The following is a 115,343-nucleotide window of genomic DNA, read 5'->3' as shown; positions in this document are numbered from 1 at the left end:
TCGCGGGGGTGCTCCGCGACGGGCGTGAGGTGGCCTCGTTCCGGTACGATCTTGCGGGCAATCTGCACGACGCCACGCCTGGAGCTCCGCCGCGCTCGTACGCGGTCGGCGGTCGGATCCAGCGTGCTGGAAACACCGAATACACGTGGGACGACGACGGCCGCCTCATCACGAAGCGCACGCGCTCCACGGCAGGCGAGGAGGAGGTCACGCGTTACCTCTGGTCGGCGTCAGGAATGCTGGCGAGGGTCGAACGCCCTGACGGCGAGATCGTCGCGTTCGAGTACGATCCGTTCGGCAGGCGTGTCGCGAAGCGGCTCCTGGCTCGCGCGGCGGACGGCTCCGAGCGGCTGGTCGAGGCGACGCGCTTCGTCTGGGATGGTGGGGCGCTCGTCCACGAGATCCGCCGCAAGTCCGACGCCGGAGGCGACCCCATCGTGGACGAGCGAACGTACGTGTTCGAGCACGACAGGACCGTCCCCGTCGCGCACCGAGAAGTCCGCGCCGAGGGCGGGGCGCGCACCGTGTCGGCGTGGTGGCATTACCTGACCGACGACTCCGGTGCGCCCGAGATGCTCGTCGGACCTGACGGGCAGATCGGCTGCGAGCTCGCGCGCGACCCGTGGGGATCGGCGACGGCGGCGGAAGGCGCACAGACGAGCACGCCGCTGCGCTTCCGGGGGCAATACGCGGACGAGGAGACCGGGCTCTCGTACAACAGGTATCGCTACTACGATCCCGAGCTCGGCCGGTACATCAGCGCCGATCCCCTGGGGATCGAGGGCGGCCTCAACGTCTTCGCCTACGCGGCCAACTGCCCGACCTCGGCCGTCGACGTCGAGGGGCTGATGTACTCGATCATCAAGGACAGGGCGGGCAACATCGTCGCTGATGGTCATAGCCAGGACACAGGTCGGCCTCTCCCGGCGTCGCACAGCGCGGTGCCGAGTGGCAAGCCCTGCGCCGAGCGCTCGGCGCTCACGAACCTGGCGCACCGACTCGGTCCCGGCGCGACGAAGGCGGATGTCGCCAGGATGTTCCAGGAAGAGGGCTACACGCTGGAGACGTACGAAGGCAACGCCGACGACTACAAGAGAAACAGGCGAGTCGCGGCCAACCCCTGCCCTGTCTGCAAGGAGATGCTGAAAGACATGGGGATCCCTCATACCTCCGTCCAGGGACACTCGCCAAAGAACCTGACGAAGACCGGGCCCTGGAATGGGGAGTCGACCTACAACCCGGGTACACGGAAGATCTTCATGAACGCGGGAAGACGTTGATGAGCGGCCCCTCCGAGCAGCAGGCCGCGCTGTCATCGCTGCGCGGCCCGCCGGGAGGTCTCGCGCGGTCGCATGGAGGGCTCGCCGCCTTCTGGCGGTCGGTCGCCGAGGACGTCCTCCCAGACACGACTCCGCAGGAGACCCGTGCGCAGCTCGCGGCGCTCGACGCCTGGTTCACCGGGGGGCCCGCCTGCGCGCTCGTCGCGGGCTCGGATCCGAGCTTCCGCTCCGCCCTCCTGGCGCGCTGGGCCCTGTCGGTGGCCGAGCGCCGGGCCGCGGAGGTGATCTTCGTGCCTGTCAGCGCTGGCTTCGGGACCGCGGTCGAGCGCGACATGCTGAAGCTGTTCTTCGGCCTGTTCAAGGGATCGGCGACAGCCATGTTCAGCCGCCCGCGGAGCCCGGGGGAGCTGACGGCCGCCATCCGGCTGGCCCTCGGGGGCGTCGGATGGGTCTCTTCTGTGCCTGATGACGAGAACCCCCAGCTGCTCGTGGTCCTCGACGGCCTCGAGCGCGCCGCCGACGGGTGGCCGGATCCACGAATCCCTCTCCTGCGCGACCCCGGTGAGGGCGCGCATATCGTCGTGTCCGTCGACGCCGAGGAGCACGCGCCGAGCGGTGTGCCATGGCGCGACAGGCTCGCGTGGGTGGCGGAGGAGATGACGCTGATATCATGCTCAGCGGCTCGTCCATCGCCCGACGAGCGTGCCACGGCACGGAGCGCTCTGGAGTCCCTGGGCGAGGAGGGAGCGCTCGCCGCGCGTGCCTTCGACGCGCTCGCCGCGAGCCTTGCTCCCGTGTCGCGTGACGATCTCGTGCGGGCGGTGGGCGTCGACCCAGCCGAGCTCGAGGCGCTCGAGCGCGCCCCGGACCCGGCTCGCCGGCTCGTCGTCACGGACGACGGGGGAGCCTACCGGTTCCGAGACGACGCGGCGCGCGCCCGGTGGGCCGCGTCCGATCGCGTCGCGGCCATCGAGGACGCCATCGTCGAGCGCGGGTTATCGACGCTGCGTGCGTGCAAGGCGGCCTCCGAGCCTCACGTCGCGTGGCCCCCGTACCTCGTGGAGTACCTCGGCGCTCACATGACGCGGCGGGGCGCTGGAGTGACCGATTGCATGGCTCTTGTCTCGCCGGCGTGGCTCAGGGCCTGGATCGACAGGCCGGGAGGCCTCGTGGGATTCCTGGCGGACGTCCAGCGGGCTCGTCGCGCTGCGACGGATGCGCTCCTCCAGGCCTGTCGCTTCGGGACCGAGAGCGATCCAGGTGCCAGCGCGGAGAGGGCCGCTCGTGTGTGCGATGTCGTCTGGTGTGCGCTCGTGGATGGGGCGCTCTGCGCGAAGGAGGGCAGTCGCGATGAAGAGCGCGACCCTGCCGAGCCCTACACCGAACCCGCCGTGGACCTTACCCGACCGACGGGCGCCGCGCGCGAGCGCGCCGAGGCGCTGGTGACGCTTGCCTCCCTGGTGACAGGCTCGGAGCAGCAGCTGGTTCAGGGATGGGCAACGGCTGCGTGCGCAGGTCTCGATGAGATCCTTCCCCGACCCATCCCGCACGTGACGACGGACCGGAGCATGGCCGACCCCGAACGCACGCGCCGGATCCGCGCGGGCGCGACGTACGACGCGGTCGACGGGTATCTGTCGACGGACATGGTGATTCGATCCACGGACCTCTCGCCCGACGAAGCTTGGCGCCTCGCGGAGAGCCGAGGAGGGGAATCACGGATGGTCAGCTTCGCGGGCATCTTGCCCGATCTTCCCGAGGACATGCGCGAGAAGGCCGTACGAGAGGTCATGTCCGCGTACTGGGCCCACGGCGACCGGGTGGCGCTGCGGGTGCTTTCGGCGTGCGCGCCCTGGATGGCCCTTGCCGATGCCGCCAGGGTCGTGTGCAGCGAGCTCGGTGGCGACTGGACGAGCGACTTCCCCGGGATGCTGGTGGGCTTCGGCAGCCTCACCGAGCTCTCTCCGCTCTTGCTGCGGCTGGGCGGGACGGCGGCGGTCGTGGGGGTCGCCCGTGCCATCGCCGAGGTGGGCCAATGGCTCCCCTAGAGGACCGATCTCGCATGTTGCGCGCGGCGCTCGCTCAGCCGGGCTTGTCCTTGGCCATCGCGCGCGCGGCGGCGGGGCGCGCGGCGCACTTGGCGAGGTAGTCGTCGACGCGCTGGCCTGGCGGCAGCCCGGGGCGGAACCATTGCCCCAGGCTCGCGAAGAGGAGATCGGCCGCGGTGAACTCGTCTCCAAGGATGTATTCGCTCTTTGCGAGCGCGGAGGCGATGCGCTCGTGGACTTCGGCGCGGCCGCGGAATGTGTGTACGAGCGCGGGATTGTCAGCGACCTTCGCGAACTCGAACGTGATGACCGGCTCCACGACGCCGGTGTACCACGCGAGCCAGGTCAGGTACGCGCCGCGCAGCGGGTCGCCAACCCGCGGCGCGAGGCCGGCTTCAGGGTGAAGGTCGGTGAGGTACAGCAGGATCGCGATCGACTCGGTGACGAGCGCCCCGTCGTGCACCAACGCGGGGACCTTCTTGTCGGGGTGCGGGTTCGCGGCGTCGGCGGCGCCCGAGCCGTCCATCCGCGGGATGTTCGTGTAGACGAGCTCGTATTTGGCGCCGAGCTCCTCGAGGAGCCACACGATACGTGACGAACGCGACTGCGGAGCGTGGAAGAGCGTGATCATGGCGAGCTTCTAGCCCAGGACACGCGCGGGCGCCCGGCCTCGTGACCTCGAGGGCGGAGCTGAACCGGTAGGGCTTGCCGAGGGCGTAGGGCGGGGCAGATGGTGTTCTTGGGCTGCACTTTCGCGCGTTCCAAAGCTCTGTACGAGGGGCAGGAAGAGCTCGTCCACGATGGACTGGATGCGTGCGGGCTTCAGCGGCTTGAGATCCATGAGCAGGTCGTGCCGCACGAGGTCGTACGGCATGGCGAGCACGGCGGAAGGAATGCGCTCGAGGTCGATCTCACCGCGGTCGTGGGCGCGCTGGTAGGGGATGCGGACACGCGGCTTCCGGGTGCCCATGACCTTGTCGCGCACCTGCGAGGGGGTCAGGCCGGTGCCGGCCAGCAACCCCGAGAAGGCGGCGGCTGCGGCGATGGCGAAGAAGCCGGCAAGGGCGTCGCTCAAGGCCGTCAGGTGGGCGAGCAGGTCGCTGCGCAGGGCGCCGGTGTCGGGGACCGCGACCGGGTTCACGTCCCGGCGGTGCTGGAGGGCGGCGAGCACCAGCTCGTCCTTGTTCGCCCAGCGACGGTACAGGACCGCGATCCCCGTGCGAGCGCGCGCGGCCACCGAGTCCATGGTCAGGTTCGCGAAGCCGACCTCGACCAGCTCCTCCCAGGTCGCGTCGAACAGATCGGCCTCGAGCTCCGCGCCGCGTCGCCTCTGGCGCACCCGCGTTCCTGTTCCTGTCGTCATGCCCTCGATTGTTTAGAGAGATTTTCATTTCTTATCAACGCCGCGGATGATAAGAGATGGATCACTCTCTTCGGCCGGAGGCTGGCGATGGTGGATCCCGAGGCGTGCGCAGTGCTGATCGTCGGCGCCGGCCCGACCGGGCTGACGCTGGCCTGCGAGCTCGCCCGCAGCGGCGTGTCCTTCCGCCTGATCGAGGCCGCCCCAGGCCCGCGGCCTGGCTCGCGCGGCAAGGGCCTCCAGCCGCGCACGCTCGAGGTCTTCGACGATCTCGGCATCGTCGATCGCGTGATCGCCCACGGCCGGATGGCGATGCCGATCCTCTCCACGGCTCCCGACGGCCGGGAGACGCTGGGCGGCGCCGTCCCCGAGGCGTTGAAGGGTCGCTCCGACCTCCCCTATCCGGCGAGCCTGATCACGCCCCAGTGGCGCACCGAAGAAGCGCTGCGGCTGCGGCTCCTGGAGCTCGGCGGCGCGGTCGAGTTCGGTGCTGCGCTCGCGCGCTTCGAGCAGTCTGACGAAGGCGTGTCGGCGGTGGTCGTCAAGGGCGGTGAGGCGGAGACGGTCGCCGCGCGCTGGCTGGTCGGCTGCGACGGCGGCCACAGCATCGTCCGCAAGCAGGCCGGCATCGCGTTCGAGGGCGAGACCCGCGAGGAAGTGCGGATGATCGTGGCCGACGCCGGCGTCGACGGCCTCGACCGCGACGCCTGGCGCATCTGGTGGCATGAGGAGGGCGTCGTCGGCCTCTGCCCGCTGCCCTCGACCGACCTCTTCCAGGTTCACGCCGTCGTCGCGCCGGGACAGGACCCCGAGCTCAGCCTCGCGAACTTGCGGGCGATCCTCGAGCGGCGGAGCGGCCGCACCGACCTCCGGCTCCACGAGCCGACGTGGTCGTCGCTGTGGCGCGCAAACGTCCGCCTCGTCGACAGATACCGCGCGGGTCGCGTGTTCCTCGCCGGCGACGCGGCGCACATCCACTCGCCCGCCGGCGGCCAGGGGATGAACACGGGCATCCAGGATGCGCACAACCTCGGCTGGAAGCTGGCGGCGGTCGCGAAGGGCGCCTCGCCGGCATTGCTCGACAGCTACGAGGCCGAGCGGCGACCGATCGCGGCCGGCGTGCTCGCGCTCTCGAACACGCGCCTCCAGCAGGTGCTCGAGCGGAAGGAAGTCGCCCTCCGCCGCGATGCGAACATCACCCAGCTCGACATCCACTACCGCCGCTCTTCCCTGGCGCGCGACGACCGCGACGGGACTGCCCTGCTCCGCGCCGGCGACCGCGCCCCCGACGCGACGAAGCTGACCACGGTGGAAGGTGAACGCCGGCTGTTCGAGCTGACGCGCGGCGGGCGCTTCACGTTGCTGAGCTTCGGGCCCGCGCCTGCGATTGGCGCCTCAGCCTCCGACCTGAGGACGCTCCATGTCGTCCGACAGCCGGCGGGCCCCGACGACGTGGCCGACACCGCTGGCCATCTCGCCCGCGCCTACGGCGCGACGGAGCGCACCCTCGTGCTCATCCGCCCCGACGGCTACGTCGCGCTGATCTCCGACGCCGGCGACGCATCGGCCGTCTCGGGCCATCTCGCCGCGTTCAGCTGAGCGTTGCGACGGCGGGTCTGCGGCGGGCGCGACAGTGAAGCGCACGTCCGATGAGAGCGAGCGGGAAATCGCTTCCACCGGGCGAAACCAGCTCTCTTCACCGATAAGGCCCTGCCGCCGGCGCTCCCGGCAGGCGGCAGGAGCCGCTCGCGCAGGACGGGTGGCCGAACCAGCCTGCGAGCCACTTCCTGTTGCCCGACAGCGCGTGGAAGAAGCGCTCCGCCATCTTCGAGAGCGTGTCGCCGCTGAGCCGGTACGACCACTCGCGGTACCCCTCGAGCGCCCAGAGCGCCACGATGAAGGCCGCGGGGCCGGCCCAGACCTCGCCGCGATCGCTGATCACGACGAGCTCCTCGCCGAGCCAGGGCACGGCCCCGTACCGCTCCGCCGCCTCGGGCGAGCCGGCGGGCAGGAACTCCATCTCGACAAGCGCCGTCTGGTGCTCCATCCAGTGGCGGCACCGCGCGCACAGCGCGCACTCGGCGTCATAGAGCACGGTGATTCGCTCGATCATGGCCCGCTCTCCTCGCAGCGCGGAGGCCAGGGCGCCTGGCCGCGCCGCCAGCGCGAGGCGCCACGGCGCCTCACGCCCGCGCCCGCGCTCGTCACGCCGAGACCTCCGCGACGGCCCGCCGGCGCTGTCGCTGCGCGGCCATCTCCTCTTCCGCGCGCTCCGTGCGCGGATCGATGCGCATCTGCGGCGCGACCGGAGGCGGCAGGACCGCGAGCTTCGCGCGGCGGCGGATGCGGTGGAACACGAGGAGGTTCGTGAAGTGCATCAGCGCGAGCGAGAGCAAGAGCAGGCCCAGCTTCGACGACAGCACCTCGACCGCCTCCGTCATCGTCGCCGAGCCTTCCGCCTTCAGGATCAGCGACGCATACCCCAGGTTCACCAGGTAGAACCCCACCACGAGCAGGCGGTTCACCGCCTCGGCCATCCTCGGGTTGTCGGCGAACACCTCCTCCAGGAACACCGATCCATTCTTGAACAGCGTGCGGGCGATCCAGATCGTCAGTCCGACGCTGATGACCGCATAGGCCCCGTACACCGCGATGAGATAGCTTTCGACCGCTTCTGCCATGGTTCGTCTCCTCGACAGGCCTCTCAGCAGCGCCCGTGCCATCCGCGGGATCCGCGCTGATCGACCGGATCGAGGCGCGGCGGCGGGCCGCGGTGCCCAGGCCATGGGCAGGCCGCTGTCCACGCCGTGGACACCTCGCGCCCCCGGGGCCTCTGGCGCTATCGTCGGGGCTTCCTACCCCGCCGAGGCCGTGTGAGACCCCTGGTCGCTCTCGCGTACTACCCGCTCTGGGCCGCTGCCGTGACCGTCGCGGTCACCGCGCTGCGGCTCGGGCGCAACGTGGGCCGCGGCCTCGTCGCGCTCTGCTTCTTCCTCGCCTTCTGGGTGACAGGGCTCATCTTGCTCGAGACCGACGGCACGCTCGCCCTCGCCGAGCACGTCATTCCGAGCGGGATCATCGTCGCCGCGGGCCTCGCCCACGCCTACGCCGACGTCGCCGGCGCCTCGCGCCGCCCCGTCGTCCTGGCCTACGCCGTGAGCGCCGCGGTCGCGCTGCTCGGGGCCGTCGACCCGCGCCTCCTCTACGGCCCTGGCGCCCGCTCGCCGGGACCGCTGTTCTTCCCGCTCTCGGTCGTCATGGGCGTCGCCTGGGTCGTGGCCGGCGTTCACCTCGGGCGCGCGGCGCTGGCGGCCCGGGGGCTCCAGCGGCGGCGCATCGCCGCGCTCTTCTTCGGCAGCGTGCTCGCGACGCTCGGGGGCGGCTTCGTCGTGGCGCTGCGTGTGCTCCGGCTCGGCGACGTGCTCCTCGGCGCGCCGCTCCTGCTCCTCGCCATCCTGCTCGTCGCCTACGCCGTGCTCATCGGCGAGCTGGGCCGCTTCCGCCGCGTCTTCGCGCAGGGGCTCGCCTATGCCGGCCTGACAGCGCTCCTCTCGACGCTCGGTCTCGTTGTCTTCTTCAAGGTCCTGCCCGCGCTCGCGCCGGGCGGCGGCGCGTCGCTCGGCTGGCTCGCCTTCGTCGTCTTCCTCGCCGCGCTCCCGTCCGATCCGCTGCGCATGCTCGTCGTGGAGCACCTCGGGCGCCGGCTGTTCTCGAGGCCCATCGGCGTCCGCGATCTCGCCGACGAGATCGAGCGCGTCGAGGTGCGCGCCGACCAGGCCGAGCGGCTCGCGGAGCTCGGCCGCCTCGCGAGCGCGGTCGCGCACGAGATCCGCAATCCGCTCGGGGTCATCGCCGCGCAGGCGAAGCTGCTCGAGCGGCAGGGCGCCAGGCCCGAGACCGTGGCGTCGCTGCGCGGCCAGGTCGACCGGGCGAGGCGCTTCCTCGACGATCTGCTCCGCTACAGCCGCCCGAGGCCGCTCGAGGTGAGCGAGGTCGACGTGCTCTCCACGCTGCGGCTCGCGGCGAGCCAGGTCCGGCAGATCGTCGGTGAGGGCGCGCCGCCCGTCGAGGTGGCGTCCGAGGCAGGCGGGTCGATCTTCGTCGAGGCCGACCGCGGGGCGTTCCTCGACGTCGCCACGGCGCTCCTGCAGAACGCGGCCATCGCGCTCGGCGGGAGCCCCGAGGGGCGGATCCGGGCGGTGGTCGCGCGGGGTGACGGCGGCTTCGTTGTCGTGCGCGTGGAGGACAACGGCCCGGGGGTGCCGGCCGAGATCGAGGCGATGCTGTTCCAGCCGTTCGTGACGGGGCGGGGGCGGGACGCGAAGCACCCGGGCACGGGCCTCGGCCTGGCCGTCGCGGCGCGCTGGCTGGAGCGGCACGGGGGCGCGCTGCGCTACGAGCGCGCCCCGGGGGGCGGCGCGCGCTTCGAGGCGCGGTGGCCCGAGAGGGCGGCGGAGGCGGCGGGGTGAGGTGACGCGGATGACCGCGGCCGGGTGGGTCTGGGGATCGATACCGTGGAGGTTGCAGCTCGCCAGGAGCGAGAAGCGGTTGGCTGAGGGGGAGGCGTGGTCGAACACGCGCCTTGCGGCGATTCCGCTGGAAAGCCTGGATGTGCTCTCGAAGGAGGAGCAGCCGCACTTGTGGGCCGCGATGGCCGTGCGACGAGGCGCGGTGCTCGACGCCGATCCGCCCCGGGGGCGACCTGCCGAGACGTCTCTCGTGATGCGCGCGCACGGCTCGATGACGCCTGCTGCTCGCCCACATCCCACGTAAACCGAGTCTTGCCGTAGAGGCTTCCAGGCAACCGCTTCGAACCTTATGAATCTTGCGGACACAAGGAGGTCGCCATGAAGTGTTCCGTGTTTGTTGGGGGAGTGTTGATCCCCGCGGGGGCGACGCGGCGCCCGACCTCGGCCGCGGTCGCGAGTACAAGGCCCCAGAGCCCGAGGGCGAAGCCTATGGCGGAGGCGCTGTACAGGCGGCGGCCGAGCACGCCGCGAGGAACGACGAGGAGCACGGCGCCGCACGAGACGCAGCGATAGCGGCGGGCGGCCACCGTGAGCATCTCGGGCGGCTGGTCCGGCCCTGACGAGCCCCAGACCTGCCGCTCGCGCTTGCCGTGGCCCTGGAGCCGAATGGCGCCGCCGAGCGGGCAGCTCGCGACGCCGCAGGCTGGGCACCGAGCAGGTCGCGCTTCGACGACCGTAGGCGTTTGCTGCTGCCAGCGCTTGATGTCGATGGCGCTCTGGACGACACGGCGACCGCTTCGATTCCTGGGCACGGGAACCGGAGCACGACGAGGAGACTGTCGGCCAAGATCAGGTCTCCTCGTCGCCTATTTTGTGGCCGGCCCCGCGCCGCTGCTCCGCTCCTCGGGTGGACCTACCCCGTCGTGAGTCGGGCGTGCGAGGAACGATAGCTGGAAATCTTCGATGGCTGAACGAAATGGGCTGCGACCGGGCATCAGCGGCGTCTTCGGCCGACGGGAATGTGCTGGGAGGGGTCCGTGGTGAGAACTTCGAGCAGCTGACCGGAATGCACGGCGCCGCCACTCTCCGGACGCCATGGCCCTAGTTGCCCGTGCGGAGCGAGCACGCTCCATGATGGCCAGCTTCGCCGGGCAGGGCTCCTCGCCATCAAGAACCATGCTCGATAAGAGGAGCTTCGGCATCAACGAGAGTGCGCGGCAATAACAGGGTCCGCACCGGTCGAGGAGCCCACCCGGCAGGTCGACGCTGGATTCGAGCGCGACCGGAACCGCGCTACCAGCACGAACCGAGCGGCGGGGAGGAGCACGGGGCCCGTCGCCCGGGATGTCAGATGGAGGGCGAAGGCGGGGCCCTCTGTAGATCCTGCTGCTCGAGATCGAGGGCGCTGTGATCCGTTGCGGGGCGGAGCCCTGAGGTTCAGGGGCTCGGTCGAGGTGCTCACGCTCGGAGGCGGGCCTGCCGGTAGGTGCTGCGCCCCGTGAGATCGGGGGCGCGGCACGAGGGCGAGCCGAACGGCAGGACGGAGCGCAAGGGGCCCCCTCGCACATGGTCAGCGGATGAAGGAGGGTCCTTCTTAGATCGTGCTGCTCAAGATCGAAGGTGCTGTGACCCGTTGCGTTTCGGGGACCCGGGTCCAGCGACTCGGTCGATGAGCCTGCGGTCAGGCGCCCAGCCGATCGACCCTGCTCCCAGGCCCGCGCCCGGGCGGGCGCGACGAGGGCAACCCGAGCGTTGGGGTGGAGCGCAGAACTTCCCCTACACCGTGATGCTGGTCGCAAAGTGACGGCAGGTCCTTCGTTAGGAGCCTGGGGCTCGCGAAGGACGGGCTTCAATACGTCGTGGTACGGAGAGCTCTTGGTTACACCATGGACGGATCATGAGGCATCGGGGAGTCCTCCATGCCGCACCACACCTCGGCCTTGGTCAACTTGGCGAGCTGGTGAGCGGACACCGGCGGATCATTCACCGCGGTACCCAGGAAGCCGAGCGGGACCTTCGATCAGAAGAGCGCGGGATCAGCGGCGTTGCGATGACGCGGAGCGAACTTGCCGCTACCATCCTCTGGCTATGCCCGCACCAAAGGGCGAACTCGCCAGCCACACGTGGACCGTGCCCCCGAGGTCGAGTTCTGCACCGTCGCCAAGGGTGGGCATTCCTGCCACCATTCGGACGTGTTCATCGACGTCGATCCTGTTGATAGATACTCGGCGCCTTGGCCTCCTCCTGGCGAACGCGAGCGACGACGGGTCAAGATCGGATCGGCACTCCCCCTGACGGGATGTGTACACTCATGCACGAGAGAACCCAAAGGCAATATCAGACTCCAATTTCACATATTCGGCGCAAGTCAAGCTCATCACGGACACTGATGCATTATCTCTCCCGAAACCCTACCGTCATCCGACTACAATAACTCGCATTACAAGGAGATAATAAGATCATGCTTGCGGCAGAAGACGTCTTGCGCGAACTCATCGCAGAGCTCAAGTCAACCAACGTAACCCAAATCAACGAAGCCGCGACAAGACTAAGATTCATAGACAGAATATTAGCGGAAGTGCTCGGCTGGCCCCGTTCGCAGCTCAACCCGGAAACGTATGTGGGGCAAGTAAAAGAGAAGCAGTGGTTAGACTACCACCTTGTGGCAGGCGAAAGCTCTCGCCTCGTCGTAGAAGCAAAGCGACTTGGAAAGACGTTCAACTTCGAGCCCAAAAAGCGAACGCGCCGAGTGTCGCTACAAAGTCTACGCACGGCACATTCGCCTGCATTGGGCACAGTAATCAAGCAAGCAACGGGCTACTGCCAAAAAACCGGTACCATCAATTTCGTCGTAACCAATGGAACTCAGTGGATTGCATCCATAGCCTCTTGGCCAAATATCCCAGAAAGCAAGATCGACGCACTTGTATTTCACGACCTCGATGAAATTCTAGGCAATCTGCGGGAATTCGTGGAAGCACTAGGCCCAGACGCCATCATACGAGGAACGCTGATCGAGAAAGCCATCCAAGGACCAAGCCTTCTCCCGCCGTTCGCTCGAAGCGTCAATATGACATTTGCCAACAATCCGCCGCAGACCAAAAATTACCTAGCTCGACCATTAGAAACACTTATGCTGCTCTGTTTCGATGACCTGACAGGAACCGAGCGAGAACAGATGCTCGAATTCTGTTACGTGACCAACGATCTTACCGACTCTTACGTCGCGAGGCTTGAAAGTTTCGTCGGCCAGACGATGCCGCACAATCTCCGAGATGCCAATTACATAGATCGAACGAAGTCCGGGAAAGGCAAAAAACGACCACCTGAGGTATTTTCAAGTGGAGAATCCGTGCTGCTAATTGGAAAGGTTGGCAGTGGGAAGACGTCGTTTATCGAATATGCGATAAACAAACTTAGGAGCCAGTTCGACGGCGACGAATGGGTACTTCTTCATCTGAGCTTGATCTACAAGACGCAAGGTGCCGCCCGAGCGTTTGATCACGACAGTCTACGCAACGAGCTCTGCGATAGCCTGCTAAAACAGGCACATGAGATGTACCCGGACTTGAGCCCATACAAGTTCGAGAATCTAAAGGGCATATTCTCTCAAGAGATTCAGCGTGCACGAGCGGCAATGCCTCCATCGATGCGAGCAAAGGCGTCAAGCGAGGACCAGGAATATGCCATAACAGAGGCCCACAGATCCGATTCATACAAGCATCTAATGAGGTACGTCCAGTACCTGGTCAGCAATCGAAATATTCGTGTCACGATCGTCGTTGACAATATCGACCGCACCACGCCTGAGTTCGAGCAAATGGTCGTTCTGTTTGCCCGTGGAATCACCAATGAAACTGGCGCAACAACGATCACCGCAATGCGAGACACCACATACCACAACGCAATCCGCGGCGGCTTCTTGGACGTTGGACATAACACGCCATTCTTTATCAGCCCACCGCCATTCATATCTGTAGTCGCGCGTAGAATTGATTATTCTCGCAAATTGCTCGACGGAAGCGGCGTGGCAGTTGCAAAGATACGCCGCAACTTGGGCGGACACCCGTTTGAACGCGTACAAGATTTTTTAGAGGTGCTGGCTGAGATTACGCTAAACGACAATCGCGACATATCCGATGCGATACAGGCCCTTTCAGGTACGGACGTACGAACCGGGCTAGGTCTTCTTCGCTCATTTGTCATAAGCGGAAACACCGACGTTGAACAGTTTATGAAGGATTATAACCGCTCCTACTTTCAGCAGCCTCTGGAGGTGTTTATTCGCTCGGTGATGCGAGGGAACGTATCTCGATACGTAGAAAAAGACTCTCGAATTGCAAACATTTTTCAGGCGCACCCCAAGGTCCTTCGGAGTCACTTTGCGGCCGTCCGAGTACTACAATATCTTCGCTCTCGAGTAGATCAGATTCGCGTTGAAGTTGACGCGCCCGTAGAGACAGTGGTGGCTGCAGTTGCTATATTGGGCAACTCGCCTGCGACAGTGAAGGAGGTCCTAAACCACTTGGGTCGCTACCGACTCATTCTGTCGAGAACCAGACCTGAGCCGCCTTGGGATGACGGGGACGAAGTACGAATCGGATCAGCTGGGCAATACTACCTCAGTACACTCATTACAAGCCGAGAATATATCCGATGGATTACGGATGATACCGTCATCTACGATCCTGACACATTGGACAACATGGTTTGGCTGCACGACAACGGTAGCATCACATGGAAAGAAAGGTATGAACACAAAGTGAGGTCATTTTTGCTTTATTTACTAACTCGAGAGCGGGATGAGCTCATGCGAGCAGGGCCAGTGAACGCGCGCCCTGCATGGCTTGCCCCTGTTGTGGAAGACATCTGCGTCCGGTTCTGGGGGGTGAAATATGCGGCTGAACTTCGTGGTGCGCTCAAAAGAGCTAATAGATGATTGGGCAGTCGCATGATGGTCCCAGCTGCGCGCGCAGCGAGGTGGCATCAGTCCGTGGCTTGCTGTGGTTTCATGTACAGCACATATCGTCGCGTCACGGTAGGTGCCTCGTTGCTGCCGATGGTGCCTACTCGATCCTATGTTGTCGCTTGCAGGCGTGGATGACGTCGCAGAAACCACTATGAGCGCGCTCCAGGCACCAGCCAGCTTAACCACGGCGGGCACCTGCTGGGCTATGAGCTCCGAAAGGGTACGACCCAATTTGTGCTGTCGCGAGGTCGCCCGCTGAGCAGGAAGAGGTGTTACCGAACTGGCTAGACGATGGTCCTAGGCCCTTTTTTGCTCGCGCTGTTTGATGGCCATCCGGTGCCCGGAGCCCCCGCCGGAGGCTCCGTTCGCTCATCGCCCGCACTACGCTTGCCGGAGCGCGGAGGCCGGGTCAAGGGCGGCGTAGCCGCCGCGCCCCCGGCCCGGGCACACTTGACAGGCCTGAGCACTCCGGCAGCCTCGGCCGCGAGATGGCCGACCATCACGGCCGCGACCGGAAGCGCTCACGCTAGTGATGGCCGGGAATCAGCTTGCACAATCGAGCAGCAACCGTCGTGGGCGTCAACACACATCGGCAGCGGCGATTGTATGCGTGAGGGGCGCGACGAGCACGTGGCGCGGGCTGCTCCCCGGGCGCGTGGTCGCGGCTGCGTCGGCTCGGGGAGAGGTCGCCAGCACGGGCGCCGAGCGCCCCGCTGGAAGCGTCACGGAATTGTCCGGCCGACCAGAGATCGCGGGGTTAGCGCCCGCGATCGCTAAGTTGACGCCGACCTCGACCCGCTCGAAACCCGCCCGAACGTGCCATCCCGCTCCCCCTGGAAAAGCGATGCGATGTCAACAGCTTATCCATGTATCGAAAGAGCCTCCTTCACTCCACAGCCTGCGGGGCGCACAGCAACGTACCTCAGGCGTCCCGCTCCAGAGGTCGGCACCTACAGAGTCGAGATGCCAGCTATGATGCTGCCGCGCCACGGAGCCAGGGAGCTGTGGGGCAGCTGAACAGAAGGGAAACGGCGTGAGAAGCAGGGATTTCATCAGCTCGTCCGTCGCGCTGGGGGCGGCGGCGTTGATCCTCGCCGGCTGCGGCGCAAGCGAAGGCGACGACCTTGGCAGGGCACAACTGGCCGTCGGACAGGAGCTCGCTTCGGAGGTGGAGCCCAACGGGACGGCGTTGCAGGCGAACGCCATCTCCAGCGACACGGTCGTGCGCGCCAACCTCTTGCCAGACGGCGACACGGATCTCTTCTCGTTCCAGGCGCCCGCCGGGAGCCGTGTCTACGCCGCCGTGATAACAGCGTCCTCCACCGCATCGCAGGACGCAGACCTCGACATCCTCGATCAGGACGGCACGACAGTGCTGGAGACCGACGTCTTCAACGGGTCGTTCGGGGGCCTGTCGCCGAGCATCGCGGGCACGCCCCTCGTGGCGGCGGGAACCTACTACGCGCGCGTGCGCGTGCCCTCCGCGACCGTCCAGGTGCGCCCCTACGACCTCCACGTCAAGGTTCAGAGCGGCGAGCCCACGGCGGAGGTCGAGCCGAACGACACGACGCCGCAGGCGCTCCCCGCGTCCGGCTGGATCGCTGGCACGCACACCAACGCGAGCGATGTCGACAGCTACTCGCTCTCCCTCAACGCCGGCGACACCCTCTTCGCGAGCCTCGATCAGGACCCGACGCGCGACCTCACGCAGTTCGCCGCCGCGCTCGCGATCGGTCCCTTCGGGTCCGGGTTCGACATCCAGGTGGACAACCAGTCCGGGCCTGTCGAGACACCGTACTCGGACGCCATCTTCGCGACGGTGAAGGCCGCGGGCACCTACAGGGTGACCGTGACCGGCTCGGTGACGGCGGGTGATTACGGGCTCAGCGTCAGCGTGCATCCGGCGGCGCCGAGCGTGGGGTGCACCACGTACGACAGCGCGAACGTGCCCAGGGAGATCCTCTTCGGCGCGCCCACGACGTCGTTCATCGACGTCCCGGGCGCGCCCCGCATCGGTGACCTGAACGTGAGCGTCCGGCTCAGCCATCCCATGCCCCCCGACGTGGACGTGTACCTCGTCTCGCCGGCCGGCAACACCAACGGTCTCTTCACCGATATCGGCAACAGGACCTACCCGAACCTCGAACTCACGATCGACGACGAGGCCGCGTTCCCGGCCGGACACTTCACCCTGCTGAACGGCATGATGGTGCAGCCGGAGCGCGACTACCGCTTGCACTGGTTCGACGGGGAGAACGGCGGGGGCCGGTGGACGCTCACGCTCCGGGACGATACGGACAACTCGAACAACCTCGGCGTGTTGGCCGCGTGGAGCCTCACGATCTGCGACGCGCCGATCCCCGCGCTCTCGTGCTCGAGCGGCGACGCCCCGTCCACCCGGCTGTCGGCGGACTTCGAGGGCGGCGCGCAGGGCTTCACGCACGCAGGCACAGCCGACGCCTGGGCGCTCGGCATACCGAGCGCCGCGCCGATCGCGACGTGCAACGGCGGGACGCAATGCTGGAAGACGAACCTGTCGGGCGTGTACAACGCGAGCTCGAATCAGGACCTCGTTTCACCGCCGATCGACCTGTCCGGGGTGCAGGCGCCCATCCAGCTCCGCTGGGCGATGAAGTACCAGCTCGACAACGCGTCCTCGGATCACGGGTGGGTGGAGATCCGGGAGGTCGGGGGTGCGAACGCCAGGCGGCTCTGGGAGTTCCTCGACGCATCGATGACCACGACCGTCGGTAGCTCCAACCTGGTGCTCCAGGAGAGCGCGGGATGGGGTACGCACTACGCCGACATCAGCGGATACGCCGGAAAGCGAGTGGAGGTGGTGTTCCACCTCGACAGCGACGCGAGCGTCCAGCTCGCCGGTCTCGCGATCGACGACGTGTCGGTCCTGGGCTGCCCGCGCAGCAGCACGGGCGAAGGCGGCGGTACCGGCGGCGGAAGCACCACGGGTGAGGGCGGCGCGACGGGCAGCGGCGCCGGCGGCGCGGGGACCGGCGGCGCCACGGCGACCAGCGGCGCCGTCACGAGCGGCGGAAGCACCACGGGCGAAGGCGGCGCGACGGGCAGCGGCGCCGGCGGCGCGGGGACCGGCGGCGCCACGGCGGCCAGCGGCGCCGGCGCGAGCGGGGGCAGCACCACGGGCGAAGGCGGCGCGACGGGCAGCGGCGCCGGCGGCGCGGAGACCGGCGGCGCCACGGCGGTCACCGGCGCTGGCGCGAGCGGCGGCAGTACCACGGGCGAAGGCGGCGCGACCGGCAGCGGCGCTGGCGGCGCGGGGACCGGCACCCCCGCGTCGGGCAGCGGCGCGGGTGCCAGCCCGAACGACGACCCGCCCGCCAGCAGCGACACGACGGGCGGCTGCGGGTGTCGCTTCGTGGGTCGCGAAGAGCCCCCCTGGCCATGGCCCGCGGCGCTCGCGCTCATCGCGCTGCTCAGAATGCGTCGCAAGCGGTTGCGCTCGCGAACCTCTTGAGGAGATCCTGCCCAGATGACCCCTGAAACCGTCGATGTCCTCGATCCGGACCTCTACCTCGCGGGCGCGCCGCACGATCGCTTCGAGATCCTCCGCCGGGAGGCGCCCGTCCACTGGCACCCCGAGCCGGCGGGCAGGGGGTTCTGGGCGATCACGCGGCACGCCGACGTCGCCCGCATCTCGCGCGATCCGGCCGCGTTCTGCTCGGGGCGCGGCCTCTTCATCGAGGATCTCCCGCCGGGGGACATGCGCGACAACCCCGATGTCATGATCATGATGGATCCGCCCCGGCACGCCCGGTTCCGGGCGCTGGTCAGCAAGGGGTTCACGCCCCGTGTCATCCAGCGCCTCGAGAGCCACGTGCGGGAGCTCGTGACGAGGCTCATCGACGACGCCTGCGAGCGCGGCGGGTGCGACTTCGCCAGCGACATCGCGGGCAAGCTGCCTCTCTCCGTGATCCTCGAGGTGATCGGCGTCCCCCGCGAGGATCAGGAGCAGATGCTCGACTGGACGACGCGGTTCTTCGGGGCCAGCGATCCCGCCTATGGCGTCACGCCCGAGCAGCTGAACGCCGTGCTCCACAACATGAACGCCTATGCGAACCAGCTCGCCGAGCAGCGGCGGAAGGAGCCCAAGGACGACATGCTGAGCTTGCTCATGGCCGCCGAGGTGGACGGCGAGAAGCTCTCCTATACGGAGTTCGGCGGCTTCTTCAACCTGCTGCTCACGGCCGGCCACGACACGACGAAGAACCTCATTACCAACGGGATGCTCGCGCTCCTCGAGCACCCCGACCAGCGCCGGCGCTTGCTCGACGATCCCTCGCTCCTCCCGACCGCCATCGAGGAGATGCTGCGCTTCACGCCGCCGGTCTATTACTTCCGGCGCTCCGCGGTGCGGGACATCGAGCTCCACGGGCAGCGGATCGCCGCCGGCGACAAGGTGGTGCTGTGGTACGTCTCGGCCAACCGCGATGAGGCGGTCTTCAGCGATCCACACAGATTCGATGTCGGCCGGACGCCCAACGAGCACCTCTCCTTCGGCATCGGCCCCCACGTGTGCCTGGGCCTCGTGCTCGCGCGCCTGGAAGCGCGGGTCGCCTTCGAGGAGCTCCTGCGCAGGCTGCCCGATCTCAAGCTCGCCGGGCCGGCCGTGCGGCTCCGCTCGAACTGGGTGAGCGGCGTGAAATCGATGCCGGTCCGGTGCGCGCGCCCTGCCTCGTAGCGCGCCCCTAGACGATGAAGTGCCGTGCCGGGGGAAGCACGGAGAGCGCCGCGCCCCCGCCCCGCGCAACCCTGGATCCGCGCCCTGACAACGCGGTACGGTCACCCGTGACCGAGACCGTCCTGCTCATCGACGACGATCCGGGGTTCCGCGACGCCTACCGCGAGCTGCTCGCGCTGGAGGGGTACGCCGTCGCCGAGGCCGGGGCCGCCCCGAAGGCGCTCTCGGAGCTCCGCCGCACCAGCGCGCGCCTCGTCGTGCTCGACCTGATGCTCCCGCCGACCGGCCGTGCCGAGGAGGGCGCGGCGCTCGCGGACAAGCTCCTCGCCGAGCGGCCCGCGGCCAAGGTGATCGTCGTCTCGGGCGCGGGTGAGACCCCGCTCGCCCTGCGCCTCGTCGAGCGCGGCGCGTACGACTTCCTGGCCAAGCCCGTCGACCCCGACGTGCTGCTCTCCGTGGTCGCCCGCGCGGCCGCGCGCCTCGCGCTGGAAGATCGCGTCGCGGAGCTCGAGCGCTCGCTCGCCGCCCGCGAGGGCGACGCCTCGGCGATGCTCGGTCAGTCGCCGGCCTTCCTCGAGGCGAGGACGCTGTGCGAGCGCGCGGCGCCGACCGACGTCCCGGTGCTCATCACCGGCGACTCGGGCACGGGCAAGGAGGTGTTCGCCCGCTACCTGCACGCAAGGAGCCGCCGGAAGGACAACGCCTTCATCGCGGTCAACTGCGGCGCGCTCGCGCCGACTCTCCTCGAATCGACGCTGTTCGGCCACCGGAAAGGCGCCTTCACCAGCGCGATCAAGGACGCTCCCGGCCTGTTCGTCGAGGCGGACGGAGGGACCCTGTTCCTCGACGAGATCGGCGACATGGAGCCGGCGCTGCAAGTGAAGCTCTTGCGCGTGCTCGAGACGGGCGAGATCCTGCCGGTGGGCGCGGCGCGCCCGCTGACCGTGGACGTCCGTGTCGTGTCGGCCACCCACAGAGCGCTCGAGTCGATGGTGGCGGACAGGACCTTTCGCGACGACCTCTACTGGCGCGTGCGCGGGATCGAGATCGCCTTGCCGCGCCTCGCGGATCGCGTGGGCGATCTGCCGCTCCTCGCGCAGCACTTCCTGAACCTGTCGCGGGCCCTCGTGCCGCGCTCGCCGGTGACCGCGATCTCGCCCGGCGCGATGCGCCGGCTCGAGGCCTGCGACTGGCCCGGCAACCTGCGAGAGCTCCGGCACGAGATGCAGCGCGCGCTCGTGATGGCCGGGGGCAGGGGAGAGATCCTAGAGGAGGACCTCTCGCCGGCGCGGCGAGGCAGCGCGCCCGCAGCGCCGGCTGGCGACGAGCCGGCCGAGGGGGCGACGCTGGAAGAGAAGATCGCGGCGCTGGAGCGGCGCGAGATCGCCGCCGCGCTCCGGGCGACCCAGGGCAACAGGAGCCAGGCAGCAGCGCGGCTCGGGCTCTCGCGGCAAGGGCTGCTCAACAAGATGGATCGTCACGGGCTGAAGTGATCTCGGTCGCTCGTGTGCTCATGAAGGAAGATTTTGGTCGAGCGAGAATGATACGGGATCTCACGGCCTGACGTGATCTCGGTCACTCATGTGTTGATGAAGGAAAAATTCAATCGTTCGAGAACGACACGGAATCGGAGAGCACCCACAAAAACATGAGCCGCGCCGAGCGCAGGCCGGCACTGAAGGAACCGAGAGCGCGGCTCCTCATGGGCTGCAGCTGGGGCGGGTGGATCGAGAACATGGTCCCGCCGGAACGGGGTCGCCTGTGCGCCCCGATCCGGCGCGATGCCCGCCGCCTGACACGCGCGATGTCGCTCGCTCCTCGCGAGGAGCGCCCATCGCGCGATGCGCAACTTCAGGAGGAATCATGACGCTTGGCAGGTTGGTGCTCGTGGGGTGTCTGTCGCTGGTTGGCTCCGCTCTCGTCGCCTGTGGGAACAGCGACCCGGATCGCCTGGGCGAGGGGAGGGGCAACGTGGTCGGGACTCCGTCCGGGTCCGAGGGGGACGGCTGTACGCTCACCCAGGGCTACTGGAAGAACCACGAGGAGAGCTGGCCGACATCGAAGCTCACCATCGGAGGAGTCGAGTACTCCCAGGCGGAGCTGCTGGATCTCTTCGAGACGCCGCCGCGGGGCGACACCAGCCTGATCCTGTGCCACCAGCTGATCGCCGCGCTGCTGAACGTGGGTAGCGGCGCGAGCGACGCCGCCCTGGGCGGGGCGCTGGCGGACGCCGAGGCGTGGATGAAGGACAACAAGGACGCCGATGGCCGGCTCCCGTACGGCGTCAAGCAAGGCGGCGCGGCCGAGGATGCCGTCGCGCTGTCCGGTGCGCTCGCGGACTTCAACGAGGGCGGCATCGGCCCTGGCCATTGCGACGGCGGCCCCGGCAGCGGCTCCGACGACCCCGGGGGCAGCAGCTCCGGCGATCCGGGCGGCGACGACGGCGGGCACGATTGCCCCGATGACGGAAGCACGGGCGAGACCGATGGCGGCGGCGGCTCCGACCCCGGCGGCAGCTCCGACCCCGGCGGCGGCTCCGACCCCGGCGGTGGCGAAGGCGGGTCGGCTTCGACGTGCGCGGATCCTTGCAGCGACGGCTGCACCGATGGCTACATCTGTGTCGCCGGGTGCTGCGCGTTCATCGCCAACTGACCCAACCGCGAGCCAAGCTCCGATGACAGCTCACGCGGGTGCCGCGGCTGCCGCCGCCGCGCACCCGCCGGGATCAAGGTGCGCGTCGCGCCGGTCCAATTTGATTGACGCCGTTCATGTGAACGCTCACAGTCGACTCGTCGATCCTTCTTCCGCTTTGCCACGGACAGGCGTGCCATGCGCACCGGGCCCTTCGTCACTTCTGCGCGTCCGCCGTGACGGTCGGGCTGGTGCCTCCACGTGAGGCGCATTTTCGCCCGAGATCATCGCGGGATCGGCACGCGGCGAGCGCGGAGAGACGAATCGGGCGATCACGAGAGGGTCTAGACGATGCCGAGATTAGCTGCTTACTCCTCCTTTCCTGTCGTCGCCTTGATGGTCCTCGCTTGCTCGTCAGAGACAGGCTCGCCCGGCACGGGAGGCGGCGGAGCCGATCAAGCCACGGGCGGCGCAGGCGGGGCCCACACGTCTGCGAGCAGCGGGGAGACCACCTCCACAGGGGGAACGAGCAATGACGCCAGCTCCTCCAGCAGCAGCACGACAGGTGGCTCGACCGGGGGCGGACCGCAGGCCGGGGCCGGCGGCATGGGGACCGGCGGCACGGAATCACCGGCGGGCAACCCGAGCCCAGGCTGCGGCAAGTCGGGGCGGCCCGAGGGCGGGAAGGTGACGGTCGATGGCGATCACATCTACACGTTCCCGGACAGCTACGATGGCAAGACCCCTCTCCCCCTCTTGATGGGCTTCCACGCCTGCGGCAACCCGATCGACCAGTTCATCAACCTCACGCGAGGGTCGGCCTTCGAGACGGAGTACGTGCGCGCCGTGGGGAGGTCGTCGGACGGGGGCGGATGCTGGAACTACAACAGCGACATCGCCAAGGTCCTGCGGATCTACGACGACCTCATGGACAGCTACTGCATCGACATGGACCGCGTGTTCGCCACCGGCCACAGCTCCGGCGCGCAGATGATCGTGCAGATCTTGGCGCACAAGTCCGACGCCGAGCACTTGAACTTCAAGGCGGTCGCGCCCGTCGCGGCCTCCGACTACGGCGCGCTGCAGGTGCCCACGCCCGTGATGTACATCCAGGGCCAGAACGACACGGTCCGCGGGGGAGACGGGGCGAGCACGGTCGCGAGGTTCCGCACCGCCAACGGATGCGAGATGAGCTCGACGCCGTATTCCCAGGTGATGGGCTGCCAGAGCAGCGGCAAGACCGTGAACCCCGGCTGTATCTCCTACAGCGGCTGTTCGGAGCCCACGATCTGGTGCTCCCACGACGATCCCTCGTACAGCAACACGAGCCACGGCGTGCCGTGTTTTGCCATCAAGGCGATGTACGACTTCTTCACGGGCATGCCGTGAAGACGCCCCGAGCTACGTTTGCGAGCGCCGCCTGCGGGCCGCCGCCCTGAGCTCACGGGCTCGGTGCAAACGTCACGCGGACCGTCACCGCGGAGGTGACACGGATACTGCCGGGCTCGACGGAAAAGCCGTCCGCGCCGCCGAGCCCCTTCATCTGCTGCGCAAATGCAGAGCGCTCCTGCTGAACGACCGAGATCGACCGCAGGTCGACGATCCTGACGTTCGCCGCCTTGGCCACCGCCTTGGCGTTCGCCTGCGCGTCCTGCACGGCGGCCGCGAGGGCGCCGCGGCGCGCGTCGGTGCGGTCGCTCAAGAAGAACTCGAGCCCGCCGACGTCGTTGGCGCCCGAGGCGAGCGCGGCCTGGAGGATCCTCGAGCCCGCGGCCTGGAGCTCGGCCGGCGACGCGCCCCGCAGCGCGACGGAGAGCTGGCTGGAAGCCGAATAGCCGATGATCCGGGGCTCGGTGATCTCCTCGTGCGGCACGTGCGACTCCCGGATCGGCGAGAGCGAGATGTCGACAGTGCGGATCTCCAGCCCCGGGATGGCGAGGCCACGCAGGGCGGCGAGCACCGCCTGCGACCTGCCAGCGGCCTTGTCGCGCGCGGCCCCGAGCGTCTTTTCGCGCACCTCCACGCCGATGCTCGTGCGCATCGAGTCGGCAGGCCTCACGACCTCGCCGATGCCGCCGATCGTGATGGTCCGGCTCTCGTCATTCTCCGCCGTGGCGCCGGGTTCCTTGGCTGCGAGGCGATCCGCCGCGAGGGCCTGGGCGACGGGGCGCCCGGCCAGCGCGGTCGACGAAATGCAGGTCATGACGCCGAGCGCGAGCCCTGCGATCAGGCTTCCCGTGAGGGTCGGCATAGTACGACGCATCGCGATTCTCCTCCTTCGAGCGGATCGGCTGCCCTGGCAGTCGAATTGGCCGTCAGCGCACCGAATCTAGGGCGGAGGCGGCTCGACCGCGAGGGGCGGGCGCAAGGGGCCTTCGCGTCGGTGAAGTACGGCCTCTGCCCGCGAGGCGCCCGCATGCCCAGCTGCGGGCCTGCCCCGGGTTGACGGGACCTCCTTCTCTGCCCGGCTCGCGCCTCACGCGCCCAGCTCGAAGAGCTGCATCGCGACCAGCGCGACGCAATCGGGCTCGCGCGAATCCGACACGATCTGCCGGAGCTCGTGGAAATACCGCACGTGCAAGGCCCGCAGCCGCGCGAGGTCGCCGCGCGCGACGCTGACGAGGTTGTAGGAGTACAGCCCCGGATCGCCGCGGCGCTGCCGGTCCGCGGCGACGTCGAGCCAGTGCGCTTTCAATCGCTGTCGCGGCTCGGCCGCGCCGCGGGTCATGTCGACCGTCTCGGCCGTGGCCGCGTACCGCCCTCCGCGCCATCGGATCAGGCCTGCCCGCGACAGGGCCTCGAGGCACGCACGCACCTCGTCGCGCGGGAGCGCGAGGCGAGCGGCGACCCACGCGTCGTCATGGCAGGGGAGGGCCGCGTAGCCCGCGAGCTCGAGGACGCGCAGGACCGCGTGAGACCAGGGGAGCTCCGTCGCTATCCGCCGGCGCTCCTCGAGCACACCGAAGTCGCGCGCCACCGAGGGCAGCTGTCCCGGAGGGACGAAGAGCGCGAGGAAGTCGAGGAGCCGGTCGGTCGTCGCGTCGACGAGGGCCAGCACGTCGGGCAGCCGCGGCTGGGAGGTCCCCGCGATGAAGCGCGACACCTGGGACGCGCTGCGCCGGATGCGAGCGCCGATCTCGGCGTTGCTCAGCCCGCCCTTGACGACCTGAAGGAGGGTGGCCGTGAGGGCCGGGTCGGAGACGGCGACGCCCGCGCCGAAGGCCGACTCCTGGCGCACGAAGTCCGAGAGCACACGGTGGACGTCAACGCCGTTGTACGACGCGACGCGCAGCACCGTGGGGAACGTGGGAAAGCGCCGCCCGGACTCCCAGCCGAAGGCGACGTTCGTTCCGTAGCCGAGCCGGACGCTCAGCTGCCGCTGCGAGCGCCTGCCGCGGAGCGCCCGGCAGAAATCCCTCGCTATTTCAGCGTATTGCGATGGTTTGTATCGCATATATGCATCGAACATAGCACATCGGAGCGATAGATAATGCGTAACTGCGCTACGCGGCGCTTGCGGGGGCTCCTGCGCTGCGGCAAGTGGATGTCGATGGAGGCTGCGATGAACGTACGGCTTGCTTGCTGGCTCGTGGCGGGGCTGCTCATGGGGTGCACGCGCGGGGGACAGACGGGGGAGGTCGCCGCCGATCCCTGCGACTTCCTCCCGCAGTCGACGGGTCAGGCCGTGGAGCATGCCCTCTCGGACCCGACGCCCCTCGGTGTGAGCGGCCAGGAGGCCATCGACGCGACCGGGGGGGCCGGAAGCTTCGACGTGACATGGGCCAACGGGACGACGAGCGCCGTGAGCTGGTCCCTCGCCGCCGACACCGAGAGCTCACCGGTCGTGGCGTACATCGACCGCAGCAGGGAGTGCTCCGACGCGTATCTGCAGATCCTCGTGCTCGGGAATCTATCGAGCAGCGACGGCATCCTCCACCACGAGCAGCGCGGGGCGCTCTACCGGGGCGACGACGGGGCCGCGCACCTTCGCCTGTCCTTCCTCTTCGACGAGAACCCGTTCCCGGACGTGTACGCCGGCCGCGGTTCGGGGGACAGCTGCGCCGGGTGCGGCGGCGCATTCGAGCTCTCCGTCGAATCGCGCTGGGCGGCGGGCGAGTCGACCCCTCGGGGTCATGTGGACCTGATCGAGAACGGGACGCTGCTCGGCGAGGTCGGCGCCTTCTGAGGGCGCGCCGGTCAGGGCAAGGCGGTGGTGATCACCTCCTTGATGGTCGCGGTGCTCTGTTCTTCTGCAGAACGCCGTCCGTGGACGCTGACAAAAACGAAGGCACGGAGGTCGCCCGCGCGGCTACTTGAAGCGGCAGGTCCTGTGTCCGCTCTTCTCCTCGCAGATGAAGTCCGTCGGGCAGTCGCGATCGTCCTCGCACGCGGAGAAGCAGCGGGTTCCGCTGTGATCAATGCAATAGAAGCCCTCGGGGCAGTCTTGATCACTCTCGCATTTGGGGCTGCACCAGCCTTCGGCCGAGCACTTGCCACCCAGGCAGCAGGAGTCCTGCTGGCCCCCGCAGCTCGCGTCCCCGTCACATGTCGCGCCGTAGGGAACACCGTTGAACGTCGTGACGGGCCGCGCGATACCGCCGCTGCCGTCACTGCTCTCGCCGCATCCGATCAGGATCGTCGCCGCGAACACCACCACCCATCCCCTTGCCGTCATGCGTATGCACTTTACACCACGAGTGACGGCCTCGTCATCAGCTCGCGCGCCGCGGAGCCGCGTCGAGCGGATGTGTCGTGCGACATGTCATGACATGAACCAGCATGTCACAGCGACTTGCTCCTCGAAGAATCGCTGTTTACAGTGCGCGCCGTGAAGCGCCTTACGATGCGCCTGTCGCCTCGGGGGTTGGGGCGAAGGGCGCCGAAGGTGACCCAGAACCCATCTTCGCCAATCTCGGCGCCGTCCGCCCTTGCCATCACCACCATTCGCGGTGACTGGCTCGGTGCTGAAGTGGTCCTCGACGCACCCGACGATCGAGGAGCGCGTGAGCCGGCTGCTCTCGGTGGCGTCGAGCGGCCGGACGGCGAGGGCTTTCGAACGTGATGGCCTGACGGCGAGCGTTGGCCCATCGATCCCTTCACAGAGAAAGAGCAAAACAATTCGAGGATATCGAGGGCGAGTCGCCACGTTCGCTGCCGGTGACGGAAGATGGTTGATGCGCTCGCCTTCCTGGAAGCGCGACGACAGCTCGACGACATGCCGGTCAGGGCAAGGCGGTGGTGATCACGTCCTTCGTGGTCGCGGTGCTCTGGCCGGGGCGGTCGACACAGGATGGGTAGTACTGGCCGGCCCCGTTGACGGTCTGGCAGACCTGGCTGCAGGGTCCGACCATGCGGATCACCCCGCACCCCACGAGCTGGCCGTCGGACGTCAGGTGGCCCGCGGCGCAGTCGCGCTGGTAGGCGCGCGAGTTGTCGACCGTCGCGCTGTTGTAGCAAGCGTTGACGTAGGGCTGCGCCGCGAACAGGTTGCCCCAGAAGGCCCCCTCGATGTCTGGATAATCGATGAGCTCCTGGCTGGAGGAGAGCGTCTTCAACGGATCCCGCAGCGAGCGCGCGGAGAGGAGGACCGGTACTTGATAGTAGTTCACGCGCGCCGCCACGCAGCTGGAGACCATGCGCTGCCCGAGCTCGTCGAGCGGCCCGCTCGCCCAGGTCGGCGCGGCGCCGAGCAGCCCGGGGTAGCGCTCGTTGTAGATTTTGCCCTTGGAGTCCTTCCACGAGAAGGCGAAGTACTCCGTGCTCCTCAGGGCGCAGCTCGTCGCATAACGCACGAACTCGCGCGCCAGCGCGCCGGCCGGGCCGGGATCCTGGAGCGCGGCGAGGTTTTGCGCGCTGAGACCGTTGAGGTTCAGGGCGTTGAGGTTCAAGGCGTTGAGGTTCAGGGCGTTGAGGTTCAGGGCGTTCGCGCTGAGCGCGTTGCCGCCCAGGAGGGCTCCCTGGGATTCCCCCACGAGCTCCTCCGGCGCCTCGGTGTCCCCCACCTCCGCGACGCAGCCCGGCAGCACCCCGGCCCCGACAAGCACGATGAATGTCTCCTTGAGCGACATGGGTTCCCCCCCCATTTCTGGCGCATTCCCGGCGGCTCCCTGCGCGCGGCGCGGGCTCACCAACATCGCCCATAGGTCAACTATGGGTTCAATATTCTATCTTTTCGCATTATCACGCTCGTGCAAGGTGATTCAGCGGCGACGAGGGTGGGTGTCCGGGGCGTCCGATGCTGACAGCGCCGTCAGCTCCGTGTGCCAGCGACGGAGGCGACTGCCCATGACGGTCGGCGTGGTGGAGGCGGCCGCGAGGGCGCGCTCGATCTGCAGCCGGGCATCGACGTACCGGCCGCGACGGAAGGCGGCGAGGGCCCGCGCCTCGAGCACCTCGATCCGCTCCTGGCCCACCGAGCAGCGCGCGGAGCGCTCCTCGAGCGCGGCCCACGCGGCGCCGTCGTCGTCGCACGTCGCGAGCTCGATCATCGAGCAGAGCACGTCCTCCGAGGGCTTCAGCGCGTCGCCGCCGGCTTGCTCTTGCGCCGCGCGAAGCCGCAGGGCGATCCCGCGAGCGCCCGCCTCGTCGCCCTGGTAGAGGCGCAGGCGCGCGGTCAGGAGCGCCACGGCCATCGGCGCGTGGTGCTCGTCGCAGCGCGGCCCCATCGCCTGGACGGCGCGCGCGTGGGGCGCCGCCGCCTCGAGATCGTCCATCAGATACAGGTACTCGGCGAGGTTGTAGCGGCCGACGAGCTCGAACGCGGGCTGGCCGAGGTCGCGCCCGAGCGCGAGGGTGCGCTCGAGGTCGGCGATCATCCCGGCGCGGTCGCCCTGGAGGGCCCGCGCGAGCGCGCGGTTGTTCAGCGCTGCGCCGAGGTGCATGAGATCGCTGCGCTCCTCGCAGCTCCGGATCACCGCGTCGAGGTCCCGCGCCGCCTCGTCGACACGGCCGAGGCTGGCCAGGACGAAGCCGAGCATCAGCCGGGCGATGATGTGTGTCTCATAGCCCTCGTCCCCGAGCCGCGCGGCTTGCTCCGCGGCGCGCGACAGCACCATGGCGGCCTCGTCCTCGCGGTCGTCCCGGTGGAGCGAGCGGCCCATGCCGAGGAGCAGGCGGGCGCCGAGCAGGGGGGAGTCCACCCAGTCGGCGAGGCGCTCGGCGGCCTCGACCCGCTCGCTCGCGGCGCGGTACTCGCCTGTCCAGTCGAGGATCATGGCCTCATCGAGGAGGAGCTCGATCTCCGCCCCTGGCTCCGACGCCTCGGCCGCCTCCTCGCGCGCCGCGGCGAGGTCGGCGAGGGCCTCGGTGTGGCGCCCGAGCCGGAAGCGAGCGAGGCCCCGCGCGTGGCGCGCCGCAGGGAGCAGCGCGCCGACCAGCGCCTCGGCGCGCCCGTAGCAGCCCTCGGCGTCGAGGTAGGCCCGGCGCGCGGCCGCGAGCTCGGCGCCTCGGACGAGCAGCGACGCCGCCCGGGCGGTCAGGCCGCCGCGCTCGCAGTGCGCCGCGAGCACCAGCAGATCGGCCTCGCCCGCGGCCTCGAGCCACTCGGCGGCGAGGCGGTGGCCGAGCGCTCGATCGTCCTCGGTGAGCTGCGCGTACGCGCCCTCGCGCAGGAGCGCCTGGCGGAAGCAGTACTCCTCCTCGCCGGGGAAGCGGCTCTCGCGGCGGCGGACGCAGAGCTCCCCGGTGACGAGCGCGGCGAGGTGATCCGCGAGCAGCGCGGCGTCGCCGCCGAGCAGGTGGGCGACGGCGCCTCGCCAGAACACCTCGCCGAGCACGCTGGCGGCGCGCAGGATCCGGCGCGCAGGGGGCGGGAGCGCCTCCAGCCGGACCTGCACCATCGCCACCACGGTGTCGGGCAGCGCTTCGCCCCGGCCCTCCGCCGTCGCGCGGATCAGCTCCTCGAGGAAGAAGGGCTGGCCCTCGGACTGGGTGACCAGACGATCGACGAGCGCCCCGTCGGCCGCGCCGCCCAGCGCCTCCCGCGTGAGCTGCGCGCACGCCCTCGGCGAGAGCTGCCTGAGCCAGAGCTCCTGCCGCCCGCGCTCGCCCCAGAGATCGGGGTAGGCTTGCTTGATCTCGGGGCGCGCCGTGGCGAGCACGACGAGCGGCTGGTCAGCGAGCTCGCGCAGCGCCGCGTCGATGGCCGCGACCGAGGCGCGATCGGCCCAGTGCACGTCCTCCAGCGCGAGCACCACCGGCTGGGCCGCGCACTCGACGCGCAGAAAATCGCGCAGCGCGCGCTGCATCTGCTCGCCGAGCAGCTCGGGATCCTGCCGGGCGGCGCGGAGCGGGAGGCTGTCCTCGTCGGGGAAGGGGACGCCGGCGAGCTCTCCGAGGAACTCCTCGATCCGGCGCCGCTCCGCCTCGGGCGCGCGGCGGGCGACGCGGGCCCGGAGGAGCGCGCGCCGCTCCTCGATCGGCTCGCCGCCCTGGATCCCCGCCGCGCCCCGGATCACCTCCGCGAGCAGGCCGCCGATGGAGCCCGCGCGCAGCGGATCCCCGAGCCCCGCCCAGATCTCCGCGGGCGCGCCGGCGCGCCGGAGGGCCGCGAGGTGCTCCTGGAGCAGGCGGGACTTGCCCATGCCCGCGGCGCCGATGACGAGCACCGCCCGGGCGGCGGGCTCGCCGGCGCAGGCGGCGAAGGTCTGCTCCAGCAGGCGGAGCTCGTGATCGCGGCCGACGCAGGGCGTGGGCCTGCCGAGGAGCGGGCGCCACGGCTCGGCGGCGCTGCGCTCGCCGCGCAGCTCGACGGCGCCGGACGCGGTGATCGCGGCCTCGAAGCGGGCCTCGAGCAGCCCGGCGGTGGTCCTGTCGAGGAGGATCTGCGGCGCGCCCGCGCGGCCCGCGCTCCGGAGCAGCCCCGCCGCGCGCTGGATCGCATCGCCGACCGGCAGGCCGCGCCCGAGCTCACCCCAGCCGACCGTGATCGCGATCGGGCGATCGGGGACGCGCTCCCGCAGCGCCAGCGCGCAGCGCGCGAGCTGCGCGGCGACGTCGGTGGGCACGTGCGGGCGGCCGACGATGAGCACCGCCGTACCGTCGGCGAGCAGCTCCAGGCGCCCCTCGAAGCGGGCGGCGACCTCCCGGAGCGCGCCGGCGTCCGCGTTCGCCTCGCAGAGCGAGAGGGTGGCGTCCAGCGCGGACGCTGACGCGCGGCCGATCACCGCGACGCCGTGGAAGCGGCGCTCGCTGCTGGTGAGGGCGGAGCTCGTCGGTCCCGCGATCGACCCGCCGTGGACCTCCTGCGCCGCGAGCGCGGCGTGGGCCGCGGCCCCGTCACGCGGGCGCCGCGCCGGATCCTTCTCGAGCATCTGCGAGACGAGCGCGTCGAGCCACGGGGGCGCGCCGAGGCAGCGCTCGGACAGGCGCGGCGGATCATCGAAGATGATCCTGGCGAGCAGGGCGACCAGGTGATCGGCCTGAAACGGCGGCGCGCCGGTGACGCACTGGAAGAGCACGCAGCCGAGCGAGAAGATGTCGGCGGGCGCGCCGACCTCATCGCCGCTGCGCGCCTGCTCCGGGGCCATGTAGTCGGGCGTGCCGACCAGCATCCCGGCGCCGGTGATCGGCGCCATGTCCGGGAGGCGGGCGACCCCGAAATCGAGGAGCCTGGGCTTTTCGATCCGCCCGTCGACGAGGAAGATGTTGGCCGGCTTGAGATCGCGGTGGACGATCCCCAGCGCGTGGGCGGCGCCCAGGGCCGCGGCGACGCGCGCCCCGAGCTCCACCGTCTCGGCGACCGAGAGCCGTCGGCGCGAGAGGAGCCGGGAGAGGTCCTCTCCCTCCAGCCATTCCATGACCAGGAAGGGCGTGCTCTCGCGCGCGGCGCTGTAGGCGACGTACCGGACGATCCCGGGGTGTGCGAGGCGGGCGAGGAGCTCGGCCTCCCGCGCGAAGCGCGCGAGGTGGTGCGGCGACGGATCGTGCAGCACCTTGGCGGCGACCCGCCTTCCGGTGGTGACGTCCCAGGCGCGGTAGACCGCGCCCATGCCTCCGCTCTCCGCGAGCGCTTCGACGCGGAAGCGCCCCCCCAAGAGCTCCCCCGAGCGCACCGCTCAAGGATAGACGGAGAATGCCGTTCGTCCAGCGATCCCCTGGATTCAGGCCGCGGATCCTGCGCGCGCGGCGCCCCGGACGCATCGATGGTTTGCCCCGATTCCGACCCGGGCCGATGCCGGCCCGGGCTCGCCGGGGAGGCGCCGATCGGGAGATCGGCGCTTCTGCCTGGACGTCCCTTACCGAGAGCTCGAGGAGGGGCGCGGCGTCACTTCTCGAGCGTGATCAGACCCAGCTTGTACGGCAATCTTTCGTAAGCCCCTCCGGCGTTCGGATCCCTGCCCTGGTAGAGGAACTGCATGTTGCACGCGTTGATGGTCATTCGCTCGTCGCTCCCGGAGCGGATCATCTCACCGTGGCTGATGTCGTCGCTCCACTTTCCGCCTTCGAACGTCACGTTGGCAGGGCCGGCGAAGGGCTTCTGCTTGGTGTCCGCCAGGGGAGCCCAGGGGCCGTCGAGGCTCTCGGAGGTCCACGACCTGAAGAAGCGAGGGCTGTTGTCGAACGCCTCGACCATGAGCAGGTACTTGTTCGTGCCATCCACCTTGTAGACGTTGCTGGCCTCGAACAGGAGCCCGTTGGTGGGGGCCGTCATGACGGTTTCGTACCCATCGAAAGCCGGGAATTTATCGATGCTGACCTTGGAGCGGTAGAGCTTCCCGTCGTCCCGCGAGAAGAACAGATGGCAGTTCTTGTCGTCGCAGATGTTCCAGAAGTCCAGCGCGCCAAGGGTGTTCCCCATCTGGCCTGGCTCGCCCTTGAGCAGCGGCTGGGGCCGGCTCCAGCCGTTGACGTTGTTGATGTCGTCGTTGGTCGAGTACCGGCCGTTCCACTGGAAGATGAGGTACCACTTGTTGTGCGGCCGGAAAAAGAAGACCTGGGGCGCGACCGTGCCGCCGGTGGGCCAGCCCGCCATGTGCTGCTGCTGCGCGGAGTTCGCCTGAGCGAAGTCGGTGAAGTTCAAATACACGGAGCTCCACCCCCCGTTGCCCGCCGTGTCGTACACGGTGGCAAATACGTGGTACTTGCCGTCGTGGAACACGATCGTCGGGTCCTTGATGGAGACGAAGTTGCGACCGGCAGCCGACTTGGGGTTGATCACCGGAGGCCCCGACTTCCACTTGAGCGTGGTGGGCAGGTCGCAGGTCACAGGCGGCGAACCGCCCGCGCCTGCGCCGCCGCCGCCGTCCCCCGGAGCGCCGCCGCTCCCCCCGGTCCCACCCGTCGGGTCGCCGCCCGTGCCCGGGTCGCTTCCGCTGCTCGTGCTCGTGCTCGCGCCCGTGCCGGAGCTCGATCCGCTCGTGACCCCTGCGCTCGTGCTCCCGCCTGTCGTGCTGCCGGCGCTCGTCGTGGGGTTCTCAGAGCCACCCGTACCACCACTGGACGGCTGCTCGTCCCCCGTGTCGCTGGCGCAAGCGGCGAGCGCCGCGAGCACACAACCGAGGGCAGACAAACGAAGGAGGGAACGGGACGGAGTCAAAGATTGGCGAGGCAAATCGAAGGGAGTGATCATGCTGGTCTCCAGAGGGATGCCCGATCGGGCAGCGAGCTCCTCAGAGCCCGACTGTCAAGGTTGACGCGCACGAGGACGAGGACGAAGGGCCCGGTGCCGCATGGCGGCCTACCCAGGGCAAAGCGGAGGAATCTCCGAGCCAAATTGTGAGCGCTCACATCTACGGCGTCAATTGAAAACCGGCGCGCGGGACTCGCCGGCCACGATGCCGATCGCCGGGAACTCCTCAGAACGCGCTCCCGGCGTCGCTCTACCAGGCATCGACGATCTGGGCGATTGGCTCGCCCGGTCCGTGCACGCCCTGAATCAGGATGCCCTCCACGTCGGCCGTCTTGGATGGCCCCGTACATCTGACCACGTAGGGGTCGCCGCCGAGCGCGGAGATTTCGGCGCAGAGCGAACGGTGGATGTCGGCGCGGCGAACGATCGCCACGTGGATCCAGGGGGCGAGCGCGCTGCGGCGCGTCGAGGTGGTCGCGTCGTCGAGGATGACGGTGCCCGTCTCGGCGATCGCGCCGGCGGCGCGCGTGATGCCGAGGTCATCGGCGTCGATTCGAGCGCGCGCGAGCGTGGAATCCAGCTCGAACGCGCCGAGCGATCGGGGCGACGTCGCCGGGGGGCGAGCCATTCCGGCAGGATCTGGACCCGACCTCCGGGCGCGGGCGCCGCGCGCCAGACGGTCGGCTGGCTGACGAAATCGAGGAGCTCCCAGGAGCGGGCCGCGAGCTGCCCGGCGCCCCGCGCGGCGGGGCCGCCGTCATTCATGCTTCCCCTTCGGAGACGACGTGGTTTTCGAGCACGCCGATCTTCTCGATCTCGATCTCGACCCGATCTCCCGGGCGCAGCCAGCGCGGCGGGGTTCGGGCCATGCCGACGCCATGCGGCGTCCCCGTGAGGATCACGGTGCCCGGCAGCAGCGTCGTGCTGCCGCTCAAGAACTCGATGAGCTCGGGCACGCCGAAGATCATGTCGCCGGTCGTCCAGTCTTGCACGCGCTCGCCGTTCAGGAGGGTGGCGATGCGTAGCGCTCCTGGATCTCCGACCTCGTCCGCGGTGACGAGGCGGGGGCCGAGCGGGGCGAACGTGTCGAACGTCTTGCCGCGACACCACTGCCCGCCGCCGCGCCGGAGCTGCCAGTCGCGAGCCGACACGTCGTTCGCGCACGTGTAACCGAGCACGTGCTCGAGCGCGCGCGCGCGGCTCACGTTCTTGCACGCTTTGCCGATGACCACGGCGAGCTCGCACTCGTAATCGACCTCCTCGCTCGCCAGCTGACGCGGAATCACGATCGGCGCGCCAGGATCCTGGACGGCGTTCAGTCCCTTCATGAAGACGATCGGGTGCTCGGGGAGCTTGGCCTTGATCTCTTCGGCGTGCCGGCGGTAGTTCAGGCCGATGCCGAGGATCTGCGTGGGAGCGATCGGGGCGAGCCTGCGCGCGACCTCCGCACGTTCTTGTGTGACCGTGTAGTGAGCGAAGGGGTCGCCTTCGATGCGCAGGGCCGTGCCATCGCCCTGCTCGCTCGCGTAGCGGGCGCGTCCGTTCGTGTCCAGGTAGCGGATGATTTTCATGAGCGCTCCGAGCGGTCCTGCCAGACCTGCCCGCCGGGGAACGTGTGCGCCGCGAGCGAGTCGGCCTTCATGGTGATCGATGTGCCTGGCGCCGTGGGGGCGAGGTAGCGCCCGCCGCGCCGTCGATCCTCAGCGTGTGCTCCGGCCCGATCATGTCGCGCACGAGCGCCGTCTTTGCGTCGCGACGAAAGGGGGTCATGGGAGGGTGGAATCCAGGTGGCGTCCGCCTGGCGGCCCGAGCGGCCGCCAGGTTTACCGGGGTGGTAAAACCACAACTGGAGGGGAGCGGAGCTACTTCTGGAGCGTCAACATCCCGAGCCTGTAGGGCAACTTGCCGTAATCACCCCCGACTTTCGGATCTCTGCCCTGGTAGAGGAACCGCAGGTCGCACGGGTCGATGGTCATCTTCTCGTCGTGCCCGGAGCGGATCAGCTCGCCGTGGCTGATGTCGTCGCTCCAGTCCTGGCCTTCGTAGGTCACGTTGGCAGGGCCGGCGAAAGGGTTCTGCTTGGTGTCCGCCAGGGGAGCCCAGGGGCCGTCGAGGCTCTCGGACGTCCACGACCTGAAGAAGCGAGGGCTGTTGTCGTACGCCTCCACCATGAGCAGGTACTTGTTCGACCCATCCACCTTGTAGACGTTGCTGGCTTCGAACAGGAGACTCGCGCTGGGGGCCGACATGACGGTTTCGTAACCGTCGAAATTCGGGAACTTGTCGATGCTGACCTTGGAGCGGTAGAGCTTTCCGTCGTCCCGCGAGAAGAACAGATGGCAGTCCTTGTCGTCGCAGATGTTCCAGAAGTCCAGCGCGCCGTTCGGCTCGCCTCGGAGCAGCCCTTGGGGCCGACTCCAGCCGTTCATGTTGTTGATGTCATCGTTGGTCGAGTACCGGCCGTTCCACTGGTAGATGAGGTACCACTTGTTGTGCGGCTGGAAAAAGAAGACCTGGGGCGCGACCGTGCTGCCGGTGGGCCAGCTCGCCATGTAGTGCTGATCAGCGGCGTTCGCCTGAGGGATGTCCGTGAAGTTCGAGTACATGGACTGCCATCCGCCGTTGCCCGACGTGGTGTCGAACACGGTGGCAAACACGTGGTACTTGTTGTCGAAGAACACGATCGTCGGGTCCTTGACGGATGCCCAGCTGCGGCCGGCAGGCGGCTTGGGGCTGATCACCGGAGGCCCCGCCTTCCACTTGAACGTGGTGGGCAACTCGCAGGTCGGCGGGGAGCCGCCTGCGCCTCCACCACCGTCCCCTGGATCGCCGCCGCTCCCCGAGGCCGACGTGCTCCCGCCGGTACCCGTCGTACCGCTTCCCCCGCTCCCGACGGAGCTCGACGTACCAGTGCTCCCGCTGGCGCCCGTCGTACTGCTGGCGCTGCTGGCGCCCGTCACCGGATTCTCCGAGCCACCCGTCCCATCAGGGGAGGGCTGGTCGTCGGTCGTGCCGCTGCTGCAGCCGGCGAGCGCCGCGAGCACACAGCCGAGAGCAGAGAGACGAAGGAGGGAACGGCACGGAGCCAGAGCGTGGGAGGGCAAATCGAGGTGAGTGATCATGCTAGTCTCCAGAGGGATGCCCAATCGGGCCAGCGAGCTCCTCAGAGCCCGACCGCCAGGGTGAACGCGCATGAGGACGAGAAGCCGGGGCGCATGACGGCCCACCCAGGGCAAAGCAGAAGGATACCCGGAGACCAAATTGTGAACGTTCACATTGCCGGCGTCAATCAAAAACCGGCGCGCGAATCTCCCCCTGGCGGCTCGCGCACACCGGCGCGGAGCACGGTGTGCGCGGCGCATTTTGGCACAAATTCGAGACGAATTGTGCCGCTGTGCCTGTGCGCCAGGCGCGAGGTCCAGAGATCTCGTGCATCTCCGCACTGGCGCACGCGTTGCTTGAACGTGACGGCATGAAGCGCACATCCTCCGTGGTTGCTCTTTCGGTGATGTCTCTCGTCCCCCTCTGCATGACGCCCGCGTGTGGTCCCACAGAGACCTCGTCACCTGGCACCACGAGCAGCGGCGAGTCGACGGGACCAGAGCAGACGTCCGCCTGCGAGCCCCGGCAGGCCGGGATATCGGCTGAATTCGAGGTCACCGTCGAGGCTTGGCCGGACGAGGGGTTCGATTCCTACGAAGTGAACATGGCCGCGCCATGCCAGGTGGAGGCGGCCAGCTCGACATCACGCTCCCTTGCCTGCACGGACAAGGACGGCGTCGCGCATGGCGTGACGATCGCTGTCCAGGATTCCGACATCCTGGGCGCCGTTCCCGAGAGCGGTCCCGTGTTCCTGCGGGTTGTGCACTTCACGGATATCGTTCCTGTCATCGACCATCAATGGTTCGAGGTGCGCGCCGGCTCCGACATCACCGGCGCGCTGCTCGCGGGAGGCGTCCGAGGTTCCAACCCGTGGCCCGACACGGACGTTGAACCTTATTTCGCGCCGATCAGGATGGCGATGAGCCCCGAGGAAGGGTGTCCCGAAGAGCTTCGAAAGATGTGCGTGGCCCACCGCAGAGGTCGGATCGATTTCTGGATCGACGAGCTGCCAGCCGGCTCGATCCTCGACGGGCACGAAGGTGAGGTGGGCGCGAGCGGGGCCTATCGTGTGATCGTGGGCGCGAGCGTGGATCGCTCCATGGGAGGGGACCCGGACCTCTGCGGCGGTGACGACGCGGAGTACCTCGACGACTTGCGCATCCTGATCGGAGCGAGAGCGCCGGAGCCCTCCGTCGGCGCCCCGTAGGCCGTGGACTGACTACCGTGATCCCGCGGCTGCCACCGGCGCGGCGGCGCGGCCGGGAAGGAGGAAGGCGCAGCCGATCGTCAGGAGCAGCGCCGCGCCGAAGATGGACGTGGCCATCGTGTGCTCGCGGTTCACCACATCGGCCGCCGGGTGGTCGGTGAGGACGAGGCCGAGCACGGTGAGGCCGACGATGCCCCCCATGTAGCGCATCGTCGACGTGAGGCCTGCGGCCATTCCGCTCTTCTCGCGCGGGACGTCGCTCATCGCCGCGGACTGCGACGGCGGGGACGTCAGGCCGAGGCCGGCGCCGAGCATCACGAGCGCGGGGATCGCGTCCGTGAGCGCGCCCAGAGGCCGCATCGCCAGCAGGAGCATGCCGGCCAGGGCGAGCGAGCAGCCGGCGAGCGCCAGCGCGCGCGGCCCGAAGCGATCGGCGCCGCGCCCCGCGAGCGGCGAGACGACGACCATCGTCCCCATCATGGCCAGCAGCGTCGTGCCGACGTCGCGCGGCCCGACGTGGAACAGCCGCCCCGCCACCTGCGGCAGCTCGAAGATCGTCGCGTACATGGCGAAGTTCTGGAGCGCGATGAGCAGGCTGCCGCCGAGGAACGCGCGCCGCCGGAACAGGGAGAAGTCGATGACGGGGTCCGCGGCACGCCGCTCCCAGAGCACGAAGGGCACGAGGCCCAGCGCGCCGAGCACCGCGGCCCAGCGGAGGTGCGCGGCCTCGAGGCCAAGGACGAGCCCGATGAGCGACCCCCCCAGCAGCACCGAGCCCACGACGTCGAACCGCGGTCGCGGCGCGGCTGGCGTCACGGCCGCGGGGCGCGGCGGCGCGCCGAGGTGCGCGAGCCCGGCGGAGAGGAGCAGCACCGGGACGTTCGCGAGGAAGATCGAGGTCCACCCGAAGGTCCCCACGAGCAGCGCCCCGATCGTCGGTCCGGTGCCCGCCGACAGCCCCATCACCGCCCCGAAGGCGCCGAAGGCGCGCCCGCGCACCTCGGGCGGCAGCTCCGTGCGGAGCATGGCCGTCGCGCTCGGGACCACGATCGCGCCGCCCGCGGCCATCACGACGCGCGACGCCGCGAGCACCGGGAGCACCGGCCAGAGGTAGGCGAGCGCGGCCCCGACCGCCAAGAGGAGCTGGCCCAGCCCGAGCGCGCGCCGGTGGCCGAGGCGATCTCCGAGCTTCCCACCGGGGCTCTGCAGGACGATGTTCGTGAGCAGGTAGCTCGTCACGAGCGCCTGCCGGAGCGCGCCGGAGTCGACGCGAAGCGTGCGCGCCATCTCCGGCAGCGCCACGGCGACCATCGTGGAGTTGAGCGGCGCGAGCGCCGTCGACAGGGCGATGGCGGCGAGCAGCCGCACCGGCAGGCGCGACGAGGGCTCAGGCACGGGCGAGCTCGCCCGCGCCGTCCTGACGGTCGCCCCGGCGCAGGAGCACCACCCGGCCCTCCGTCCCGTCCACGAGGATCTCCTGGCCATCCGTGATGCGCTCGGTCGCCCCGGCAGCCCCCAGGACCGCCGGGATCCCGTACTCGCGCGCGACGATGGCCGCGTGGGAGACCGCGCCTCCGACGTTCGTCACGACGCCCGCGGCCAGCGTGAAGAGCGGCGTCCACGCGGGGTTCGTGTAGCGGCAGACCAGGATCTCCCCCGCCTTCAGCCGCTCGAACTCCCGCTCGTCCCGCACGATGCGCGCCTTGCCGCGGACCACCCCGGACGACGCCCCGATGCCGCGGAGCTCGTCGCCCGAGGCGCCTCCCGCGCCCGCCCCGAACGACCTCTTCTGCCACTCCGCGTTGACCACCCCGTACGTCGCGCGCCGCCGTCGAACGAGCCGCTCCACCTCGTCGAGCGGCGGCGCCGCCCCATCCAGCCACCCCCGGAGCTCGGCTTCCGTCAGGTAGAAGACGTCGTCGGGGCGCGGCAGGCGCCCGCGCTCGCAGAGGCGACGCGCGATCTCGGCCACGATCGCCTGCAGCGCGGAGAACGGGCGCACCAGATCGAAGTGCGTGCGCTCCCGGAACACGATCGCGCTCCGCAGCCGCTCGAGGTTGCGGCGGAACGCGTCGGGCAGACCGGGCACGAGGCGAAGCGCGCGGGTGACCTCCTCGAGCGCCGCCCGGTAACGCGCGAGCCCGGCCTCCTCGGACGGCGGCTCGGCGACGTCGAGCAGGCCGCGAAGGAGCCCCCACAGCGGCGCGGGATCCTGCCGCCACGTCGGCGCCGAGAGGTACAGACCGGTGCTCTCCCGGTGCCCGTGCTCGTCCAGGAACGCGTCGACCTCGGCCAGGTAGGCCCGGCCGGCCTCCGATTCGCGGAGGGCCTCCGGGCGCCCCTCCCGGATCGCCCCGGCGACCTCCGGCCCGGCGCTCACCGCCCTGCGCGCGAGGTGGAAGATCGCGAGGTTCACGTCGGACGTCCGGGTGCGCAGGCCCGAGACGAGGTCGCGCATGACGGTCGCCGCCCGCTTCGGTCCCACGGCGAGGGCGACCGGGACGCGGAGGGCGATGGCGGCCAGCTGGCTGGCGCTCCTCTCGAACCGCTCGCCCAGGACCGCGGTCGTGGTCTCCGTGATCCGGTCGGCGCGGCGGAGGAGCGCGGCGTCGTCCAGCGCGCGGAGATCGACCGGCGCGCAGGCCTCCTGGATCCGCTTGAACCCGTCGCCCTCCCACCACGCCATCGCGTCGTCGCGCAGGCTGGCCGCGACCTTCTGCGGCAGCCGGAGCAACCGGAGGGTGGGTCGCGCCTGCGGTGGGACGAAGATCGGGCGCCACACCTGGTCGACCCACGCGCGCTCGTCGGCCTCGTCCACGTCGAGCCCCAGGAAGCGCACCATGCGCACGAGCGCGGGGAGCGTCGCCCGGAAGCCCCATTGATCGAGCGGCCTGGGGGCGACGGGGAACCTGTCGTTGTCGTTGGCCTCGAGCAACCTCCGCTGCATGCGGTTGAGCTGCGGGGGCGGAGGGAGGGGCTCGATCTCGGCCGCGCCGAGCGTGGTGATCGGGCGCGACTGGAGGAGGTGAATGGAGCCCCCGGCGAGGGCGAACTCCACGTCCTGCGGGCAGCCGAAGTGGGCCTCGAGGCGGAGCCCGATGCGGCCCAGATCGAGCACCAGCGCGTCGCTCGGCGCCGGACGGCCGGCCTCCCGGCGGTCGCGGTCGTCGATCGCGAGGTCGTTCGTCCCGGGGCCCGCGGCCCCGTTCGGTCGGTCCGGGCCGGGCGCCGCGGCCCCGGCGAACGGCGCGCGTCGCAGGCGGTACACGTCGCCGGTCGTGTGTCCTGACACCACGGCCTCGCCGAGGCCCGGGGCGACCTCCAGGAGCATGCGGTCGGCGCGCTGGGCCACCGGGTCGACGGTGAACAGGACGCCGGCGAACTCGGCCGGGACCATGCGCTGCACCACCACGGCGATGTTGACCCCCAGGTGATCGATGCCCCGCGCCGCCCGGTAGCCGAGGGCCCTCGGGCTCCAGAGGGACGCCCAGCACCGCCGCAGCGCGAGGAGCAGCCCGTCCTCTCCCGCCACGTCGAGGTACGTCTCGTGCTGGCCCGCGAACGAGGCGTCGGCGAGGTCCTCCGCCGTCGCCGAGGAGCGAACCGCGACCGGCGGCGCGCCGAGCTCGCGGTACGCGTCCCGGACCGCGCTCTCCATCCCGGGCAGCATCGCGCCCCGCTCGAAGAGCTCCGCCGCCTCCGAGGCCGCGGCCTCCCAGCGGCTCGCGGCGAGGTGCGCCGAGAGGCGCTCGGCGAGCCCCCATGCGCGCGCCTGCTCCGCGTACGCGTCAGCGCTCACAACGAACCCGGGCGGCACGACCAGCCCGAGCTGGATCAGCTCACCGAGGTTGGCGCCCTTGCCGCCCGCCCTGGCGAGGTCGGCTCGGGACAGCTGGCTCAAGCGATGAACAAGCATCAGGCATCTCCTTCGGCCAAGAAAGGCTGCTTTCGCCGCGCCGCGCGCTCCCCGGCGCCCGCCCGCGCTCCGGGGAGCGCGCAGCGCCTCGCTCGCGCCGACAGCGTCCGCTCGACCGTCACCTGAAAGTCATTGTGACGTCACGAAGTAAGTATCATGATACTTATAAATGGCAAGGCCGCGTAACATCACCGACGCGCAGATCCTCGACGAGGCACGCGCGTGTTTTCTGGAGCACGGCGCGGGCGTCTCGACGACGCTCATCGCCGAGCGGCTCGGCGTCTCGCACGGGGTGCTGTTCCAGCGCTTCGGCACCAAGGAGCAGCTCCTGCGCGCCGCGCTGCTGCCGCCGTTCGAGCCGCCGTGGATGGCGCGCGCGCGGGCGGGCCCGGACGACCGCGACGCGCGGATCCAGCTCCTCGAGCTCGCCGAGGAGCTCTCCGCCTACCTCGAGCGCATCGTGCCGTGCCTCGCGGTGCTCCGCTCGGCCGGCATGCACGTCGAGTCCATGGCTGACCGGCGCGAGGACCTGCCGCCGGTCCGCGCGCGGCGCGAGGTGGTCGCGTGGTTCTCGCGAGCGATCGACCGCGGCCTCCTGCGCCCGGTCCGCCCGGAGCACGCGGCCGACCTCTTCCTCGGCGCGCTGCACTTCCGGCCGTTCCACCAGCACCTCTCGAACCAGGGGTTCGATCGGTCCGAGGGCCAGGCCTACGTCACGTTCGCGATCGACGCGATTCACCGGACGCTCGCGCCCGCGGCGGAGCGACCGTGACGCGCGGCCCCGTCACGCCGCCGCGCCGGCCACGCCCGGCAGCAGCGACGGCCAGCTCCGCGGCGGCTTGAACCGGTGGGTCGGCGCGGGCCCGTCGACGATGTGCTCTACCTCGTCGAGGTGACTGCCAGGGAGCAACACCCCGCCCAGCGACTCCCGCACGAGCGGTATCCGCGCCGGATCGAAGCCCATCACCTGCGAGGCGATCGCGTCGACGAGGCCCGGATCGAACCCGCCGAGCAGGAGCCCCGCGTGCACGGGCGTCGCCCCGAGCGGCCCTTCGCCCTCCCCCGCGACGATGCCGTCCACGATCGTCAGGTACCGCCGCTGCGGCTCCCCGCGCAGCGCGCCGCCGCGGTCCGCGAAGAACAGGATGCGGTTGAGATCCAGGATCGTCCGCCAGAGCGTGTTGTTCCCCTCCCAGCTGCCATCGATGACCTTCGGCGGCGCCCCGAGCCGCGGCGCGCGCGCGACGAGCGAGTGATCGCCGGGGAGCGGGAACCGGCTGAGCTTGTTCTCCACCGCGTCTCCGAGACCCTGAGGCCGATCGAACTCGTCGCCGCCGACCGATGGATCACCCTCGGTGAAGTGCGGGAGCCAGTACTTCTCGTTCGTCAGGCCGATCACGCTCTTCAGCGAGAGCGTGATACCCGTCTTCTTGTGCGTCTTCAGCTTGGGGAGGTTGATGACGACATCCGCGTCGAGGAGCGTCTGGGGAATGCTGTACTCGTGCCGTTGTCCTGCGTGGTGCGGCACCGGCGTCGCGTAATGGCTGCGGTGGAAGCGGAGCGCGGCGCCGCGCGGGGCGCCCGCGGCGGCGAAGAAGCTGCTCGAGCCCAGATCGACGACCCGGTAGCCCCGCGGATCGCCGGGCAGGCGGCGGCGGAGGAGCAGGCCGAGGTTCCAGGAGCGGCCGAAGCGGCGCACGTCGTCGAGCGCGAACACCGGCGCGACCCGGAAATACCGCAGGTCGATGAAATCGACGTCATGCCCCTGGGCCCTCAGGTGATCGATGACGTCGAAGATGCCGAGCGGGCCGGCGACCTTCTCGATCTCGCAGCCCTCGACCGGGGAGTCGACGACGCGCACGCTCCCGCGCGGGCCGGCGGCGCGGAGCGCGTAGTCGAGCACGGGCCGGAGCAGCGAGCCGTGCGTGCTGGAGGCGGCGAGCCGCTCGCCCGTGATCTTCTGGTGGAGGTTCTTCGAGGAGACGAGGTTCGGCTTGACGACGACGCGGTCCCCCGGCGCGATCAGGTCGCCGAGCGGGTTCCACGCGGGCGTGCCGGCGCGGGCCGCGTCGAGGCCGAGCCGGCGGAAGAGCGCCTCGACGGCCTCGTAGACCGGGCTCGGCGGGCCGTAGGGCGCGCTGCCCCCGTAGCCCACGCCCGGCCGAGAGACCGTCACCACGCGGCGGCTCGTCGCTGTCATCGGGAGCCCCCGGTCAAGCGTCCGGGCCGCTCAGGCCGGACGAGAGGATCTCCGCCGGCGCGGCGCGCTGGAAATCGACGTTGAGGCGCGAGACGCTCGCGAGGTGCTTGCCCGTGCGGACGAGCGCGATGTCGTCGGCGAACTCGACGTCGATGCGCATCCGCTCGCCGAGGTGATGGCGGAACGTCGCGAGCACCTCGTCCAGGACCTGCTGCGAGAACCGCCCGCCCTTGACCACGCGGAACGTGATGGCGTCGCGCTCCTCCTGCACCACCTGGAAGCGCTTGATCGCGTAATCGAACTCCTTGAGGTAGTGCGCGAAGAACGTGCCGGGCAGATAGCGCCCGTCCGTCCCGCGGATGATGGACTGGACGCGCCCCTCGATGCGGCCGACGCGCGGCGCCCCGCGGCCGCAGGGGCACGGCGCGGACGGGGACATCGCCTCGGCGAGATCGCCGATGCGGTAGCGGACGAACGGCATGCAGAAGTTGTTGAGATCGGTGATCACGACCTCTCCGATCTCCCCCGGCTCGGCGGGGCGCCCGTCGCGCAGGACCTCGACGATGTACCCCTCGGCCACCACGTGGTGGCCCTCGTGCGCGTCGCACTCGTACGCGATGCCCGAGAACTCGCGGCTGCCGTACTTGTCGAAGACCTTGCAGCCGAACGCCTCCTCGATGAGCCGGCGGCTCGGCAGCGGCAGCGTCTGGGCGCTCGACATGATCGCGCGCGGCCGGGCCGCGACCTTTCCGGTGCTCTTGACGTAATGGGCCAGGAAATCGAGCGCCTCGGCGTAGCCATCCATGAGCACCGGCCGCGCGCCCGCGATCCTCGCGATCATCTCGCCCAGGTTGTCGTCGGAGAGCTCGAAGATCGGGATGAACGTCCGGTTCGACAGGACGGCGTCCGCGCGCTCGCGCGCAGCTTGCCACTTCGTCATGCCGATCGTCTGGTGCCAGAGCCGCACCGTGGGGTCGCCGAAGCGGTAGCCCGTCCACTCCTGCGCCCGGAGCGTCGCCGCCCAGCGGAACTCGAGCTGAGCCCGGTCCGCGTAGCAGACGAAGGGCTCGCCGGTGGAGCCGCTCGTCGTGATCTTGAGGACCTGCGACTTGTCGTGGTTCTCCGACATGATGTCGAAGTAGAGGTGGCGCCGGATATCCGCCTTGGTGAGGAACGGCAGCTTGTGGAGGTCTTCCTGGCCGCGGATGTCCTCGGGCCGGAGCTTGAGCTCCTGCATGCGAGCGCGGTAGTAGGGCACGTTGCGGTAGCAGTGGCGGAGCAGCCGCCTGAGCTTCTCGTCCTGGAGCTCGCGGGTCTGCGACGGCGTGAGCCACTGCGTCCTGCGCAGCGTCTCGTAGTAGTGCTCGACGTCGCGCGTGATCATCCAGTGGGTGTGGTTGAACGCGGCCAGGTACGCGCGCCACCTCGCCGTGGAGAGCGGGTCGCGCTCCGGCGAGCGGTCGACAACCGGGTTGCGGCGGAGGTACTGAGTCGCCACGTCCGGCGGGATCCGGTCCACGCGGTACTCCCACGCGGCCTTGCCGAGATCGTAGAACGATTTGACCACGGCGCGCGCCGCGGCCTGGTCGAGGAAGGAGACGCCCTGACGCCGCTGCTCGAAGAGCGTCTCGACCTCTTTGTACGAGTAACCCTTGGCGTGGGCGGCGACCAGGATGAAGGACTGCCAGTAAAAATAGCTGCCCTTGTACGTCAAGAGATCCTGGAACACCTCCCGTGCGCACATCACGAAGCCGCTCTTGTTGTCGTGGAGCGACATGCCGAAGGTGGTGTTCAAGAGGTGGTTCAGCCCGCGGCTCAGGTGGTACCGGCGGTCCCTGCGGCGCCCGACGGCGCTCCGCCAGCCCTGGACGACATCGACGCTGTGCTCGTAGAGCTCGCGCCGGAGGCGCAGGAGGTCCTCGGGCTGGTACTGGAGATCGGCGTCGATGGTGGCGACGAGCTTGCCGCGCGCGGCGGCGGCGCCGGTGCGCCACGCCGCCGTGATGCCGCGGTTCTGCGGGTGGAAGCACCCAACGACGAGCCCCGGGTGCGCGGCCATGAGCGCGCGGATCGTCGTGGCGGTGCCGTCGGTCGAGCCGTCGTCGACGAGGATGAGCTCGCCCGTGAGCGCCCCTGCGCTGAAGACGCCGAGGATGCGGTCGGTGAGCTCGGGGATGTTCAGCTCCTCGTTGAGACAGGGCACGAGGACGGAGAGCTCGATCGGCGCCGCCGGAGCGAGCTCGGTTCGGGGTTCGGACATGGTGTGTTCGCCTATCTTGCCTTGAAGGAGACACCGCAGCAGGGCGAGGGGCGCGCTGGGCGCTTCGGGCGCTCCGCGCGCGCGGGAGCGATCACCGGGGGACGCAGCGGAAGCACGCGCGGATCGGCAGCGCGCCGTGCGGCGCCGCGCGGCGCTCGGTCACGCGGAAATGGCGGTCGAGGAGGCGGCCGAACTCGTCGGGGGTCCACTGGTGCAGGTGGTAGGCGTCGCCGCCCCACTGGATGCGATCCCGCAGGAGGTAGCCGACGGGCGTGCGGCGGACGATGCCCTTCAGCCGCCCGATGAGCGGGTCGTTCGGCACCGTGATCGCGGCCACGCCGCCGGGGCGCAAGAGGCGCGCGATGGCCGCGAGGACGGCGGCGGGCTCGACGGTGTGCTCCAGGACCTCGGTGCAGACGACGCGATCGAAGCTCGCGGCGGGGAGGTCGAGCTTGTCGACCTCGCCCTTGAGGAAGCGGGCGTCGTAGCCCGCGAGGTTCTTGCGGGCGGTGTCGAGGAAGACGTCGGAGACGTCGATCGCCGTGATGCGGGCCCGCGGGAACATCCGGAGCACGTGCCCGCCGCCCGAGCCGACCTCCGCGAGGTCGAGGCCGGCGCAGTCGCCCAGCATGCGGCGGATGATGGCGAGCCGCTCGCGCTCGATGAGCCGGATCGGCAGCGGGGCGCGGTCGTAGTAGTCGTCGATCGGGTGCTCCCGCGCGAGGCGGTCGTTCAGCGCCTCCACGTCGATGTCGCCGGCTGTGTTCGGCATGGCGGCCCCATAGCACGGGGGCGCCGGAGCCTCACCCCGGCGGCGGCCCCGCGCCCGGCGATGGGACCGCGCGGTCATCCGCCGACGTGAGCGTCCGGTCGACAGCGGCTCCCTGGTCGCGTGAGAGGCCGCTGACGGTGCAGTGGGGCGCGCATCCAGCTCGTCCGCCGGCAGACGCTGTTGAGCGCCCCCGGACGCATCACGCGCGCATCACGCGCGCATCACAGGAACGCGCGCTGGTTGCCGCTGCGGGCGGAAAGAAAGAGGAAAGATCGCTGAGACACTCCTTGCCGTTGGTGCCCCAAAGGAGTAGCTTGGGCCCCTCACGACGTCACTGGCTCTCGACACGATGCGTTCTCTCTCCCTCCACGCGAGGGAGATCGTTGCTCGCGCGGATGACTGGACGACGCACCGTGTGCCTGCGCGGGTTCGCTGCGCGGCACGCTTCCGTTCGATCCGCGACGGCTTCATCGAACGGCAGGCGAAGAGCGCTCACGAGCGCAGCTGCAAGCCGTGAAAGTAACGTGTCATGGGTAATCGTCTCTACGTCGGCAATCTCTCCTACAGCACCACCCGCGAGTCCCTCGAGGCCGCGTTCGCTGGCAGCGGCGAGGTCCGCGAGGTCTCGATGCCGACCGATCGCGAGACCGGCCAGCCGCGCGGGTTTGCGTTCGTCACGATGGGCTCGGCCCAGGCGGCGAACAGCGCCATCTCGCAGCTGAACGGCATGATGCTCGATGGGCGCTCGCTCAAGGTGAACGAGGCGCAGGAGCGTCCGGCTGGCGGCGGCGGCGGCGGCGGCGGTCGCGGTCGTTACTGATCGCTCCTTCGTCGAGTCGTAACAACGCGGCGGGCCATGAAGGCCCGCCGCGTTTATTTTGTCTTCGAGACGCCCGAGCCGCACGCCGGTGCGCGCGAGCGCCGCGCCAGGCGAGAGGGCCACTGGACCCTGGGGCCGCTGCACGGCGCCGTCGTGAGCTCGTGCGGCCACCGCCACGGCGACTGCAGCTTCAACGACGACAACGACGACGACCGCTCGCGCGACACGCTGGCCCTCGATAGCGTGACGCTCGGCGAGCTCTCCCAGAACAACCGTCACAAGTCCTCAATGCGCCCGAGCTTCGCGGTGCGCTGGTTCCAGGTCGACCCGAGCTATCAGGTCGCTCGCCTGGAGCCCGCGGCCGCGCGCGCCGAGGGGTCACGGTCGTCTCTGGCCGCTGAACCCTGAAGCGCAGGATCGTGAAAAAGCCCTGCATCGACGAGATCGACCCCTGGCTTATCAACTTTCGTGGTGCCGCGGCTCGTTCTCTGGTACATGATGACGCTCGCGCAGCGAAAGCTGATTGCGAAGTTGATAGCGATGCCGCCTGGACCCGTTGGGCTCGAGCGACAGGCAAGGCCATAAAGAGCCGCTCGAGGCAGCTCCTGCATGCACATGCGGAAGCGCGCGCCCGGCGTGCCTTCCGCGTCCATGCGGCTGAGCGCAAGGAAAGTGGTCGCCATGAAAGCGTGTTTATCGCGGGTCGTGGATGGCGTGGAACAGAGGCTCTGCTGGCGCTTCCAGGTGCACGGGAGGAGCGAGGCCATGTACGAGCCGGCGGACGGCCAGCATGGTCCGTTCGATCGCGACCGCCAGCGGAACCTCAAGTTCGGCGAGACGTTCCAGCGGCTGGACCGCTCGGGATCTCCCCGGAAGTACGATGGGCTCTTCTGGCAGCCAAAGAGCTCGATCGCGTGAGAGCTTGGACCGTGACGGCCGGGAGCGAGGACAGCAGCCAGCTCCGGCAGGACACGGGACCGTGAACTTGTCGCCGAGCCAGCAACCGAGTCGTGCAAACACAGCCATGTCTATCTCCCAGAAGCCCGTCACCTCCGCCACCTTGCTCGCCACCGCTGCCCACCTCAACTTCCGCGCGACGTCCCGCGACCGGAGCGGCTCGACGCTCGGCGTGCTCGTCAACGCGTCCGGCGCTCAGCAGTACCTCGTGATCGCCTCTGGCGGCGCGGAGGGCACCTGGACGCTCGCGAGCGAGCTGCCCGTCGGCCTCGCTCCCTTTCTTCTCTACGAGAGCGCCGCCAACGTGCTGCGCGGCGGAAGCTTGAGCGAGGACGGGAGCATCTCCTTCCATGGAGCGCTGTATACGATCGAGTCATCGGTCGACGGCAGCACCCGCGCAGCGAAGGTGAGCGGCAGTGTTTGAGCGCTGTCGCGCTTGGATGCCAATCCGAGGATCTGGTCCAGCGCGGTTGCAGCGCTGAGGGCCGAGCCCGGCTCCCATCAAGGCTCGACGCGGCACCTCGCGCTGCACCCGTCGCCAGCCGCCGTGTTGCCGTCATCGCACGTCTCGAGCCCCGCGACATCGCCGTCGCCGCAGACGATCGCGGGATCGACGAGCGCGCGGCGCAGCTTCAGATCGCTGCGCAGGGCGCCCACGTGCGCCTTGAACTCGCTCAGGTCGCCTCGAGTCGCGGCGCCGGCGCCGGCCTCGCCGAGCACCTGCTCCGCCCGATCGATGGCCGCGAGCACGGCGCCCTCGTCCCACGCCGCGTTCACGATGCGGGCGAGCTCGGCGCGATACCGCTCGTCGAGCGCCGGGATCTCCCGGATCCGGCGCGGGAGCACGGCGACCGGCTCCGTCTCGGTGTCGAAATGCGGGTCGTCCAGGATGCGGTCCATCCCGTGGGCGATGAACACGAAGCGCCCGTCGACCGGGTTCTCGTAGAGGTAATAGTTGTTCGCCCGGTAGGCGTAGCCGTCCCAGTGGCCGAGCAGCGCCTCGAGGGCGTAGCTCGTGAGGAACCGATCCAGGTCGAGGCGCTTGCTCACCTCCGCCGCGAGCTGCTCGTCCGGCGCCTCCTGGATGGCGGCGGCGAGAGACCGGAGCTCTGCCCCGCCGCCGTCATCGCCGCCGTCGAGCTCCACGGCGTCGATGTCCTCGGCGAAGTCGCCGCAGCACGGGCCCTCGTAGAGCGCGCCCTCGTCGTTCACCTCGCCGAAGTGCAGCCGCAGGAACCGCTTGTCGATGGCCTCGGTGACGACGTAGATCCCCCTGTCCACGCCGTTGACGCTCACCACCGCGTGCGCGGTGCGCGCCGCGGGCACGCCGGCGCGGTCGTGCAGGTCCTCGCCGATCTGCTGGCGAAGGAACGTCGGGTCCTGCTTGGAGTTGTTCAGCAGGAGCTTCTTGAGCCCGTGCAGGTTCGCCTCTTCATCGAACTCGTCGAGCTTGACGCTGAAGCTCGGCTTCTCGGACAGATCCACGGCCGAGTTGCCCTTCTGCCGGATGCCAGCGCCGCTGACGACGTCGCCGTCGTAGACGATGGTGCACGGGACGCGGTTGTCGAGGTCCGTGCGGAGCTGCCCCAGGTGGGCCTCGTCGATGGTGATCGCGATCTCGTGCAGCGCCGTCCGATCGAAGACCACGCCGCTGCCCGGGTCGAGGGGCACACAGCCACCCTGGCTCGCCGCGACGAGCGCGAGGACCGCGGATGCATGAAGGGATCTCATCGTTCCCGCTCTTCCCGCTCTACCGCTCCGCATCGCTCCCGGGCTCCGTGTTCCGGCCATGGTGGCCCGCCTCGGCGGGGAGCCGGCCGCCGACGGCGTGGCGGAGCTCGCCGACCGCGGTCCAGTAGCGGCGCACGAAGCGCAGCAGCCGGAGCTCCAGGCGCACGCGGCGCTCGTCGACCTCGAGCGCCCGCCCGACGTCGACGTTGCGGCCCTCGATCGCCCGCTGCGCCTCGGCGCCCGCGCGCTCGGCGGCGGGGTTCATCCGGCGCCGGAGCTCGGTCACGAGGGCGCGGGTGGCCTGCGCCTCGCTCAGGCTCGTCCGCACCTCGCGCGTCACGAGCTCGACCGCGGCGCCGAGCGCGCGCTGCTCCGCCTTGCGCGCCGTGTCCGCCGCGACGGTGGCCGCGCGGTGCGTGTCGAACACCGGCAGCTCGATCGCGAGCCCGAACGTCCACCCGAGGCCGAGATCGTTCTCTCGCCGGAAGTCGTAGCCGACCTCGACGAAGGAGAGCCAGGGCCACCGCGCGGCGCGCTCGGCCTGGAGCGTCGCGTCCGCCGCGTCGCCCTGCGCGGCCGCGAGCTCGATCTCGGGGCGGCGCTTGAGCGCGAGCTCGACGGCCTGCGCCTCCGTGGGGAGCTCCGGGGGAGGCCACGCGCTCTTCGGCGCGCCGAGGAGGCGCACGGGCACCGCGGGATCGAGCCCCATGCGCGACAGGAGCGCGGCGAGCGCCGCGCTCCGCTGCGCGCGCAGATCCACGCCGTCCTGCTCCGCGTCGACGGCGGTGAGCTCCGTCATCGCCTCGTCGACCGCCGTCGTCCGCGCGGCCGCGAGCTGCCCCTTCATCCAGGTGGCGAGCGACCGGCGCGCCTCGGCCACCGCGTCGGCGGCCGCGATCTCGGCGTCGAAGAGGAGCACCTCGTCGAACAGCGACCGGATGTCGGCCTCGAGGGCGATCTCGATCTCGCGCGCCTCGGCGAGCGCCTTGGCCTCGTCCACGCGCGCCTCCGCGACGTTCGCGTCGACCTCGCCAGGGCGGGTCACCGGGAAGCGGAGCGCGGTGCTCACGCGCGGATCGCGCTCGCGGATGCGCTGGAGCTCGATGTTCGTGATGCGGAGCTCCGGGTTCTCGAGGTGGTCCTCCGCGTCGACCTGCGCCGCGGCCGCCTCGGCGCGGGCGCTCTGCGCGGCGAGCTCGGCGCTGTGGTCCCTCGCCCAGGCGACGGCGTCCTCCACGGTCATCGCGATCGGCCCCGCGCTGGACGCGCCCGGACGCGCGCCCGGGCCCGCGCGGCGGAGCGCCGGCGCGCCGGCGGACGCGCGGCCCTCGCGGTAGAGGGCGATCGCGCGGTCGGACGCCGCCGGCCTCGGCGGGGAAGAGCAGCCCGAGAGGGCCGCGCAGAGCACCATGACGGGGATCGCCGCGCGGCGGCGGCGCTGGCTCACTGGCCCCACGAGATCTCCTGGAACGAGGGCGCGGCGGCGTCGAACACGATCGTCAGCGCGCCCGGCGTGAGCGACGGTGAGATCCCCTCGGGCTTGAGCCCCGGGAACCGCTGGACGAGGCGCGGCGAGAGGACGCCGCCCTCGGGGCGATCCACCCGCCACAGCGCGCCGGCGTCGCCGTCCGCCGTCGAGGGCGTGGACGTCATGGCGAGCGCGCCGTCCGGCATGAACACGAGCTCCGAGATGCCGCCCGGCGTGGGCTTCCCGGCGACCTCCACGTCGACGCGCGCGCGCGCCCACAGCGAGACGCGGGCCGCGTCGAAGCGGATCGCCTCGGCCGCGGTCCGATGCTTCTTCTTCGCGCTCGCGGCCTCGACCGCCGCGGCTCCCTCGCCGCCGAACAGCGCGCTCGGGGAGCCGACCCGCCAGATCATCGCGTTGCCCTGCGCGTCGAGCGGCGCCTTCAGCCCGAGGTACAGGGCGCCCTGCCGGAAGGCGAGGCCCTCGATGTCGAGCGCCCGCGTCCCCTCGGGGAGGCCGAGCGCCGCGGCCCGCGAGGGGTCCGCGTCGAGGACCTCGGCCAGGTGGATCTCGCCGTCGACGCGGAAGCCCTGGCCGTCCTGGCGGAGGCGGAGGAGCGCGGTCCGCTCCGACTTGCGCTTCCCCTTCTTGCTGTAGCTCTGCGACGACAGGAGGTAGATCTCGCCCGCGTCCCCGGCCGCGATCCCCTCGACGTCGTTCAGCGCGTCGACGCCGCTCACTGGCACCGGATCCGCGGCGACGGCGCCGCCCGCGGACATCGCGAAGAGCCACGGCGCGCCCTCGTTGTTCTGCTCGTGGCCCGTGTCGTCGCTGACGAGGAGGTACCGGGACTCGCCGGGGCGCGCGAGCACGCCCGACGGCTCGAAGCGCGTCCGGCTCGCCAGGGTCGGGGGCAGCTTCATGGGGGACTGGGACGCGACCGCGCCGGCCTTCGGGGCGGCGCCGGCCTTCGGCGCGGTGGTGGTGGGCTTCGGCGGCGGCTGGGCGGGGGCCGCGCCGCGGCGCGCGTCGAACGTGATGTCGAAGGCCTGGCCGGGGACGAGCGCCATCGGCGCGTCCAGCGAGATGGTGACGACGCGGCCCCACGCCGGCATCTCCGGCGTCGGCCAGCAGCGCGGGGGGAGCTGGGAGACGAGCGGCCCCACGGCGACGACCGTGCCCGGGATCGCGTCGCCGAGCTGGCCCCGGATGTAGAGCTCGGCGGCGTCCCCGTCGTTGACGCCGAGGGCGAAGCGCTCGGGGACGCAGGCGACCGCGCGCGCGCCCGTGCGCGCGCTCAGGAGCTGCACCAGGGGCATCCCGGCCGGGACCACGTCGCCGGGCTGCCTGTCGATGGAGATGACGCGCCCCGCGTTCGCGGCGCGCAGCACGTAGCTCGCGCGCCGCTGCTCGAGCATCGCGATGTTCTCGGTCGCGACGCGCACGTCGGCGTCGAGCTTCGCGGCCAGCCCCGACGTCCGGTCCCGGAGGCCGTTCCGCCGCCGCTCCGTCGCCTTGAGCTGCTCCGTGAGGACGCTCAGCGTCCGCGGCTTCTCGCTGGCGATCGCCGTGACCGTCGCGTGCTGCAGATCGAGCTTCGTCAGGTCGTCGAGCACCGCCTGCCGGTTCTCGATGAGCTGCTTCATCCGCGAGATCTCGCTGTCCAGCACCTTGGCCTCGGCGACCGCCCGGCGCTGCTCCTCGCGGTGGACGGCGAGGTGGCGCTCGACCGTCTCGCGGTTCGTGTCGAGCTCCTGCTCGAGGACGGCGAGCTCCACGTTCAGATCGGCCTCGACCTGGGTCTTCTCCGCCTTGGCGACGGCGATCTCGGCGTCGATCACCGAGCTGTCCAGCGTCGCGATGATCTGCCCGGCCTCGACCTCCTCGCCGACGGCCACCTCGATGGAGGCCACCCGGGCGGTCTCGACCGGCGAGAGCACCTCGGGCAGCGCCTCCGCGTAGCCGAAGACCCGCCCGCCCGGGCCGCTGCCCACGTGGAGCCACAGGGCGGCGCCGAGCGTGAGCACGAAGGTGATCGCGGGGGCGGCGTCCTGGAGCGCCGAGCGGAGTCGCTGGTAGCTGTACATCGATGATCCTTGCGCGGTGATGACGACGGCGGCTGTGTCAACGAAGCGAGAGGGCCCACGAGGGCGTGACCGACAGGCGTCCTCCGCGATGGACCTCGGCCGCTAGAGATCCAGCGTCGGCTCCTGAAGCATGAGAGAGACGTCCTGCACGCCCGGGATGGCCTGGAGCTTCGCGACGAGCGCCGAGCGCAGCTCGGGCGCGAGGACGGTGATCTGGTAAGCATGCTCCATCACGGTCCCCTGCGCAGCCTCCCGGAGGGTCACCAGCGAGAAGGTCCGGCAGTGAGCGCGGAGCACCCTCGCGAGCGCGTCCTCCACCTCGGGCACGGCGGGCGCGGTGAAGCGGAGCAGGCCATCCGGCTGTCGTCGCGAGCCCCAGCCGGTGAAATGGAGGAGCAAGGTTCCGGCGGCGAAGATCGCGGTCCCGCCGAGGGCCGCGCCGACCGCCTGGAGCCCGCAGGCGATGCCGACGCCGAGCGCCGCGAAGACGAACATGACGTCGCGCGGATCGCGCATGGTCGTGCGGAACCGGACCGCGCTCAGGCCCACGGCGACGCCGATGCCGGCGGCGATGCTGCTGCCCACGGAGAGCATCAGCATGCAGGTGATGACGCTGCCCATCGCCATGCTGTGCACGGATGAGCGGGAGTAGGAGAGCCCGCGAAATGTGGCCATGTAGACGAGCGCGACCGCCTGGCCGAGCCCGAACGCCAGCAGGAGCGCCACGACCGCCTTGCGGAAGTCCATGGCGCTCCCCTGGGTGACCCATCCGAGCCAGTCTATCACGGCGAGCCGCTCTTTCCGGGGGCGATCGCCGGGCGCGGCGCGCGCTCATCTCCGTCCACGTGATCCACGTGATCCACGTGATCCACGTGATCCACGTGATCCGCGCGCGTCTGCGTCACGGCGCCTCGGCGGCGGCGCCGCGGCCAGGGTAGGGGCGCGCTTGCTTGATGTAGAGCGTCGGCGGCTCGTCGGGGTTCGCGTCGTCGTCGTACTTGAACTCCACGTCCATCGCATACCACCCGTCGTTGCCGCTCGCCGGCCCGTACGCGGGGGAGAACCGCTCGTGGATGGCGTCGAGCGCCACGCCGAGCTGATGGACCTGCGCCGTCGAGAGGACCGTCTGGCCCTCCGGCATGAGGCTCGAGTGCGTCAGGTAGGTGACCGGCTGGTTCGGCTGGTTGAAGAAGTAGAGGAACGCGTCGTTCGTCACGCCCGCGGGCGGGGCGACCACCTCCACGTCACCGCCGCTCTGCACGTTGACGTAGAAGGCGGGCTGGACCCCTGCCGTGTCGAACGGGTTGTTGGTGATGGCCACGCCGTTCGCCTCCTCGTCCGGGAAGTTGTGGTGCACGAGCAAGGCCATCCCGATGGTCCGGTGGTCGATGCCGTAATAGGTGCGCTCGTCGAAGGTGCGGAGCTTCCAGGCGCTCGCGTAGGTCTTGCGGACGGCGTCGAGGACGTCCTCCCAGTCCGTCGGATCGCCGGTGTTCGAGTCGTAGCAGCCGGCGCACGGGAACCCGTCGAGATCCTCGCTGTTCGTGCTGGTGCGGAAGCGGATCGGGTGCCCGGCGTACTCCGCCTCGATCTTCGCCCTGAGGAGCTCCTGGAGCTCGGCGTCGACGGGCGCGGTCTTCATGGCGTCGCGGAGCGCCTTCAGCTGCTCGTCGCGGGCCGCGGCGTCGGTGGCGAACTTCGGGTCGGCGAGCATCGCGTCGATCTGCTCGTAGAACCCGTTATCTTTCATGAACTGGTCATAGTAGTACATCGGGATCGAGAAGGCCTTCTGGATGGGGACCTCGGGGATCCTGGCCAGGATGGAGTAGTGGGCCGACTTGCCGCCGAAGGCGAGCACGGCCTTCTTGATCGCGTCCCGGAGCGGCTCGCCCTCCGGCGGATCGGGGGTCACCTCCTCGATGTCGCGCAGATCGGTGACCGTCAGATCCATCTCGGGGAGCGTGACGGGCGTGGGTTTGTGCGCCTCCCAGAACGCCTCGGCCTCCGCCTCGGTGACCTCGCGGACGCTCCAGGACGACGGCCCCGCGGTGAGCTCGACGAGCTTGTCCTTCAGCGCGAGCAGGTCGGGGTGGTTCATGGCGTTGCGCAGCCCCATGTTGGGGGTGCGCCGGTTCTGGGACAGCACGTTGACGTGCGAGAGCGGCGTCTGGAACTGCTCGGTGATGATCCCCTGGACGACCGAGATGTCGTTGGGCGCCTCGTCGAGGACGACGATGTCCTGGTGGGACAGGTACTCCGTGGCGAGATCCGCCGCCTTCGCGAAGTGGAGCCGGCCCACCGCCGTGCCCAGCGAGAGCGGCTGGTAGTCGATCCCGGCGTAGAGCTCGCCGGTGCTGACCACGGGGATGTCGGAGGGGAGCTTCTTCGCCTCGGCCGCGACGGCCTCCGACGTCGGGTGGAAGGCGAGCTTCGCCCCGAAGAAGGAGGCCGCCTTGACGGCCCTGAACAGGGTGGCGATCATGTCCGCGGACGCGGTGTCGTAGGGGGAGAGCTCGACGGCCCACACGTCGGGGCCCTCGTAGTGCGTCACCGCGCCGAGGACGAAGCGGCGATCCGGCGTGAAGTACTCGGTCGCGTTGAACTCGCCGAGGGGCGGGACGAGGGGCAGCGGGTCGCCGGAGAGGTGCGATGACACGAAGTCGTAGTGGATCAGGTAGAGAACGCTGTTCTGGAAATACAGCGCGTTCTGATCGGCCTGATCCAGCACGACCTTGACCGACCGCGCGCCGGGCAGGCTGGCGTCGATGGGCACCGAGGCGAGCGCCTCGAAGTCCGCGGCGCACCCGACGCGCTTCAGGAACTCCGTCGATTCATCGGCGTTCTTGCGTTCGCAGACCTCTCCGGTCACGCCGGGGTCGTCCGTGCCGCCGCCGCCGCACGCGCCCGGGAGCGCCGCGGCGAGCAAGGCGAGCGTGACGATCGACGTGATGCGAGTGCCTTTGTACATGATTCCTCCTGAGACAAGTAAGCTGACCGCGCAGCGGCGCGCGCCGGTCATCCCGCGTCAATCCCGCGTCAAGGTGTCAAGGTGTCAGGGCGTCAGCGCGAAGCAGTAGAACCCGCCGTATCCGCCGCCGGACCCGACGGTGACCGTGCCGGGCAGCGGCCCCCCCTGCTCCAGGAGGTTGATGCCCGGCGCGCACCCGGCCTCGTCGAGCGACGACATCCAGTTGGCCATGTTGATGTTGCCGCCGGGGCCGGCGCCGGTGCTGCCGCCGCCGGTCGGGAAGCCGGCGCCGGTGCTGCCGCCGCCGGTCGGGAAGCCGCCTCCTCCGAAGTTCCTGGGCCACGAGTGACCGACGCGCGGCCTCCCCTCGCTCGTGTCGCCCGACTTGGCCGTCCAGTCCTTGCAGGTCGCTGTCGCGCTGTAGAGCTGTCCCTTGTCGTTCGTCCCCGTCAGCATGTCGTGGTTGTCCACCTCGGGCTGGCTCGGATCGGGCTGGTGGTTGGGGACGCCGTCCTCGTTCGGAAAATCGTCGATGATCGCAGGGTCGGCCGCGGAGGGGCGGTCGTTGAGCAGCTCCTCCTTGTTGTTGGCGAGCAACCGGCCGAGCCGGTCGTACCAGGGACCCTCGCCGATCCGATCGATCGCGTTGACCTGCTTGCCGTCCTCCCCTGCGACGGCGCTGAGGAAGGCGCGCCACTGCTTGCCCCCGGCGCCGGGCATGCTCTTCTCGGCGATGGTCGCGCAGATCTTGTCCGCGCCGCGGAGCCCGGCGCCGGCGCCCGTCTCTCCGAAGCGGAGATCGCCGCCGAAGCCGTCCTGGGAGCCCGACAGCTCCTGCAGGGCGACGAGGCTGGTCACGAAGAAGCTGAATTTCTCGGTCGTCCCGCCGGAGCCGGACGAGGTGGTGGGGTCGCCGGAGCTGGACGAGGTGGTGTTGCCGCCGGAGCTGGACGAGGAGGAGTTGCCACCGGAGCTGGACGAGGTGGTGTTGCCGCCGGAGCTGGACGAGGAGGAGTTGCCACCGGAGCTGGACGAGGTGGTGTTGCCGCCGGAGCTGGACGAGGTGCTTGTCGAGTTGTCGCCCGAGCCGCTCACATCCGAGTCCGAACCGGAGCAGCCGACGCCGACCACAGGGGAGAGCAGCGCGAGGGTGAGGGGCAGCAGCAAGGGGCGATAAGTGCGTGTCATGGTCTCTGTGTCCTTTTCCTTGTTAAGCTAGACGGTCGGCCGCGCCGCGGATCGGCGAGGCTCACTTGCAGGTGAGATCGCTCTGGCAGGTCTGGCCCTCGGGGCACTGCGAGTCGTCGTTGCACGACGTGAGCCCGGCGATCATCACCGCCTGCTCGATCTGGGACGAGACGACCAGATCGACCCGGCCGGGCGGGATCGTCGTGGAGCCAACGGACTTGCGCGTGACGATGATCGTCGGGAAGCCCGCGACGCCGAGGTCGAGGAGCTGCTTGACGAGGGATGCCGGGACATCGAGCGAGCCGGTGTCCTCGACGTTGCACTCGATCATCCCCTTCGTGCCCCCGTGATGGCTGATGTCGAGCTTCACGTGGACCCTGGCGATGTCGGCCTGCCCCGGCGGGGTCCACTCGAGCTGCAGGGGCTGATCGGGCTCGAGCGCTATCGTCTCGTTCAGCAGATCGAGGGGGCTCACGCCCTTGGCCTCCACCGTGAAGGCGCTGAAGAAATCGCCGCTCGCCTCGAAGCGGAGCACATCGCCCTCGTCGACGGGCGGGTAGAGGAGCTTCACGCCGGCGGGAGGCTGGTAGTTGTTCGCCGTGGGGCTCATGACGAGGGACGCCTCGCCCGACTCGAGGTTCAAGCCGGTCACCGTCACGTTGCCGGCGCTGTGCGCGGCGGGGTAGGGTTGGCACGTGTCGTCCTCCACGCAGACGGCGCTGCCCCCGCAGGGCTCGTTGCAGAACGGGACGCGCGGCGTGAGGAGCTGACAGCCGCCCTCCTCGGTCTTCACCTCCCAGACGAGCTGCGCGGGCGTGGGGCCGTCGTAGATCTTCCCGATCACCGCCGTGCTGCCCGCCGCGCCCGGCTCGGCAGAAGGCAGCGAGCGCACCTGGAAGGCGCCGACGAGCTTCGTGGGGTCGCCGGTCGGTTCACCCGACCCTGTGGAGCCGCCGGAGCCGCCGGAGCCGCCGGGGCCGCCGGCTGAGCCCCCCGAGCCCGACGTGTCGTTGGGACCACCCCCGGAGCTCGAGCAGGCGAGCGACACGAGGGCCACGACCCCGCCAAGGACACCGGCGCGCCATCCGCCGCGTGAGGAGAATTTTTCAATTCGGCAAAGGTTTTGCGACATCTCGATGGCCAGGTGGCGACGCGGTGGGATCAGGGGTCAATCTTTTTTGAAGAAGCCCCGCCGCGCGGACGCCGGCGATCCGGCGTCCGGCCCCTGCGCTCAGCCGCCGCCGAGCTCGGACAGGCGCGCGCGCAGCCGCGGCGCGTGGACGCTCTCGCCGTGACGCGCGAGGAAATCGGCGATGGCCGCGCGCTCGTCGGCCGCCCGCCCGAGCCGGCGCAGGCTCTGCACCCTGCCGACCCGGGCCTCCGCGGCGAGGGGGCCGCCGCCGGCGAGGTAGCGATCGAAATAGCCGAGCGCCTCCGCCGCCTTGCCCTGGTGGAGCGCGATCTGCCCGAGCGACACCAGGGCCGCCCGCGCCTCGGGGCTCGCCGGGTACTGCGCGAGCAGGGCGCGGTAGGAGGCGTTCGCCTCGGCGCTCTTCCCCTGCCCGAGCTGGGTCTGCGCGCGCAGGAGCAGCGCTTGCGGGCCCGCCGCGGGCTCCTCCGCGCGCGGCCTGGGCGGCTGCTGCGCGCGATCCCGGGCCCCGACGGCGCTGGAGGTGCTGGCGGTCGCGGGCTCGCCGGTGGGCGCGCCGGTACCGGGCGGCGGCTCGGCGGAGGGCGCGCCGGCGCCCGGTGCGAGTGCGCCGGCGCCTGGCGAGGGCTCACCGGCGCCTGGTGAGGGCGCGCCGGCGCCTGGCGGAGGCGCTTCCGGCACCGAAAGCGTGGGGAGGCTCAGGACCGTGCGCCGTGCGCCGCTCGGATCGAGCGTCTCGCTCCCGCTCGGCGCCGGCGGCTGCGCAGGCCCGTCGAACAGCTCCGCCGCGAGCGCGGCCAGGAGCGTCGCCGCGACGGCGACGCCCGCGAGCGACCCGGCGATCCCGCGCCGCAGCATCGGCCGAGGCGCCGCGCGCAGCCGCGCCGTGCTCTCGGGCGCGGCCTCGAAGCGGGCGCCCCTCGGGTCGAGGCGAGCGGCTCGGGGCTCGAAGCGGGCGCCCCCGGAGTCGAGGCGGGCGCCCCCGGGCCCGAGGCGGGCGCGCGCGAGCACCTGCTGCAGCATGGCGGCGTCGCTGAGCTCGCGGCCGTCGCCGTGCGCGTCGCCGAGCCTGCCGATGGCGGCCCAGAGCGGCGCCTCGCCGCGGAGCTCGGGGTCGTCCTGCTCGGCGCGGCGGAGGAGCTCCGCGTCCTCGGGGCGGATCGGCGCGCCGCGCGCCTCCGCGGCGAGGATCGCGGGCAGGAGGTCCAGATCGATCTCGGACTTCTGCGTCCCTGTCATGATGCTCTCTTCCGGCCGACGGCGAGGTCCTGTCGCACCTGCTTGCGGAGCGCGCCGATCCCGAGGCGCAGCCGGCTCTTCACCGTATCGGCGCTGACCTCGGTCATTCCGGCGATCTCCTCGATGGAGTAATCGAGCGCGTGGTGCAGGAGGATCACATGGCGCTGCGCCTCCGGCAGCTCGTCGAGGTACGCGCGCGCCTCGCGCGGGAGGGCCTCGAACGGGGGTTGGTGCGGCGCCTGGGCGATCTCCTCGTCGATCGCGCTCTCCGGGGCCACGGGCGCGCCTTCCCTGCGCTGCTGCCTGGCGTACCGGAGGATCGTCCGGACGGCGACGCGCCTGGCCCAGGCCTCGACGGCGGCGTCGCCCCGGTAGCTCGACGCGCTCTCGAGGATCGCGAGCAGGGCGAGCTGCGCGGCGTCGTCGGCGTCGGCCGCGCTGCGGAGGAACGTCCGCGCGATCCGGCGGACCCGCGAGATCACGTGGGTCATGAGCCAGGCCTGGGCCTCCGGGTCACCCGCGCCGGCGTGGCGCATCCGTTCGAGGTCAGACGGCGAGGACACGGCGGGTGACGGGGCAGGCGGCGGGGCGGGGACGGGGCGCGTCATGGCGCTGGCCAGGAGCGGCTCGGGCAGGGGGCCGAGGCTCCTGGAGAGAGCTCGAGCGTGCTCAGCGTCCATCGCTTCGACCTGGTGCGTCGCACGGCCCGAAGCGGGTCAATTTTCCTTTCGTGACGGGTCATGCGGCGCGGGTGGTCATTTCCTGACCATGCCCGCGGGGGCTGGCGAGGCCGGCAGGGCGAGGCCGAGCTCCAGCCCGACGCCGGCGAAGATCCGCACCGGATTGGCCGAAAGCGCGAGGCCCGGGTGTACGGTGGCGTCAGGCTCCGTCAGGAGCATGTCCACACCCAGCGTCGTCTTGAGGCGGAGCCACCCGGTGAGCGGGACCCCGAGCTCCGCGACCGGCGCGACGCTCACGAGCACGTCGGTGCGGGCCTCCGGCGGCGGCAGCTGCTGCGGAAACATCCGCGGCCACCGCCACGGGGGCGGCGGTGGCGGGCCATGACCGGGAGGTGGCGGGAACGGTGGCGGCTCCGTGAGCGCCTGCTGGGCCGTGCCTTCCTCGGGGACGCGCTCGACGATATCGACGGTGGCGCGCGCGCCGAGCTGCAGGTCGAGGCCAAGGGGGAGCCTGAGGCGGACCTGGCCGGTCGTGATCACCGGGTGGCGCGAGAGCTCGAACGTGGACTGCTCGTCGCCGAGCGAGGTCGAGGGGATCAGCTCGTACCCCAGGCCGAGGACGGCGTAGTCCACGGGCGCCCAGGAGGCGCGGAGCGCGGCGGCGCTCTGCCAGGGCGCGGCGCTGCTGAAGTTCGCGCCGGTGTAGCCGGCGAGGACGGCGAACGTCGGCAGCGGGCTCGCTTCGCGGCGGGCGCCCGTGGATGGCGACGGCGGGCCCGCGGGCGGCTGCAGGTCCGGCGCGGCGTCCGGGGGCGCGGCGTCCGCGAGCGCCGCGGGGGACGTGGCGGGCTCGGGGGCACCGTCGGGCTCGGGCGGAGCCGCTGGAGCCGGCCCGACCGGGGCGACCTTCACCTCGGCCAGGCCGGCGACGTGGCCCTCGCGGAGCTCCTCGGCGACCGCGCCGGCGATGTTGGCGAGCGACTCGAGGGCGGTGGCGGTCTGGCCGGGCAAGACCGGGATGCGGCGGCCGTAGATCTGCTCGCCGTCGCGCTCGACCACGTACAAGGCGAGCTCGTCGCTCGCCCCGGCGTCGATCCAGAGCACTCCCCGCGCGTCCCACGCGTCGGCGAGCGCGTTGGCTTCGGGGAGGAGCGTCTGCAGCACGGGCCTCGGCGTGCCGGGTCGGACGATCTGAAGGCGGATGCCGACGGGGCGGATATGGGCGACGACGAGGTCGATGGCGCGTTTGTCGATGCCGCCGGCGCCCGGGAAGGCGGCGAGGACGAGCACCGGTTCGCCTGCGGCGCGAGGCTCGCCCGCTGCGGCGGGCAGGGCGACGGCGGCCAGCAGGGTGCCGGCGACCGCGCTCGCGGCCGTTCGGGCAGCGCGGAGGGCGAGCGCGAGCGACGCAGCCGGCACGGGCGCGGAAATTTATCACCGTTCCCCGCGGGGCACCATCCCCCGTCGCGGCTCGGCGGGATGCCCGCCTCCGCGCCTCAGCGCGCGCCGGTCGACCGCGGGTAGCTCCCGAGCACCTTCACCATCTCGCAGCGCGCGCGGAGCCGCTCGATCGCGTCGGCGACGCGCGGCTCGCTCCGGTGGCCCTCCAGATCGACAAGAAAGACGTAGTCCCAGTGCTTCTGCCGGCTCGGCCTCGACTCGATCCGGGTCAGGTTGATGCCCGCGTCGTCGAAGATGGCGAGGACCCGGCGGAGCGCGCCGGGCTCCTCCTGCACGGAGAAGACGATCGAGGTCTTGTCCGCGCCCGTGGCGGGCGCGTCGGCCGGGGCGATGACGATGAAGCGGGTCGCGTTCTCGGCGCGGTCGTGGATGCGCTCCCGCAGGAGCGGAAGCCCGTAGAGCTCGCCCGCCCCGCGGCTGCCGATCGCCGCCGCGGCGGGGTCGCCGAGGGCCTCGTGCGCCGCCGCGGCCGCGGAGACGGTCTGGACGATCTGCGCGCCGGGGAGGTGCTTCGCGAGCCAGAGGCGGCACTGCGAGAGCGCGTGCGGGTGGCCGTGGACCCGCGCGACGCCGCTCAGCCCCTCCGCCTTGCTGAACAGGCAATAGGCGACGTCGAGCACGAGCTCCTGCCGGATCTGGAGGTCGCTCTCGATCAGGGCGTCCGCCGTCAGGGTCACCGAGCCGTCGGTCGAGCTCTCGACGGGGACGACGCCGCAGGCCGCCTCGCCCGCGCGCACGGCGTCGAAGACGCCCTCGATGGTGCCCGTCTCCCGGTAGCGCGCGGCCAGCCCGAACAGGTGCCGCGCCGCGACCTCCGCGAAGGCGCCCTCCGTCCCCGGAAAGGCCACCTTCATGGGCTCCTCCAGCGACAGGCAGGCGCTCATCACCTCCCGGAAGACGACCCGGATGGCGTCGCCCGGGAAGCGCCCCGCGCCCTTCGCCTGCAGGCGGGTGAGCACGCGCCGCTCCCGCTCCGGGTCGTGAAACTGCGTGGCGTTCGCGGCGCGCTTCGCGTGCGCGACCTCGACGGCCACCTCGGCCCGCTCGGCGAGGAGCTCGAGGATCCGGTCGTCGATGCTGTCGATGCGCTCGCGAAGGTCGCCCAGGGTCGCCATGGTTCGTTCCACCTCGGATGGGGAAGGGCGGGCATCAAAGCGCAGGGGGCGCCGCAGCGCAAGGCTCGCCTGGGCGCAGGGAATGCGGCGCGGAACGCGCGCGAGGGGGCCGAACGTCAGGGGCGAAGCGGCACCCGTGCGGGCTCGACGCGTGGAGCGGATGGGCGAGAGAGAGCCGGTGAGGAGGCAGAGGAGAGGAAGAGAGAGCTCTTGGCGCGGGAGCGGGAGGATCGGCCGCCGGAGCCAGAGGCTCGGCTACCGGAGCGAGAGGATCGAGCGCGGGAGTGAGAGGCTCGGCTTGGTACCGGAGGATGGTCGCGTATCGAGAGTGGCTGTCAGCAGGTGCCCTGTGCGCGCGGCTTCCCGCGGGAACTCGGGGCTACGCGGCCTCGTCGATGGGGAGGAGACGCGGAGTGAACATCCGGTCGTCGAACCACCATCCACTCCATCGATCGAGCCGGGCGCCGAGCCCTCCGAGAGAGCGCGCACCGCAGAAGGTGAGGCGCAGGTCAGAACCGCTCCCATTCATAGGTGTACGTGTCAGCGCAAGTTTCCGTAGTTCCATCGAACAAAACGGACTCGAAGACAGCCTCCCCCTCCTCACGCATCCGGCCATCGACAAGGGTGAGGCTGCTTCTCGCAAATGTCCAGCCCACCTTGATGTACGCCCCGACATCGGTGCGGACGCATGATTGCCGGCCGTCCATCGTCGCGACCTCACCCTCCACGGAGTAACGATAGATGCAGTCCCCAATGCGTTGGCCCTTCTCGTCGATGTCGATCCACTCGAGGTCGCTGTCTTCTCCTTCGCGTAGCCGCATGGCGATGTTGAACGTGGATAGAGTCCAATCGCCGTGACACGAGTTGGTGCCCCGGCCGTCGATTGCCCTCCATGTTCCTTCGAATTTCGAGATGTCAGGTCCTGAACAGCCCAGGCCGAGCAGGGCCAGGGCTCCCAACAACGACTTCCGCATCTAGTCTCTCCTCAGAGCGAAAGCCCATGGCTTTCAGCCACTGGCGCTGTTCTGGTGCTGCCTCGTACGAGGCAGGGGAGAAGGAAATCCGAACGTGTCGGAGACGTCAAGCCACAACCACAGGACCTGCCCGGCTCGCCAGAACATTCTGTAAGCGAACCGACGCCCTCTCGGAAATCGACGCGGGTTTAACACCTATCCATACATCGACCACAACCCAGATAAGGACATGGGCGGCGTGGCGTGTGCTTGCGCAGCCCCTCAGGCATCAGGGGGAGGACGTGACCCCCGTTCTGCTCGAAGTTACCGTACCTGAACGGAGCAGGGGAGGGGCGCGGAGCGTCCCGGGGCAACACCGGGACGACGCGAAAGCCGCCGCGACCCGCGAAGCCATCTCCCTGCACGCCCCGCCGCCGGCGTCGAGCGTGCCGGCGCGGAGCGCCGCCCAGACCTCGCGCGAAAACATCACCGGCCCGAGGCCAGGGGGGCCCGATGTGCTCTGGTCCGAGGCGATTGATGCCGGTCCCCCTCAGGATCCCATGATGACGTCGCCTGGGAGGCGGTATACTGTGCGGAGATAGCGCAGCACTATCGAGAGGATCAGGCGGGAAAAGACGACCTCGTCAGCTTTGCCGGCTTCACGCCCCCGAGAGGATGACCCACCATGGAAACATCGTTTGCTCCCTCCAAGATCCAAACGAAGCAAGTCAAACACCCCCGGGCCTGGGATGGAAAGAACCTGACCAAGGACGACGTTGCCTTCGATCTCGGGCCCAGACACCTGGAGGCCTTCGACCGCCTGATCCAGGAAGCCCGGAGACGCAGCGTCACGCTCGAGAACGCTTCCAACGAGGATTTTCAGCTCGAGGACATCCAGGACGATGTGCAGCTCATCGCCGACAGGATCCTGAATGGCCGCGGCGTGGTCATCGTTCGCGGATGGCCGATGGACCGCTGTACGGAAGCGGAGATAGCTCTCCTTTACTGGGCATTGGGCAAGCAATGGGGAGAGCCCATCGTTCAAAGCTGGAAAGGGGATCGTCTCGGCTATGTGACCGATGTTCCCCACCTGGTACCGGGGACGCGGGGCAAAGGTTACACCTCCGAGAACGCGATGACGCTCCATACCGATTACGGTGGCATCATGGGGCTCATGGCAATCCGGCGGGCCAAATCGGGGGGACTGAGCGGCCTGGTGAGCGGAACAGCGATTCATAACCGCATTGCCGCCACGCATCCGGAATATCTGGCGCCTCTGTACGAGGGCTATTATATTCACTGGACGGGCAACGAGAAGAAGGGTGAGCGTCCAATCAACCCCGACTACCGCGTGCCCCTCTTCAGCGAGCTCGACGGGCAGGTCAGCGTTTCTTTCATGAACAGAAAGGTCGTCGAGCAGGCGGTCGCGGAGCGGAAAGAACCGCTCACGGAGCTGCAGCGCGAGGCGCTCGAATACTTTCATGCCGTCGGGGATGACCTGAAATTCACCTTCATGCTGGAAGCGGGCGAGGCGTTGTTCGTCAACAACTACGCCATTCTGCACGACCGCGCTCCCTTTGAGGACTGGCCGGAACAGGAACGCCGCCGCTTTCTCCTGCGGCTGTGGCTGAGGACTTCCCAGGAAAAGCAGCCGGTCCCTTCGAGCATCCGTCGTTTCTACGACACAATGGCTGGAACCTTCTCCCCGCTGCCGGCGAAGTGATCTGGTGGTGATTGGCCCCCTTGCCCTGCAACCCTTCACGCGGGAGATCGACATGTCCAACAGCCTTGCAAGGTACACTGGGCATCCCGGGGCCTGGAGAGCCTCGGACCTGACGAAAGAAAAAATCTCCTTCGATCTCGGGCCCCGGCACCTGAGAGCGTTCGAAAAGGTCATGGATGAGGCGCGGAAACGCGACCTCACGCTCCGGACCGCTTCCGAGAGCGATTTCCCCCTCGTCGAGATTCACGACGATATCCGCCGGATCGCCGACGAAGTTCTCCACAGGCGCGGCGTCATCATCATCCGCGGCTGGCCGGTCGAGGCCTATACGCCGGAGGAGATGGGATTGTTGTTCTGGGCCGTGGGCAAGCAGCTCGGAGTGCCGGTTGAGCAGAGCCATCATGGCGACCGGCTGAACCAGGTCATCGATCGCGGGGGCGGGCGGGCCTACAACTCCAATATTCCCCTGGACATGCACAGCGACTTCGCCGCGCTGGTCGGTCTCCTGGCGATCCGCAAGGCCAAGCTGGGCGGCCACAGCGGAATAGCGAGCGCCCTCGCCATTCATGACAAGATCGTCGAGACCCATCCCGAATATCTCGCCCCGCTCCATGCCGGCTACTACGTCCATTGGCAGGGAGAGGAGGCGCAGGGCGAGCGGTCGCTGATAACCGATTACCGCGTTCCGGTCTTCAGCGAAGTCGAGGGCCAGCTCAGCGTCTTCATGGTCAAGCCGTTCGTCGAGCAGGCCGCGAGGAACAAGGAAATGACCCAGCTTCAGCGGGACGCGCTCGACTATTTTCAGCAGATCGCCGACAGCGACGAGTTCGCCTACAAGTTCATGCTGGAACCGGGAGAAGCCTCGCTGATGAGCAACTACACGGTCCTTCATTCGCGCTCCACCTTCGAGGATTGGCCCGAGGTCGGGCGGCGCCGGCTCCTCCTGCGGCTCTGGCTCAAGTTGCATCCCGGGGACCGCCGTCCCCTCCATCCCAATTTGCAACGCTTGCACACCCATGACGGGTTCTACGTGTCGGCCAAGAGCGGCGAAGCGCCGCAGGTATCGGCCGCGTGACGGAGCCTCTACCTGAAAGACGTCGATGATCGACCTGGCAATCGTCGGACTCGGGCGGTGGGGCACCTTCCTCGTGGATGCCGTGCAGGGCGTCAGCCCCAAAGTCCGTTTCGTCGCCGCGGTCAGCCGTGCTCCCGGGCGCATCGAACAGGCGGCCGCCTCGCGGGGGATCAAGGTCCTCGCCTCGCTGGAAGAAGCGCTGGCCCAACCGACGATCGCGGGCATCGTGCTCGCCACACCCCATTCCCTCCATGCCGCGCAGATCGAGGCCTGCGTCCGCGCGGGGCGCCCCGTCTTCGTCGAAAAGCCGTTCACGCTCACCTCCTCCAGCGCGGTGCAGGCTTCCGCTGCCGCCTCGGCGGCGGGCGTCGTGGTGGCCACGGGGTTCAACCGTCGGTTTCTTCCCGCGATGCGCAAACTGAAGAGCGTCGTCGAGGAGGGCGGCCTGGGCACCCTTCGTTACATCGAAAGCAACTTCACCGCGAATCTCATCGGGCGATTTTCTCCCGGGCAATGGCGTTTGGCAGCCGAGGAGAATCCGGCGGGCGGCTTCGCCGGGGGTGGCATTCATCTGATCGACGCGATCATCCATCTCGGCGGTCCCGTCACCGGCGTGTTCGCGGTGGGCTCCTCGCGCATCCCGGCCCTCAGGCCTCTTGAGGACACCGTCTCCGCCCTTCTCACCCTGGCCTCCGGAGCCACGGCCTCGGTGACGACGATGATGGCCACGGCGCCGACATTTCGCCTTCAGGTGTTCGGGACCCAGGGTTCCGCGGAGATTCGTGGCCCGGACACGCTCGAAATTGTCGACCTCGCAGGCAAAGGCGGTCTCATCTCCTTTGAGGCTGTCTCCACGGAGCGCGCTGAGCTCGAGGCTTTTGCGGATGCCATCTCCGGAGAGGCCCCGTATCCCATTCCCATGGACGAGGTGCTCAATGGCGTGGCGGCTCTCGAAGCCGTTGGCCGATCCCTCTCCACGGGCGGCCCTGTTTCCATTGCTGAGGGTGGGCGCCTTGAAATTACAATGAATCGCCGACACGACCACTACCTGCTCACGCCGGGGCCCCTCACGGTCCCGACGGAGATCCGCGAGACGATGCTGCTCGACCGGAACCCCTACGCGGGCGACTTCGTCAGCATAACCGCCGCGATCCGTCGCTATCTGCTCGAGATCGCCAACGGCACGGAGACGCATGCCTGCGTTCCCCTGCAAGGCAGCGCCAGCTACGCAATCGAAGCGGCCATGCAGACCCTGGTGCCGCGTGCCGGCACGATCCTGATCGTGCAGAATGGCTTCTACGGAAGCCGGCTCAGGGAGATCGCCGAGGGCATTCGCCTCAAGGTCACGACCCTCGACCTTCCGATGCTGCCGCTGCCAACGCGCGACGATCTCGAAAGAGCCCTCGACGCCGACCCCTCCATCACGCACATCGCCATGTGCCACGCGGAGACCGGCACCGGCGTGCTCAATCCGATCGAGATGGTAACGGGAGTGGCCCGGTGCAGGGGCAAGCGCCTCATCATCGATGCCGTCGCTTCCTTCGGCGGATTTCCCATCGACGTGGCCACGCTCGATCTCGAGGCGCTCATCATCTCTCCCAACAAATGCCTTGAAAGCGTCCCGGGCATCGGCCTCGTCCTCGTCAACAAGGACGCCCTGGCCGCCTCGGCGGGCAGGTCGATGTCGCTCTCGCTCGATCTCCATGCCCAATGGAGCACGATGGAGAAGAGCGGCACCTGGCGCTGGACGCCGCCAACCCACGTTGTCGCGGCCCTGGCCAGCGCCTGCGAACGGCACCGGAGGGAAGGCGGCGTGGCCGCCCGCGGGGCACGTTACCGGCGCAACTGGCGCATCCTGATCGACGGCTTTCGCCAATGGGGATTCCGGAGCTTGATCCCCGACGAGGTGGCCATCCCCATCATCGCGACCTTCCATGTTCCCGAGCCGTTCGCGCATGACTTCCGGCCTTTTTATGAAGCGCTGGAGCGGCGCGGGATCACCATCTTCCCGGGACGACTGACCGCCGCTGGAACGTTCCGCATCGGTGTCATGGGCGATCTGGTCGAATCGGACATCCGCATGATCATGAACGTCATCCGCGAAGTCCTCGGCGAAATCGATTCTCGCTACAAGGACCTCCCGCGGATCAGCTAGAGCGACAAACGGGTTGAAACCACGAGAGAAAGCAGGAATTTCACAGGGAGGCGGGGAGGCGGGGAGCGAGAGACGGCAAGAGCGAGAGATTCATTTTTTTCTTCCTCCCCGCCTCCCCGCCTCCCTGTGAAAATTCTCCGGGTTTCAACGTGATCGGTATTCTAGAGCACCGACCATGTTGAAAATCGTCTAATTTCGATATGTTATGCAGCCGCCTGGATCAGCCGCTGGGCCGCCTCAAGATTCTGAATGGCTGCGCTGCGTCGGAGGTCGAACAGATTTCTCCTGGCGCCGATGTAGCGCGCGCTGTGTCCTTTCCGCGCCGCGATATGGGCGAGCGCATGCTCCACAGCTGTCCGCTGCCGGAGCACGGCGCGTCCTGGCCCGGTCTGCTGCAACTTCCGGAACTTGCCCTGCAGAGCTTCATCCTCGGCGATGGACACGGTCCGCCCTCGCCCCGAGGCAGCTTGCGTGCACTTGGCTCGGAGGGGGCACGCGCCACACTCCTCAGGGTCAAACTCGACCGTATCGCCCGGTTCGAACACCTCGATCTGTCCCGCTGGACACGTGATTGTCTTGGCGCGCAGGTTGATCTTGAAGTCGCGCTTGCTGAATAGATCGGGGCTGCGAGCCCGCTGCCCCCAAGGCTTCGAGAACACCTGGCCGCCCGCTCGGATCACGTCATCGACGACGGGACTGTTCACGTAGGCGCGATCGATGTGCAGTTCATCGAGGCGCAGCCCCTGATGCTGGACGTCCTTGGCGATCGGCGCGGCCCCCTCCTCTTCGGGCCGATTCGCCGGCGTGACCGCGCAGGCGACGATGACCGGAAGGTCAAGGTCGCGCGCGATATGTTCCTTATAGCCGTCGAAGCGCTTCGAGCGGCTCTTGCGACCGTGGCGCATCTCGGCGTCTTCAATGGAGACGCGGCGGTCAGGGGCAACGCCTTGCCGGATGCGAACGGTCCCATCCTCGGCTGTTTCCAGGTCCTGGTCTCGAACCTGTGTGACCGCCTCCAGATAGGTGCGAAGCGGCTGCTCGACGACGTCGTCCAGGTGGCGGTCGACCCACTGCTGCAGCGACGACACCTGCCGCTCCAAGATCTGAATCGCTGCCGCCTTCTGTTTCGGGTCGCTCCAGTCCAGGTCGAGCCCGGCCTTGATGCTGGGAGCCAGAAGCAGCGGGATGCCCGCCTTGCGGCAGATCTCCTCGGGCGGACGCTCCGTGATCTTCGACACGACGCGGACGATGCTGCGTGCAGCGTGGCCGAGCAGGTTGATCGTGTCCTCAACCCGCCCGGCTCCCGCTAAAGGGCGGCTATCGATGGCCACGCGCAGCGCCTTCGACACCGCACGCCTCTCGCCCTCGGTCATCGCGCCGGACCGAACAAGGGCCACGGTCCGCTCCAGCAGCATCCGGTCCATCTCGTGCGCGACCATCCGCTCTCGGAACGCCTGCAGCGCGCCCTGCGAGAACGGCGGCGTCGCCGCACCCAGGCAGCCGAGCACCATCTGCCAGCGCAGGTCGACGACGGACAACTCCACCGCTTCGGCATCCGATGCGCCGACGTAGCCTTGCAGCAGCGTGACCATGCACATCAGCGCCGGTGGATGCGGCGGCTCGCCTGCTCCCGTCGTCCGGTACATGCCCTCCAGCTGCTCCTGGAACGTCTCATCGAACAGCTCGTGCCGGTGCTGCCTGAGAAAGCCGAACAGTGCTCTCACGCGCGTCAGCCGCTTCATCAGCGCCTGTTCTTGCCGCGACAGCTCCACCGGCGGCGACCATCGTTCCATCCGTGCACCTCCGGACGCGGACGAGATCATGGCGCGACGAGACCGTCGAGCCTTGCATCGAAGCGACCAGAATTATCGCAAAATCAACCTGATCGGTCCTCTAGGATGTATTGCCGCCACGATGGCGTCCGCCAGCGCATTTGCCGACGCGGGGACCATGTCGAGATAGAGCGCGGGATCGAGGACCTCAACCTCCATCAAAACAAAGTGACCACCGCGCAGGATGCCGTCGATTCGCGCGTAAACGGGACGACCAGGGACATGCCGCAAGACCTCTTTCGCGGCCGCCACATGCTCCTTCTCGGGAACAACGGGCACCGGAGCAAGCGGGCGGTAGCGCCCGTTCACCCGAAAATCGTCGGGATTGGGACGCTTCCTCACGCCATGGGCGAAACGTCCGTCGATAAACACGAGCGACAGCTCGCCTTCGCGGATTTCCGGCATGAATTCCTGGAGCAAGAGATCGTTCCGGCCCGTTTCGGCGCGCAGGGCCTCCGCCTGCGCGGCCACCTGGTGGCGCTCAACGAGGGTCACGCCCACGCCGCTCTCCCCGATGCAGGGCTTCAAGACGAGCCGGTCTCCAGGAATTTCGGACGCCGTGGTTTCTATATCCGAATTTTGAACGACGATGCGCGTGACGGGGCAGGGTACTCCGTGGGCGATGAGATCCAGCAAATACCGCTTGTGCGAGTTCCATAATAACAGGCCGACTTCATTGATCACGGGAATCGCCTCGTCCCGCAATCCATGAATCCATCGGAAAAATTTCTCGCTCTGTTCCGTGTAGTCCCATACGGAACGGACCACCACGCCCGCCGCGTGGCCCTTGGCCTCCTCCTGCGGTTTGATCTGGTCCCAGGGACGCAAGACGGTCTCCACGCCCCGATGTTCGAGGGCCTTCTTGAGCGCCAGATCGCAGCCGATTGCCTCGGGAGGGATCTTCGCGCAGGTCGCCAGTAGCAGCTTCACGACACACCCTGCTTCTGGTCGACGGCGGCCACCATGCCCGCCTCGCTTCGATTGTGTCGCTCAAGAAGCACGGCGTCATAGACCGCCCCGGTATGGAGAAGGGGGGTGACGTGCCAGGACCCGGAAAGCTCCTTTTCGAATGGATAATTGCAGAGCGATTTGATGCCGTTGCCGTAGCGAAGGATGATCTTCGCCTGCCCTTGCATCTGGCCGCCTAGTTGCCGAAGAATGGCGGCCTTCTCCTTGACCAATCCGGCGATGATGAAATGGCTCGCCTGTCTGACACAAGGGATCGTTTCGAGCGGACGGCAGCTACACCGGATCCGCTCCGCCAGACCCTGATGCATGACAAGCTTTTTCGCGAGACGGGTCGCTTCAGGATCGATATCGTGACACAGCAACTCCGCCTCACTTTCTCGGGCGAAGAGCAGCGCCGTGACGGGCAGCGCCCCAGCCCCTATGAAAACAATCCTCGATTTGGGGCCTATCCCAGAAGCCGCCAGTTCTGCCCGGAACGACTTCCGAAACTCCGTGTAAGTCGCATCCAGATAGACTTCCAAAGGCAAGGTTCCCTCTGCCAGTCGCTGGCAAAGGTGGCGGGAATGGTCTTTTTCGAGGTCGCAGAGAGCGCGATCCAGGACATGGCGAAGCGTCGTGGCGTCGTGAAGAAGCTCGAGATCGCCTTCCCAGCGCCGCCAGCGCGAGGCGTTCTCCGCGTCCATGACGAACTGGCGCACGGAGCCCAGCTTCTTTTCCAAGGGGTCGAAATCGCCGCAACGGCCGGCTTCCTGGCGAAGCTCTTCAAGCTGGGAGCTCAGGGCGCGTAATTCAGCCAAGAAAGAATGTTTGTTTGATTGCATGAACCTTTGCGCCTGGAACCGTGTTGGGGAGATGTGTCGGAAGTTAAGCATCAACGAGGTGCTCTACAAGTGGGGCCGCCTCGGCGCCCATCGGTGTTAACCATGGGTGTCCGGATAAGCTTTGGGCGCGGATCTTCTGGAACGAGGGCGTTTTGCCCATTTCACCCGGCGCAGCTTGGGTCGAGGCGGCGGTGACGGGACATCGCCCGCTGCATAACGTGCACGGTGCGTTCGGTCATGCTCCTGCTGCAGGTGCAACGCCCAGCAGGCTTCGAAGTCGCCGCTCGAGCGCAGCGAGCGGAGGCGCAGCGCCGGCGCGGCGAGCGCCCTCCGGTCCGCGGAGGTGATCGCGCTCGCAGATGGCTCGGCCGGGGAGCCCGGGGTCGCGCCCCCGCCGCTGGACCAGAGATCCAGGGTGCTTGCGGCTGGCTCCTCCGAGAGCGTCGCCCCGCGGCGGGCGCAGCGCGGGTTGAACGGTGAGCTGTCCGCTCTGCAGCGCCGGCAGGCAAACGACCGCGCTCTCCCCCGCGATCACGGGGCGCTCGTACCACGCCCTGACGTCCGCCACCCTCGGCGTGGCGGCCTGAGGTCCCGATCCGAACCTCACCTCCGCGGGGGCGCGTTCGCGCTGGAAGAGCAGGGATCCGTCGCGCTGGAGCTCCGGACCCTGGCGTGATGCCTCACTCGCCCTGTCTCTGTGAAGGAGACACCTGGTCCTCCCGGGCGACAGTTCACCCGAGGCGACGGGCTCGCGAAGGGGCCGGAAGAAGCGCGCTTCCCGCTCCTGCGCGTCGACGATCCGCGGGAGCAAGCGCCGCCCCGACCCGGCACGTGCGTTGCTGATGGCTGAAGAGCAGAAGAGCGACGCGTTGCTGAAGAGGCCCGCTGAACGCCCTCCAACGACGGAGGGCGCGAGCGCGCGCCAGAGCAACCGATGCGTGTCCCCTTCGCGCGTCACCACGGCGGGCGAAGCGAAAAGGAGGGTAGCAATATGACGATTGAACCGATGACTCAAATGCATGTTCGTCGACGGCGCTGGCTGTGTCCCTTGCTGGCGATGCCGCTCGTCGCCTGCGCGGCCGACCCCGGTGGGGCGGGCGACCTCGAGGAGACGGCCCAGGTGGCATCGCCGATCGTCGACCCGACGCCGGCCGGGCCCGGCGATCTGCTCGCGATGGTGAAGGTGTCGAGCTCGCAGGGGAGCTGCTCGGGCATGGTCATCGCCGCGGACACGGTCCTCACCGCCGCGCATTGCTTCTGCGAGGACGGCTACGTCGGCGGCAACGGCTGCTCCACGGACGCGACGGTGACCTTTCGCCCCGACCCGGCGACGCCTGGCGCGCGCCCGCGCGTGCTGAGCGGCGTGGCCGAGATCCAGCCGGACTACAACCCATCGTGGACCGAGCGGCAGATCGAGCATGACGTCGCGGTCATCAAGCTGAATGGCGTCGCGCCGGCGCACGTGAAGCCCTTCGTCGTGGCCAGCGATTACCCCGCCGAGGGCTCGAGGGTCACGATCGCCGGCTTCGGGCGCACGGGCGCCGATTGCAGCACCCCCTTCGGCACCCTGAACTTCGACGCCGCCAAGGTCGGCGGGTACGAGGACGGCCACGACATCCTGCGCTTCAACGACCAGGTCTTCTGCGGCGGCGACTCGGGCGGGGCCGTCTTGAACGTCGAGGCGAGCCGGCTCTACGCCGTCCACTCGATGCACACGTGGACGGCGACCCACGGCTGGGTCAGCAAGGGAGTCACGACGGGCTCCGAGTTCGACTGGATCAAGTCGCACATGTGCCCGTCGTCACCCTCGAACGAGTGCAGCGGCGACGGCGACACGTGCTCCTGCTCGGCCAGCACCAACTTGCTGTGGCGGCACACCAATGGCCAGGTCGCCATCTGGTTCATGGACGGCGGCGACATCGTCGGCGAGGCCTACCCCGGCGGCCAGGACCCGAGCCTCTCCTGGAAGATCCAGGGCTCCGGAGACTTCGACGGCGACGGCCAGAGCGACCTGCTCTGGCGACACACCCATGGTCAGGTCGCCATCTGGTTCATGAATGACGGAGCCGTCGTCGGTCAGGCCTACCCCGGCGGCCAGGACCCGGGCCTGTTCTGGAAGGTGGCTGGCGTCGGCGATTTCGACGGCGACGGGCGCTCGGACGTCCTGTGGCGCGACGCCAACGGCCAGCTCGCCATCTGGTTCAAGGGCGACGCCGCTCAGGCCGCGTATCCCGGCTACAACAACCAGCCGGCGCCGGTCGACAACGCGTGGAAGGTGCAGGGCGTCGGCGACTTCGACGGTGATGCGCGCTCGGACATCCTGTGGCGAAACACGAACGGCCAGGTCGCCATCTGGTTCATGTCGGGCGGGACGCGGGTGGGCGAGGCCAACCCCGGCGGCCAGGACCCGAGCCTCTTCTGGAAGGTGCAGGCCATCGGCGACTTCGACGGCAACCTGCGCTCGGACATCCTGTGGCGGGACGAAAGTGGCCAGCTCGCCATCTGGTTCGGTGGCGAGCAGGGCTTCGACGCGCCCTCGTACAACAACGCGCACGGGCCCGGCGACCTCGCATGGCAGGTGCAGGGCGTCGGCGACTTCGATCACGATCGCCGCGACGACATCGTCTGGCGGCACACGAACGGCCAGGTCGGCATCTGGCTGATGCACGGCGCGCACTTCGTCGGCGACCTGTACCCGCGCCAGGTCGACAGCGGCTGGGCGATCAAGGGCATGCTCCACGACGCCGGGCGGTGAGCTGTCGAGGAGGGGTCCTCGGTCGCCCGGGGCCCCTCTTACAGGTGGGCGCCGCTGACGAGATCGTCGATCTCGCCGGGCGCAAACCCCACCAGATCCGGCTCGGCCGAGAGCGCCACGCCGAACCGATCGAGCACGCCGCGCCGCACGCGCCGCGCGAGGCCGAGCAGCTCCTCCGCCGTGGCGCCGCCGCGGTTCACCAGCGCGAGCGTGTGGCGCGTCGAGATGCCCGCGGCGCCGTGGCGCGTCCCCTTCGCGAAGCCGGCGCGCTCGATCAGCCAGGCCGCGGACAGCTTCACCCGGCCGCCGTCCGCCGGATACCGCGGGATCGCCTCGCCGGGCGCGAGCACGCCCGCCGCCTCGATGCGCGCGATGACGGCCGCGGCGGCGCCGGGGGCGAGCGTCGGGTTCATGAAGAACGACCCCGCGCTCCGGCCGTTCTCGTCCGCCGGATCGAGCACCATCGACTTGGCGCGGCGGAGCGCGATCACCGCGCTGCGCACCTCGCCGAGCGGCGGCGCGGCGCCACCCGCCGGCGCGGCGAGCGCCCGCTGGAGCTCGGGGTAGCGCACCGTCGCGGCGCCCCCCGGGCGCAGCGCGAACGTGACGGCCGTGATGACGTACCGCCCGCGCCACGCGCGCTTGAACCGGCTGTCGCGGTAGCCGAAGCCGCAGTCCGCACCGGAGAGGACCACGGCCGCCCCCGTCGCGCGATCGATCGCCCGGACCTCGACGATCGTCTCCGCGACCTCCTGGCCGTACGCGCCCACGTTCTGGATCGGCGTCGCGCCGACGTCGCCCGGGATGCCCGACAGGCACTCGACGCCCGCCCAGCCCTCGGCCACCGAGCGCGCCACGAGGTCGTCCCACGCCTCGCCCGCCCCCGCGCGCACGAGGGCGCGCCCGGCTTCTCCGCCGCCACCGTCCACCCCGCCGCCGCGAGTCTCTCCGCCGCCGTCCTCGCCGCGCCCGCGCAGCAGCTCGATCCCGCGGAGGCGCACGCGCAGCACCAGCGCGTCGACGCCCCGGTCCGCGACCAGCAGGTTCGAGCCGCCGCCCATCACGAAGAGCGGCACGCCGCGCGCCTCGGCGAAGCGGAACGCCTCGACCACCGCGGCCTCATCGGCGGCCTCGGCGAAGTAGCGCGCCGGCCCGCCCACGCCGAGCGTCGTGAGCGGGGCCAGCGGGACCGACTCGCGGACGTCGAGGCTCACGGCTTCTTCTCCGGCGCCTGCGGCCGCTTCTCCGGCGCCTGCGGCCGCGTGCCGCGGACAGCGCCCGGCCCCTGCGCGCCGCCAGAGGGCCGCGCCGGCGCCGCCGGCCGCGCCACCCGGATGCCCGCCATGAAGCCGCTGTCGACCGCCTGCACCCGCTCGACGAACGCCTTGTACTCGTCGATCGACACCGTCCCCGTCGGCAAGCTCAGCGCGAAGTCCTCCTCGATCGCCGCGCCGTAGCTGCCCTTGCGCGACGCCGCGAGGCCCGCGTGCTCGACGCGCACGCCCTCGGGCGCGCGCGCGACCGCGTAGCCCTCGGGCAGCTCGATCCTCCGGCGCACGTGGTACTGGAGCGCGGTCTCGATCGCGAGCGCGCTCTTGCGCGCCCCCCGCGAGGCGTACGAGGCGCCGAGCGTGCTCGTGTACGCGCGCGGGAACACGAGGTGCACCGGCTCCAGCCCCGGCAGCGTCCACGCCGCGGCGTCCTTGCCCGCCGGCTGCGCGAAGCCGTGGATCGTCACGGTGGCGCGGAGCGCGACCTCCCACGAGCCCTCCGTCGACGAGACGACAACGTCCTCGACGTCGGCCCACGGGAGCCAGCCGAGCACGACGCCCCGGAGCATCTCGCGCCGCGCCGTGCCCACCACGGTCTCGAACGCCTCCGAGAGCGCCTGCGCCGCCCGCCCGTGCAGCAGAATCGTGAACGTTCCCGAGGCGTTACCTTGCGTGTCGACCGTCAGGCGGAGGTCGACCTCGTCGCCGGTCTCGCCGCTCGTCCCGGCCACGGTGACGAGCTCGCCGCTCGGCAGCATGGCGGCGCGGCCGCGCAGCTCGGGGCTGATGCGGCCGGGGGGCAGCGGCGGGCCCTCGACGTCGGCGTCGATCCACACGTCGCCGCCCGGAAGGCGGGCGATCACGAGCGGGTGGCGGAAGCGCCCCGCGTGCGGCGGGAAGTCCGCCGACGAGCTGAACGGCTCGGTCTCGGCGATCGCGAGATCGGCGCGCACGCCGAGCTCGCGCAGCGCGCGGTAGACGACCCACGACCGGCTGCCCTGGCCGAGCTCGATCATCGCGCGCGCCGTCGTGCGCTGCGGGCCGCCGCCGAGGAGCGCCGCCATGTCCGAGAGCTCGACGCCGCCGGCGACCTTCACCGCCTTGCCCGCGGCCGCGACGACGCGCTCGAGCAGCGCGGGCGACGGCGTCCGGTCGGCGCCCGCGGCCTCCCGCGCCCAGCGGGTCATGGTGGGGTCGCGGTCCTCGAGCGCGCGGATGTTCTCGTCGAGCGCCGCGGCCACGTGGCCCCAGGTCTGCGTCCCGAGGCTGACGCCGACGCCCATCTCCACGCGAGGCACGCCGTCCTCCATGCGCCGCGGCGGCTGGTCCTTGATGCGCCAGACGCTGATCGTGGAGGCGCCCTCGGCGCGCTGCTCCGCGGCGCCGAGCAGCGGGTGCGACCAGAGCGCGAGCCGGAGCGACGTCGGGCGGCTGACCTCGATCGTCGCCTCGCGGACGCTCGTGCGCTCGGGGAGCAGGTCCCACGTGTCGATGACGAGCTGGCCGCCGTCGCCCGGCAGCGCGTGGCCCTCGGTGACCTGCTCGACGTAGTCGCCCTGCTCGAGCTGGGAGAGGTCGCTCTGGTCCTGCGCGGCGTTCGACGCCGCGTCGGGCGCGAGGATGCGGCCGTCGCGCTTGTGGATGCGTCGGCGCAGGAGGCGCGGCATGGCGCGGCCCTCGATGAGCGGGCCGTAGGTGGCCGCGCCCTGGGCCACGTCCGTGGTGCCGGAGACGCGGCGGAGGTCGTACGTGACGTAGTGGACGAGCCCGTCGGGCGAGATCGTGAACCGCTCGACGTGGCGGAGCACCGCGGTCGCGGCGCCGGGGAGGAACGCCTTCTGCTGGTCCTCCAGCACGAGCTTGCGGCCCTCGGCCTCGAGCGCCGGCGCCGGGTCCGGCGCGAGGCCGAGGGCGCGGGTGATGGGGCCGATCCCGGCGGGGGTGTCGCGCGCCGTCGTGCGGTCGCGGGCGAGGCGGCCCCGCACGGCGCGGGCGTCGCCGCGGCCGGCGGCGAGGCCGAGCGCCTCGAGCATCACCCGCTGCCCCGGCGGCATGGCGTCGTACACGGCGAGCGCGCCGCGCAGGTCGCCGCGGGCGACGCGCTCGCGGAGCTCGACCTCGCGCAGGGCGTCCGGCGCGCGGCGGAGCCGGCGCAGCCGCTTGATCTCGGCGAGGACCGCGTCGCGGTCGCTCGCGTCGAGGAGCGCGCCGAGGCACGCGGCGCTCGAGCGATCGAGCCCGCCCTCGCAGGCGGCCTTCACCGCGTCGACGCCGGCGCGGCCGTGGATGCGGTCGTCGACGACGGCGAGCAGCGTCGAGCCGGGCGCCGCCGCGGCGAGCTTCGCGTAGGCGGCCTCGGCGACGTCGGTGACGTTCGCGCGGCGGGCGACCACCGCGAGCTCCGCGAGGACCATGCGATCGGCGTCGGCGACGGCGGGCGCGCCCAAGCCGGCCGGCCCGGGGGGCGCGACCCGGACGCCGAGCTCGCGGAGGGCGTCCATGGTGCCCTCGCCGCGGCCGCCGCGGCGCTCGGCGAGCTCCGCCTTGTAGAGGCGCGCCTCCCAGGACGCGGGCCACGCGGCGAGCACGCGATCGACGGCGGCGCGGATGCGCTCGACGACCTCGGCCTCGGGAAGGTCGCCCACGCGGCGGATGGCCCTCGCGTAGAGCAGGTCGAGGCGCGGCGAGCGCGGCGCGGTGGTGGCCGGGGGCGGCGCGGCGGTGGCCGGGGGCGGCGCGGCGGCCGGCGAGCGCGCGTCGCTCTGGTGGAGGCGGCCGTCGCCGTCGGGGTCGAGGAGGTGCTCGGCCGCGCGCGCGTCGCCGAGGGCGAGCAGGGCCGCGGCAGCGACCTCGACGTTCGCCGCGCCGGGGCGCTGGCCGGCGGCGCCGCGCGACGCCGGGGCCGGCGCCAGGCTGACCGCGGCGGGCCGGGACGCGGACGCGGTCGCGGCGGCGCCGGGGCGCGGCGCGCGGGCGCGGAGCGGGAGGCCGTTCTCGCCCCACGCGGTGAGCTCGATGGCGTCGCCGTCGCCCTTCTGCGCCACGCGCACGACGACGCGCAGCGTCCCCGGCTGGGCCTCGACCGTCGCGAAGCGGGTGACCTGCGCGCCGCCGGCCGCGTAGTCGCGGTGGAGGGCGGGCACGCCGCCCACCTCGAGCACGGCGGCGGACGACGAGGCGAGCGCGAGGCTCACCCGCTGGGCGATCGGGTTGTGGAGGTCGACGACCACGGCGCGCGTCCCCTGGAGGGCGCTCACCGCGTCGATGTCGATGGCGCACGCGTCGGCGCGGACGACGATGGGCGAGGCGCTCTGCGCGAACGGCGCGAGCCCGGGGTAGGCCCTGGCGAGCGGCGCGCCCGGCGCGGAGCTCACGGGAGACGGCCGGGCGAGGCCGTGGAGGGGCGCCGCGTCGAGCGGGCCGACGAGGGCGGCCTCACCCGCGCAGCCGCGGCGCGCGCTCCAGGTCGCCGCCGCGGCCTCGTCGCCGACGAACAGGGCGATGCGGTGGAGGGCGCTCGCGAGCGCGCCGCGCACGAACGGCATCTCCGGCGCGCCGCGGCCGTCGACGTCCGCGAACGCCCAGGCGCGCTGGAGCCGGCGGGCGACCTCGGGGAGCGCCTCGCGCGAGCGGAAGGCGATGGCCGCGGCGTCGGGATCGGGGCCGCCCGCGGTGCCGGCGCCGAAGACGAGCGCGTCGAGCGACGCGATCACGGTGGCGAGGGCGCCGTCGTCGCTCGGCGCCTCGACGGCGCGGTCGAGGGCGTCGAGGTACGTCGCGGCCGCGGCGGAGCTCGTGATCTCGGCCTCCAGCGCGGCCGAGAACGCGGCGGGGAGCGGCGCGTCGGCGGGGAGCGGCGATGCTGCGCCCCGAGGGGCGCACGCGGCGGGCGCGGCGGCGGCGAGCGCGAGGGAGAGCGCCAGGGCGGCGCGGCGAGCGACGAGGAGGGGGCGGCGAGCGACGAGGGGGCGCTCGGCGAGGCGAGGGCTCCCGGGGCGCTGGCCGCCGCTCCTGGGGCTGCGGGGGTGGGTGGTCACGATCGGCGTCTCCACGGCGCCGCGCGCGCGGTGCCTGTCCGCCGTTCCTTACGGGCCTGGGATTGCCGACGCAAAGGTGAACTTCCGCAGGCCGCCGCGATCTGCCCGACCTCCGAGGCCCGCCTCGTGTCCTGGACCTCAGCGCCCGCCGCTCCCCGGGAGCCTCGGCGCTGCGCCCCCGGGGGCGCGCGGCGGCGCGCCGTTCGACGCCGCGCCGCCCGCGGCCACGCGCTGCATGCAGAGCTTCAGGCCCGCGCGGAGGTTTCCGACGGTCGCGATGCCCGACAGATCGAGCCCGAGAGACACCATCGTCTGCGCCACGTTGGGCCGGATGCCCGTGATGACCCCCTCGGCGCCCAGGAGCCGGATGGCTCGGATGAGCTCGATGAGATAACTCGCTGTCTTCGTGTCGACGACCTCGACGCCGGTGAGGTCCAGGATCGCGAAGCGGGCCCGCTTGTCCACGATGGCGGCCAGGAGGTCGTCCATCACGTCGGCGGCCCTCCTGCTGTCGACGACGCCCACCATGGGGAGGGTCAGCACGCTGTCCCAGACCTCGATGATGGGCGTCGACAGATCGCGGATCACCTGTTGCTGGCGCTCGATGAGGTCGAGCCGCGCCTTCAGCTCGTCTTCCCTGAGCTTCGCCTCCGTGGCGTCTTGCGTGAAGCTGACCGCGCCGTTGCGCTCCCCGCGCTCGTCGGTCAGCGGGATGATCCACGTCTCCCAGGCCATCCCGTACGCCTCGACGCGGGTGCGGACGAACTCGCCCCGGACCGCCCTTCGCATCGGCTCCATGTCCATCGGCGCGGGAGGCTCGTCGAACACGTTCATTCCGACGAACTGGCCCGGCCTGAGGCCGAGAGACGGGAGCGTCTTGCCCTCGTGGAAGGTGCAGACTCCCTCCCGATCCATCCGGGTCACGGCCGTGTCCACGGTGCCGAGGATGGCCCGGAGGATCACGTCGCTCTCCTTGAGCTTCTCGACGGCCTCGACCTGCTCCGTGACATCCTGCCCGAAGCAGAGCAGCCGAATCGGCTCGCCGCCGTCGTCGAGCACGGGCGCAACCCGCCACTCGCACACGACGGCGCGCCCGTCCTTGCGGGTATGGGTGCAGCGGTGCGGGGCGCTCTCCTGCCCGAGCGAACGCCCGAAGGTCCTGGCGTCCGGCTCGCTCACGATCGTGTCCGCGAGGCGGCGGCCCACCGCTTCGTCAGCGGTATATCCAAAGATGCGTTCTGCCCCGGCGTTCCACTCGGCGACCACGAGATCGTCGAGCTCCCCGGCGCACTCGATCACCGCGAAAGGCGCGCTGCGGACAGCCCTCATGTAGCTCGCGGCGAGGCCCGGGGAACCGGGAGCGGTCACGGTGCTCATCATCTTTCGTCCAAGGTAAACGGGGCCGGCTGCCGGTGTCGAGGACGACCGACGGGAGGCCGGCAGGGAGGACGAAGGGTGAGCTGAGCTTGTGAGATGAACTTCGTTGGGCCGCCCTGGGGGGTCGAGCCCTTCGAGGCAAGGCGCTCGAAGCGGGTGCACGGCCACGACCTCCGGCGTGGGTTCGCCACGCACCTCCACGAGGCTGATCAGGAGTTGCGGACGATCGAGGCGGCTGCTCGGGCACCGGCACATCGCTACGCCGATCATCTGCACGCACGTCCTGAATCACGACGGCTGGGTGTGAAGAGCCCTTTCCATCGGATGAGAGCGGGGACGAGGAGCCGCTCCACGTCCATCCCATCCGTCCTCCTCGCGAACCCAGCCTGGCGTGCTCATCCGTGAACGGTTACATTCAACAGATCGAGGTCGTCGACCTGTGACGAAGCAAGAGATCCAAGCCTTGTGCGCTGTCGCGCTTGAGTCCTTCAAGGACGTTCTCCCCCCAGAGCGCTTCCGCGATGCGCACGACTGGGTTCACCGGTACGGGGAGTGGGGGCTCGCCATGGAGCATGTCATCGACTGGGTCGGCGACCTCGATCTCCCGGTCGACCAAGCGCAGTTTGACGCCATCGAGCGCGCCATGGCCGCGATGGGATGGGCCGAGAGCTCGAGGATGAAGTGGCTCCGTGGATATTTCCCGTCGCTCGGAGCGCAGAATTCCCATGAGGGTTAGTCCGCATGAAGCTTCACGAGCGCCGCGCTCGTGCATGGCGCCGTACAGGAGGAAAGCCAATTGACTGAGCTCCATTTTCGCCGTGCCCATCCGGAGGACGCGGCCCGCCTTCAGGACATCCGGCGCGCGGCCTTCGCGCCCGTGTTCGCGTCGTTCCGCTCGATCCTCGGCGACGAGCTCTACGAGCTGGCGCAGCGGCGAGACGACGAAGCGCAGGAAGGGCTGCTGACGTCGCTGATGGCGGCCGACTCGGGCTGGGAGCTGTACGTGGCGCAATCCGGCGACGCGGTCGTCGGCTTCGTGGCCCTTCGGCTCGCTCCGGAGACGCTCGTCGGCGAGATCGGCCTCAATGCCGTCGACCCCGCGCAGGCAGGCAAGGGGATCGGCACGGCGATGTATGACTTCGCGGCCGCGCGCCTGAAGCAGGCCGGGATGAAGGTCGCCACCGTCGGCACCGGCGGCGATCCGAGCCACGCTCCGGCGCGACGCGCGTACCGGAAGGCGGGGTTCGACATCGAGATCCCCAGCGTGTGGATGTACCGCAAGCTCTGATCTCGCCAGCCGACGTTGCCGCCCGCGATGTGCATGGCACAATGCGCTTTGGCGCCGAGCAGGCCGCTGCCGACCCGCCATGCAGGCAACGATCCAGCCTGCTCGTAGTGCGTCCGTGCGTCGGGTGATCGCATGAACACCTACAAGAAGGCAGATTTGCCGGTGGCCAAGGTCCGGCGCTTCCTGGAGCCGGGCCCTGTGGTGCTTGTGAGCTCTGCGCACAAGGGCCGGCGGAACATCATGACGATGGGCTGGCACATGGTGATGATGCAGGAGCCGTCCCTCGTGGGGTGCTTCCTCTGGGACCAGAACGATAGCCATGAGATGGTGCGGCGCAGCAAGGAGTGCGTGATCAACGTACCCACGGCCGATCTCGTGCGCGTCGTCATCGGGATAGGGCACAGCCACGGGTCCGAGGTCGACAAGTTCGAGCAGTTCGGGCTCACCGCCGTTGAGGCGACGAAGGTCGGCGCGCCCCTCATCGCCGAGTGTTATGCGAGCTTCGAGTGCAAGCTCGTCGACACGAGCGCCGTCAAGCGCTTCAGCCTGTTCGTCTTCGAGGTGGTGAAGGCGCACGTCGCGACGTCGCCACGCTATCCGACGACCGTCCACTACCGCGGCGACGGGGTGTTCATGGTGTCCGGTCGCAACGTCAGCTACCGGAGACTCTTCAAACCGGAGAACCTGTAGCTCGCCAGGCGCTATAGACGAAGACGGCAGGCCGGAGCGCGTCCGTGTCGACCGGGGCCGACTCTCGGCCGGGCGCGTGCGGTGCTGGTTGCGGCGCTGGGACGGTGCCAGGAAGAAGGCACAAGGAGGACGCTCGGTGCGGGGCGCTGGCCTGCTCGCTCCGGTCGGGATCCGCCGAACACGTGCGCAAGTAGATGTAAATGTATATACTGTTCACGCCATGGGCACGAGCAGGGCGAAAGTATTTCAAATCGGTGGAAGCCAAGTTGTCAGGCTTCCGAAAGATTGCCGGTTCCCCGATGGCGAGGTGCTCGTACGTCGCGAGGGACGCCGCTTGATCCTGGAGCCAATCGACGAGTGGCCTTCGAGCTTTCGTGCCTGCCTTGGGGCCTGGCCGGATGAGATCGAGCGGCCGCCACAGGAGCCAGTCACGGGCATAGGGGATCCGTTCAGATGACGCTCCGCTACACGCTTGACACGGATACCGTGAGCTTCGCTCTCCGCGGATTCGGTAGCGTTCCACGCGGTTGCTCGAGCATAAACGGTCTCAGCCGTCGTCGTGGACGATCGCCCAGCCGAACTCGGGTGCGAGCGCGCCGGTCGCGGCTTCCTGCGTGACGCCGAAGAGCCCTGCGACGAAGCGCAACGGGTGCTCCGTGCCGTCGCGCACATCGACGAACCTGACGGGGGCGCTGGAGATCGAGCTCGGGATCTGCAGGAGGCTCGGTCCCTCGGGCTTGAAACTCCAGTCCGTGCGCTTCTCCGCGGCGCGCAGCGCCTGCTCCCACCGGCCGAAGTACGGGTTCGGCTCGATGCGCTCGCCGTTCCGATCGAACGTCTTGAGGTAGGGAAAGAGGACGAGGATCCAGCCGGTCAGCTCGCTCGGCCCGGAGCCGCTCTGGTAGCGGAAGAACGAGCGCCAGAAGCCTGGGTCGACGTGCCCCTCGGCGGCGCGGACGACCTCGTCGAGCACCGGGAGGAGCGCGTCGGTCCAGGCCTCCAGGCCGAATTCGGACAGCATCGCGGCGCGCCGGCGAACGCTCTTCCAGTCGTCGACGCTGCCCAGCAGCGTGATCGCAGGGATGCCGCAACCCGCCATCATCTCGTACTCGAAGTAGGGCTGGAACGCGTCCATGAGGACGACCTCCGAGGCGGCGCGCTCCACGGCGCCGGTCGTCGAGAAGTCGGCCACGATCAGGTCGCGCAGGCGGCCGACGTGCGCGGCGATCTGCTCCGAGAACGCGGTGAACGCCTCGGGCCATGGATTGGGCTGGCCCAGGAAGAAGTCGGGCCGAACGACGACGAGCTTCTCTTTCCCCTGATGACGGACGAACCGCCCGCGCAGCGCTTCGGCGTTCAGCGCGACATGGTGGGCGAACCCCTGCGCGAGGCAGAGCCACACGGCATCCGGCGACAGAACCAGCGGGTAGTGAAGGTAGAATGCATCGTGCGCCGCGTGCGCGAGCGCGTTGGCATCGGTCGCGGAGACCAGCGGCGCGTCGCTCGGCGAGAACGCCTCGATGCGCGCCACGGGAGGTCGCGGCCTGCCCCAGGGCATTCGCCGCTGCCCCGGCGCGGCTCGCTCACCCCCGCCGAGCAAGCTCGGGATCGCCTTGGCGCGATCGAGCACCTGCATGAGCTGATGCGGCCGCTCGACCTCGGACACGGCGAAGGTGATTGACATCGATGCATCCTACCTGCGCATCGACGACACCTCCACGTCGAGGCGCTCCCGCCGGATAGAGAGCTGAACAACCTCCTGCGATGTGCCGGCCAACCCGCCGACAGCACCGAGAAATCAACGTCCTCGTCGGGAATTCCCCTCAGGACGGCTCGGTAGAAGCCCTGTCCGCGCTTGCAAGAAAGTGGACCGCCCGGCGAAGGTTCTGCTAGGGGGGTCTATCATGATCATCGCGCTCACCGGACAGAAAGGTGGGATCGGCAAGAGCACCACGGCCGTGAGCCTCGCCGTGGCCGCGCTGGCGAGCGGCCGGCGTGTGCTGCTCGTCGACGCCGATCCCCAGGGGACCGTCCGCACGTGGGGCGACGTGGCCGCCGAGGCGGGGCACGATACGCCGACCGTCATGGCCATGGGCGCCTCGATGCACAAGCCGGGACAGCTGCCGGAAGTCGCCGCCGCGTACGATCTCACCGTCATCGATTGCCCGCCGCGCCACGGCGAGATCGCGCGATCGGCGCTGATGGTCGCCGACATCGCCGTCTACCCCTGCGGCCCCACGGCCGCGGACGCCTGGGCCCTCACCGCCGCGCTCGAGGTGTTCCGCGAGGCCGCCGCGCTGCGGAGCGCGCTCAAGGGCTGCATCCTCATCACGCGCAAGCAAGGCCGCACGGCGCTCGGCAAATCGGCGCGCGCGGTGCTCGAGACGTCGGGCTTGCCGGTGCTCTCCACGGAGCTCGGCTATCGCATCGCCTACCAGGAGTCCCTCGCCTGCGGGCAAGGGGTGACGGGCTACGCACCGCGGGACGCCGCGGCTAAAGAGATCACCCACCTTCTCGAAGAACTGGAGAAGCTTCACCATGGCCAAAAAGCAAGTCGCGGTCTCGCTACGAAAGCCGCCGTCGCCTGAAAAGGCCGACGCCTTCGTCGCGGGAGGCGAAGGCGGCAAAGCGGCAGACGACGTCGTGAGGTCGAAGCCCGCCGCCCATCAGCGCGCGCACGACGGCGAGGAGCCCGTCGAGGCGCGGCAGGAGCGAGCGCAGGAGGCGCCGCAGGAGCGAGCACCGGAGGCGCGGCCAGGCGCAGAGCCGCTCGCGGCGACGGCGCCGCAGGCAGCCAGCGCCGCCGCCGGGCCCCAGGCCGCCGCCGGGCCCCATGCGCTCGCCACCACCTCGGAGCCGCACGCCGGCCCGCCGGTGCTCCTCGGGAACGACGGCCGCTCCCGGCGCGCGGTCACCGTCTACCTGCCCGATCCGCTCGCGGATCGGCTGCTGCTCCATTGCATCGAAAACGACCGCGACATGAGCAACCTGGTCGGCGAGGCGGTCGAGGTCCACCTCGACAAGCGCCTCGGGCCGGCGTCCGTCTCCGCGGCCCCGGCTGAGGCCGCCGCTCCCCGCGAGGCGCCGCCTCCGAGCGCGAGCTACCGCACCGAACCGTTCCGTCCTGCGGACACCGGGCCGAAAGGGCGGGTCGGTCGCGTGGTCCAGGTCGGGCGGGTGCTGATGACGCTCTGGCGTCAGCGGCCGCGGGCGAGCTGACCGACCAGCGCGCATCGACGCCGCCCCTATCGCACCTGACTGGCGCGGCCGCCTCGCAGGGAGTTGACGTTCACGTCCATCTCGCCAATGAGAACCTAGGAGACAATGGACGTCGAAGAAAAACTCTTGAACATCCTCCTCGTCGAAGACGACGACGTCGACGTGATGAATGTCCGCCGGGCGTTCAAGCGGAACAACATCTCGAATCCCCTCTGGGTCGCCGGGAACGGCGTCGAGGCCCTCGAGATGCTGCGCAGCGGTGTCGTCCCGGTCGAACGACGGCTCATCCTGCTCGACCTGAACATGCCCAAGATGAACGGGATCGAGTTCCTGCGCGAGCTGCGGGCCGATCCAGAGCTCGGGGCCACGTCGGTCGTCGTGTTGACCACATCGAACGACGACCGCGACAAGGTGGGAGCCTACAACCTCAACGTGGCTGGCTATCTCCTCAAGCCGGTCACGTTCCTCAGCTTCGTCGAGCTCATGGCGGCGCTCAACAAGTACTGGAGACTTGTGGAGCTACCGTAGCGAAACACATCGGCTTTCCGATCCTCGTCGTGGCGAGGGGCGCCCCGCGCGGCGCGCGCGCTCACGCTCTCCGGGAGACACCGCGCTACTTGCTGCGCTTGACGACGCCGAGCGCCTTCTGCGCCGCCTTGACGGCCGCCTGCGCCTCCTTGCCGGGGGCGCTCGAGAGCGCCGAGATGAGCGCCGTCGCGACCTCGCGCCGGCTGTGCGCGTGCACGTCCGCGAGCTTGAGGTAGAGCGGCGCCTTGTCGGCGAGATCGGCGTCGCCGCGCCGCGCCTCGATCCGCTCGACGAGGCAGGCCGCCACCGCGGTGTCGTCCATCTTCTTCAGCGCGTCGAGCGCCGCCGCGCGCTTCGCGAGCTCCGGCCGCGCCTCGATGAGGTCCACGAGCGGCGTGAGCGCCACGGGGCCGAACGCGCGGATCGCGTCCGCCACGATGCCGGGCTTGTAGCCGTCGGCGTAGGCCGAGAGCAGCTCGCTCAGCCCGCGGACGTCGCCGAGGAAGCCGAGCGCGTACGCGGCGATCTTCGCCTCCCGCTCGTCCACGCCGCGGCTCGCCAGCATCCGCACGAAGGTCTCGACCATCTCGACGTCGCCGAGCTGCGCGAGCGCGTAGGCGGCCTCCTCGCGCACCTCGCGGGAGGCGTCGGCGTAGAACGCGCGGCGGAACGCCGGCAGCGCGGCGAGATCGCCGAGCTCGGAGAGCGCCTTCAGCGCCTCGAGCCGCTCCTCCTTGGTCGGCGCGGCGCCCAGCGTCTTCGCGAGCTCGTGCACGCGCCCGAGCCGCGCGGCGCGCCGGGCGCGCACGGCGTCGTTCCCCGGCCCGCCCGACGGCGCCGCGTGCGTGACGTCGATCACGTCGAGCGCGTCGCGGGCGAGCGCCCGCAGGCCCGCGTCCTTCGCGTGCTCCGCGACCTTGCCGAGCATCGCCGTGGCCTCGGCGCGGGCCGGGCCGCCGTGCAGCACGACCGCCTGCAGCACCCGCACCGCCGTCAGCTTCGCCACGCGGCCCGCCTTCACCGTGAGCGCCTTCTCCGCGGCGGCGATCGCCTCGGCCCCGAGCGGCGCGAACGTCCTCGCGATGGTCGGCGTCGCGGTGCCGTCCGCCCAGATCGGGAAGATGCTCGCCACGAGCTCGCTCGCCGGCAGCGACGCGTAGTAGCGCGCGTGGTGGACCGCGGCGACGTAGCGGTTCATCGCGCCCGCCGCGCGCCGCCGCGCCACCTCGTCCGGGGAGAGCGTCTCGTCGGGCCGCGCCACGGCGACGCTCTCGTAGGTCGGCACGCGCTCGGTCGAGGCGCGGTCGATCTGCGTCGCGCCGGCCAGGCGGACGAGCGCCATCTCGAGCACCTGGTAGAGCTTGATGAAGTCGTCGAGCCGATCGGCCGGCTCGGGCCGCTGCGGCAGCGCCTGGAGCAGCGCGGCCTGCTTCTCGAGGCGGAGGTCGCGCAGCCGCGCGGCCAGCGGGTCCGTCGCGCGCGCGCTGAGCCCTGTCAGGCCCGTGACGAGCGCCTCGGCGAGCTCCTCGCGGACCTCGCCGAGCGCGATGGCCGCGGGCGACGCGCCCGCCTCGCGGGCGGCGGCGTTCCACGCGGAGCCCTCGAGCGGCCCGCCCCGCGCGGCGAGCCCCTGATCCAGGACAGGGCGCAGCTCCAGGCCGAGCGGCCCCTCGACGACGGCGGCGAGCGGCCACAGCGTGGGCAGCGCGGCGTCGATGCCGACGTCCCCGAGCAGCGCGCGGAGCCGCGCGTCGCGGAGCGAGCCGGCGAGCCGCTCCTCGAGCGCCGGGTCGTCGGGCAGGTGGAGCGCCTCCCCCTTGTCGTCGACCGCCGCGAGCCGCGCGCCGCGCGCGAAGAGCGTGTCGGTGAGCACCGCCACGGGCACGAGGTCGGGCGCGAAGACGTCCTTGCGGTGCTCCTGGAGCGCCGCGAGCGCCGCGCCGACGTCGGGCAGCGCCCGCGCGAGCACGGCCTCGAGGGCGCCGGCGTCGAGCGGGCGCTTGTCGCCGAGATCGCTGAAGTCGACGCGGAGCGGCGGGTAGCCCGGGTAGGTCGTCGCCCGCGCCCCGGCGAGCACCTCGCCGGCGAAGCTCCGCTTCGGCTCGGTCCGCTTCGCCAGGAACACGGGGAGGATCTGCTTCTCGCTGACGTGGCGGCCCGACTCGAGGTCGATGAAGCGGCTCTCCCGGATGACGAAATCGTCGCTCGTCGTCCGCGTCGAGAAGGCGTACTCGACGAGCGTGAGGTCCCCGGCGGGCTTCCTGTCGGACGCCTTCCACGTCTTGCCGACGAGCTCCTCGACGTGGCGGTCGTCGAGCGGCTCGCCCGCGAGGTGCTTCTCGAGCTTGCGGGCGGTGAGCAGGAGATCGGCCATCACGTTCGCGTAGGCGACCGCCGGCAGCGCGCCGCGGGGGGCGCCCCGGGCCTGCCGGCCCCCCGCGGCCTGCCCGCGGAGCAGCGCGGCGAGGTCGAGCGTCCGCGCCGAGAGGCGCCGGAGGCGGTTCTCCCGGAGCGCCTCGGCGAGCTTCTCCATCTGCTCGATGCGGTCGCCCCCGATCGTCGCGACGCCGGACACGCCGAGCTCGCGCACGAGCGTGCCGACCTGCTCGACGCCGGACTTCATCATGGCCTGCGCGTCCGCGCTGCCCTTCTTCACGCTCTTGCGCGCGGTGTCGCCGCCCGGCGCGCCGGGCGGCGGCGCCTCGCTCACGGCGAACGACTCGGGCGCGCGCGCCCACGCGACGAGCAGCGCCGCCGCGTGCTTGCAGAACGCGGTGTTGAAGGTCCGCGCCGGGCAGGAGCAGCGCCCCTTGAACGCGGGCGCCGGCGCGTCGCTGTAGACGAGCGACACCTTGTAAGGCGAGGCCCCCGAGCCCTTGGCGTCGCAGAACAGCTTGTTCTCGTAGCGCGCGAGGTTCAGGAGCTGCCCGCCGTCGTAGAGCAGCGTGCCCTTCTTGAGCTCTCCCGCGTCCTGGATGAACGCCCGGAGCTCGCCGGCCCCGATGCGCTTCACGTCGCCCGGGGCCGCGCTCACGGCGCCTCCGCGGGCGAGCGCGCCGGGCGCGGCGCCGTGGGGATCTCGTCGTTCGGGAGCAGCGGATGGGCGGCCGGCATCGGCCTGGAAGGCTATCACGGGCGGCGGCGCGGGAGCTCTTTGCTGCCTCCGCCCGCCTCCGCCGGATCAGGCCATCGGATCGTGGGATCGGGCCCTCAGCCGTCAGGCCAGCTGTGCGCCGGCGCCGGCGCGCCCCACCGCGGCCTCGCCGAGGCGCGGGTAGTCGATGTAGCCGCGCGGGCCCTCGGAGTAGAAGGTCGCGACGTCGGGCGCGTTGAGCGGCGCGCGGCGCGACAGGCGCTCCGGAAGATCGGGGTTGGCCAGGAAGGGCGCGCCGAAGGAGACGAGATCCGCCGCGCCGGTCCGCAGCGCTTCCTCCGCGGTCTCCAGCGTGTAGCCGCCGTTCACGACGAGGGCGCCGCGGAACCGATCGCGGAGGAGGGGCGTCACCCGCGCCGCGGCGTCGAGCGCCTGCCCCGAGAGCGGCTCCACGACGTGCAGGTAGACGACCTTGCGCGCCGAGAGCTCGGCGGCGACGTGGCCGAAGATCGCCCTCGGATCGGAGTCGCTCATGTCGTTGAACTCGCCCAGCGGCGAGATCCGCACGCCGACCCGGTCGGCGCCGAACACCCCCGTCACGGCCTCGGTGATCTCGAGCAGGAACCGCGCCCGGTTCTCGACCGAGCCGCCGTACCGATCCGTCCTCTGGTTCACGCCGTTCCGGAGGAACTGGTCGATGAGGTAGCCGTTCGCCGCGTGGATCTCGACTCCATCGAAGCCGGCGGCCTTGGCCCGGCGCGCCCCGTCCTCGAACTGCGCGACCACGCCGGCGATCTCGCCCGTCTCCAGGGCGCGCGGGGCGGCGTACGGCTGCGGGCCCTCGGGCGTGTACGCGTGGCCGTTGCGGATGGCGACGGCCGAGGATGAGACGGGCGCCTGCCGGTTCGGCTGGAACGAGGGGTGCGACGCCCGCCCGACGTGCCAGAGCTGAAGGAAGCCGCGCCCCCCTGCCCGGTGGATCGCGTCCGTCACGAGCCGCCACCCGGCGACCTGCGCGTCCGTGTGGATGCCGGGTGTGCGGAGATATCCCACGCCCTCCGGGGTGACCTGCGTCCCCTCGGTGATGATGATGCCCGCAGAGGAGCGCTGCTCGTAGTACCGCGCGTTGAGCTCGGTCGGCACGTTGCCCTCTCCCGCGCGGCAGCGCGTCAGCGGCGCCATCACGACGCGGTTCGGCAGCGAGAGGGGGCCGAGCGCGAAGGGGCTGAAGAGCAGGTCTTTGGCGGTGGTCACGATCGATGCTCCTTGCAAAGAAGATGTAGCTTCCGAAAGGGAAGTGGCATCCGTTCGGCGGGCATCATGAATCTGCACTGCGCGATGTCAAGTCACTTCCCTTTTGGAAGTGGATAGGTCATTCTGGTGTCTGGGACGACACATGAAGCACGCGTGCCAGCACCTCTGCGAGAAGTTTCAGGTCGCGATGGACGTGCTCGCGAAGCCCTGGAACGGGCTCATCATTGCGACGCTCGAGGAGGGGGCGCTGCGCTTCGGCGAGATCGGCGAGCGGATCGACGCGATCAGCGATCGGATGCTCTCCAGCCGGCTGAAGGAGCTCGAGGCGCTGGGCCTCGTGGTGCGGCGCGTCCTGCCGGGGCCCCCCGTGCGCGTGGAGTACGAGCTGACCGACGCCGGCCGGGGATTCGGCGAGGTGGCGCAGGCCATCTCGCGGTGGGGAGAGCGGCTCGCGGTGAGCGCGGCGCGCGGCGGGGGGGCGAAGCGCGCCGCACGGGCGGCACGGGCCGCACCGGCGGCGAAGCGCGCGCGGGCGTCATCCACGTAGCGTCCACGTAGCGTCCACGCAGGTGGCGTGACGGATGTCACGAAGGAGTCCGCCCGGTCCTGAGCAGCGCTCAGGCAATACCTGACGCCGAGCGCTCGTGTGGCGAGGTAGCGAGAGCAGCGCTCGTGTCGATCGCGAGGTTGCGCTTGCCGCTCAGGTGGAATGGTGATGTAATTCGAGGGCTTCGCATCTCCGTGGCTGACAAACGGGGTGCAGATCCGTGGGATACGAGCTCAGCCGTTAGGCCGGCGAGTGAGGCGTACGAAAGTACGCGGCGCGAGCCGAACGACGCGGATGAGCTCGCCAAATACACGAAGACGCGCCTCGCTATAACGCGAAGCGTTGGCACGAAGGCGTCCCCTGGGGGTCGCGGTGGATCGCCGTATGAACCTGCAGCACCAGCGCCGACCGGGGGGGATGAGGCTCGCGCACCAGTTCTGGTTGTCTCTCGTCCTCCCCATCGCGATGGCCATCCTGCTGTATGGCATCTTCGCGTCGGCGCACCGCAAGCAGGTCCTGCGGGAGGAGGCCACGGCGGAGCTCCGCAACTACGCCACCCTGCTTCAGGCGTTCGTCGAGAGCGCGCTGCAGCGCAGGGACCTCGCGCTTGTCCGGCGGCGGGCGGAGCACTTCGCGAGCGCCGAGCGCATCCTTGGCATCGCCGCGTTCACCAGGGAAGGTGAGGCGATCTTCATCACGAAGGGAGTCGAGCGCGAAGCGGAGCGCCTCGGGCAGCTCGCGCGCCGGGCGTTCCGTGAAGGAGGCGACATCGAGGAGGTCGCCAGCCTGGTAGGGCAGCCCGTGCTGCTCCGCACGGTCTCCATCCAGCCGAGCAGCGCCAATCAGCCCCTGGTCGCCGTCCTGGTGCGCGATCATCACTACGCCGAGGTGCTGGAGAATGCGTTGAATCACGGGCTCGCGGTGACCGGCGTCGTGCTGCTGCTGGTCAGCGCGGTCGTCGCCGGGCTCGTCGGGCGCTTCACGGTCGCGCTCCCGGCGCGGGCCATCCTCGCCGGGGCCGAGCGCGTCGCGAGCGGCGATCTGGACGCGGCCGTGCCCGAGCGCGGCGCGGAGGAGCTCTCTCGTCTGGCGAGCGCCTTCAACACGATGACCTGCTCTCTCCGCGAGGCGCGGGAGCGCGCCGTGCGGGAGGAGGCGGCGCGGGTGAACGGGGAGCGCAAGCTGCAGCAGGCGCAGGCGCTCGCCGCCGCCGGGCAGGTGGCGACCTCGCTCGGCCACGAGATCGGATCGCCGCTGAACGTGATCCATGGCCGCGCGCGCCGCGCGGCCGACCTGCCCGGCTGCCCGGAGCACCTGCGCGCCGAGCTGGAGACCATCGCGCGGCAATCCGAGCGGATCACGCGCGTCGTCTCTCGCCTCGTCTCCCTCGCTCGGCCGCCGAGACCGCAGCGGGCGGACAGCGATCTCCGGCGCGTCATCGACGATGTGGTCGCTTTCCTCGGCCCGGAGTGCAGGAGGCGCGGCATCGAGCCGAGCGTCGTGTGCGAGGGCGCCGCGAGGGCGCGCGTCGCCCTCGACTCCGATCGTCTGTTTCAGGTCGTGTTCAATCTGTGCTTGAACGCCGTCGAGGCCCAGGGCCGCGGCGGCGAGCTCGCGGTGCGCATCCTGCCCGAGTGTGATGGCCCAGCGGGCTCTGCCGTCGTGTGCTTCGAGGTCGCCGACGCGGGGCCGGGGATCCCCGCCGAGGATCTGCAGCAGATCTTCGACCCGTTCTTCACGACGAAGGCGGCCGGCGGCGGGAGCGGGCTCGGGCTCGCGATCGTCCGTGGCATCGTCGAGGAAGCCGGCGGCTCGGTGGAGGCCGCCGCTTCGTCGACAGGCGGGGCGCGCTTCCGTGTCATCTTGCCCGCGATCGTGTCCGATTCACCGGCGAGCGTGTCCAGTTCACCGGCGAGCGTGGAAGCGAGCTCAGAGGCGAGCTCGGAGTCGAGTAGAGGGGGTAGAGAGGAAGGGCAGAAAGCATGAGTCTGAGCTCACCGAGCGTGTTGGTTGTCGAAGACGACGATGATCTCGGCCGGTTCGTCGTTGACATCGCCAAGGACCACGGCTACCAAGCAACGCACGTGGCCGATGCGATGTCGGGCCTCGGTCTGCTGCCGTCGGGGGATTTCGACCTGCTGATCACCGACATCCGCATGCCGGGGATGGACGGCATCGAGCTGATCGCGCGGGCCAAGGAGCACGACCCGTCGCTGGCGATCATCGCGATCACGGCGTTCGGCTCCGTCGAGACCGGGATGCGCGCCCTCCGCGTCGGCGCCTCCGACTACCTCTCCAAACCTTTCCGCTCCGATGAGCTAAGCTCTCGCATGCGACGCGCGCTCGAGCGCCGTGCTCGCGATATCGAGCATGCTCGTCTCCAGCGGCAGGTCGCAGAAGTGTTGCGCCGCGGCAAGCCGTGACGGCCGTCCTCCAGGGTCTCATGACGCCGAGCTCCCCGGCGTCGATGAGGCCTGAACACCTGAAACGGGAACTAGCACTCCAGGCGCGCTATCGTCGGCAGGAAGGTGGTCATGCAATCGAACAACATCGCGGCGACCTCGAAGGACAAGCACGGGAGCGGAGCGAGCAAGAAGAAGCCGCCGCCCCGCAAGCGCGGCGCCAACGGGAGCCACCTGGATGTGCGGGAGATGCAGCTCCAGGCCGTGCTGGAGGTGCTCAAGGCGGTGAAGGCCGGCAACTTCTCCGCGCGCGTCGGCATCGGCGAGGTGCCCGGGACGATCGGTCAGATCGCCGATGAGGTGAACGACGTCGTCCAGCAGCTGCAGACCGTCGGCTCGGAGATCACGCGCGTTGCGCGCGAGGTAGGCACCGAGGGCAAGCTGGGCGCGCAGGCGGAGGTGCAGGGCGTCAGCGGGACGTGGAAGGACCTCACGGACAACGTGAATGTCCTCGCGGGCAACCTGACGAACCAGGTGCGCAACATCGCGGTCGTGACGACGGCGGTGGCGAACGGCGACCTGTCGAAGCAGATCACGGTCGAGGCGAAGGGGGAGATCCTCGAGCTGAAGAACACCATCAACAAGATGGTGGAGCAGCTGCGCGCGTTCGCGTCGGAGGTGACGCGCGTGGCGCGCGAGGTAGGCACGGAGGGCAAGCTGGGCGCGCAGGCGGAGGTGCGCGGCGTCAGCGGGACGTGGAAGGACCTCACGGACAACGTGAATGTCCTCGCGGGCAACCTGACGAACCAGGTGCGCAACATCGCGGTCGTGACGACGGCGGTGGCGAACGGCGACCTGTCGAAGCAGATCACGGTCGAGGCGAAGGGGGAGATCCTCGAGCTGAAGAACACCATCAACAAGATGGTGGAGCAGCTGCGCGCGTTCGCGTCGGAGGTGACGCGCGTGGCGCGCGAGGTAGGCACGGAGGGCAAGCTGGGCGCGCAGGCGGAGGTGCGCGGCGTCAGCGGGACGTGGAAGGACCTCACGGACAACGTGAATGTCCTCGCGGGCAACCTGACGAACCAGGTGCGCAACATCGCGGTCGTGACGACGGCGGTGGCGAACGGCGACCTGTCGAAGCAGATCACGGTCGAGGCGAAGGGGGAGATCCTCGAGCTGAAGAACACCATCAACAAGATGGTGGAGCAGCTCCGGACGTTCGCCGCGGAGGTGACGCGCGTCGCGCGCGAGGTAGGCACGGACGGCAAGCTCGGCGGTCAGGCGCAGGTGCCGGGCGTCGCCGGCACGTGGAAGGACCTCACCGACAACGTGAACCAGCTCGCCGGCAACCTGACGAACCAGGTGCGCAACATCGCCCTCGTCACGACGGCCGTCGCCAAGGGCGATCTCTCTCAGAAGATCACCGCCGAGGCGAAGGGGGAGATCCTCGAGCTGAAGGACACCATCAACAAGATGGTGGAGCAGCTGCGCGCGTTCGCGTCGGAGGTGACGCGCGTGGCGCGCGAGGTAGGCACGGAGGGCAAGCTGGGCGCGCAGGCGGAGGTGCGCGGCGTCAGCGGGACGTGGAAGGACCTCACGGACAACGTGAATGTCCTCGCGGGCAACCTGACGAACCAGGTGCGCAACATCGCCCTCGTCACGAAGGCGGTCGCGAGCGGCGACCTGTCCCAGAAGATCGCGGTCGAGGCGAAGGGGGAGATCCTCGAGCTGAAGGACACCATCAACAAGATGGTCGATCAGCTGCGCGCGTTCGCCGCGGAGGTGACGCGCGTCGCGCGCGAGGTAGGCACGGACGGCAAGCTCGGCGGCCAGGCGCAGGTGCCGGGCGTCGCCGGCACGTGGAAGGACCTCACCGACAACGTGAACCAGCTCGCGGGCAACCTGACGAACCAGGTGCGCAACATCGCCCTCGTCACGAAGGCGGTCGCGAGCGGCGACCTGTCCCAGAAGATCACGGTCGAGGCGAAGGGGGAGATCCTCGAGCTGAAGGACACCATCAACAAGATGGTCGATCAGCTGCGCGCGTTCGCCGCGGAGGTGACGCGCGTCGCGCGCGAGGTCGGCACGGAGGGCAAGCTCGGCGGCCAGGCGCAGGTGCCCGGGGTCTCCGGCACATGGAAGGACCTGACGGAGAACGTCAACGTCATGGCCTCGAACCTCACCTCGCAGGTGCGCGGCATCGCCAAGGTCGTGACCGCGGTCGCGAACGGCGATCTCCGCCAGAAGCTCGCCCTGGAGGCCAAGGGCGAGATCGCGTCGCTGGCGGACACCATCAACGACATGACCTACACGCTCCGCGTGTTCGCCGAGCAGGTGACCACGGTCGCGCGCGAGGTCGGCATCGAGGGCAAGCTCGGCGGCCAGGCCAAGGTGCCCGGCGCGGCCGGCACGTGGAGGGACCTCACCGACAACGTGAACCAGCTCGCGGGCAACCTCACCACGCAGGTGCGCGCCATCGCCGAGGTCGCCACCGCCGTGACGAAGGGCGACCTCACGCGGGCCATCTCGGTCGAGGCGCAGGGCGAGGTCCTCCAGCTGAAGGACAACATCAACCAGATGATCTCGAACCTGCGGGACACGACGCGCGCCAACCAGGAGCAGGACTGGCTGAAGACGAACCTGGCGCGCTTCTCCGGGATGATGGCCGGGCAGCGGACGATCGAGGCGCTCTCTCGCCTCATCATGTCCGAGGTGACGCCGCTCGTGTCGGCGCAGCACGGGGCCTTCTATGTGCTCGAGTCCGAGGAGAAGTACCCGGCGCTCAAGCTCACGTCGAGCTACGCGTTCCAGAAGCGCAAGGGCATCTCCAACCGGTTCGCGCTGGGCGAGGGGCTCGTCGGGCAGTGCGGCCTGGAGAAGAAGAGCATCGTCGTCACGGATCTCCCGGACGACTACATCCGGGTGAGCTCGGGCCTCGGCGACGCGCCGCCGCGCAACATCTGCGTCCTGCCGGTGCTCTTCGAGGGCGGCCTCAAGGCGGTCATCGAGCTGGCGAGCTTCCAGAACTTCACGCCCATCCACCTCACGTTCCTCGAGCAGCTCACGCAGTCGATCGGCGTCGTGTTCAACATGATCGGCGCCAGCATGAGGACGGAGGAGCTGCTCCAGGAGCTCCAGAGGTCCAACACCGAGCTCGGCTCGCGGTCGCAGGAGCTGGAGGAGAAGGCGTCGGAGCTCGAGATCAAGAACCGCGAGATCGCGCGCGCCAGCGCCTCCCTGGAGGAGAAGGCGAGGGAGCTGTCGCGCACCTCGAAGTACAAGTCCGAGTTCCTCGCGAACATGTCGCACGAGCTGCGCACGCCGCTGAACAGCCTGCTCATCCTCGCCAGGATCCTCGCGGACAACGAGGAGCACACGCTCACGCCGAAGCAGGTCGAGTACGCGAAGACGATCGCCGCGGCGGGGCAGGACCTCCTGCAGCTCATCAACGAGATCCTCGACCTGTCGAAGATCGAGGCCGGCAAGATCGACGTGAAGACCCAGCGGGTGCTGCTCTCCGAGCTGGCCGAGTACGTCGAGCGGAGCTTCCGGCAGATCGCCGAGCAGAAGGAGCTCGAGTTCTGGGTGCGGGTCGCGACCGGCGTGCCCGCGGGGATCATGACGGATCTGCAGCGGCTCCAGCAGATCCTGAAGAACCTGCTGTCCAACGCGTTCAAGTTCACGTCGTCCGGGCGGATCTCGCTCGAGATCGAGGTGGCCGGCAAGGGGCTCACGTTCAAGCGGGAGACGCTCGTCAAGGCGAAGACCGTCCTGGCGTTCGCCGTCACCGACACGGGTATCGGCATCCCGGCAGAGAAGCAGACGCTCATCTTCGACGCGTTCCAGCAGGCGGACGCGTCGACCAGCCGCACCTACGGCGGCACAGGGCTCGGCCTGACGATCAGCCGGGAGCTGGCCAGCCTGCTCGGCGGGGAGATCTCGCTGAACAGCACGCCCGGGCTCGGCAGCAAGTTCACCCTGTACCTGCCGGCGGAGCGGACGGAGTCGAAGGCGACGAGGCCGGCGCGCGCCGAGCTGCCCGAGCCGGTCGCGCCGCTCCTCACGAACGGCTCCTCCTCGGTCGCGCTCGCCGGGCGCAGCGTGCTTGTCATCGACGATGACGCGCGCAACGTCTTCGCCATCACGAGCCTGCTCGAGCGGCGCGGGGCGCACGTGGTCCTGGCCGAGAACGCGAGGCACGGTATCGAGATCTTGCGCGAGGCCGATTCGTCGATCGATGTTGTCCTCATGGACATCATGATGCCCGAGCTCGACGGCTACGAGGCGACGCGGGAGATCCGGAGCGATCCTCGCTTCAACGAGCTGCCGATCATCGCGGTGACGGCCAAGGCGATGCCGGAAGATCGACAGAAGTGCCTGGACGCCGGGCTGAACGATTTCGTGGCCAAGCCGGTGGACGAGGGGCGGCTGATGTCGGCCATCCTGCACTGGGTGCGGCCGGATTGAGCCACGGAGCCGTACCGTGTCCACCCCGCCCGAGACGACCAGCATTCTCCTTGTCGACGATCAGCCGGAGAACCTGACGGCGCTCAGGGCGATCCTTGTCGACGAGAGCTACCGCCTCGTGACCGCGGCGAGCGGGAAGGACGCGCTCCTCAGGATCCTGTCCGAGGATTTCGCGGTCATCCTGCTCGACGTGCGGCTGCCGGACATCGACGGCTTCGAGGTCGCCTCGCTCGTGAAGCAGCGGGAGCGGTCGCGCCACACGCCGATCATCTTCCTGACGGCGGCGACGGACGATCTCGCGGCCATTTACAGGGCGTACGCCGTGGGCGGCGTCGACTACCTCCTGAAGCCGCTCGAGCCGGAGGTCGTCCAGGCGAAGGTCGCCGTGTTCGTCGAGCTCCACCGGCGCGGCGAGCAGATCAAGGAGCAGGCGGAGCTCCTGCGCCAGGCCGAGCAGCGGCGGCGCGACGCCGAGGTCGAGGACCTCCGGCGCGCCGCGCAGGCGAGGTACCAGAACCTGGCCGACGCCATCCCGCAGTGCGTCTTCACGGCGAAGCTCGACGGCGGCATCGATTACGTGAGCTCGCGCTGGCTGGAGTACACGGGGCTCGCGTTCGAGGCGCTCCGCGGCTGGGGCTGGCAGGCCGCCGTGCACCCGAACGATCTGAACCAGTTCGTCAGCAAGTGGCGGCGCTGCCTGGAGTCGGGCGAGCCTTTTCAGGGCGAGTGTCGCCTCAGGTCGATTCACGGCGCCTACCGCTGGCACCTGTGCCGGGCGGTCCCGGAGCGGGACGTCTGGAAGCGGGTGGTCGCCTGGCTCGGCAGCTTCACGGACATCGACGACGGCAAGCGCCACGAGCAGGAGCGCCTGCACCTCCTGACGCGCGAGCGGGCGGCCCGCGCCGAGGCCGAGGCCGCGGTGCGCCGCTCGGAGATCCTCGCGGAGGCGTCGAGCTCGTTCTCGGCGTCGCTCGACGAGGACAGCGTCGCGGCGGCCCTCGTGCGCATCTCCGCGGAGCGCGTCTGCACCTGGTGTGTGCTCGACATGCGGGAGGAGGGCGGCGCGCGCCGGCTCGCGGCCGCGCACAGGGCCCGCGACGGGGCGCGGTTCATGGCGCGGTTCGGCCCGCGGGAGCTCGCCTTGACCGCGGACGGCGTCGGCGCGGTGCTCACGACAGGCCGCCCCGACCTGCGCGTCGAGTGCGCTCCGCGCGACGTCGCCGTGGCGCTCGACATCGACGATCCCGCCGTGATCCAGGAGATCGGCGCCAGCAGCTACCTGTGCGTGCCGCTCGTCACGCGCGGCGAGGTGCTCGGCGCGCTCAGCATGGTGTGGGTCGAGCCGGGCGAGCGCTTCGAGCCGCCCGATTTCGCGGTCGCCCTCGACGTCGCGCAGCGCGCGGCGCTCTGCCTCGAGAACGCCCGGCTGCTGCGGATGACGCGCGAAGCCGTGCAGATCCGCGAGGATTTCGTGGCGGTCGCCTCGCACGAGCTGAGGACGCCGCTCAGCGCGCTGGTGCTCCAGGTCCAGGGCCTCACCCGCGCCCTCCACCGCGCGGACGGCGGGCTGCCGGCGGAGCAGGTGCTGGCGAAGCTCTCCCAGGCCGGCGGGCAGATCGACCGGCTCACGCGGCTCATCGACACGCTGCTCGACGTGGCGCGCATCAACAGCGGCCACCTCGAGCTCAGCCTCGATGACGTGGATCTGTGCGACGTGGCGCGCGACGTGGCGGGCCGCCTCGAGGCCGAGCTGGAGCGGGCCGGCTGTACGCTCGACCTGGACATGCCGGTGACCGCGGTCGGCCGGTGGGACCGCCTGCGCATCGATCAGGTGATCACCAACCTGCTCATGAACGCCATCAAATACGGGCGGGGCAAGCCGATCCAGGTGCGCGTCTCGGTGGATGGGCGGTCCGCGGTGCTCCAGGTGGCAGATCAGGGCATCGGGATCGCTCAGGAGTACATCGCGCGCATCTTCGGGCGCTTCGAGCGGGCGGCGCCCACCAGCTCGTATGGCGGGCTGGGCGTCGGCCTGTACATCGTGGACCAGATCCTGAGGGCCCACGGCGGCACCATCCAGGTGGAGAGCGCCCCGGGCATGGGGGCGAGGTTTCAGGTGGCGTTGCCGCTCCCGCCCCGAGCGGCTGGTCCGTCCGGGCCCCTGGGCGAGCGCCCTGGATCGTCGTTGACCGGTCCCGCCGGCTGAGAGGCGCTCTCCTGAGCTCACCAGGCGTCTCACCTGGCGCCCGCCGGGGCAGGGATGCGGTCGCGCTGCGCCACCGTTGCAACCGGTGGTTTCAACCGTGAAAGGCGTCTCACGGTCCCCCTGGGAAAAGCGGCGATGCCGGCATCCGGCCATCGTTGGCCTGCATCGTGCAACAAGCTCGTGACAGAGCGCCCGGTGCGACGCCCGGGGGCAGTCCCTCGCCGATCACCACGGAGACACGGAGGCACGGAGCAAACCCAGACCCGTGCCTTCGTGCCTCCGTGGTGCCTGCGTGCATCCGCCGTGAGAGGCGGAAGGCGAGCGGATCTCCCGGGTGGACAAGTTCACGTCCGGACGGGCGCTCAGGGCTCGTGATCTCCGCACTGCGACGCTGCGTAAAAGATCAAAACGGTTTATAGGTGATGAGCCCTCGCTGCGAGACGTGATCAGTCCGCCACACATATCGGTAGTTCAAGTGAAACTTTCTATCAGCCTAGTTGGCCCCTCGATCAGCGCCATGGACAGCGCGGGTCCCCTCCTGGTCAAGACACCCTCTCTCGAAGAGGTGGTTCGGGCGGCCGGGGCCCGTCGGCGGGTCTCTGCGACCGCTGCCCGGGGCGCCACGTCCCGGAAGCGCGCCGCCGCCCGTCGGACGGACGAGCGCTCGGCGAAGGCGACCCGCCGCGCGCGGTGACAGGGCCGGCGCGGGGCGTCGAGGACGCCCTCGCTGGCGCCGGGCGTGTCGAGAGAGCGCGCCGCCCCCGCGTTGCGGTGCGAGGGCCACGGAGGCACAGACGACGCAGAGGAAGGAAAAGAACCTCTGTGTCCTCTGTGCCTTCGTGGTCTTTGTGCCCCCGCCGGGCGCTCAGCGCGCCTCGGCGTCGAGCAGCGGGCCGAGGTCCTGACCTCGCATGAGCCGCTCTACCACCTTGACGAGGAGCTTCGGGGTGCAGCCGAAGCACGGGGTCCCGAGGGCGGCGAGCTTCTGCGCCATGTCGTGGTCGTACGACGGTTTGCCGCTGTCGGACAGCGCGAGCAGGCAGATCGACTTCACCTTGCTGTCGGCGAGCTGGCGCATGCGGGCGAGGAGCTCCTCGGCGTTGCCGCCTTCGAACAGGTCGGTGATCAGGATGAACAGCGTCTTCTCGGGGCGCTCGATGAAGTTCGCCTGGGCGTAGGCCACGGCGCGGTTGATGTCGGTGCCGCCGCCGAGCTGCGCCGTGAACAGCACGTCGACCGGATCGACGAGCATCGGAGTCACGTCGACGACCTCGGTGTCGAAGAAGAGGAGCCGAGTGCGGAGGACGTCGAGGGAAGCGAAGATCGCGGCCATGATGGAGCTGTAGACGACGCTCTCGCCCATGGAGCCCGACTGGTCGACGAGGATCGCGACGTCCCACTCGTGTCTCCGCGTCTGGTTCGCCCAGAAATAGAGCTTGTCCGGGACGAGGCGGCGCCGCTCGGCGTCCCATCCTCGGAGGTTCTTGCGGATGGTGCGCTTCCAGTCGAGGTTCCTGAGGACGCGGAGCGGGCTCGTCGTGTTCCGCCGCAGGGCGCCGAGGACGGCGGTGCGGATCTCGGACTCCAGCGCGCGCCGCACCTCCTCGACGACCTCGCGCACGATCTGCCGGGCGGCCTCCCGGGCGGCGTCGGGGATGAGGCCCTTCGCGCTCATGAGGGTGGCGACGAGCTCGACGTTCTTCTCGAGGAAGGGCAGCGTCTCGGGCTCGAAGAGGAGCTGCGTCAGCCCTCGCTTCTCGATGGCGTCCTTCTGGACGAGCGCGACGATGTCGTGGCTGAAGAACTCGCGCACCGCGGAGAGCCACTCGGGGACGTACGGCCGCGAGCCGCCGAGGTTGCCGGCGCGCTCGTCGTAGATGAACGAGAGGGCCTTGTCGAGGTCACCGAGCCGCCGCGGGTCGACGTGAAGAGCGGACGCCCCGCCGCCGAGCCCCCCGAGGGAGAGCCGAGGATCGACGCGCTCGGCCTCGGGCCCGAGCGCGAGCCGCCAGCGCAGGAGGGCGTCGCGGTCGCCGTCGGTGAGGTCGTCCGTCGCGCCGGCGGGGGAGGGGGGCGGAGGGGCTTTCTTGGGGGTGCGGGCGCTCATCGCTGTGGGGTGTCGGAGGGATCGCGAGCTCTCGAGAGAGCCTGTCTGGCGGGAGCCCGATGAGCCGCCCCGCGGCGCGCGCAGCGAGCGGCCGCAAGCGCCGTGCGCGCTTGCCGCACAGCGGCAGGATAGGGGGCGTGGCCGCCTGGCACAAGGAGGACGGCGCGGCGGAGCTGCCGGGCTCCGCCGGCGCGGCGGAGCTACGCCTTCGGAGCCCCGACGGTGAACTCCCAGACGAACTTCCCCTTGCCTTGCTTCTCATCGGGCGGGGTGAGGACGAGCCCGTCGATCGACTTCACGACGCAGCTCGCCACGTCGTCCGACGCGGTGGTGCCGGCGGGGTCGACGGCGACGTTCGTGATGCGGCCGCTGTCCTCGAGCACGGTGAAACCGACGGTGACCTTGCCCTTCGCGCCGGGGTTCCGCGCGAGCTCGGCGTCATAACAAGCGCTGATCTCGTCGCGCTTCGTCTCGAACAGCGCCGCCGTATCGTCGCGGTACATCTCGGCGTTCCGCACGGCGAAGGAGCAGCCCGCGGACGCGCTCGCCAGAACCATCATGGTGAGACCCGAAAACAAGTGCTTCATGCTCGCCTCCTTGCGGGGAGCGCCGCTCACGGGCGGCTTCGGACCAGCGTTCATTTCGCGGCGTCCGCGGTCTTCTGCGCGGTGTCCTGCTCGACGATGTTGAACTCGACGCGACGGTTCTTCTCGCGCCCCTCGGGCGTGTCGTTGTCCGCGATGGGCTTCGATTTGCCGAAGCCCTTGGCGGTGAGCATACCGGCGGCGATCCCGTGGTCGACGAGGTACTTCATCACGGCCTTGGCGCGGCGGTCCGAGAGCTTCAGGTTGTGGTCCTCCGACCCCTCGGCGCTCGCGTGACCCTCGATCGCGATCTTCTTGATGTGCGTGTGCTTCTTGATCGTGCTGACGACCTCGTCCAGCAAGCTGTGGGACTCCGTCCGGATCGTCGCCTGGTCGTATTCGAACTGGATCTTCTCGTTGATGATGATCTTGTCGTCCGTCACGACCACGCGCTCCGGCGGGGGCGGCGGAGGCGGCGGGGGCGGCGCGGGCGGCCGGCCCACGACGGCGAGCGCCTTCCCTCCTTCGAACGTGGTGACGCCGCCGCAGGCGATCGAGCCCAGGGCCATCGCCGTGAGCACGGCGCCGGCGACCCAGGGCCCGAGGCCCGTGGCTCGCCGCGCGACGAGCCAGCGGCGGGGGCTCGGGCGGCTCGTCACATCTCGTTTATCGTCGAACTCGTTCATGATCGCGTCTCCATGGCCCGCTGTCACGGGCCCAGGCCACCGGGGCGCTCTGCGTCGCCCCTCGATGAAACCGCGGGAATCGGCAGGCTGGAGCGCGTCGCGCGCAGGAACTCTGCGAGCGACGTGAGCGCGTGGAGATCGCCGGGCGCGAGGGCGCTCGCCGCCGCGTGGAGCCGCTGGCGAGCCGAGTCGGCGGCGTGAGATCTCCTCGGCTCAGCGCTTTCGCTGGGCCACGCATGCTCGAACGAAGCCGGTATCAGACCGCGGGTGTGAAACCACGCGAGGATGGTGGCACGGATCTGCGCGAGCCGGAAGACGCGCCAGCGTCGGAGCTGCTCCGGCCTGCCAGAGAGCACGGCCTTGAACCGCCGAAACGACCCCCGCCCCTGGAGGCACTGCAGGAGCAGCAGCTGGAGCTCGAGGTCGTCGACCGTCGGGATGAACGCCTGCAGCCATCGGTACTGCTCCGGCGCGCCGATGGCCTCGACGCGCACGCAGCCCGGATCCTCCTCGACGCGCGCGCGCGTGTCCGGGTCGGCGAGCCCATCGACGAGCCGGATCACCGCGCCTGTCTCGAGGTGAAGGAAATAGCGGATGTGTTGAGCGCTGTTGTCGAAGGCGTTCGCGAGAGCGTTCCAGTCGACAGCGACGCTCCGGTTCGCAGCGGCGGACTCCGGCGTGGTGGTGCTCATCTGCGCGACCGGCCCGCAGGCAGCTCGCATGCCAGTCACGCAGGAGGCGCGCGGCCGCGCGGCGCGCCTGGGAGCGTGTTTTCCGCCAGCAGCTGCGGGTGTCGCGTTGTGCAACAGGCCGACGAGGAGCGGAGTCGCGCGCCCTGGGAGGCCGCGGCGCGCGCTGCTGCGAGGCCGCCGGGCAATCACGGCTTCGGGTCGCTCGAGCGTCCTCCGCGCATGCCGTACCGCTCGAGCTTCCGGTAGAGGGTCGCCCTGTCGAAGCCCAGGATCTGCGCCGCCTGGCTCTTGTTCCCGCCGACCACCTCGAGGACGCGCAGGATGTAGCGCCGCTCGACCTCCTCCATGGGGACGAGCTCGGTCGGGTCGTCGCTCGAGACAAGGACGTGGGAGCGCCGGTACGTGCGGATCTTCTCGGGCAGGTCGTCGACCGTGATCTGATCGTACCGCGCGAGCGCGACCGCCCGCTCGATGCAGTTCTGGAGCTCGCGCACGTTGCCGGGCCACGCATAGGCCATGAGCTTCTCGGCCGCGGGCGCCGAGAGGCCCTGGATGGGCCTCGCCTTGACGGTCGCGAAGTGCTCGAGGAAATGCTGCGCGAGCAGCAGCACGTCGGCGCCGCGGGAGCGGAGCGGCGGCATGTCGACGTGGACCACGTTGATCCGGTAGTAGAGATCCTCGCGGAAGCGGCGCTCTTCGATCGCTGTCTCGAGGTCGCGGTTCGTCGCGGCGATGAGCCGGACGTCCACCGGGAGCTCCTCGTCGGCGCCGACGGGCCGGACGACGCGCTCCTGGAGGGCGCGCAGGAGCTTGGGCTGGAGCCCGATCGGCAGCTCGCCGATCTCGTCGAGGAACAGGGTTCCGCCGTGGGCCCGCGCGAACAGGCCGCTCCTGGCCCCTTTGGCGTCGGTGAACGCGCCCCGCGCGTGGCCGAAGAGCTCGCTCTCGAGGAGGGCGTCCGGGACCGCGGCGCAATTGACCGCCACGAACGCGCCCTCGCTCCGCCGGCTGCGCTGGTGCACGGCGCGGGCGACGAGCTCCTTGCCGGTCCCGCTCTCTCCCGTGATGAGGATCGAGGTGTCCGAGTCGGCGACGCGATCGAGCAGGTCGAACACGCTCCTCATCACCGGGCTGCCGCTGAGGATCTGCTCGTAGCCGTGGGCGTCGGCCACGGCGCGCCGCAGGCGGCGCACCTCCTCGCGGAGGGCGCGGTGGCGCAGGGCGCGCTCCACGGTGAGCCGGAGCGCGTCGAGCTCGAACGGCTTGGTCACGAAGTCGTACGCGCCGGCGCGGATGGCGGACGTGGCGGTGTCGAGGCTCCCGAACGCGGTGATGACGATGACCGGGAGATCGGGCCTGTTCTGGACGATCCGCTCGCAGAGATCGAGGCCGCTCATGCCGCGCATGGTCATGTCGGTGACCACGACGTCGAAATCCTCCATGCCGAGGAGCTCGAACGCCTCGGCGGCCGACGTCCGCCACGCCGTCCGGAACCCGCGCTTCCTGAGCCCGGCGTCGAGGAGCTCGCAGACGCCGCGCTCGTCATCGACGATCAGGACGCGCCCTGTCATGAGTTCCCCCGCGGCAGCATCATCGTGAAGCGACTCCCGGAGCCCTCCCGGCTGTCGACGTGGATCCAGCCGCCGTGCTCCTTGATGATGCCGTAGGCGACCGACAGGCCGAGCCCGGTCCCTTCGCCCACGGGCTTGGTCGTGAAGAACGGCTCGAAGATGTGCTCCAGGACGTCGGCCGGCATGCCCTGCCCCTCGTCACGAACGGACAGCGCGACATACTCCCCCTCGGCCCCTCCCTGGTCGGCCGGGGGACTGGCGCGCTCTGCCCGGAGGCCGACGGTCAGCGTGCCGCCGGACGGCATGGCCTGGATCGCGTTGACCACCACGTTGGTGAGCGCCTGCTGGAGCTGGTCGGCGTCGGCGTGGACGACAAGCTCCGGCGTGTCTCCTTCTTCCTGGACCATCGTGACGCCCTGCTTCTCGGCCAGCGGCCTCAGCATGACGAACGTGCTGTGAATGACGCTCCTCAGCGGTGTCTCCTGCTTCTCTGCGCTACGGCGCCGGGCGAAATCGAGCAGCTGGCGGATGATCTGCGTCATCCGCTGCGACTGCTCGAGGATGATCTGCCCGTTGGCCGGCACCTCATCTCCCGTGACGTCTCCGTCGACGAGCATGCGCGCGCGCCCCGCGATGACCTGGAGGGGCGCTCCCAGCTCGTGTGCGATCCCGGACGCGAGCTTGCCGACCGTGGCGAGCCGCTCGGCGTGGCGGAGCTGCTGGAGCGCGGCGAGCCGCGCGGTCGCCTCGGACTCGAGCTTCCGGTTCGCCGCGGCGAGGCGATCACACATCGCGTCCATCTCCCGTCCGAGCTCTCCGATCTCGTCCTCCTGGCGCAGCGACAGGCGCCGGGAGAGATCGCCCGCGCCGATCCGCCGCGCCTGATCGATCAGCGTGCGCATGGGACGTCCCACCAGCCCGACTCCGAGGGACGTCGCGAGCAACCCGCATACCAGCGTCAGAGCGGCCGTCGTGACCGCCGTGTTCAGGATCATGCCGTGGATGGTGCGGCGGGCTCCCGCCAGCGACTCGGAGAGCTCCAGCGCGCCGACGCGATCGCCGGTCACCGGCACTGGCACGCACGTGACGAGCACGTCCGCGTCTTCGCGAGGGAGCCTGTGCACGACCGCCTGCCCTCGCGAGACGGGGACGAGCAGCTCCGGCGCGAGGCGGGGCCGATGGGCGTCATCCGCCTGCTCGTCGAGCCAGACCCACCGGAGGTCCACCTGTCTCTCGCGCTCGTTGGCGTCCTCGACGAGGCGCAGCGCCCGCGCGGGCCCTTCCGTGCGCCACACCCCCGTGATGGCGGCGGCCAGCGCGCGGCCCATCGCGTGATGGTCCCGCTGGACGTCGTTCTCGAAGGTCTTGGACTCTCTGCGGATCTGCACGTAGGCGCTCAGCGCGAGCACAAGGAAGACCCCGAACACCAGGGCGAGCGTGAGCTTGCGCGCCAGCTTCATGCCCGACGTCGTAGCGCAGGTGGCGCGCGGCGAGCCAACGCCGCTCGACGCCGCCGCAAACTACGACATGCCGCATTTTGCGGCACCGGCGATGGCCCGCGCGCGGGCCGCGCGGGCCGCCAGAGCGCGCTTCCCTGCGGAGCCTGGTGGTCCGCTTTGGTAGGACCTGTTACCGCGGCGCGGCGGGCGCCTTCTCCGGGCAGCAGAACAGGTGATCTGGCACCAGCATGGCGCAGCCGTCTTTCCAGGGGTCGTCAGGCGCGTAGTCCGTCCGGTTCTCCGCTGGATAGAAGTACGCTTTGGGCTTCGCGGGATCCGCGCAGGCGCTGTCGCGCTCCGGCGCTGCCTCGCGGCCCTTCGGCGCGCCGGTGACCCTGGAGCAGGCCGCGAGCGCGGCGCCCGCCACGAGGAGCATGAGGAGCGCCGAGACGGGCCTATGCACCCACGGCGACGAGCGACCGGTCCGTCGCCGCGGACATGGCTGTTGTCGAGAGCTGCCCATCGCCGCGCCCTCCGGGGGCATGGACATCAGCGGGTGCATCCGGCCTGCGGGGGGCTCGATTTCAAGAGCTCGCAGGCCGTCAGAGCGCAGCCGATGCCCGCACAGGCCGCTTCGAAGCTGGGGTAGCAGCAGCCGGCGGCGAAGACCTCGCGGCCGACGCAGTCGACGAAGTCCGGAGCAGGTCGGGCCGGAGCAGCGCATCGCGCTGGTCTGGTGGGCGGCGGGAGATCCGCTCTGGGCGCGTGACCGGAAGCAGGGCTCTGGTCGGGATCGGACGTCGGCGCGCTGCCGGGCGCTGGCTCGGGCTCTCGGGCCGGCCCCTGCTCGGGGGCCGGCTCGGGGCCGGGCCCCCGCTCCGCCATCGAGCCAGGCCCTCGGCCAGGCGGAGCGTCCGGGGCCGCGGTCGAGGTCGTCGGGCTCGGCGTGCTCGTGCAGTGAACGAAGAGCAGAAGCAGCGAGAGCGACCGTCCGAGAGCGAGCGCCTGGGCCGATGCGATCTTCCGCGTCATCAACGGATCATCGCACGATGGCCTGCGCGAAACCAGGGGAGCCCGCGTCGTACGCGCGCTCGTTCAGCCGCCAGGGTGGCTCCCCGCGCCGGCGACGTCGGTCAAGGCATAGTGCCTCATCTCCTGGATGCACCCGTAGAAGGGCTTCACCTTGGCGAAGAATGACGGGAACGACGCCTCCTTGCGAAACCCCTGGAGGTGGCCTTCCAGCGAGTCCCAGCGGATGCGGACGACGAAGCTCGCCGGCTCCTCGGTGCATCGGGAGATCTCGTAGTCGAGGCAATGCACGGAGCCGCACAGCTCCGTGGCCGCAGCGCGATAAGCGGACAGGAACGCCTGCTCTTGCTCTGCGGGGATCGTGTAGCGAATGTATTCGATGATCATGGCAGCTTCCTGGGTTGGGGGCGTCCTGGGGGCTCCGGCTCCGTGCGGCGGCACGAGCCCGCCGGAGACCAGAGATACGCGCCGGCGGATCGAACGTCGAATCGATAGCAGGCGCGCCAACACATAGGTGATGTCTATAGGTCGGCGTGGTATCCATCGACCATGCGCCTGCAGTCGGTGGACACCCACCTTGTCGTGGCCTTGCACGCTCTGCTTCAGGAGAGGAGCGTCACGCGCGCCGCGCGCCGGGTGGGCGTGACGCAGCCCTCGATGAGCCACGCGCTTTCACGGCTGCGCGCCCATTTCGGGGATCCGTTGCTCGTCCAGGTGGGCAGGCAGATGACCTTGAGCGAACGAGCGCGGGACCTTTTGCCGAGAGCAGCCGAGGCCGTCGAGCGGCTGGAGCAGGTCTTCGGCCAGGCCGAGCGGTTCGACCCGGGGCGCTCGACCCGCACGTTCCGGCTCGTCGCGACCGACAACCTCGAGTTGCTCGTGCTCCCGCCGTTGACCAGGATCCTCGCCGCCGAGGCGCCGCACGTCAACCTGCGTTGCCGCAACATCCCGCCGGATTTCGCCGAGCTCCTGCGCCGCGGTGAGCTCGACGCCAAGCTGGGGCGCGGCGGGCCGGTGCCCGACGGATGCCGGTCCACGCAGCTCGCGGCCGAGCAGCTCGTCTGCCTGATGCGCCGGGGCCACCCGGCCTCCCGGAAGGCGCTCACGGCGGCGCGTTACGCTGCCTGCGAGCACCTGATGATCTCGCCGCACGGAGAGGACCACAACGTCATCGATCAGGAGCTGGCAGCGCGGGGGCTGCGCCGTCGGGTGACCCTGACCGTGTCGCATTTCCTCGTCGCTCCGTTCATCCTCTCCGGCTCTGACCTGCTGCTCACCGTGTCCGCGCGGGTCGCCGCGGCGCTGGCCCGGAAGCTCGATCTCGTGGTGCGTCCGTGTCCGCTCGAGGCGAGGGGCTACACGTTGACGCTCGTCTGGCCGGAACGCTCCGAGGGCGACGAGGGCCACAGCTGGCTTCGCGCCGCCATCGAGCGCGCCGTCGCGTGTGAGCCGCTCGCATCGCGCATGCGAGCTGCACGGCGGTAGGATAGGGAGCTCGAGTGCGGGGTACGAGGAGAGCGGCGCGACGGGGCGTGAAGCCGATGGCTCCGCGATCACGCGTCGAGAGGAGGGAAGGGCCATGGCCAGCGTCGCGGTGAAGGTGGAGACGAAGTGCGGCGCCTGCGGCGCTCGGGTGCCGGTCAACAGGCTTGCCAGCGAGGTGGGCTGCCCGCGCTGCGGCAGGTCGACGGCGATCGACGGCGGCCTTTGGTCGGGGCTCCTCCGCGACGCGATCCACGATGGCCCGAAGCTTTCGCTGAACGAGGAGCGCCGCGGCTCGGCGGGCGATCTGTCGGTCGTCTACGCGCGGGCCGAACCCGCGTGCCATGGCTGCGAGACGGCGATCCCCGTGGCGAGCGTCCAGGAGGTGCGAGCGCAGGCGCTGATCCGCTGCGCCCGCTGCGCCAGGCGGATCTGGGTGAGGGCGGCGCCCGTGGAGGTCGCGGGCGCGCTCCCGAGCGTCACGCACCTCGTGGGCGAGGAGCCGGATTGGCGCGCGCTGCCGCCCGAGCTCCAGACCGACGCGGCGACGTTCCCGTGTCCGCGCTGCGGTACGACGGTCGAGCTCGACGGGGTGAACCGAACGTGCGCCTGCAAGCTCTGCGGCGTGAGCGTGAGCGTTCCTGGCGAGCGCGTGGGCTCAGGGGCAAGCCAGGCGGTCGCGCCCTGGGTCCTCTGCTTCGATCCTTCGGTCGCCGAGCGTGCCCCTGCCGTCGCCGCGGGGCTGTTCGACTGGAAAGACCTTCCGGAGGTGGCGGTCGACACAGAGGGGAACCTGTACTGCGCGGCCACGCAGTCGCGCTGGCACCGCGACGCGAGCGGATGTGTGAACGAGGAGGTCGAGCATGTCCTGTGGTCGATCGATCCGTCGCTGAACGTACGCTGGGTGCGACGCGATCTTCCGGGAGCCGCGCGCTCCCTGCACTGCTCGAAGGACAGGCTCCTCGTGATCGGCGCACGACGCTCGCCGCCGCTCTGGCTCTCTCTTACGACCGGCGCGCCCGTCGAGGATCCAGCCGCCGCGGCGCTCGTGCCCTACGCCGATCGGCGTGCGCGCGGTCTGTTGACCTGCGATCGCGACGGCTCGCTGCTGATCTGCGCGGATGGCAAGCTCCGGCGGATCGCGGCGAACGGCGTGGAGGTCCCCGTGTGGGCGAGCAGCGCTCTGCAGAGCGACGCCTCGATCTACGATTTGAAGGATCTGCGCGATCGTCCGGTGCACGTTGGGGGCACGGCCCATACCTTGCATTGCGGGCCGGACGGCTCGCTCTACATGGTGGATGAGTCACCCGGCGGCGCGCTCGCCCGCTTCGACGCTGACGGACGGAAGGTCTACTGCGTCGAGCTCCCCATGCCGGAGACGGATCACGAGGAGCTCGCGCTCGGCGCCGACCTCCGGGGCAACGTCTACGTGCTCGGGTGCAGCCGCGTCGTGCGGGTCAGCGCGACAGGCGAGCCGAGCGTCGTCGTGAAGGCCGAGCTCGACTTCGAGGCGGAAGACGGCCCTTCTTTCTGGTCGGAGAGGAGGCTCGCCGTGTGCCCTGACGGGGCCTTCTGGCTCTTCAGTGAGGAGGGCATCGCCTGGAAGTTCGATCCGGCGGGCAGGCTGCTATTCGACGGCGAGAAGGAGCCCGGGCCGAGGAAGATGACTCGGGACCAGGCCGTGCAGCGGGCAGCGGATATGGCCGAGGAAAGGATGAACCTGGCGATCAAGCTGGAGATGGAGCAGGCGCTCGCTCGCGCCGAGGAGGAGCAAGCCCGTGTGGCCTATGAATCCGTGATTCAAGAGAAAGTGGCTCTGGAGAAGGTCAAGCGAGAGCGAAATCGCATCCTCCTGAGGCACGGTTGCATACACTTCGGCCTCGTCGTGATCTTGGGATCGGCAATTTTTCTGTGGGCCATGTGGAAAGCCTCCCAACCCTAGAGCCCGTGAGCTCCGGCCACGGCTCGACGCTAGCGCCGCTGAGCGTCGGCGGACCCGAGCCCCCCTCCAGACAGCTCAGCCGAGGTCGATCCGCGCGCCGTTCAGTCGAATGCTCCCGCTCCCCTTGAGCTCCACGGAGGGCGCCTTGACCGTCACGCTGTCCTTCGTGCAGGTCACCATCGAGCCACACTTGAGGACAGCCGAGCCGTTCGTCAGCGTGCACCCGGAGGCCGGACCGCCGATTCTCGCTTGCCCCGATTTCAGCGTGGCGGACCAACCGCCCGACTTGAGCTCAGCTTCCTTCGTGCCATGAAAGGAGACGTTCGCCGCGTCCCCTGCGAGCGCGGAGCCGCCCTTGATGCTCACGGCGCCGCCCGATTTGATGTTGGTGTTGCCGGCGACGCGCGCGTCCAAGTTGCTCTCGACATGGATGTCGAGAGCCTTCGCCTGGATAAGGGCCCTGGCGTCGGCTTCGATGCGTAGGATGGCCGCTTGCATGGCGATGACGGCGGTTGCCCGGATGTCGACCAGCCTCGATGTGATGAACGCCTTGACGCCGCTCGCCATTTCGACGGCACCCGGAGATTTGAGCACCGCGGTCGCGGCCCCCGTGACGACGGTGCCGCCGCCCGACGCGAGCACGGCGTTCGACGCGCCGCACACGAACGCGTTCGCGTGCCCGATGACCGCCGACGTCCCGAGGGCGGCGTTGGTACAGCTCGGCGAGGTGACGGGCGCTACCGGGCTCGGTACACGCCCCGGGCTCGCCGCCATGGTCGCGCCGACGGACATCCCGTTCGCCACGGCCGCGGCCGACTTGTCCCCGGCGGATTTCATCAGCTTGGACGCGCTGCTGATGAGGGCGCGCCCACCCTTTAGGGCAGCGTGCCCGGCTGTGGCGGCGTCGACCGCGCTCCCGACCCCTTTCAGCGCGACGTTGGTCTCATCGGCCTCGAACGCCTTCTTCCTCGCCTCGGCGGCCTTCTTCGCGCTCTGCGCCGCCGCGCGCGCCACAGGGACGCGCTGATCGGACACCGCCAGCTGTTCATTCCACTCTTCTTGCGTCATCGGGCGCTCGATCCCGTCCGGGCCCTGGACCCTCGGAGGGGGCGAGGGGAGCGCCGCGCCGGACAGGACCGCTTCCTCCTCCAGCCGCTTCGCCGCCTCTTCGGTCCGCACGACCTCCTCGTCCAGCTTCGCCTGCTCGAAGGCTTCGTACTTCTTGGGAAAGTCGAGCACCGATTTGGCCGTCGCCAGGAGGTTCCCTGCGACGCTCTCGATCTTGTCCGTGAGCTCGAGGACATTCGACACACCCGCATAATTCGTGATGTTGGCCGCGGCGAAGAACGACATCGTGCTGGCCACCGAGTTCATGACGGTGGTGATCGTGTTGATGCCCGCGCTGGCCACCTGGCTGAAGGCGTCCGTGGTCGTCATCGCGGCGCCGGACTCCGGCGTGTTCGGCGCTCCCAGCTGGAGGCAGGCGCCCCCGTACGGCGTCGAGATCTTGATGCGCTCTTCGCCCTCGGTGTCGTCGATGTTGATCTCGTTCCCCCCGCCCGTCCTGATCACGTTCCGCTTGGCGTTCTTCGCCTCCACCGTGCTCGGCGTCTGCGGGTTTGGCACCGCGCCGGCGATGATCGGGCGGTCCGGATCGCCGTCGATGCACGTCAGGATCACCTCCACCCCGCTCCGCAGCGGGAAGTGGAACCCGTAGCCCGGCCCCGCGTGGGGCTGGGCCATGCGCACCGGCCTCGACGCTCGCCCCTCCTTCGCGTCGCTCGTGT

84 protein-coding genes (2 of these 84 running past the window's edge) are annotated in these 115,343 nt (G+C 69.9%); 34 read left to right on the top strand and 50 right to left on the bottom strand.

Features of this window, described 5'->3' with window-relative positions; translation table 11 throughout:
- Both WMF11_RS43945 and WMF11_RS43940 read left to right on the top strand, forming a co-directional pair.
- Positions 1-1,280: the end of an RHS repeat-associated core domain-containing protein gene (locus WMF11_RS43945; protein ID WP_437975013.1), read on the top strand. 2,623 nt of this gene lie to the left of the window's left edge; 1,280 of the gene's 3,903 nt are visible here — the last part of the coding sequence; the start codon falls outside the window, past its left edge; the stop codon is at positions 1,278-1,280.
- On the top strand, positions 1,280-3,328 hold the full coding sequence (locus WMF11_RS43940) for a hypothetical protein (protein WP_437975012.1): 2,049 nt from the start codon (positions 1,280-1,282) through the stop codon (positions 3,326-3,328). The genes WMF11_RS43945 and WMF11_RS43940 overlap by 1 nt, the downstream gene beginning before the upstream one ends.
- Before the next feature lie 34 nt (positions 3,329-3,362).
- Here the strand turns inward: WMF11_RS43940 and WMF11_RS43935 are convergent, their stop codons facing one another.
- Positions 3,363-3,959, bottom strand: a complete 597-nt coding sequence (locus tag WMF11_RS43935; RefSeq protein WP_437975011.1) for a glutathione S-transferase family protein — start codon at positions 3,957-3,959, stop codon at positions 3,363-3,365.
- A 9-nt stretch (positions 3,960-3,968) separates the two neighbouring features.
- A complete protein-coding gene (locus WMF11_RS43930; protein ID WP_437975010.1) occupies positions 3,969-4,574 on the bottom strand; it encodes a TetR/AcrR family transcriptional regulator C-terminal ligand-binding domain-containing protein in 606 nt (201 codons plus the stop codon).
- A 204-nt stretch (positions 4,575-4,778) separates the two neighbouring features.
- On the opposite strand from WMF11_RS43930, the gene WMF11_RS43925 reads away from it, so the two are divergent.
- Positions 4,779-6,287, top strand: a complete 1,509-nt coding sequence (locus WMF11_RS43925; protein WP_437979393.1) for an FAD-dependent oxidoreductase — start codon at positions 4,779-4,781, stop codon at positions 6,285-6,287.
- Between the two features lie 97 nt (positions 6,288-6,384).
- Here the strand turns inward: WMF11_RS43925 and WMF11_RS43920 are convergent, their stop codons facing one another.
- Both WMF11_RS43920 and WMF11_RS43915 read right to left on the bottom strand, forming a co-directional pair.
- Positions 6,385-6,801 (bottom strand): thiol-disulfide oxidoreductase DCC family protein, encoded by a 417-nt coding sequence (locus tag WMF11_RS43920; RefSeq protein WP_012240487.1) that lies wholly within the window; start codon positions 6,799-6,801, stop codon positions 6,385-6,387.
- Between the two features lie 91 nt (positions 6,802-6,892).
- On the bottom strand, positions 6,893-7,369 hold the full coding sequence (locus tag WMF11_RS43915; RefSeq protein ID WP_437975009.1) for a hypothetical protein: 477 nt from the start codon (positions 7,367-7,369) through the stop codon (positions 6,893-6,895).
- A 192-nt stretch (positions 7,370-7,561) separates the two neighbouring features.
- On the opposite strand from WMF11_RS43915, the gene WMF11_RS43910 reads away from it, so the two are divergent.
- From WMF11_RS43910 to WMF11_RS43880, 7 genes are all read left to right on the top strand, one after another.
- Positions 7,562-9,157, top strand: coding sequence for an ATP-binding protein (locus tag WMF11_RS43910; protein ID WP_437975008.1), 1,596 nt, complete (start codon positions 7,562-7,564; stop codon positions 9,155-9,157).
- A gap of 2,461 nt (positions 9,158-11,618) precedes the next feature.
- The gene (locus WMF11_RS43905) at positions 11,619-14,096 is read left to right on the top strand and encodes a P-loop NTPase fold protein (RefSeq protein ID WP_437975007.1); all 2,478 of its coding nucleotides are present in this window, start codon (positions 11,619-11,621) and stop codon (positions 14,094-14,096) included.
- Positions 14,097-15,159: 1,063 nt separating this feature from the next.
- Positions 15,160-17,616 carry a proprotein convertase P-domain-containing protein gene (locus WMF11_RS43900; protein WP_437975006.1) on the top strand — a complete coding sequence of 819 codons (2,457 nt, stop codon included), beginning with the start codon at positions 15,160-15,162 and terminating at the stop codon, positions 17,614-17,616.
- A 15-nt stretch (positions 17,617-17,631) separates the two neighbouring features.
- Positions 17,632-18,840, top strand: a complete 1,209-nt coding sequence (locus WMF11_RS43895; RefSeq protein WP_437975005.1) for a cytochrome P450 — start codon at positions 17,632-17,634, stop codon at positions 18,838-18,840.
- Positions 18,841-18,947: 107 nt separating this feature from the next.
- Positions 18,948-20,333 (top strand): sigma-54-dependent transcriptional regulator, encoded by a 1,386-nt coding sequence (locus WMF11_RS43890; protein ID WP_437975004.1) that lies wholly within the window; start codon positions 18,948-18,950, stop codon positions 20,331-20,333.
- Positions 20,334-20,703: 370 nt separating this feature from the next.
- Entirely contained in the window at positions 20,704-21,492 is a 789-nt protein-coding gene (locus WMF11_RS43885) for a hypothetical protein (RefSeq protein WP_437975003.1), read from the top strand.
- 330 nt (positions 21,493-21,822) lie between these two features.
- Entirely contained in the window at positions 21,823-22,860 is a 1,038-nt protein-coding gene (locus tag WMF11_RS43880; RefSeq protein WP_437905047.1) for an alpha/beta hydrolase family esterase, read from the top strand.
- Between the two features lie 52 nt (positions 22,861-22,912).
- Here WMF11_RS43880 and WMF11_RS43875 read toward each other — a convergent pair whose 3' ends face one another.
- Positions 22,913-23,734 (bottom strand): SIMPL domain-containing protein, encoded by an 822-nt coding sequence (locus tag WMF11_RS43875; RefSeq protein ID WP_437975002.1) that lies wholly within the window; start codon positions 23,732-23,734, stop codon positions 22,913-22,915.
- Between the two features lie 213 nt (positions 23,735-23,947).
- Positions 23,948-24,925 (bottom strand): DUF4423 domain-containing protein, encoded by a 978-nt coding sequence (locus WMF11_RS43870; RefSeq protein ID WP_437975001.1) that lies wholly within the window; start codon positions 24,923-24,925, stop codon positions 23,948-23,950.
- 108 nt (positions 24,926-25,033) lie between these two features.
- On the opposite strand from WMF11_RS43870, the gene WMF11_RS43865 reads away from it, so the two are divergent.
- Entirely contained in the window at positions 25,034-25,657 is a 624-nt protein-coding gene (locus tag WMF11_RS43865) for a hypothetical protein (RefSeq protein WP_437975000.1), read from the top strand.
- Between the two features lie 123 nt (positions 25,658-25,780).
- On the opposite strand, the gene WMF11_RS43860 is transcribed toward WMF11_RS43865, so the two are convergent.
- The 7 genes from WMF11_RS43860 to WMF11_RS43830 form a co-directional block, all read right to left on the bottom strand.
- Positions 25,781-26,146: a hypothetical protein gene (locus tag WMF11_RS43860; protein ID WP_437905043.1), complete on the bottom strand. Its 366-nt coding sequence runs from the start codon at positions 26,144-26,146 to the stop codon at positions 25,781-25,783.
- Positions 26,147-26,693: 547 nt separating this feature from the next.
- On the bottom strand, positions 26,694-27,539 hold the full coding sequence (locus WMF11_RS43855; protein WP_437905042.1) for a hypothetical protein: 846 nt from the start codon (positions 27,537-27,539) through the stop codon (positions 26,694-26,696).
- 132 nt (positions 27,540-27,671) lie between these two features.
- A complete protein-coding gene (locus tag WMF11_RS43850; protein ID WP_437974999.1) occupies positions 27,672-31,523 on the bottom strand; it encodes a serine/threonine-protein kinase in 3,852 nt (1,283 codons plus the stop codon).
- A gap of 212 nt (positions 31,524-31,735) precedes the next feature.
- Positions 31,736-32,980 carry a non-reducing end alpha-L-arabinofuranosidase family hydrolase gene (locus tag WMF11_RS43845; protein WP_437905040.1) on the bottom strand — a complete coding sequence of 415 codons (1,245 nt, stop codon included), beginning with the start codon at positions 32,978-32,980 and terminating at the stop codon, positions 31,736-31,738.
- 310 nt (positions 32,981-33,290) lie between these two features.
- Positions 33,291-33,668 carry an LUD domain-containing protein gene (locus WMF11_RS43840; RefSeq protein ID WP_437974998.1) on the bottom strand — a complete coding sequence of 126 codons (378 nt, stop codon included), beginning with the start codon at positions 33,666-33,668 and terminating at the stop codon, positions 33,291-33,293.
- A gap of 133 nt (positions 33,669-33,801) precedes the next feature.
- Entirely contained in the window at positions 33,802-34,611 is an 810-nt protein-coding gene (locus WMF11_RS43835; protein ID WP_437905038.1) for a fumarylacetoacetate hydrolase family protein, read from the bottom strand.
- A 291-nt stretch (positions 34,612-34,902) separates the two neighbouring features.
- Positions 34,903-36,162, bottom strand: coding sequence for a non-reducing end alpha-L-arabinofuranosidase family hydrolase (locus tag WMF11_RS43830; RefSeq protein WP_437974997.1), 1,260 nt, complete (start codon positions 36,160-36,162; stop codon positions 34,903-34,905).
- 227 nt (positions 36,163-36,389) lie between these two features.
- Here WMF11_RS43830 and WMF11_RS43825 point away from each other — a divergent pair, with 227 nt between their 5' ends.
- Positions 36,390-37,349, top strand: coding sequence for a hypothetical protein (locus tag WMF11_RS43825; protein ID WP_437974996.1), 960 nt, complete (start codon positions 36,390-36,392; stop codon positions 37,347-37,349).
- A gap of 12 nt (positions 37,350-37,361) precedes the next feature.
- Here the strand turns inward: WMF11_RS43825 and WMF11_RS43820 are convergent, their stop codons facing one another.
- Together WMF11_RS43820 and WMF11_RS43815 are read right to left on the bottom strand one after the other, a co-directional pair.
- On the bottom strand, positions 37,362-38,744 hold the full coding sequence (locus tag WMF11_RS43820; protein WP_437974995.1) for an MFS transporter: 1,383 nt from the start codon (positions 38,742-38,744) through the stop codon (positions 37,362-37,364).
- Positions 38,737-41,265, bottom strand: coding sequence for a PEP/pyruvate-binding domain-containing protein (locus tag WMF11_RS43815; protein WP_437974994.1), 2,529 nt, complete (start codon positions 41,263-41,265; stop codon positions 38,737-38,739). Before WMF11_RS43815 ends, WMF11_RS43820 begins: the two co-directional genes overlap by 8 nt.
- Positions 41,266-41,434: 169 nt before the next feature.
- Between WMF11_RS43815 and WMF11_RS43810 the strand changes: the two genes are divergently transcribed.
- A complete protein-coding gene (locus WMF11_RS43810; protein ID WP_437546368.1) occupies positions 41,435-42,037 on the top strand; it encodes a TetR/AcrR family transcriptional regulator in 603 nt (200 codons plus the stop codon).
- A gap of 12 nt (positions 42,038-42,049) precedes the next feature.
- Here WMF11_RS43810 and WMF11_RS43805 read toward each other — a convergent pair whose 3' ends face one another.
- The 3 genes from WMF11_RS43805 to WMF11_RS43795 all read right to left on the bottom strand — a co-directional run bounded on the left by WMF11_RS43805 (position 42,050) and on the right by WMF11_RS43795 (position 46,497).
- Positions 42,050-43,465, bottom strand: a complete 1,416-nt coding sequence (locus WMF11_RS43805; RefSeq protein ID WP_437974993.1) for a DUF362 domain-containing protein — start codon at positions 43,463-43,465, stop codon at positions 42,050-42,052.
- A gap of 13 nt (positions 43,466-43,478) precedes the next feature.
- Positions 43,479-45,725: a glycosyltransferase gene (locus WMF11_RS43800; RefSeq protein ID WP_437974992.1), complete on the bottom strand. Its 2,247-nt coding sequence runs from the start codon at positions 45,723-45,725 to the stop codon at positions 43,479-43,481.
- A 91-nt stretch (positions 45,726-45,816) separates the two neighbouring features.
- Positions 45,817-46,497, bottom strand: a complete 681-nt coding sequence (locus WMF11_RS43795; RefSeq protein ID WP_437974991.1) for a methyltransferase domain-containing protein — start codon at positions 46,495-46,497, stop codon at positions 45,817-45,819.
- A 529-nt stretch (positions 46,498-47,026) separates the two neighbouring features.
- Here WMF11_RS43795 and WMF11_RS43790 point away from each other — a divergent pair.
- The 4 genes from WMF11_RS43790 to WMF11_RS43775 all read left to right on the top strand — a co-directional run bounded on the left by WMF11_RS43790 (position 47,027) and on the right by WMF11_RS43775 (position 48,698).
- A complete protein-coding gene (locus tag WMF11_RS43790) occupies positions 47,027-47,317 on the top strand; it encodes an RNA recognition motif domain-containing protein (protein WP_437546361.1) in 291 nt (96 codons plus the stop codon).
- Positions 47,318-47,353: 36 nt separating this feature from the next.
- Positions 47,354-47,725: a hypothetical protein gene (locus tag WMF11_RS43785; protein WP_437974990.1), complete on the top strand. Its 372-nt coding sequence runs from the start codon at positions 47,354-47,356 to the stop codon at positions 47,723-47,725.
- 273 nt (positions 47,726-47,998) lie between these two features.
- Positions 47,999-48,235, top strand: coding sequence for a hypothetical protein (locus tag WMF11_RS43780; RefSeq protein WP_437546357.1), 237 nt, complete (start codon positions 47,999-48,001; stop codon positions 48,233-48,235).
- A 106-nt stretch (positions 48,236-48,341) separates the two neighbouring features.
- Positions 48,342-48,698 (top strand): hypothetical protein, encoded by a 357-nt coding sequence (locus tag WMF11_RS43775; protein WP_437546355.1) that lies wholly within the window; start codon positions 48,342-48,344, stop codon positions 48,696-48,698.
- A gap of 77 nt (positions 48,699-48,775) precedes the next feature.
- Here the strand turns inward: WMF11_RS43775 and WMF11_RS43770 are convergent, their stop codons facing one another.
- The 13 genes from WMF11_RS43770 to WMF11_RS43710 all read right to left on the bottom strand — a co-directional run bounded on the left by WMF11_RS43770 (position 48,776) and on the right by WMF11_RS43710 (position 64,335).
- Positions 48,776-50,005 (bottom strand): CotH kinase family protein, encoded by a 1,230-nt coding sequence (locus WMF11_RS43770; RefSeq protein ID WP_437974989.1) that lies wholly within the window; start codon positions 50,003-50,005, stop codon positions 48,776-48,778.
- 19 nt (positions 50,006-50,024) lie between these two features.
- Positions 50,025-51,461 carry a TolC family protein gene (locus WMF11_RS43765; RefSeq protein ID WP_437974988.1) on the bottom strand — a complete coding sequence of 479 codons (1,437 nt, stop codon included), beginning with the start codon at positions 51,459-51,461 and terminating at the stop codon, positions 50,025-50,027.
- Entirely contained in the window at positions 51,449-53,560 is a 2,112-nt protein-coding gene (locus tag WMF11_RS43760) for an HlyD family efflux transporter periplasmic adaptor subunit (protein WP_437974987.1), read from the bottom strand. The genes WMF11_RS43765 and WMF11_RS43760 overlap by 13 nt, the downstream gene beginning before the upstream one ends.
- A 102-nt stretch (positions 53,561-53,662) precedes the next feature.
- A complete protein-coding gene (locus tag WMF11_RS43755) occupies positions 53,663-54,346 on the bottom strand; it encodes a DUF4956 domain-containing protein (RefSeq protein ID WP_437546347.1) in 684 nt (227 codons plus the stop codon).
- Positions 54,343-54,465: a hypothetical protein gene (locus WMF11_RS43750; RefSeq protein WP_437974986.1), complete on the bottom strand. Its 123-nt coding sequence runs from the start codon at positions 54,463-54,465 to the stop codon at positions 54,343-54,345. Before WMF11_RS43750 ends, WMF11_RS43755 begins: the two co-directional genes overlap by 4 nt.
- A complete protein-coding gene (locus WMF11_RS43745) occupies positions 54,462-56,528 on the bottom strand; it encodes a PEP/pyruvate-binding domain-containing protein (RefSeq protein WP_437974985.1) in 2,067 nt (688 codons plus the stop codon). The genes WMF11_RS43750 and WMF11_RS43745 overlap by 4 nt, the downstream gene beginning before the upstream one ends.
- Before the next feature lie 84 nt (positions 56,529-56,612).
- Complete coding sequence (locus tag WMF11_RS43740; protein WP_437974984.1) at positions 56,613-57,716, bottom strand: hypothetical protein; 1,104 nt, start codon at positions 57,714-57,716, stop codon at positions 56,613-56,615.
- Between the two features lie 61 nt (positions 57,717-57,777).
- Entirely contained in the window at positions 57,778-58,773 is a 996-nt protein-coding gene (locus WMF11_RS43735; RefSeq protein WP_437974983.1) for a hypothetical protein, read from the bottom strand.
- 174 nt (positions 58,774-58,947) lie between these two features.
- The gene (locus WMF11_RS43730; protein WP_437974982.1) at positions 58,948-60,105 is read right to left on the bottom strand and encodes a tetratricopeptide repeat protein; all 1,158 of its coding nucleotides are present in this window, start codon (positions 60,103-60,105) and stop codon (positions 58,948-58,950) included.
- Positions 60,102-60,668, bottom strand: coding sequence for an RNA polymerase sigma factor (locus WMF11_RS43725; RefSeq protein ID WP_437546337.1), 567 nt, complete (start codon positions 60,666-60,668; stop codon positions 60,102-60,104). The genes WMF11_RS43730 and WMF11_RS43725 overlap by 4 nt, the downstream gene beginning before the upstream one ends.
- A gap of 192 nt (positions 60,669-60,860) precedes the next feature.
- Positions 60,861-62,204, bottom strand: a complete 1,344-nt coding sequence (locus tag WMF11_RS43720; RefSeq protein ID WP_437974981.1) for a hypothetical protein — start codon at positions 62,202-62,204, stop codon at positions 60,861-60,863.
- A gap of 77 nt (positions 62,205-62,281) precedes the next feature.
- A complete protein-coding gene (gene pheA / locus WMF11_RS43715) occupies positions 62,282-63,361 on the bottom strand; it encodes a prephenate dehydratase (RefSeq protein WP_437905020.1) in 1,080 nt (359 codons plus the stop codon).
- A 509-nt stretch (positions 63,362-63,870) separates the two neighbouring features.
- Positions 63,871-64,335, bottom strand: a complete 465-nt coding sequence (locus tag WMF11_RS43710; protein WP_437974980.1) for a hypothetical protein — start codon at positions 64,333-64,335, stop codon at positions 63,871-63,873.
- Between the two features lie 664 nt (positions 64,336-64,999).
- Here WMF11_RS43710 and WMF11_RS43705 point away from each other — a divergent pair.
- Genes WMF11_RS43705 through WMF11_RS43695 form a run of 3 tightly spaced genes read left to right on the top strand, consistent with a single transcriptional unit; the run spans position 65,000 to position 69,267 of the window.
- The gene (locus WMF11_RS43705) at positions 65,000-66,037 is read left to right on the top strand and encodes a TauD/TfdA family dioxygenase (RefSeq protein ID WP_437974979.1); all 1,038 of its coding nucleotides are present in this window, start codon (positions 65,000-65,002) and stop codon (positions 66,035-66,037) included.
- 4 nt (positions 66,038-66,041) lie between these two features.
- Positions 66,042-67,112, top strand: a complete 1,071-nt coding sequence (locus tag WMF11_RS43700) for a TauD/TfdA family dioxygenase (protein ID WP_437974978.1) — start codon at positions 66,042-66,044, stop codon at positions 67,110-67,112.
- Positions 67,113-67,137: 25 nt separating this feature from the next.
- Complete coding sequence (locus WMF11_RS43695; protein WP_437974977.1) at positions 67,138-69,267, top strand: 2-aminoethylphosphonate--pyruvate transaminase; 2,130 nt, start codon at positions 67,138-67,140, stop codon at positions 69,265-69,267.
- Positions 69,268-69,470: 203 nt separating this feature from the next.
- Here the strand turns inward: WMF11_RS43695 and WMF11_RS43690 are convergent, their stop codons facing one another.
- The 3 genes from WMF11_RS43690 to WMF11_RS43680 all read right to left on the bottom strand — a co-directional run bounded on the left by WMF11_RS43690 (position 69,471) and on the right by WMF11_RS43680 (position 72,889).
- The gene (locus WMF11_RS43690) at positions 69,471-71,060 is read right to left on the bottom strand and encodes an IS1182 family transposase (RefSeq protein ID WP_437974976.1); all 1,590 of its coding nucleotides are present in this window, start codon (positions 71,058-71,060) and stop codon (positions 69,471-69,473) included.
- Between the two features lie 72 nt (positions 71,061-71,132).
- On the bottom strand, positions 71,133-72,029 hold the full coding sequence (locus WMF11_RS43685) for an ATP-grasp domain-containing protein (RefSeq protein WP_437974975.1): 897 nt from the start codon (positions 72,027-72,029) through the stop codon (positions 71,133-71,135).
- On the bottom strand, positions 72,026-72,889 hold the full coding sequence (locus WMF11_RS43680) for a nicotianamine synthase family protein (protein WP_437974974.1): 864 nt from the start codon (positions 72,887-72,889) through the stop codon (positions 72,026-72,028). Before WMF11_RS43680 ends, WMF11_RS43685 begins: the two co-directional genes overlap by 4 nt.
- 1,015 nt (positions 72,890-73,904) lie before the next feature.
- Here WMF11_RS43680 and WMF11_RS43675 point away from each other — a divergent pair.
- Entirely contained in the window at positions 73,905-75,644 is a 1,740-nt protein-coding gene (locus WMF11_RS43675; protein WP_437974973.1) for an FG-GAP-like repeat-containing protein, read from the top strand.
- Positions 75,645-75,682: 38 nt separating this feature from the next.
- Here the strand turns inward: WMF11_RS43675 and WMF11_RS43670 are convergent, their stop codons facing one another.
- The 3 genes from WMF11_RS43670 to WMF11_RS43660 all read right to left on the bottom strand — a co-directional run bounded on the left by WMF11_RS43670 (position 75,683) and on the right by WMF11_RS43660 (position 82,329).
- Positions 75,683-76,858, bottom strand: coding sequence for a UDP-N-acetylmuramate dehydrogenase (locus WMF11_RS43670; protein WP_437974972.1), 1,176 nt, complete (start codon positions 76,856-76,858; stop codon positions 75,683-75,685).
- On the bottom strand, positions 76,855-80,952 hold the full coding sequence (locus WMF11_RS43665) for a hypothetical protein (RefSeq protein ID WP_437974971.1): 4,098 nt from the start codon (positions 80,950-80,952) through the stop codon (positions 76,855-76,857). Before WMF11_RS43665 ends, WMF11_RS43670 begins: the two co-directional genes overlap by 4 nt.
- A gap of 138 nt (positions 80,953-81,090) precedes the next feature.
- Positions 81,091-82,329, bottom strand: coding sequence for a PAS domain S-box protein (locus WMF11_RS43660; RefSeq protein WP_437979392.1), 1,239 nt, complete (start codon positions 82,327-82,329; stop codon positions 81,091-81,093).
- A gap of 439 nt (positions 82,330-82,768) precedes the next feature.
- On the opposite strand from WMF11_RS43660, the gene WMF11_RS43655 reads away from it, so the two are divergent.
- The 3 genes from WMF11_RS43655 (at position 82,769) to WMF11_RS43645 (ending at position 84,307) form a co-directional block, all read left to right on the top strand.
- The gene (locus tag WMF11_RS43655; protein WP_437974970.1) at positions 82,769-83,065 is read left to right on the top strand and encodes a MafI family immunity protein; all 297 of its coding nucleotides are present in this window, start codon (positions 82,769-82,771) and stop codon (positions 83,063-83,065) included.
- Positions 83,066-83,125: 60 nt separating this feature from the next.
- Positions 83,126-83,617: an N-acetyltransferase family protein gene (locus tag WMF11_RS43650; RefSeq protein ID WP_437974969.1), complete on the top strand. Its 492-nt coding sequence runs from the start codon at positions 83,126-83,128 to the stop codon at positions 83,615-83,617.
- Between the two features lie 132 nt (positions 83,618-83,749).
- The gene (locus tag WMF11_RS43645) at positions 83,750-84,307 is read left to right on the top strand and encodes a flavin reductase family protein (protein ID WP_437974968.1); all 558 of its coding nucleotides are present in this window, start codon (positions 83,750-83,752) and stop codon (positions 84,305-84,307) included.
- Positions 84,308-84,854: 547 nt separating this feature from the next.
- Here the strand turns inward: WMF11_RS43645 and WMF11_RS43640 are convergent.
- Positions 84,855-85,991 (bottom strand): DUF4419 domain-containing protein, encoded by a 1,137-nt coding sequence (locus WMF11_RS43640; protein ID WP_437974967.1) that lies wholly within the window; start codon positions 85,989-85,991, stop codon positions 84,855-84,857.
- A 181-nt stretch (positions 85,992-86,172) separates the two neighbouring features.
- On the opposite strand from WMF11_RS43640, the gene parA reads away from it, so the two are divergent.
- The 3 genes from parA (at position 86,173) to WMF11_RS43625 (ending at position 88,054) form a co-directional block, all read left to right on the top strand.
- A complete protein-coding gene (parA, locus tag WMF11_RS43635) occupies positions 86,173-86,895 on the top strand; it encodes a ParA family partition ATPase (protein WP_437974966.1) in 723 nt (240 codons plus the stop codon).
- Complete coding sequence (locus tag WMF11_RS43630) at positions 86,846-87,526, top strand: hypothetical protein (RefSeq protein ID WP_437974965.1); 681 nt, start codon at positions 86,846-86,848, stop codon at positions 87,524-87,526. The genes parA and WMF11_RS43630 overlap by 50 nt, the downstream gene beginning before the upstream one ends.
- Positions 87,527-87,631: 105 nt before the next feature.
- Entirely contained in the window at positions 87,632-88,054 is a 423-nt protein-coding gene (locus tag WMF11_RS43625) for a response regulator (RefSeq protein ID WP_272102242.1), read from the top strand.
- Between the two features lie 85 nt (positions 88,055-88,139).
- On the opposite strand, the gene WMF11_RS43620 is transcribed toward WMF11_RS43625, so the two are convergent.
- Together WMF11_RS43620 and WMF11_RS43615 are read right to left on the bottom strand one after the other, a co-directional pair.
- Entirely contained in the window at positions 88,140-91,088 is a 2,949-nt protein-coding gene (locus tag WMF11_RS43620; protein ID WP_437974964.1) for a HEAT repeat domain-containing protein, read from the bottom strand.
- Positions 91,089-91,271: 183 nt separating this feature from the next.
- On the bottom strand, positions 91,272-92,402 hold the full coding sequence (locus WMF11_RS43615) for an alkene reductase (protein WP_437904998.1): 1,131 nt from the start codon (positions 92,400-92,402) through the stop codon (positions 91,272-91,274).
- A gap of 142 nt (positions 92,403-92,544) precedes the next feature.
- On the opposite strand from WMF11_RS43615, the gene WMF11_RS43610 reads away from it, so the two are divergent.
- The 5 genes from WMF11_RS43610 to WMF11_RS43590 all read left to right on the top strand — a co-directional run bounded on the left by WMF11_RS43610 (position 92,545) and on the right by WMF11_RS43590 (position 102,024).
- The gene (locus WMF11_RS43610) at positions 92,545-92,949 is read left to right on the top strand and encodes a winged helix-turn-helix transcriptional regulator (protein ID WP_437974963.1); all 405 of its coding nucleotides are present in this window, start codon (positions 92,545-92,547) and stop codon (positions 92,947-92,949) included.
- A 384-nt stretch (positions 92,950-93,333) separates the two neighbouring features.
- Complete coding sequence (locus WMF11_RS43605; protein ID WP_437974962.1) at positions 93,334-94,935, top strand: ATP-binding protein; 1,602 nt, start codon at positions 93,334-93,336, stop codon at positions 94,933-94,935.
- Positions 94,932-95,372, top strand: coding sequence for a response regulator (locus tag WMF11_RS43600; protein ID WP_437904996.1), 441 nt, complete (start codon positions 94,932-94,934; stop codon positions 95,370-95,372). Before WMF11_RS43605 ends, WMF11_RS43600 begins: the two co-directional genes overlap by 4 nt.
- Positions 95,373-95,483: 111 nt before the next feature.
- Positions 95,484-99,818, top strand: coding sequence for a HAMP domain-containing protein (locus WMF11_RS43595; RefSeq protein ID WP_437974961.1), 4,335 nt, complete (start codon positions 95,484-95,486; stop codon positions 99,816-99,818).
- A 16-nt stretch (positions 99,819-99,834) separates the two neighbouring features.
- A complete protein-coding gene (locus tag WMF11_RS43590; protein WP_437974960.1) occupies positions 99,835-102,024 on the top strand; it encodes an ATP-binding protein in 2,190 nt (729 codons plus the stop codon).
- An 865-nt stretch (positions 102,025-102,889) separates the two neighbouring features.
- Here WMF11_RS43590 and WMF11_RS43585 read toward each other — a convergent pair.
- The 9 genes from WMF11_RS43585 to WMF11_RS43545 all read right to left on the bottom strand — a co-directional run bounded on the left by WMF11_RS43585 (position 102,890) and on the right by WMF11_RS43545 (position 110,519).
- On the bottom strand, positions 102,890-104,131 hold the full coding sequence (locus WMF11_RS43585) for a VWA domain-containing protein (RefSeq protein WP_437904994.1): 1,242 nt from the start codon (positions 104,129-104,131) through the stop codon (positions 102,890-102,892).
- A 200-nt stretch (positions 104,132-104,331) separates the two neighbouring features.
- Positions 104,332-104,718: an AgmX/PglI C-terminal domain-containing protein gene (locus tag WMF11_RS43580; protein ID WP_437974959.1), complete on the bottom strand. Its 387-nt coding sequence runs from the start codon at positions 104,716-104,718 to the stop codon at positions 104,332-104,334.
- A 50-nt stretch (positions 104,719-104,768) separates the two neighbouring features.
- Positions 104,769-105,401 (bottom strand): OmpA family protein, encoded by a 633-nt coding sequence (locus WMF11_RS43575; RefSeq protein WP_437904992.1) that lies wholly within the window; start codon positions 105,399-105,401, stop codon positions 104,769-104,771.
- Between the two features lie 23 nt (positions 105,402-105,424).
- Positions 105,425-106,093 (bottom strand): UPF0158 family protein, encoded by a 669-nt coding sequence (locus WMF11_RS43570; RefSeq protein WP_437974958.1) that lies wholly within the window; start codon positions 106,091-106,093, stop codon positions 105,425-105,427.
- Between the two features lie 185 nt (positions 106,094-106,278).
- Entirely contained in the window at positions 106,279-107,664 is a 1,386-nt protein-coding gene (locus tag WMF11_RS43565) for a sigma-54-dependent transcriptional regulator (protein ID WP_437974957.1), read from the bottom strand.
- Complete coding sequence (locus WMF11_RS43560) at positions 107,661-109,124, bottom strand: sensor histidine kinase (protein ID WP_437974956.1); 1,464 nt, start codon at positions 109,122-109,124, stop codon at positions 107,661-107,663. The genes WMF11_RS43565 and WMF11_RS43560 overlap by 4 nt, the downstream gene beginning before the upstream one ends.
- A 169-nt stretch (positions 109,125-109,293) precedes the next feature.
- A complete protein-coding gene (locus WMF11_RS43555) occupies positions 109,294-109,566 on the bottom strand; it encodes a hypothetical protein (RefSeq protein ID WP_437974955.1) in 273 nt (90 codons plus the stop codon).
- Between the two features lie 86 nt (positions 109,567-109,652).
- On the bottom strand, positions 109,653-110,135 hold the full coding sequence (locus WMF11_RS43550; RefSeq protein WP_437974954.1) for a hypothetical protein: 483 nt from the start codon (positions 110,133-110,135) through the stop codon (positions 109,653-109,655).
- A gap of 63 nt (positions 110,136-110,198) precedes the next feature.
- Positions 110,199-110,519 (bottom strand): putative quinol monooxygenase, encoded by a 321-nt coding sequence (locus WMF11_RS43545; RefSeq protein ID WP_437974953.1) that lies wholly within the window; start codon positions 110,517-110,519, stop codon positions 110,199-110,201.
- 162 nt (positions 110,520-110,681) lie between these two features.
- Between WMF11_RS43545 and WMF11_RS43540 the strand changes: the two genes are divergently transcribed.
- Positions 110,682-111,617: a LysR family transcriptional regulator gene (locus WMF11_RS43540; protein ID WP_437974952.1), complete on the top strand. Its 936-nt coding sequence runs from the start codon at positions 110,682-110,684 to the stop codon at positions 111,615-111,617.
- Positions 111,618-111,711: 94 nt separating this feature from the next.
- A complete protein-coding gene (locus WMF11_RS43535; protein ID WP_437974951.1) occupies positions 111,712-113,556 on the top strand; it encodes a hypothetical protein in 1,845 nt (614 codons plus the stop codon).
- Between the two features lie 75 nt (positions 113,557-113,631).
- On the opposite strand, the gene WMF11_RS43530 is transcribed toward WMF11_RS43535, so the two are convergent.
- On the bottom strand, positions 113,632-115,343 hold the 3' portion of the coding sequence (locus tag WMF11_RS43530) for a type VI secretion system Vgr family protein (RefSeq protein WP_437974950.1). Its footprint extends 1,174 nt past the window's final position; 1,712 of the gene's 2,886 nt are visible here — the last part of the coding sequence; its start codon lies beyond the right edge, outside the window; the stop codon is at positions 113,632-113,634.

Source organism: Sorangium sp. So ce295, from assembly GCF_051527405.1.
Lineage (GTDB): Bacteria > Myxococcota_A > Polyangia > Polyangiales > Polyangiaceae > Sorangium > Sorangium cellulosum_B.
This window is presented reverse-complemented; position numbering and strand designations above follow the sequence as displayed.

Coding starts and splice junctions, on each gene's coding strand:
- WMF11_RS43940 (WP_437975012.1), top strand. CDS start 1,280: ATGAGCGGCCCCTCCGAGCAGCAGGCCGCGCTGTCATCGCTGCGCGGC.
- WMF11_RS43935 (WP_437975011.1), bottom strand. CDS start 3,959: ATGATCACGCTCTTCCACGCTCCGCAGTCGCGTTCGTCACGTATCGTG.
- WMF11_RS43930 (WP_437975010.1), bottom strand. CDS start 4,574: ATGGACTCGGTGGCCGCGCGCGCTCGCACGGGGATCGCGGTCCTGTAC.
- WMF11_RS43925 (WP_437979393.1), top strand. CDS start 4,779: ATGGTGGATCCCGAGGCGTGCGCAGTGCTGATCGTCGGCGCCGGCCCG.
- WMF11_RS43920 (WP_012240487.1), bottom strand. CDS start 6,801: ATGATCGAGCGAATCACCGTGCTCTATGACGCCGAGTGCGCGCTGTGC.
- WMF11_RS43915 (WP_437975009.1), bottom strand. CDS start 7,369: ATGGCAGAAGCGGTCGAAAGCTATCTCATCGCGGTGTACGGGGCCTAT.
- WMF11_RS43905 (WP_437975007.1), top strand. CDS start 11,619: ATGCTTGCGGCAGAAGACGTCTTGCGCGAACTCATCGCAGAGCTCAAG.
- WMF11_RS43895 (WP_437975005.1), top strand. CDS start 17,632: ATGACCCCTGAAACCGTCGATGTCCTCGATCCGGACCTCTACCTCGCG.
- WMF11_RS43885 (WP_437975003.1), top strand. CDS start 20,704: ATGACGCTTGGCAGGTTGGTGCTCGTGGGGTGTCTGTCGCTGGTTGGC.
- WMF11_RS43880 (WP_437905047.1), top strand. CDS start 21,823: ATGCCGAGATTAGCTGCTTACTCCTCCTTTCCTGTCGTCGCCTTGATG.
- WMF11_RS43875 (WP_437975002.1), bottom strand. CDS start 23,734: ATGCGTCGTACTATGCCGACCCTCACGGGAAGCCTGATCGCAGGGCTC.
- WMF11_RS43870 (WP_437975001.1), bottom strand. CDS start 24,925: ATGCGATACAAACCATCGCAATACGCTGAAATAGCGAGGGATTTCTGC.
- WMF11_RS43865 (WP_437975000.1), top strand. CDS start 25,034: ATGAACGTACGGCTTGCTTGCTGGCTCGTGGCGGGGCTGCTCATGGGG.
- WMF11_RS43860 (WP_437905043.1), bottom strand. CDS start 26,146: ATGACGGCAAGGGGATGGGTGGTGGTGTTCGCGGCGACGATCCTGATC.
- WMF11_RS43855 (WP_437905042.1), bottom strand. CDS start 27,539: ATGTCGCTCAAGGAGACATTCATCGTGCTTGTCGGGGCCGGGGTGCTG.
- WMF11_RS43840 (WP_437974998.1), bottom strand. CDS start 33,668: ATGGCTCGCCCCCCGGCGACGTCGCCCCGATCGCTCGGCGCGTTCGAG.
- WMF11_RS43835 (WP_437905038.1), bottom strand. CDS start 34,611: ATGAAAATCATCCGCTACCTGGACACGAACGGACGCGCCCGCTACGCG.
- WMF11_RS43830 (WP_437974997.1), bottom strand. CDS start 36,162: ATGATCACTCACCTCGATTTGCCCTCCCACGCTCTGGCTCCGTGCCGT.
- WMF11_RS43815 (WP_437974994.1), bottom strand. CDS start 41,265: ATGCTTGTTCATCGCTTGAGCCAGCTGTCCCGAGCCGACCTCGCCAGG.
- WMF11_RS43810 (WP_437546368.1), top strand. CDS start 41,435: ATGGCAAGGCCGCGTAACATCACCGACGCGCAGATCCTCGACGAGGCA.
- WMF11_RS43805 (WP_437974993.1), bottom strand. CDS start 43,465: ATGACAGCGACGAGCCGCCGCGTGGTGACGGTCTCTCGGCCGGGCGTG.
- WMF11_RS43800 (WP_437974992.1), bottom strand. CDS start 45,725: ATGTCCGAACCCCGAACCGAGCTCGCTCCGGCGGCGCCGATCGAGCTC.
- WMF11_RS43795 (WP_437974991.1), bottom strand. CDS start 46,497: ATGCCGAACACAGCCGGCGACATCGACGTGGAGGCGCTGAACGACCGC.
- WMF11_RS43790 (WP_437546361.1), top strand. CDS start 47,027: ATGGGTAATCGTCTCTACGTCGGCAATCTCTCCTACAGCACCACCCGC.
- WMF11_RS43785 (WP_437974990.1), top strand. CDS start 47,354: ATGAAGGCCCGCCGCGTTTATTTTGTCTTCGAGACGCCCGAGCCGCAC.
- WMF11_RS43780 (WP_437546357.1), top strand. CDS start 47,999: ATGAAAGCGTGTTTATCGCGGGTCGTGGATGGCGTGGAACAGAGGCTC.
- WMF11_RS43775 (WP_437546355.1), top strand. CDS start 48,342: ATGTCTATCTCCCAGAAGCCCGTCACCTCCGCCACCTTGCTCGCCACC.
- WMF11_RS43770 (WP_437974989.1), bottom strand. CDS start 50,005: ATGAGATCCCTTCATGCATCCGCGGTCCTCGCGCTCGTCGCGGCGAGC.
- WMF11_RS43760 (WP_437974987.1), bottom strand. CDS start 53,560: ATGTACAGCTACCAGCGACTCCGCTCGGCGCTCCAGGACGCCGCCCCC.
- WMF11_RS43745 (WP_437974985.1), bottom strand. CDS start 56,528: ATGTACAAAGGCACTCGCATCACGTCGATCGTCACGCTCGCCTTGCTC.
- WMF11_RS43740 (WP_437974984.1), bottom strand. CDS start 57,716: ATGACACGCACTTATCGCCCCTTGCTGCTGCCCCTCACCCTCGCGCTG.
- WMF11_RS43730 (WP_437974982.1), bottom strand. CDS start 60,105: ATGACAGGGACGCAGAAGTCCGAGATCGATCTGGACCTCCTGCCCGCG.
- pheA (WP_437905020.1), bottom strand. CDS start 63,361: ATGGCGACCCTGGGCGACCTTCGCGAGCGCATCGACAGCATCGACGAC.
- WMF11_RS43710 (WP_437974980.1), bottom strand. CDS start 64,335: ATGCGGAAGTCGTTGTTGGGAGCCCTGGCCCTGCTCGGCCTGGGCTGT.
- WMF11_RS43705 (WP_437974979.1), top strand. CDS start 65,000: ATGGAAACATCGTTTGCTCCCTCCAAGATCCAAACGAAGCAAGTCAAA.
- WMF11_RS43695 (WP_437974977.1), top strand. CDS start 67,138: ATGATCGACCTGGCAATCGTCGGACTCGGGCGGTGGGGCACCTTCCTC.
- WMF11_RS43690 (WP_437974976.1), bottom strand. CDS start 71,060: ATGGAACGATGGTCGCCGCCGGTGGAGCTGTCGCGGCAAGAACAGGCG.
- WMF11_RS43680 (WP_437974974.1), bottom strand. CDS start 72,889: ATGCAATCAAACAAACATTCTTTCTTGGCTGAATTACGCGCCCTGAGC.
- WMF11_RS43675 (WP_437974973.1), top strand. CDS start 73,905: ATGCATGTTCGTCGACGGCGCTGGCTGTGTCCCTTGCTGGCGATGCCG.
- WMF11_RS43660 (WP_437979392.1), bottom strand. CDS start 82,329: ATGAGCACCGTGACCGCTCCCGGTTCCCCGGGCCTCGCCGCGAGCTAC.
- WMF11_RS43645 (WP_437974968.1), top strand. CDS start 83,750: ATGAACACCTACAAGAAGGCAGATTTGCCGGTGGCCAAGGTCCGGCGC.
- WMF11_RS43640 (WP_437974967.1), bottom strand. CDS start 85,991: ATGTCAATCACCTTCGCCGTGTCCGAGGTCGAGCGGCCGCATCAGCTC.
- WMF11_RS43630 (WP_437974965.1), top strand. CDS start 86,846: ATGGCCAAAAAGCAAGTCGCGGTCTCGCTACGAAAGCCGCCGTCGCCT.
- WMF11_RS43625 (WP_272102242.1), top strand. CDS start 87,632: ATGGACGTCGAAGAAAAACTCTTGAACATCCTCCTCGTCGAAGACGAC.
- WMF11_RS43610 (WP_437974963.1), top strand. CDS start 92,545: ATGAAGCACGCGTGCCAGCACCTCTGCGAGAAGTTTCAGGTCGCGATG.
- WMF11_RS43605 (WP_437974962.1), top strand. CDS start 93,334: ATGAACCTGCAGCACCAGCGCCGACCGGGGGGGATGAGGCTCGCGCAC.
- WMF11_RS43600 (WP_437904996.1), top strand. CDS start 94,932: ATGAGTCTGAGCTCACCGAGCGTGTTGGTTGTCGAAGACGACGATGAT.
- WMF11_RS43595 (WP_437974961.1), top strand. CDS start 95,484: ATGCAATCGAACAACATCGCGGCGACCTCGAAGGACAAGCACGGGAGC.
- WMF11_RS43585 (WP_437904994.1), bottom strand. CDS start 104,131: ATGAGCGCCCGCACCCCCAAGAAAGCCCCTCCGCCCCCCTCCCCCGCC.
- WMF11_RS43580 (WP_437974959.1), bottom strand. CDS start 104,718: ATGAAGCACTTGTTTTCGGGTCTCACCATGATGGTTCTGGCGAGCGCG.
- WMF11_RS43575 (WP_437904992.1), bottom strand. CDS start 105,401: ATGAACGAGTTCGACGATAAACGAGATGTGACGAGCCGCCCGAGCCCC.
- WMF11_RS43570 (WP_437974958.1), bottom strand. CDS start 106,093: ATGAGCACCACCACGCCGGAGTCCGCCGCTGCGAACCGGAGCGTCGCT.
- WMF11_RS43565 (WP_437974957.1), bottom strand. CDS start 107,664: ATGACAGGGCGCGTCCTGATCGTCGATGACGAGCGCGGCGTCTGCGAG.
- WMF11_RS43560 (WP_437974956.1), bottom strand. CDS start 109,124: ATGAAGCTGGCGCGCAAGCTCACGCTCGCCCTGGTGTTCGGGGTCTTC.
- WMF11_RS43550 (WP_437974954.1), bottom strand. CDS start 110,135: ATGACGCGGAAGATCGCATCGGCCCAGGCGCTCGCTCTCGGACGGTCG.
- WMF11_RS43545 (WP_437974953.1), bottom strand. CDS start 110,519: ATGATCATCGAATACATTCGCTACACGATCCCCGCAGAGCAAGAGCAG.
- WMF11_RS43540 (WP_437974952.1), top strand. CDS start 110,682: ATGCGCCTGCAGTCGGTGGACACCCACCTTGTCGTGGCCTTGCACGCT.
- WMF11_RS43535 (WP_437974951.1), top strand. CDS start 111,712: ATGGCCAGCGTCGCGGTGAAGGTGGAGACGAAGTGCGGCGCCTGCGGC.